Genomic DNA, 97,935 nt, shown 5'->3' with positions numbered 1-97,935 from the left:
CAGGCGCGGGGCTTGCAGCGGCTGCGGGAGCGGGCGCTGCGGCCGCGCCAGGCGCGGAGGGCGCGGGCGGCGCGCAGGACGCGCGCGGCGAGTTGCTGTTGGGCGGCATCGTCCGTCGCAGCAATGGGCGGGCCATGGTGATCGTGAACGGCGAAGTGACGCCGGCGCCGGCCGGCAGCGTGCAGCGCGGGGGCGTCCGGCTGGATGCGGATGGCCGCTCCATCATCCTGAAACCTGGCCAGCGTTACGATCCTGCCACCGGAGAGATCCATGAAGCCGCGCGTTAGACAACAAGGCGCAGCCCTGCTGGCCATGCTGCTGGTGGCGCTCGTCGCATTCGCGGCGGTGCTGCTGTCCGCATTCGGCAGCACGGGCGTCGAGCGGGCGCGCGAGGAACGGACAATGGCCCTGCTGGCCCAAGCCAGCGAGGCACTGCTCGGTTTCGCGGCGACGCACGGGCGCCTGCCACGGCCCGCAACCGCAGAGCCGGCGGATCTGGGTGGCGGTGAGCGCGGCGGGCACGAGCGCCCGGACGCCTGCGCCAGCGAAGCCGACTGCACCGGCATGCTGCCCTGGCGCGACCTCGGCCTGCCGGCGCACGACAGCTGGGGGCGCGAACTGCGCTACAGCGTCACGCCGGCCTTCACCATGGCGCCGCTGGCCCGCACCGCCCTCGTCGCGACCAAACGCGTCCTCGCGCGCGACGCCGACGGCGCCCTGTTCTTCAGCGCCGGACAAGCCACCTGCTCCCTGGCCGCCCAATGCGCGCCCGCCATCGTGTTCTCGCGCGGCAGCAGCGACGACCCGGCCAGCCAGGACCAGGCCGGCAACCTGGCCGCCTCGGTCGACTTCATGCGCCGCCCGCGCAGCCGCCAGCCGGACGCTCCCGGCGGCACCTTCGACGACCTGCTGGCCACCGTCCCCTTGCACACCCTTTACGAACGCATGGCCGCCGCCAGGACCCTGCCATGAAAACAGCCCAACAAGCCTTCACCCTGCTGGAAATGGCGATCGTGCTCGTCATCGTGGGCCTGCTGCTTGGCGGCCTGCTGGCGCCGCTGTCGGCCCAAATCGAACAGCGCCGCAGCAGCGACACCACGCGCGCGCTGGAGGAGGCGCGCGACGCGCTGGCGGGTTTCGCCGCCCGCAACGGCTACCTGCCCTGCCCCGCCATCTCCGCCGCCAACGGTCTGGAAGACCGCAACGGCACGCGCTGCGGCAACGAACGCCGCTTCGGCTTCCTGCCATGGGCTACGCTCGGCCTGCCCAAGCTGGACGCCTGGCAGCACCTTTACCTGTACAGCGTCACGCCCGCCTTCAGCGACAGCGGCACGCCGTTCCGCCTCAGCACCCCGCGCGACATCACCATCGCCAGCCGCGACGCCGCCGGCAACCTGGTTCCGGCCAGCGCCCAGAACGACATCCCCGCCGTCCTCCTGTCGCAAGGCCGCAATGGCTACGGCGCCTTCAGCGACGTCGGCGTGCAGGCCGCCGACATGGGCGCCGGCAATGTCGATGAAAAGGCCAACTTCAATACCGACGGCCGCCTGTTCATCGCGCGCGGCCAGGCCGACAACCCCAACGCCCCCGGTGGCGCCTACGACGACATCGTGCTCTGGCTCTCGCCCAACATCCTGTTCAACCGCATGCTCGCGGCCCAACGGCTGCCGTGAAAGGAAGACATCATGCGAAACCGCGGCTTTACCCTCGTTGAAATCGCCATCGTACTGGTCATCATCGGCCTGCTGCTCGGTGGCGTACTGAAAGGCCAGGCCCTGATCGACAGCGCCAAGGTCAAAAGCATCATCCAGCAGGCCACCGCCCTGCAGGCCGCCGTCAACGCCTACCAGGACCGCTTCCGCGCCCTGCCCGGCGACGACATCATGGCCACCACCCACGTGCCCGGCGCGGCCGGCAACGGCAACGGCGATGGCCAGGTCAGCGAATACCAGCTGGCGCCGCAGCACCTGGCGCTGGCCGGACTGATCACCGGCTCCTACAACGGCAGCACCGACTTCATGACCAGCGCCCAGGGCGGCGCAGTGTATATCTACAACGACGTGGTGGGCGGCCGGGGCGGCAACGGAATCCGCTTCGACAACCTGCCGGACACTTTCGCCGAGCAGATCGATGCCAAGCTGGATGACGGCAAACCCGATTCCGGCAACGTGCGGGCGACGGGGCCTTATACTAATAACGGCACCATCATCACCCGATTGGCTATTTTCTTCTGACTATGACAGCAAACACCGAACGCCGCCGCGTCTTCCTGATGCGGCACGGCAGCGTCACCTACTTCGACCAGGCCGGCAAGCCCCACCTGCCCGAAACCGTCCCCCTGAACGAAGCCGGGCGCGCCCAGGCCGCCGCCGCCGGCCAGGCTTTCGCCGCCGAAGGCATCCAGTTCGACCGCGTCATCGTCTCCGGCCTGCCGCGCACCGTGGAAACGGCCATGCGCGTGCTGGCGGAAACCGGGCAGAAGATCCAGCTCGAAACCTGGTCCGAGCTGGAGGAAATCCGCGGCGGCAAGCTGGCCGGCATTCCGGACGACCAGCTGCGCGAGGCCTTCCTCGGCGCCTTCGCCGGCGTGGTGCCGCAAGAACGCCGCTTCCTGGGCGGCGAATCGATCGGCGAATTGATGGACCGCACCCACCCCGCCATCGCCGCCCTGCTGGCCGACGACAGCTGGGACACCGTGCTGCTGGTGCTGCACGGCGGCGTCAATCGCGCCATCCTGTCCTACGCCCTGACCGGCGGCCAGCGCCTTTTCCTCGGCAACCTGTCGCAGGCCGCCGGCTGCATCAATGCGCTCGATGTGGGCACGCAGCCACACGACTGGATCGTGCGCTTTACCAACTACGCGCCGCCGGCGCCGCTGCACACGGCCACCCGCAGCACGACGATGGAACAACTGTTCCAGGAATATTCAAAATCGCGCTTGCTTTCCCGTCCACAAAAATAGTACGATCGTTCGGAAGGAGGCAATATGTTCGAAGAATTCATAGGCACCAAGGAGGTCTCGGAACGCCACCGTTTCGACACCGCCGCGCTGGCCGCATACCTGCGCCAGCACGTAGAGGGCTATCCCCAGGGAGAGCTGAAGGTCGAGCAGTTCAAGGGCGGCCAATCCAACCCCACCTTCAAGCTGTCGGTCGGCGCCGCGCACTATGTGCTGCGCACCAAGCCGGCGCCGGCTGCCAAGCTGCTGCCTTCCGCCCATGCCATCGAGCGCGAATTCCGCGTCATGGACGCCTTGCACAAGGCCGGTTTCCCGGCCGCGCGCCAGTACTGCCTGTGCATGGACGAAAGCGTGATCGGGCGCGCCTTCTACGTCATGCAGTTCGTCGAAGGCCGGGTGCTGTGGGACCAAGCCCTGCCCGGCATGACACCCGCCGAACGCGCTGCCATCTACGACGAGCTCAATCGCGTCATCGCCCAGTTGCACAGCATCGACTACAACGCCATCGGCCTGGGCGACTACGGCAAGCCGGGCAACTACTTCCAGCGCCAGATCGAACGCTGGAGCAGGCAATACAAAGCCTCCGAGACCGAGACCATCGCCGAGATGGACAGCCTGATCGACTGGTTGCCGGCCCACATCCCGCCCGGCGAGGACACATCGATCGTGCATGGCGACTACCGCCTGGACAATATGATCTTCCACCCCACCGAACCGCGCATCCTGGCAGTGCTGGATTGGGAGCTCTCGACCCTGGGCCATCCCTTCGCCGACTTCAGCTACCACTGCATGAGCTGGCACATCGCGCCGGGGCAGTTCCGCGGCATCGCGGGCCTGGACCTGGAAGCGCTCGGCATCCCGAGCCAGCGCGCCTACATCGCGCGCTACGCCGAACGCACCGGCAAAAGCATCCGCCTGGAGGACTTCAACTTCTACCTCGCTTTCAATATGTTCCGACTGGCCAGCATCATGCAGGGCATCATGAAGCGCTATGTGGACGGCACCGCAGCGAGCGCGCAGGCGCTGGAATCGGGCAAGCTGGCGCGCCCGATGGCCGCCATGGGCTGGGCCTACGCCCAAGGCAAGGCAATCGAATAGAGGAACGGCATGGACTTCGACTACTCCCCGCGCACCAAGGAATTGCAGGCGCGCCTGCTGGCCTTCATGGACCAGCACATTTACCCGAACGAGAAAGCCTTCCACGAGGAGGTGGACCGCAACGGGCGCGAACAGGGCAACCGCTGGATTCCCACCGCGCTGATTGAGCGCCTCAAACCGCTGGCGCGCGAACAGGGCTTGTGGAACCTGTTCCTGCCGCGCTCCAAGCGCGCGCCGGAAGGCTTGTCCAACCTCGATTACGCGCCCCTGTGCGAAATCATGGGCCGCGTGCCGTGGGCCTCTGAAGTATTCAACTGCTCGGCGCCCGACACCGGCAATATGGAAACGCTGGAGCGCTACGGCAGCGAAGAACACAAGCAGCGCTGGCTGGAGCCGCTGCTGCGCGGCGAGATCCGCTCCGCCTTCGCCATGACCGAGCCGGCGGTGGCCTCATCCGACGCCACCAATATCGAAACGCGCATCGAGCGCGATGGCGACCACTACGTGATCAACGGCCGCAAATGGTGGATCTCGGGCGCCGGCGACCCGCGCTGCCAGGTCTACATCACCATGGGCAAGACCGATTTCGACGCGCCGCGCCATGTGCAGCAATCGATGATCCTGGTGCCGGCCGACGCGCCAGGGCTGACGGTGCTGCGTCCCCTGCCTGTTTTCGGCTACGACGACGCGCCGCACGGCCACTGCGAAATGCTGTTCGAGAACGTGCGCGTGCCGGCCTCCAACATCCTGCTTGGCGAAGGGCGCGGTTTCGAGATCGCGCAGGGCCGCCTGGGCCCGGGCCGCATCCACCACTGCATGCGCGCCATCGGCGTGGCCGAACGCGCGCTGGAACTGATGATCCAGCGCCTGACTACGCGGGTTGCATTCGGCAAGCGCCTGTCCGACCAGGGCGTGTGGCGCGAACGTATCGCCGAATCGCGCATCAGGATCGATACGGCGCGCCTGCTCACGCTGAAAGCGGCCTATATGATGGACACGGTGGGCAATAAGGTCGCGCAGTCGGAAATCGCCATGATCAAGGTACTGGCGCCGAACGTGGCGCAGCAGGTGCTGGACTGGGCGATCCAGGCGCATGGCGCGGCCGGCGTGTCCGATGAATTCCCGCTGGCCTACCAGTGGGCCGGCAACCGCACGCTGCGCCTGGCGGACGGGCCGGATGAAGTGCACCGCAATGCCATCGCCAAGCTGGAAATAGCGCGCTTCTCGTCTTAGACGAGCTGCGATATCATCATCCTGCAGACTCTTTCGCTGAAAGGAAGTGCCGTGCAGGATGATTCCAGCAAGCCTTTGCCGCCGCTCCGGTCGCAGCTCACGCTGATGGCCATCGCATGCGCCGGACCAATGCTGCTTGCCTTGGCGCTGGTGCTGGTGTATATCCAACAACACGACCAGGGCCGCACCGAACTCGAGACACAGCGTGTGGCGCGCGGCGCGGCCGCCGTGGTGGACCGGCAGCTGCTGGCCGCCGAGGGCATCGCCCAGGCGCTGGCCGCCCAGCCCGCGCTGGCCGGCGCGCGCAACCTGCCCCTGCCGGCCGAACACCACCTGCTCCTCACCGAAAACGGCAACCCCAGCCTGCTGGCCGGCAGCGCCATGCCGCTCGACCGCGCCGCCAACGCCGCGCGCATCAGGATGCCCGCCGCCGGCCGTTCCGCCATCAGCCTGCTGCCCGCCAATGGCAAGGAGCCGGCGCGGCTGGCGCTCGACGTGCCTCTCGGGCGTGCCGCCAAAGCGCATTCCGTCCTGAGCGTGCTGCTGCCGCCAGCGCTGCTGGACCGGGTTGCCGAGGAAATGCGCCTGCCATCGGGCAGCGTGATCGCGGTGCTGGCGCCGGACGGCCGCGTGGTGGCGCGCAGCGGCGACGACGGCCGCGCCAGCGGCCAACCGGTCGGGGAAGCCCTGCGCGGGCTGGCTACGCAAGTCGGCTACCTGCGCGGCGCCGACAGCCCCTGGAGCATCACGGTCGCCGGCCCGGCGCCGGACACCCTCGGCATCCTGGGCGGTCCCTTCCTGGCGCTGGCCGCCCTGCTGCTGGCCCTGGTGCTGGGCGGCTTTGGCGCGGCGGCCCTGGCGGCGCGCCGCATTGCCGGCTCCATCGACGCCCTGCAACAGCCGGCCCAGGCCCTGGCCGACAGCTTGCCCGTCGAAGCGCCGCGCGTCGCCTTCCACGAGGCACGGCTGTTGGGCGACACCCTGCTGCAGCTGGAACGCAATATGACGCGCCACCGGCAAGACCTGGAGCGCCTGGTGGAGGAACGCACGGCGCAACTGGAAAACTCGAACGCCCTGCTGGAGACCATTTATGCCACGGCGCCGGTCGGCCTGAGTTTTGTCGATACGCGCCTGCGCATCCTCATGATCAACGACTACCTGGCCGCCTTTAACGGCTTGCCGGTCAACGAGCATATCGGGCGCCGCTTCGATGAAGTGATCAACGACCGCAATATCGTGGCCCAGGTCAACCAGGCCTATCGGCGCGTGCTCGCCACCGGCGAGTCGGTGCCGGCGGCCGAGCTGACCGGCAACTCGTCGGCGCGCCCGGGCCGCACCAGCCACTTCATCGCCGGCTATTACCCGGTCTACGGCGCCGACGGCAGCATGGTCGGCATCACCGCCATGCTGATGGATATCAGCCAGCAGAAGGAAGCCGAAGCAGCCCTGCGCCGCTCAAAATCCCTGATGAAGTCCGTGCTGGAACACATGCCCGCCATGGTCTTCGTCAAGGACGCGCAGCAGCTGCGCTTCGAACTGCTGAACCGCCAGGGCGAGCTGCTGCTGGGGCGCCCGCGCGAAGATCTGCTGGGCAAGAGCGACCGCGATTTCTTCCCGCCGGAGCAGGCCGACGCCTTCCAGGAGGCCGACCGCCAGGTATTGGCCTCCGGCGAGGTGCTGGAAATCGGCGAGGAAGCCATGCGCAGCGCCGGCGGCGAAGTGCGCTACCTGATGACGCGCAAGGTCGCGCTGCGCGACGAGCAAGGCGTGGCCACCCACCTGCTCGCCATTTCGCTCGATATCACGGACCGCAAGCGGGCCGACGAAGCGTTGCAGAAAACCTCCCTCAGCCTGGCGCGCAGCACAAGCTTCCTGCACACGGTGACGGAAAACCTGCCCGGCATCGTCGCCTACTGGGACGCGGAGCTGCGCTGCCGCTACGCCAACCACTTCTTCCTGGACTGGTTCGGCAAGCCGCTGGAAGAGACCATGGCCGAGCCCATCGAGCGCGTGCTGCCGCCCCGGCTGCTGGCCGAGATCCGTCCGCATATTGACGCCGTGCTCAATGGCAGCCCGCAGCACTTCCTGCGCGAACTGGAACTGGCCTCCGGTGAACTGCGCTACGTCTGGATCAACCTGATCCCCGACCGCGACGAAAACGGCGCGGTGCGCGGCTTCTATGCGCTTGGCTCGGACGTCTCGGACCTCAAGCGCAGCGAACTGAAACTACAGGAAGTCAATGAGCAGCTGGTGCGCGCGCGCGACCGGGCCGAAGCAGCCAGCCGCGCCAAGAGCGAATTCGTGGCGAACATGAGCCACGAGATCCGCACCCCGATGAATGCCATCACCGGCCTGGCGCGGCTGCTGGAGGAAGCCCCGCTGGAGCGGCGCGAACGCAGCTACGTCAGCAAGATCCAGCTGGCCACCCGCAGCCTGCTGGGCGTGGTGAACGACGTGCTCGACTTCTCCAAGATCGAGGCCGGCCAGCTGCAGCTGGAGCAGGCACCGTTCAACCTGGAGCAGATGCTGGCCGCGACCGCGATCCTGATCGCCAACAGCGCCTGGGACAAAGGCGTGGAGCCGGTATTCGAAATCGCCCCCACGCTGCCGGCGGAGGTGGTAGGCGATGCCAAGCGCCTGCAGCAAGTGCTGCTCAACCTCCTGAGCAACGCCATCAAGTTCACCGAGCGCGGCGAAGTGGTGCTGGACGTGCGCGCCGCCCAGGGCAGCGCCGATTCGCTGACCCTGGAATTCACCGTGCGCGACACCGGCATCGGCATCACGCCGGAACAGCAAACCCATATGTTCGACGCCTTCTCGCAAGGCGACACCAGCACCAGCCGGCGTTACGGCGGCACCGGCATGGGGCTGGCCATCGCGCGCCGCCTGGCGGACCTGATGGGCGGCGTGATCAGCGTGGAGAGCACGCTCGGCAAAGGCTCGATCTTCCGCTTCACCTGCCCCTTGCAGCACAGCGCCGAGACCGGACCGCCCGAGCTGGCGCCGGTCCTGCGCGGCCGCCATGTGCTGGTGGTGGAGGACAATGCCAGCGCGCGGCAAGCGCTGGTGCGCGCCGGCCAGGCCATGGACTGGACGGTGCGCTGCGCCATCAACGCCGTCGAAGGCCTGGCCCTGCTGCGCGAGCACCAGGGCAGCGCCAAACCCTTCGACCTGCTGCTGGTGGACAGCGCCATGCCCGGCACCGACGGCATCGCCATGCTGGTGCAGGCGCGCATCGCGCACGACGCCGCCATGCCCAATGTGGTGATGATGGCGTCCGAACGCGCCAGCGACGACCTGCTGCCGCTGGCCGACAGCCTGCAGATCGACGCCGTGCTGTCCAAGCCCTTCACCCCGTCCAGCCTGCGCGCGGCGGCGCTGGCCGCCCTGACCGGCGCCAACCAGCCGGCGCACCCGCCCAGTCACACCCCGCTCTCGGGCCGCCTGGCCGGCATGCGCGTGCTGCTGGTGGAAGACAATGAAATCAACCAGGAGATGGCGCGCTACATCCTGCTGCACTGCGGCGCCCTGGTGGAGGTGGCGTCCAATGGCGAGATCGCGCTCGACATGCTGCGCGACGACCCGCAGCGCTTCGACGCGGTGCTGATGGACTTGCAGATGCCGGTGATGGACGGTTTCCACGCCACGCAGGCGATCCGCGCCATGGGCTTGCGCACGCTGCCCATCGTCGCCATGACCGCCAACGCCATGCCGGAAGACCGGGTGCGCGCCATCGAAGCTGGCGTCGATGCCCACGTCGCCAAGCCGATCGACGTCGACGAGATGATCGCCACCCTGACCCGGCTCGCCCCTTTGCATCCCGAACTGGCCGCCACGCCGCTGGCGGCGGCGCACAGCGACGGCCGCCCGGCCTGCGTACCCGGCATCGACCTCGACGCCGCACTGCGGCGCGTGGCCGGCAACTACGCCGCCTTCGCCAGCCTCCTGAAACGCTTCGAGAACTCGCAGGGCGACGCGGTGCGCGAAGTGCGCGACTGCCTGGCCCAGGACAAACGCTACGCCGCCGCCCAGGTGCTGCACCGCCTGAAAGGCGTGGCCGCCAACCTCGGCGCCGACGATGTGGCGCGCCTGAGCGCCCAGGCCGAGAGCGCCGTGGCGGAAGGCCAGGACAGTTCGGCCGCCGCCCTGCTGCTGGCACTGGAGCAGGCGCTGGCCGTGGTCACCACGGCGGCGCGCGAACTGCCGCTGCCGGTGCAGGCGCCGGCCGACAACATGCCGCCCGGCGCCCTGCCGCGCGCCTTGGGCGACTTGCTTACATTATTAAAAAACAGCAATATGAAGGCATTGTCGGCCTTTAAGGTCCTCGGCCCCAGCCTGGAACAGCGCTGCCCCGACCTGCTGCCCGGCCTGGCGCACGCCATCGAAACGCTGGATTTTGCGAGTGCGGAAAAAATGGTACAGGAAATGCTGAAAAGGAAGGAAGTCGCATGAGCTGGACCGACCAGGCCCGCAATGGACGCCTGCTGATCGTCGACGACGCGATGGAGAATATCCAGATCCTCAACCATGTGCTGGGCGAGGAGCATGAGGTGCTGTTTGCCATGAACGGCGAAAAAGCGCTGGAACTGGCGCGCGAGCAGCGGCCCGACCTGATCCTGCTGGACGCGGTCATGCCCGGCATGGATGGCTATGAAGTGTGCGCCGCCCTGCATGCGGCCGCCGAGTTGCGCGATATCCCGATTATTTTCGTCACCGCCCTCACCACCCCGGAGGATGAAACGCGCGCCCTGGAATCGGGCGCCGTGGATTTCATCACCAAACCCTTCAATGTGGCCGTGGTGCGGGCGCGCGTGCGCACCCACCTGACGCTGAAGCGGCAATCCGACGCCCTGCGCGAGCTGACCCTGACCGACCCCTTGACCGGCGTCGCCAACCGCCGCAGCTTCAATGATGCAATCGAAAATGAATGGCGCCGCTGCGGGCGCAGCCGCAGCCAGCTTTCGCTCATCATGATCGATATCGACCACTTCAAGCTGTACAACGACGCCTACGGCCACCAGGCCGGCGACGCCTGCCTGAAGCAAGTGGCGCACGCCATGCTGCACTGCGCGGGGCGCCTGCCCGACCTGGTTGCGCGCTACGGTGGCGAAGAATTCGTGGTGCTGCTGCCGCAAGTGGACCAACAAGGTGCGGAAACTGTGGCGCAGCGCATCCTGGAAGCGGTGGCTGGCCTGGCGATTCCGCACCGCATGTCCCCGGTTAGCGACGCCGTCAGCGTCAGCCTGGGCGTCGCCACCGTCCTGCCGGGCGAGCACGGCGATGCCCACCAGCTGGTGCGCGCCGCCGACCAGGCCCTGTACCAGGCCAAGGCCGGCGGCCGTAATCGCTACTGCGTTGCCCGCCTGGCGGGATAGCGCTGCTTCAGGCGTAGCGCCGCATCAGGAATTCCGCCACGCAGGCCGGCTTGCTGCTGCCCTCGCACTCCACCGTCACCTCCCACAACAGCTGGTGGCCACCCGCCACCGGTTCGATGCTGCGCAAGGCCACCCGCCCGCGCACCCGGCTGCCGACCGGCACCGGCGCCGGGAAGCGCACCTTGTCCAGGCCATAGTTCAGGCCCATGCGCATGTCTTCCATATACACCGCGTCCTGCAGCAAGCCCGGCAGCAGGGATAAGGTCAGGAAGCCGTGCGCCACCGTGCCGCCAAAGGGCGACTCGGCGGCGGCGCGCACCGGGTCGGTGTGGATCCATTGCTGATCATTGGTGGCGGCGCCGAAGGCGTTGACGCGCTCCTGGGTGATATCGACCCAGTTGGAAACGCCGACTTCCTGGCCGACCAGGGCCTCAAGCTCGGCGATATTGCGCACCAGGCGCGGTTGCACTTGCATGCTACTTCCTTGACAAAAAAGATGCTTTGGAGTCTACAGCGCTTCGCACCTTCGCGCCAGCTCAGGACGTCCATAACGGGAGAGGAAAAGGGTCGCCGCGGATGGCCGATCCGCGGCGCAAACAAGGGATATTGCTTGAATTGTGCTCGACAGCAAAAGCTGCCGGGCCGGCGCAGGCCGACCCTTTCATATTATCAATTTTTTGCTATTCAGCACCCAAAAATCGCAGTTCGTCGCATTTCAGTGCCGAGCGCGCGGCGCTGCCACTACGATGGTCGCATTCCAACCTGCCGATAGAACAAGGACACCACCATGCGCGCCACGCCCCTCCTCCTCGCCGCTTTGATTTCCGCCAGCCTGGCCGGCTGCGTTGTCGTGGTCAGCGACCACAACGACTACGTCCAGGGCAACGGCACACCCGCCACCGAAACCCGCAGCATTGCCAGCGCCACCGCGCTGCGCATCGAGAACCGCTACGGCGTGGCGATGGATGTGGAAGTGAAAGTGGGCGGCGCGCCGTCGCTGGTGATCGAGGGCGACGCCAACCTGCTGCCGCTGGTGCGCACCGAGGTGCAGGGCGACACCCTGCGCGTGTACAGCGAAGAGCGCCTGCGCAGCAGCCAGCGCATCCGCGTGCGCTACACCGCGCCGCGCCTGACCGACCTGGAGGCTTCCGGCTCCGTCCACACCGACGTGCAAGGCCTGGCCGGCGGTCCGCTCCAGGTGCTGCACAACGGCTCCGGCCGGCTGGAGATGCGCGGCCAGGTGGACCGCCTCGACATCCGTCACGCCGGCTCCGGCCAGCTGTATGCCGACGGCCTGGAGAGCCGCAGCGCCAAGGTCACCATGTCCGGCTCCGGCCGCGTGAATATCGGCTCGGTGCGCGGCGACGCCCTGAGCGTCAGCGCCACCGGTTCCGGCGGCTTCTACGCACGCGGCATCGTGCGCACGCTCGACGTCCAGCTGACCGGCTCCGGCAGCGCCCAGTTGAGCGACCTGCGCAGCGACGAAGCCAACATCACCAGCAACGGCTCCGGCGCCGTGTACGCCTGGGTGCAGCACAAAGTCGACGCCCGCGCCAACGGCTCCGGCCGCATCGACGTCAGCGGCAACCCTGCCCAGCGCAACATCTTCGGCCGCAACGCCAGCATTCACTAAAAATGTCCACTTTTCTTCCTGACCCCAGGACGACCCCAGGACGGACATTTAGTCGATGGTGAGGGGCAGGTCGCGGCCGGTCTGGGCGGTGTTGCCGGCGAAGTCGGCGGCGTGGATGCGCAGGGTGTAGTCGCCGGGCGGAAGCTCGCTGACCTTCCATTTCCCGGGGATCGCTTCGCCTTGCGCGAGCTTGCTGTGCAGCGTGTAGGTGAACCTCGTGGCCTTGCTGCCGTAGACGGTGATGCCGCTGTCGGCGGAGTACACAACTTTGACGGCTTCGCGCTGCTTGGGCAGTTGGTCGTAGGTTTGCGTGATGCGCGCCTGCTCGTAGCCGGGCATGGGCGTGCCGTCCGCTTGCAGCAGCTGGTAGCCGAGCTTGTAGAGCCCCAGGCGGCGGCGCGCCAGGTTGCCGTCCATCTGGTCGAAGGCGTCCACCACCACACTGACTTCCCCCAGCGCGCGCGGAATGCGCAGGCGCTGGCCTTTCTTCGCCGGCAGGCGTTTGTCCTGCTGGTCGTAGATGGCGATGCCCTGGATCTGCGGCTGGATCGTGTCCTGCAAGCCGGGGAACGGTAGCGCCAGCGGGTTGACCACGCGGCCGCGGTCGTACAGGTCGAGGTGGACGTGGGCCATCTGGTTCACCACGCCGAGCTGGTCGCCGACTTCAAACCGGGTGCCGCGACGCACGCGCACCCGCTCCGGCTTGCCTTTGTCGTCCAGCAGCAGCTGGAAGCGCTGGTCGAGCGCCTGGTTCTTGCGGTCGCGGCCGACTTTCATGTGGATGTAGCTGGTGGTGCCGAGGTTGATACCCTCCGAGACCGTGCCAAACGCCCAGTTGGGCAGCGGGTCGCTGACCTTGGCCTTTTCCACCACGTGGACGGAGCTGCCGACGTCGGCTTGCACGTCGAGGCCGGCGTGGAAGTGGTGGCGGCTGTCGCCGTCGTAACTTCCCCTCACCTCGCCCATCAGGCCAACCACTTCGCGCGGCTGGTTTTGCGGCAGCACGGGCCAGGGCATGGGGCCATTGCTGCGCTGCGCCATCAGGCTGGCGCCGGCCGGCGCGGGCGCGACACTTGCGCTGGCGCGGACGGTGGCGGCGCTAGCGGCGGGTGCAATGCGGTGCAGGCGCTGGGCAGGCGCGTCGGCGACCAGCAGGCTGCCGTCCTTGGCCAGGGCCAGGCCGCGCGGGCCGTAGACCTGCGTGCTGCCGTCGATCCCGCTCGCCGGATCGGCGGGACGCGCGGCGTCGGGCAGCGCCGCGACCACGCCGTCCGGCGCCAGTTGCAGCAGGCGGCCGCGCGCGCCGGCGGCGACGTAGACGAAGCCGTCATGCGTGACCGCCAGCGCCATCGGGCGACGCAGCAGTGGTTCCTTCTCCAGCTCCGGCGCCACGGCCAAGGTCACCACCGAGCCATCGGCGCCAATGCGGCGTACCGCATCGTTGCGCGTGTCGGCGATGTAGACGCCGTCCTTGCCGACGGCGATGCCGCACGGCGTGTCGAACTGCGCCACATCCCAGGTGCCATCCGCCAAACCCGGACGGCCCGTGCCGGCCAGGGTGGTGACGCTGCCATCGGGCGCGATGCGGCGAATCCGGTCGTTATAGGTGTCGGCCACATACACCATGCCATCCCGATCAACCGCCACGCCCACCGGGCCGTTGAACTGGGCCTGGGCGCCCTGCCCGTCCATAAATCCGGCCACGCCGCTGCCGGCCACGGTCGTCACGCTGCCGTCCGGGGCGAGCTTGCGGATCACGTGGTTGCCGGTGTCGGCGATATACAGGTTGCCGCTGGCGTCGAGCGCCACGCCGGAAGGGGTATGGAATGATGCCGCCGTACCCACGCCATCGCGATAGCCCTCGGCCGCGCCGGCCAGCACGCGCAGGCTGCCATCCGGCGCCAGCACGGAAATCGTATTGCTGTCACCGCCTTGCGAGAAATAGATATTCCCTTTGCCATCGACGGCCACGCCATACGGATCAAGCAGCCCCGCCTCCACCAGCGTTTCCAGCCGCGCCGGCCAGGCCCGCTCGGTCGGCGCCGGGCCGCGTTTGACCGCGGCAGGCAGGCGCGATGCCGCGCCCTCCCCGCCGGGGGAAAAATAGAAGTAGCCGCCGGTACCGGCAATTGCCAGCACCGCTGCCGCAACAGTCGTGAGTTTGAGAGAGGTATGCACGGACTGGATTCTAACCGCTGGCGCGCAAAAAAAAACCCGCTCTGGGGAGAGCGGGCTGAATCTATCTTCCTTGGAGGAGAATAGAGGAGACAGGCGTAGTATGCTGCAGCGCGGTATATCCGTCTACTTTATTGTAGGAATACTAGATATAACCGCCAGCAATATCACTTATCCGCTACATACGGCAGCACACGGCTGGCCAGACGGGTATCGGTGCGCAGGATGCTCACCTCGTCCGCCAGGATGTGTACCGCCTCGTTCAGCAGCACGTCCTTGGCATTCTTGGCGGCCTTCTCGGCATCCAGTTCCGCCGCCAGCGAACGCTCGTCCGCCTGCAAGCCGTCGTCCGTGCGGGTCGCGCCGCGCACCTGGTTGGCCTGGCGCTGCGCCGCGCGCGGATTGGCCGGCTTGGCCGAAATCGCCTTGTTCAGGGCCTCTTTCGGGTCCGGCAGCAGGATCGGATCATCCGGCGACGGGCCGGCTGCCAGGCGCGCTTCGCGGATGCGGGCGCGGGCTTCCTGCTGGTCGCGTTCCTTGCGGCGCACGGTTTCGTTCAGCGACACCATATTGTCCTTGCGCTGCTTCTTCACATAGGCGATGTCGTCCAGCAGGTACTGGTAGTCCTTGTCCTTGGCCACGCGCGCCTCGTGTTTCTTGCCCAGCACCCCGACCAGCTCCTTCAGGTCGCCCGCCGGAATGTAGATGGCAGGCTTGATCTGGGTGTAAGGCAGCGCGTTGTCGTAGCTCGACTCGCCAAAACTTTCGGCATCGCTGGTGGAGGCCAGCTTGATGTCCGGCGTCACGCCGCGCAGCTGGGTAGTGCCGCCGTTGATGCGGAAGAACTGGGCGATGGTCATTTTCAGTTCGCCGTAGCGCAGCTTGCTGCTCAGGCCGGAACGCTCCGGATTGACCAGGGTCTGCACGGTGCCCTTGCCGAAGCTGGCTTCGCCGATCACCAGGCCACGGCCGTAATCCTGCAGCGCCGCCGCAAAGATTTCGGAGGCCGACGCCGAGCTGCGGTTGATCAGCACACCCACCGGGCCGTCCCACACCAGGCCCGGCACGCCGTCGGACTCCACTTCCACCTGGCCGGAAGCAGCGCGCTGCTGCACTACCGGACCACGATCGATGAACAGGCCGGTCAACTCCACCGCCTCGGTCAGCGAGCCGCCGCCGTTGTTGCGCAGGTCGATCAGGACGTTGTCCACCTTGTCCTTCTTCAGCTCCTGCAGCAGGCGGGCCACGTCGCGCGTGGCGCTCTTGTAGTCCTTGTCGCCCTTGCGGCGCGCATCCCAATCCTGGTAGAAGGTCGGCAGCGAAATCACGCCGATTCGGCGTTTCACCGCGCCATCCTTCACTTCCATGATGGTTTTCTTGGCGGACTGCTCTTCCATGCTGATTTTCTTGCGCACCAGCGACACCACGAACGGCTTGGCATCCGGCCCGGCTTCGCCGGACAGTACCTGCAGCTTCACGGTGGAGTCTTTCGGGCCGCGGATCTGCTGCACCACATCGTCGATGCGCCAGCCCAGCAGGTCGGTGAACTTGTCGCTATCGGCCTGCGCCACGCCGATGATGCGGTCGCCCACTTTCAGCTTGTTGGACAAGCCGGCCGGGCTGCCCGGCACGATCTCGCGGATCACCGTGTATTCATCGCGGCTTTGCAGCACCGCGCCAATGCCTTCCAGCGACAGGCGCATGGCAATGTCGAAGTTCTCGGCGGCGCGCGGGCCCAGGTAGTTGGTATGCGGCTCGATCGACATGGCGTAGGCGTTCATGAAGATCTGGAACACATCCTCGCTATTCAGCTTGCGCGCGCGGGCCAGGTAGTTTTCATAGCGCTTATCCAGCGTTTCGCGGATCGCCTTTTCTTCCTTGCCAGCCAGCTTCAGGCGCAGCCAGTCGTTCTTGACGCGCTTGCGCCACAGGTCTTTCACTTCCGCTTCGTTCTTCGGCCATTCGGCTTTTTCGCGGTCGAGCGTAAAGCTCTCATCCGCGGAGAAATCGAATTTGCCCTTCAACAGCTCGCGCGCATAGGCGAAGCGCTCGTTGAAACGCTGCTGGTACAGGTTATAGATGGCGAATGGCGCCTGCAGGTTCTCGCCGCTGATCGCGTCGTCCATGCGAGTCTTCTCTTTGTCGAAGAAGTCCACATCGGCCTGGGTGAAGAACAGCTTTTCGCCATCGAGCGATTTGAAATAGCGGTCGAAGATCTTCTCCGACATCGCGTCGTCCAGCGGCATCGCCTTATAGTGGTAGCGCGACAGCATGTGGCTGGCCCAAAGGGCGGCCTGGGTTTGCTGCGCTGCAGGCTTGACTGGGACGTCTGCAGCCTTATCCGCCTGGGCGGCACTCGCAAATGCGGTGACCAGGGCCAGGGACATGGTGGCCAACAGGGTGTGCTTCTTCATCGGCTTGCTCCGAACGTAGGTGATTCTTAAAGAATAGTACTAAACCCATTCTACAGGATAGGACAACCTTCTGGAGAGGGGGTAGGAGCGAGTGTGCTGCCCCTGGCTTAAGCCAGCCTGAAGCGTGTTCAAAGCTGCAAGCTTAATGCTAAGTCATTGAATCTAATGAGAAAGATAGAAGAATGGGCTGGACTTTCCGTGTAGAAAGAGATATGATGTCCGATCCCCAACAAGAATAGCCCCCCACTATGTCCACTCGCACGCCCCCTACGCGTCATTGGAGTGTCGGCGCCAAGATTGCCGCCTTCACCTTCGTCCTCGTCAGCGCCCTGCTCGCCATGCTGATCGCCTTCATCAACTGGAACAGCAGCGCCATGCTGGAACAGCGCGCCCGCGACCAGGTCGCAGCGGACCTGACCGGCGTGTCGAACATGCTGGACGTATTCAACGACGCCATGGTGAACGATGCCGCCAACTATGCGCGCCAGTTCGCGCACCATGTTCCCGGCCCGTTCGCGCTGGACGGCGGCCAGTTGAGCGCCGCCGGCAAGCTGGTGAACAATGACTTCGGCATCCCGGACGGTTTCACCACCCAAACCGGAGCCATCGCCACCATCTTCGCCATCGAGGGCGAAGAGTTCGTGCGCGTGACCACCTCGGTCAAGAAAGAAAACGGCGAGCGCGCCATCGGCACCCAGCTCGATCACGCCAACCCAAGCTATGCCAAACTACGCGCCGGCCAGCCCTACACCGGCCTGGCGCAACTGTTCGGCAAGCCTTACATCACCCAATACGACCCGGTGAAAGATGCCTCGGGCAAGGTTGTCGGCGCACTGTTCATCGGCATCGACATCAGCAAGAACATCGCTTCGCTGAAAGAAAAGATCAAGGGCATCCGCATTGGTGAAAGCGGCTATGTCTACGTGCTCAATGCGGCGCCAGGCAAAGACCTGGGCAAGCTGCTGGTCCACCCGGAACAGGAAGGCGCGTCCATGCTGGAGACCAAGGACAGCAACGGCAAGACCTTTATCCGCGAGATGCTGGAACAGAAGAACGGCGAAATCCGCTATATGTGGGCGGACGCCGGCAGCAAGGAATCCGCGCGCGAAAAGCTGCTGGTGTTCCGCCATTTCGAAGACTGGAAATGGGTCGTGGCAGGCGGCACCTACGTGCATGAAATCACACGCGACGCCGTCAACGCCCGCAACCGCTATGCCCTGTGCGGCGCCGTTGCCCTGGTGGCCTTTGCCGCCAGCCTGTTGCTGCTGGTGCGCGTGATCGTGACGCGTCCCCTGGCCGCCGTGCAGGACGCCGCCGGCCGCATTGCCAGCGGCGACCTGACCGTGAGCCTGCAGGTCAACAGCGGCGACGAGATCGGCAAGGTGCTGGGCGCCATGAACGGCATCAGCCAGCGCCTGGCCGCCGTGGTGGGCGGGGTGCGCGAAGGCGCCGACCAGATTGCCACGGCCTCCTCCGAAATTGCCGCCGGCAACCAGGACCTGTCGGCGCGCACCGAGCAGCAAGCCTCCAGCCTGGAGGAAACCGCGGCCTCGATGGAGGAACTGACGTCCACCGTGCGCCAGAATGCCGACAATGCACGCCAGGCCAATACGCTGGTGCGCGACGCATCTGAAATCGCCGCGCGCGGCGGCGCCCAGGTGGCGCAGGTGGTGGAAAAGATGGGCGCCATCAACGACGCATCGCGCAAGATCGAAGACATTATCAGCGTGATCGACGGCATCGCCTTCCAGACCAATATCCTGGCGCTGAACGCGGCGGTCGAAGCGGCTCGCGCCGGTGAGCAGGGCCGTGGCTTTGCAGTGGTGGCCACCGAGGTGCGCAACCTGGCCCAGCGCAGCGCCGCCGCAGCGCACGAAATCAAAGGCCTGATCGCCAACTCCACCGGCGAGGTGGAAGCCGGCGCCAAATTGGTCGAGCAAGCCGGTGCGACCATGGAGGAAGTGGTGCACAGCGTGCGCCGCGTGACCGATATCATGGGCGCGATTACCTCCGCCAGCGAAGAGCAGCGCGCCGGCATCGACCAGGTGAACCAGGCGATTGGACAGATGGACCAGGTGACGCAGCAAAACGCCGCGCTGGTGGAAGAAGCGGCAGCCGCATCGGCCGCCATGCAGGATCAGGCCGAGGCGCTGGTGCGCGAGGTGCGCACCTTCAAATTGCCGGCCAGCGCCAAGGGTATTGCGTCCACGCGTACCACCCTGCGCCTGCAATAAGCAGCAAAGGCCAGGAACGCAGGGCCAGCTTCCAGTCTGCCGCCGAAGGCCAGCAGGCCAGGAATTGCGGCGCGATCAGGAAGGCCAGGCCCGCGTCCAGCGGCGTGAAATGCCAGCCGGGGCGCGTGCGCAGCACGGCGATCCACCATGGCAGCAGCACCAAAGCCAGTGGCGCCAGCGCGGTCGGCGCCGCGTTGTACCAGCGCGCGTTGGCCAGCTTGACCTCGCCCAGCGTCCAGCCTTTGGCCGCGCGGCGCGGGATGATGGAGAGCGAGGCGGGCCGCGCCAGCGTCACCAGTCCCACCATAAAATGCGCCAGCTCATGGCACAGCGTGCCCGGCAGGCGTAACAGCAGGAAGATGCTGTAGCGCTGCGCCAGCACCCAAATCACCGCCGCTAAAGCCAGCGACGGGGCCAGGTAAAAAGCCTTGTCCAATCAGCCGGTATAGAAGCAGCGGCCGCACGCCTGGCGATAGGCTTCGTTGCCGCCGATGCTGATCTGCTCACCATCGCGGATACGCTCGCCCTTCTCGTCCACGCGGATATTCATAGTGGCTTTTTTGCCGCAGGTGCAGATATTCTTGATTTCCTCGATATCGTCGGCCAAAGCCAGCAGGTAGGCCGAGCCGGGGAAAGGCTCGCCCCGGAAGTCGCTGCGCAAGCCGTAGCAAATCACCGGCACGCCCTTGACCTGGGCCAGCTGGTGCAGCTGCTTGACCTGCTCGGACGACAGGAACTGGGCCTCATCCACCAGCACGCAGGCCACTTTCTGCATATCCTGCAGGAAGCTGGTGCGGGCATCGAACAGCTCCACCTCGCGCTGCGGGCCCAGGCGCGATGTCACCTTGCCCACGCCGTAGCGGTCGTCGATGGCCGCCGTGAACAGGCGCACGATCAGGCCCTGCTCTTCATAGTTGTGGGCGACCTGCAGCATGGAGGTCGATTTGCCTGCGTTCATCGCAGAATAACGGAAGTAGAGTTTTGCCACAGTAAATGTCAAATAAAAGTCGCTGCGGGATTATACTGCTCCTGCCAGCATGCGCAATCCGCATAAGCTAGCGCGAAGAAATTCCTTCTTGGTTCAATCGGTGCGCCCCACAATGCGCGCTTTTCGCAAGGAGAGAGCATGCAGAACGACCGTCCTGCAGCGTTGTTTAGCCTGATCGGCAATACACCGCTGGCTGAAGTCACCCGCCTGGACACCGGCCCGTGCCGGCTGTTCCTCAAGCTGGAATCCCAAAACCCCGGCGGTTCGATCAAGGACCGCATCGGCCTGTCCATCATCGAAGCCGCCGAGCGCGAGGGCCGCCTCAAGCCGGGCGGCACCATTGTCGAAGCCACGGCCGGCAACACCGGCCTCGGCCTGGCCCTGGTCGGCGCCATCAAGGGTTACAAGGTACTGCTGGTGGTGCCGGACAAAATGGCCAATGAAAAGGTGCTGCACCTGAAAGCCCTGGGCGCCGACGTGCGCATGACCCGCTCCGACGTGGGCAAGGGCCACCCCGAGTACTACCAGGACTACGCGGCCCGCCTGGCCAGCGAGATCCCGGGCGCCTTCTTTGCCGACCAGTTCAACAACCAGGCCAACCCACTGGCGCACGAAACCACCACCGGCCCGGAAATCTGGGAACAGATGGCGCGCGAGGTCGATGCCATTGTGGTCGGCGTAGGCTCGTCCGGCACGCTCACCGGCCTGTCGCGCTACTTCCAGAAGGTGGCGCCGCACGTCAAGTTCATTCTGGCCGACCCGAAAGGCTCGATCCTCAAGGAATACGTGGACACCGGGGTGGTCTCCGACACCAGCGGTTCCTGGGCCGTGGAAGGCATTGGCGAGGACTTCATCCCCGCCATCGCCGAGATGGGCGCGATTGCCCAGGCCTACACCATTACCGACCAGGAAAGCTTCGACAGCGCGCGCGCCCTGCTGCGGGCCGAGGGTATCCTGGCCGGCTCCTCGACCGGCACCCTGCTGGCCGCCGCGCTGAAATACTGCCGCGAACAAACCACCCCGAAACGCGTGGTGACCTTTGTCTGCGATACCGGCACCCGCTACCTATCCAAGGTCTACAACGACAGCTGGATGTTCGACCAGGGCCTGCTCAAGCGCCAGAAGCTGGGCGACCTGCGCGACCTGATCGGCCGCCTGTACGAAAACGGCGACGTGATCAGCGTCTCCCCGGCCGACACCCTGCTGGTCGCTTTCAACCGCATGCGCGCCGCCGACCTGGCCCAGTTGCCGGTGATCGCGGACGGCAAACTGGTCGGCATCATCGACGAATCGGACATCCTGTTCCGGGTCGAAAACGACGTGGCCCAGTTCAAGGGCGAGGTGGGCGGCACCATGACCACCCGCATCGAGACCCTGTCGCCATCGGCCGGCATGCCCGCGCTTCGTGATACCCTCGACCGAGGATTGACCGCCATCGTCGCCGAAGGCGGAAAATTCTACGGCCTGATCACCCGCTACGACTTACTCAACCACTTGCGCAGGACCTTATCTTGAGCGAACCAAAGAACAAAGGCGGATTCAAATCCGCCCTGGCCACCCGCGTGATCCACGCCGGCCAGTCCCCCGACCCGACGACCGGCGCCATCATGCCGCCGATCTACGCCACCTCCACCTTCGTCCAGCAAAGCCCGGGCGTGCACAAAGGCCTGGACTACGGCCGTTCGCACAACCCGACACGCTGGGCGCTGGAGCGCTGCGTGGCCGACTTGGAAGGCGGCGCGCAAGCGTTTGCCTTCGCCTCCGGCCTGGCCGCCATTTCCACCGTGCTGGAACTGCTGGACGCCGGTTCGCACATCGTGGCCGGCGACGATATGTACGGCGGCACCTTCCGCCTGTTTGAGCGCGTGCGCCGCCGCAGCGCCGGCCATGAGTTCACCTATGTGGACCTGACCAACCCGGACAACCTGCTGCCCGCCCTGCGCCCGGAAACCAAGATGGTGTGGGTAGAGACGCCGACCAACCCGATGCTCAAGCTGGCCGACCTGGCGGCAATCTCGCGCATTTGCCGCGAGCGCGGCATCATCCTGGTGGCCGACAACACCTTCGCCAGCCCGATCGTGCAGCGCCCGCTGGAACTGGGCTTCGATATCGTGGTGCATTCGGCCACCAAATACCTGAACGGCCACTCGGACATCATCGGCGGCATCGCCGTGGTGGGCGGCGAGGAACGCCAGGCGGAATGGCGCGAGCAGCTGGCTTTCCTGCAGAATTCCGTGGGCGCGATTGCCGGCCCGTTCGACAGCTTCCTCGCCCTGCGCGGCGTGAAGACGCTGGCGATCCGCATGGAGCGCCATTGCAAGAGCGCGCTGGAACTGGCGCGCTGGCTAGAACGTGAGCCTAAGGTGAAAAAGGTCTTCTATCCCGGCCTGGAGTCGCATCCCCAGCACACGCTGGCCAAGGCGCAGATGGACGGCTTTGGCGGCATTATCTCGATCGACCTGGATACCGACCTGGCCGGCGCGCGCCGCTTCCTGGAACGCTGCGAAGTGTTCGCGCTGGCGGAAAGCCTGGGCGGCGTGGAATCGTTGATCGAGCACCCTGCCCTGATGACCCATGCATCCATTCCGGCGCCGCAGCGCGCCGCCCTGGGCATTGGCGATGGCCTGATCCGCCTGTCCGTTGGTATCGAAGATATCGAAGACTTGCGCCAGGACCTGCGCAATGCCCTTGACGCCATCTGACCGCAAGTGCAGCAACTGCGAGCGCCCCATGCGGGCGCTCGACCTGTCCGGCCACTACCAGCGGCGGGTGGAGATCGACACCTGCGCCCATTGCTGCCTGGTGTGGTTCGACGACACCGAATCGGTGCGCCTGGCCGGGCCGGGCATTGCCGAAATGGTGCGGGAAATCCACGGCGCCATGCAGGCCGGCGGCGAACATGCCCATGCCGTGTCGCTGGCGCGGGTGCAGACATGCCCGGTCTGCAAGGCCGCACTCAAGCCGGTCGCCAACCTGACGCGCTTCGGCCGTACCAGCCATCTACAGTGCCCGAACGGGCACGGCTACTATCAGACCTACATCCTGTACCTGGCTGAAAAGGGCTTTGTGCGGCCACTGGCCTGGTCCGATATCCGCACCATGCTGGCCGAGGGCAAGGAGATGTTTTGCGCCAGCTGCGGCTGCCCCCTGCCCGCGCGGCCGCATGAAGCTTGTCCGGCATGCCGATCCGCCGTTGGCATTATCGACCCATCGCGGCTCGCCAACGCCATCGCTCCCGAGGCCGCGCCTGTGCAACCGGCGCCCGCCATGGAACAGCACAAATGCCAAGCCTGCGGCGGCGCGCTCGCCCCCTCACGAGACATCCACTGCCCGCATTGCCAGGCCCCGGTGCGGCGCAATGATACAGCCGATGCGGTGGCCGCCGCCAATGCCGCCGTCAACGCTGCTGCGGAAGCGGCCAGCGCGCCAGCGGGCCAGCCAAGCCTGCAAAGCGCCAACCTGGCCGCCGCCCAATACGCCATGCAGGACTTTGCTCGCGAACGGCGCGAGCACCGCATGCAAAAAATGGAGATGCGGCTCGCCATCGGTCTGGTGCTGGCCGGTCTCGTCCTCGGCCTGTTTGTCCTGTTGCACCAGCCTTCCGAACGGAACGACATTTCAACGCAGGGGGCGCCGATAAAGTCCTTCAGCGCCCAGTTCCGCCAGCCCGCGATGGAATGCGACCCGCAAGCCGCCGTGCGACGCCAGGCGCGCGTGCGCCAATTGCTTGTGAGGCCGGAGAACGAGGACCTGGGTCCGGCCAGCGCCACGTTGGAAGCGATGCACGCGGCCTATGCACGCGCCACCACCCTGCGCCAGCAATGGGAGACCAGCGGAGCTTACGAACTGCTGGCGGAACAGGAAGGAAAGCCCGCCAGCGCCACGCAAGACACCCCTGCCGGCATGTTCCGGCGCGGCGAGGCAACGCCGGTGGTGGAACGGGCCGCCTTCTGCCTGCCGCTGAACGAGATCAGCCCGCCCTTGCTAGGCAACGAGGGCTTCCACCTTATCCAGGTAGTGGAAGCGCGCTAGTCGCCCGGGCGCCGCGCCGGGTCGCTGATATTGAACACGCGCCGCACCAGGCTTTCCAGCGCCACGAATACGCCCTCCACGCCGAAACCGGCGATGAAAGACAAAGCCGAGGTGCTGAGCGCCCAATTCCCCAACAAACCCACCTCGCGCCCGGTGGTCGCGCCGGACGGATTGACGAACAGGGCGATGCAGGCGCCGATGGTGGCGCCCAGCGCCAGCTGCAGCAATGCCAGCGTGTAGTCGCGCGGCGACAGCAGGCTTTCGCGCATCTTGGCCCACAGCCCGCGCACCACAGCCGCTCCGGCGCCGAGGATGCCGTAGCAGAGCGGCAGCAAAGCCGTGCCCACCACCAGCGTTACCACGCGCGCCTGCTCCTCCGTCCCGCGCCGCATGAAGCGCTCGCGCTCCGCCGGCGTGGCATAGGAAGGCACCGCACGGTCGTCCGTCACCTGGCCGAATACGCCGGCGACCTTGGCGTAGATGGTCCGCCATGGAATCAGCCAGTTGCCCAGGTTCATGTGGACCGCGCTGAACTGCTCGGCCAGCAACTGGGCCCGGGTGCACAGCTGGGCCTCTTCGGTATTGCGGTAGCGCGGCCGGCCCTGCGCGTCGGCCTCGCTGCAGAAGCGCACCGGCGGCGCGGTGGCGCTGGCCGCCAGCTTGATTTCGGCCTCCTCGATGGCTTTATACAAGGTCGCGTGCTGCGCCTGCAGCGAGTCCAGGTGCTGCAGCATGGCATTGCCGCCGGTGACGTGCCAGGACATGGCGCAAGTCAGCACCAGGCCAAGCACGAGCAGCACAACAATGCGGAACACGCGCCGGTTAAAGCGTTCCGCCGCTTTCACCAGGCCCGGGAAGGCGTAGCGCGCCAAGGTCAGGCGCGTTGGCTTGTCGGTGTGCGGCGGGCATTCGAACGGCGCGGCGTCCGGCGCGCCGCGCCGCAGCAGCGCATTGCGGACCCAGTTGCGCCAGTCGCGCTGATTCTCCTCGCCCACCACCAGCAGGGTGAAGGCGATGGTCAACCCGGTGGCCGGGCGCGCCGCCGCGTTCAGCTTGTCTTTCGCGCACAGCAGGCGCACCGCCTGCGCCACGCGCTGCTCGTCGTTGTCGGGCGGCGTCAGGCCGATCGCGCACAGCTGGTCGATATGCGGCTCGCCGTCGTCATGATTGTGGAAGTTGTACAGGCTCTTGTCCCAGCGTCCGGAGATGTGGTCAAGCAGCAGGAAGACTTCATTCAGCTCGCGCACGAAGATGAAGTCCTCGATCCGCCGGCAGGCAGCGCCGCCGTTTTCGTCGGATGGATTGGAAGACATGGCGCCTCCCCTCTTGGCAGGTTGTCACAGCATTGTGCGCCTGCGGGGATGGGGAGGACTTTGCGATATCTCAAACGCCGCGCTTATTCGCCCGGACGGTACTTGCGCTCCAGATTCTTCTCAATGTCTTCCTTGTAGAACAGCACGTCCTTGAACTCGCCGCGCGCATACATCTCGGCCTGGTCGTTGAAGTGCGGCGACGCCGGGTCGCCACTCTGCCCGCCGGCCAGGATGCTCTTGGCGCGGATGCGCGGGCCGAATTCGACGGCCGCCACAAAGCTGTTGCCGCGCTCGCCATAAATGCGCTTGGTGCGCTGCTGCGACGTCATGCCGTAGGCTGCCAGCGCGCCCCAGTTGCCGGATGCGAACGGCACCGGCAGGCTTGGTTTGCTATCGTCAAAGGGCTGCACGATATCGCCGGTCAGGCGCTGGAAACGGTTGATCTCGCCCCACGGCGTCTTCCAGTTGCCGAAGTCGGCGGACAGCTTGTTCGAGGCGCGCACCAGGGCCTCCAGGCGCTGCTTCGGCGTGACGCGGCTGGCCAGATAGTCGAGCACCTGCTCGCCCTTCTCCTTCGCCGCCCGGCCGTGCTGCTTGACCATCTCCTGCAGCCAGTAGATCGCCAGCGAGGTCGGCACCGAATTCACGGAATAGCGCATATCCCAATCGCGCAGCAGCGCGACCTGCTCGATCACGGCGGCCTTGGACTGGTCGCTGGCGGGCGCCTCGTCGTAAGCGCGCAGCAGCAGCGGCAGCAGCGGCTCGAAAGCGGTGAGTTGGCTGTCGTAGGCAGCCGCGATCAGGCTCTCGATGGTGAAGTCCTTCTTCCCTTGCAGCACGCGCACCGCGTGGATGCCGCGCGCATTCTCAGGGTTGACCGACATATAGGCCGGATAATCCTGCGGGCGCGGGCTGTAGGCGCCGGCTGCGGAATACGGCCAGTTATTGGTGTTCTGGATCCAGCCGTTCTTCGGATTGAACAGCTGGATGGTCTCGCGCACCGCGTGCAGACCCTTCCAGTCCGTCGCCGGGTCAGCGCCATCCACCGGTTTGGTGAAATCAAACCGCGCATCGCGCACCGGCATGAAGTTGCCGTGGAAGTAGGCGATATTGCCGTCCGCGTCCGCATACACCGTGTTATTTGACGAATTGGTGCGCAGCTCCATCGACTTGTAGAAAGCCGGATAATTGCGCGCCTTGGTGCGGATGAAGGACTGGGTCAGCGCCTTCAAAGGCTCGTTCATCATCGCCACCGACACCCATTTTCCGTCCTGCGCCCGCACCACCGGGCCACGATGGGTGAAATAGGCGGTGATGGTTTTTTCGGCCATGCTGCCGTCTGCCGCCTTGTATGGCAGGCGCACGTTCTCGGTGCGGAAAGCGCGCAGGTCCTTGCCGTATTGGTAGTAGAACTTGCCGTCCTTCTCCACCACGGTTTCCAGGTACTCGTCGATCACGTCGCCGCCGCCGGAGGTATGCATCCAGCCGATACGCTCATTAAAGCCCTGGTACACGAAGAACTGGCCCCAGGTCACCGCCCCGTAAGCGTTCAGGCCTTCCTGGCTGACCACATGGATCTCGGGACGGAAATAGAACGAAGTATGCGGGTTGATCATCAACAGAGCATTGCCGCTCTTGCTCAGGGCCGGGGCGATGGCAAAACCGTTCGAGCCGCGCGGCTCCTGGTCAAGATCGCTGCCGCCCAGCGCCAGCGCCGGCGCCGGGCGCTTGCTGTAGAAGGCCTTCAACTGGTCGACATTGACCGATTCGATATCGCCGCCGATGCTGCCTTCACTGAAACTAAGCGCCATCCAAGGCTCAAAACGGGTCAGCAAGCGGGGCTGCACTTGCGGATGCGTGTGCAGGTAGAAGTTCAGGCCATCGGCCCAGGCCACCATCAGGCGCTTGAGCCACTCGGGGCTGGCTTTGTACTGCGTCTTGAGCTGCTCCGGCGTGATGAAGAGCTTCATGCGCAAGTCCTGGTACAACGCCTTCTCGCCCTCCACCTCCGCCAGGCGGCCCATGGCGTTGATGAAATTAAGCTCGATGCGTTTGAAGTCATCCTCGGACTGGGCGTAAAGCATGCCGAACACCGCGTCGGCGTCGGTCTTGCCATAAATGTGCGGGATGCCCCATTTATCGCGCAGGATCGTCACGCGCTTGGCAACGGCCTGCAGGCGCAGCACCTCGGCAGGACTGAGCTGGCCGAGTGCCTGCGCCGCAGCGGGTGCCGCTATAGCGGCGGGAGCGAGACAGAACGCAGCCAGCGCGGCACCGAGTTTATGCATGTTTTACTGCTCCTCTACCAATTGGGCGAGACGGGCGCGCAGTTCCGCGTTTTCAGCGCGCAGCGCGGCATTCTTTTCCTTCAACTGCGAGATTTCCAGGCGCAGCACTTCGCTCTCGGTCAGAGGCGCCGGGTGCTGCGAGGCCTCGTAGCCGCCGCTATGGCCCATGTCGGCGTCTTCCTTCGGCGCCTTGGGCGGACGGTTGGCGGCGCGCTGCTCGCGGATTTCGCGCGCGGCCTGCTGCAGGAATTTACGGCCGCCGGCAACGGCGGTCTTCTGGTCCTCTTCCGGCAACGACGCCACGGTAGCGGCGGCGTTGATGGAAATGGTACCGGCGCGCACCGCATCGACCAGCTCCGGCGTGGCGCTGCGGGTGATTTTTTCGATCTGCCCCAGGGTATTGGCGCTCAGGCGCGCCGCGCGGGCGATGTCTTCACGCTTGGCCTTGACTTTTTGCGGCTGCGCCGGCTCTTCGCTTTCCGGCTCCGGCGGCGCAATGGCCGCGTCTTCCGCCTTGGCGCGCTCGATCTCCGCCTCCTGGCGTTTGGCCAGGATTTCCTGCTGGCGCAGGGCCAGCACGCCACGCTGGAAGTCCGACACACTGCGGCGGCCCAGGTGGTTGTCGATCATCCACAGCATCACGTCTTCCATGCTCTTGAAGCTCGTGTTCTGGGTGACTTTGAAAGGGATGCCGTGCTGCTGGCAGATCGAATAGCGGTTATGGCCATCGACCAGGATATCGTTCCACAGCACCAGCGCATCGCGGCAACCCTCGGCCAGCAGGCTGCGCTCCAGCGCCGTGCGCTCGGCCTCGGTCAAGGGTTCGATATAGTCCCGCAGGACGTCGTTAATCTGAATTTGCATGCTGGCTTTCCTGTATTTCTGCGACCAGCATGCTACAACATTCCACGCCGATTACAAGCGTTGTCAAATTAGCCACGACTGGAAGTTAACGAACAGTCATGTCATAATAGCGGGCTACACCCCATTGCCCCGGTGGTGAAATTGGTAGACACACCGGACTTAAAATCCGTTGCCTGCAAGGGCGTGCCGGTTCGATTCCGGCCCGGGGCACCAAAAAAAGCCAGGCTGTAACGCCACGCCGGTCCAGTTCGCACCCCTTCCATTATTCGACTTCATATTTGACCAGCTTGAGCTGTAGGGCGAACAGCGCAATGGCAATTCCGAAGAATATTCCAAGGTTGTTGTTCGTGTCGACGTGAAGGAAACGTCTCGCGGCAAGGATCGAAAGCAAGTAAATCGCAACCAGGTAGTCGGACAGCCGTATCTTGCGGCGAACGCTGGCACCACAGTTGGAACACTTCGCAGGCAGTTTTGAGTAGTAAAACAAACTTTCAAAAATCGATATGGTCTTCTTGTGACAACTCGGGCATCGATGCAATTTCAACCCTCCTGGTAGATGTGCGCACCCGCATAAGTCTAACCAAATTAGTTGACACAATACTCACGAATTCTTGCAGTTATCCGATGTCGGGGGAGTTATACTGCTCCAATGAAGACAGTACTTCCTGCCGCCGTACTTACCATCTCGCTGACCGCATGTGCCGGCATCGGCCATCAGAGTTTTTACGCCAATCCCTCCGCCGCCAGTCCCTTTGAAATGTGCAAGACCCTGGTCAGCGGCGCGCCCGACATGGATTTTGCCAACGCCTTGCGCATGGAGTTGGGCCGGCGCGGCGTGGCTGAGGCAGCTTGCCCGGACGTGATCAAGAAGCGCGAAACCATGGTGGCAGTCGGCGTGGCGGCGGGCGTGGTCGCATTGGCGGTCGCGGCCAACCGGCATAGCGATGTGGAAATCGGCGTCGGCACCACCTTTGGCGTCTACGGGGCCGAAACCTACCCTTCCGGCCCGGCGCCGGTTGCCGACCATGACTGGGCCTGGGACCAGTATCGTGGCTCCAACGGTAGCGCGATCTGGGCTTGCCGTGGCCTGCCGAGCGGCGCATTGTCTGATCCTTCTCGCTGCGAGGGCAAACCCTTGTCCGACACCACCTGGCCCGGCGATTCCCCTGCATTTCGATAGCCCTCTTCCGTGCGCCAGCCTGGTGCTGGGCTACTGTTGGCTCGCCGCCGGGAAACAGCTATGAGCCCTGCCAGCACGATTGAGGAAGCCTTTCGGTGAATGCGTGAGACCAGTGGAGAATGGGGGCGTTCTCCATACGGGGTGGTCAAATGCATACAAGAAATCTCATCCTCAGCGCGCTGGCAGCGCTCACGCTGACAACGCCGGCGCTGGCCGGCACTTTTGATGGCGGCATTCCTGCCAGTTGGACTTGCAGCGGCAGTTGCGGCACCTCCGGTGCGAACGGCGTGGTGCCGCTGGCGCCCGGCGGCGGCAGCGCGTACGGCTGGATTTCCACTTACGGCAGTTCCGCCGCAGCCTCGCTACCCGGCGTCGGCACCGGCGGAGAAGACGCCAATGGCAGCATTCTGCGTTCGCTCGCCTTTAACGCCGCCAGCGGCGCGCTGCTCGACTTCCGGTTCAATTACGTGACGACCGACGGTGCCGGTTATGCGGACTACGCGTGGGCGCGCCTGCTGAACCAGGACAATACGCCGGTCGCCATCCTGTATACAGCCCGCACCAACTCCGCCGGCAATGCCGTGCCGGGGTTCGACCTGCCAGCCCCGCAGGCAACGTTGACGCCCAACCCGGTCGCCATCGTGGAAGGCGAGACCACCTGGACGCCGCTCGGCCCCGACGGCGACGACTGCTACGATACCGGCTGCGGCAGGACCGGCTGGGTGCGCGCGCAGTACACCATTGCCAGCGAGGGCATGTACCGCCTGGAGTTTGGCGTGACCAACTGGTCCGACCAGGACTTTGATACCGGCATGGCGTTCGATGCCATCACCGTGGGCGGAGACCCTCTGCCGATTCCCGAACCGGGACAGTACGCCATGCTGCTGGCCGGCCTGGCCGCGCTAACAGTACTGAAACGCAGGGCGCACTGAGCGCTTCACGGCGCATAGCCAAATCGCCATTTCAGCCTAGCGGGCGGCGTCCCGGCGCTGGGCGCGGTAAATGCCTGACTGGCCGGAGAACATATAGGCAGCCGCGCAGGCCAGTGCCGCATAAGGGCCGATCTCCGGGCCAAACATTTCCATGGCCATGACCGTACAGGCCAGCGGCGTGTTGGCCGCCCCCGCGAAGACAGCCACGAAGCCCAGCGCCGCCAGCAAGGCGAAGGGCTGCTGCAGCAGCGGCGCCAGGGCGTTGCCCAGCGTGGCGCCGATATAGAACAGCGGTGTCACCTCGCCGCCTTTGAAGCCGGTTCCCAGCGAACCGACCGTGAATACGAATTTGCCAAGCCAGTCCCACCAGTCGAGCGGCACGCGGAAGGCTTCCACCATCGGGCCGATGCCGAGGCCGAGATAGCGGTGCACCTCCAGGCCGCCGCCCACCGCGCCGGCCAGGCCGACAAACACTGCAATCGCCACCCCGCCGATAAATGGCCGCAGCGGCGCGTAGGCAATGCGCGCTTTCATCCATGCGGCCAGGCCGTGGGTAGCGGTGGCGAAGGCGCGTCCGGTCAAGCCGAACACCACGCCGGCCGCGACGATGGCGCACAACGCCAGCCATAACGGGCCAGCCGGTGCGCCGAGCGGGGCGGATAGGAAATGGGTATGCCCCACGCCCCACCAGCGCGTCACCTGGTCGGCCAGCAAGGCCGCCAGCATGCAGGGATAGATCGCGGTGATGCGCATGCGGCCAACGAACAGGACTTCCAGCCCGAAGATCGCGCCCGCCAGCGGCGTGCCGAACACGGATGCGAATCCGGCGCTGATGCCGGCCATCAACACTAGGCTGCGATCCTCGCGCCGCAGGCGGAAGACGTGGGTGAGCTGGTCGGCCAGGGCGCCGCCCATCTGCACGGCTGTACCTTCGCGCCCGACGGAGGCGCCGAACAGGTGCGACACCACGGTGCTGCACAAGATCAGCGGCGCCAGGCGCAGCGGCACCACTTTCTTGGGATCGTGGATCTCGTCGATCAGCATGTTGTTGCCCGCTTCCACCTCGCGCCCAAGCTGCAGGTACAGCCAGCCGACGGCAAAGCCGGCCAACGGCAGCAGCCACACCATCCACCGGTAGGACTCGCGCCACGCCGTTGCCACATCCAGCGCTACCAGGAAAAAGGCCGAAGCGCTGCCCGCCAGCACTGCCACCAGGCTGGCGAGAAGGCTCCATTTTGCAAGGTAGCGCAGTTGATTAATGATGCTTGTGGCCTCCATCCTTATCGCGGATCACCTCGACCGGTTTGACGCCGTCCGGCGCGGGTTTGTTCGGCGCGTTGACCGCTGGCGGCAGCTCGCCGGTCCACTCGTAGGCCGTGGTGCCCTTGGGCGCCTTGTACCAGCCCGGATCGGTATAGTCGCCGCGCTTCTGCTCCGGGCGCACCTTCATCACGGTAAACATGCCGCCCATTTCCAGGTCGCCGTAAGGGCCGGTCCCGGTCATCATCGGCAGCGTGTTCTCCGGGATCTCCATTTCCATGCCCGCCATCGAGCCGCCCTTGTCGCCCATGACCATATAGCCCGGCACCAGCTTGTTGATCTTCTGCGCGATGCCGCTGTGGTCCACGCCGATCAGGTTCGGCACGTCGTGCCCCATGGCGTTCATGGTGTGGTGCGATTTATGGCAGTGGAAGGCCCAGTCGCCCGGGTTGTCGGCGATGAATTCAATGGCGCGCATCTGGCCCACCGCCACATCGGTGGTCACCTCCGGCCAGCGTGCGGTCGGCGGCACCCAGCCGCCGTCGGTGCCGGTCACTTCGAACTTGTGGCCGTGGATGTGCAGCGGGTGGTTGGTCATGGTCAGGTTGCCGGCGCGGATGCGCACACGGTCGCCCTGGCGCACGATCAAGGGATCGATGCCGGGGAAGGCGCGGCTGTTGAACGTCCAGATATTAAAGTCCGTCATCGTATTGACCTTGGGGACCATGCTGCCCGGCTCAATATCATATGAGCTAAGCAGGAAAACAAAGTCGCGGTCGACAGCGTGCTGGCGCGGGTCTTTCGGGTGGGTGACCCAGAAGCCCATCATGCCCATGGCCATCTGCACCATTTCGTCCGCGTGCGGATGGTACATGAAGGTGCCCGCGTGCCTGGCGACGAACTCGTAGACAAAGGTCTTGCCCGGCTGGATGGAGGGCTGGCTCAGGCCAGACACCCCGTCCATACCGCTCGGCAGGATCTGGCCGTGCCAGTGTACGCTGGTGTGCTCGGGCAGCTTGTTGGTGACGAAGATGCGCACGCGGTCGCCCTCCACCACTTCAATGGTCGGGCCCGGGCTCTGGCCGTTGTAGCCCCACATCTTGGCATACATGCCGGGCGCGATCTCGCGCACCACCGGCTCGGCCACCAGGTGGAACTCCTTGACGCCGTCCTTCATGCGCCACGGCAGGCTCCAGCCGTTCAGGGTGACGACCGGGTTGTACGGCCGGCCATTGGGCGGCATCAGTGGCGGCGCGGTGCTCGCACTGGATTGCAGCGGGGCTTCCGGCAGGCCGGCGGCGCCGGCGCGGCTCACCAGGCCGGCGCCAATCAGGGCTGCCGCGCCATTCGCCAGGAAGGAGCGGCGCTTGTTCACGGGATTCGTCATTGCTGTACTCCTTTACCACCGATCGCGGCATCCAGGTTGGCGTCCGCGATCCAGAATTCCTTCAGCGCGGTAATGTAGTTGTTGACGGCGGCGGTCTGTTCGCGCGCGTCGGCCAAAAGCTCGAACACGGACAGCAGCATGCCGTTGTAGCGCAGCAGGGTCTCCTCCGAGACCTTTTTGCGCAGGGGGATGACAACGTCGCGATAATGCTTGGCCAGCGCATAGGAGGCCAGGTAGTCCTCATGGCTCTCGCGTGCTTCGCTACGGGCGTTGTTGGCTGCGGCGGCGAGCAAGTTGAGCGACTGCATATAGGTCGCCTGGGCATGCGCGACGCGCGCACCACCCCAGTCGAACAGCGGAACTTCCAGCGAGATCTCATAGCCGCGCGAGCGGTGGTCGCCCTCGCGTTCGCGGATGCCGCTCAGTTCCAGCACATTGATGAAGCGCGTGGTGCGCGTCAGGCCCAGTGCATCGGCGGTGTGCTGGGCGGATTTGCGGGCCGCCTGCACATCCAGCCGATCGCGCATGGCCAGGGACTCGGCATCGGCCACGCTGCGCTGCGCGGCAGGCAGCTCGGGCAGGCGCGCCGGCAGGCGGAAAGCGAGGGCCTGCCCCTCCGCTGCGGCGCCCGGCGCGGCGGCGGCCGGCATGCCCAACAGGCGCGCCAGCTTCTCGCGGCTGGCAGTGGCCGCCTTGCGCGCGCGTGCCACGTCGGCCATGGCGTCGGCGTGGAAGGCCTGCTCGCGGGCCGCATCGTATTTGCTCCAGTTGCCGGCCGCATGCATGCGCTTGGCCAACTCGCCGCTCGCTTCGGCGGCATCGCTGATCTGCTGGGCGTACTCCACGCCCTGCTGCGCGGCCACCGCCTCGATCCACGCCAGGCGCGCCTGGTGCGCCATGGCGACCGCTTCGCCGGCCAGCTCCAGCTTGACCTGCTCGAAGCGCTGCGCCTCGATGCGGCTGGCCAGCGGAATGGTGAGCAGCTGGATGAAATTCATGCTGAGGGTGCGCTCAATGGCGACGTCGCCGCCGCCGTGGCTGCGCTTGAAGCTGAAGCCGGGATTGGCCATGCGGCCCGCCTGCACCAGTTCCGCCTCGGCGACGCCCAGGTCCCAATAGCGTGCCTGCAGGCTGCGATTATTCAGCAGCGCAACCTGCACCGCCGCGTCGGCAGTGAGCGGCTCGGCCAGCAGTTGGCGCAGTTGCGCTTCCAGCGCGCGCTGGTCCTCTTCGTTGCGCAGCATGCGCGTCTCGGCGCCGCTGCGGGTCTTGGTGGCTTGCGCCACTGCGCCGAAGCCGCCATCGTTCGAAAACGTGGCGCATCCGGACAGCAACACCGCCGTGGCGGCAACGGCCGCCAGCTTGAATGCTTGATTCATGATGTGATTTCCAATGCAAGGTCGTCCTGCGCGGGGATGCAGGATATGCCGGTCCGCAAGGGCCGGCGCTGATCAGGCAAAGGTTGCTCGGGGCGGTCGCTTGGGAAGCGCCAGGTCCACCGGCGATGGCGGCGCGGGGTCCGACAAGCGCAAACGCGTGCCCGGCTGCGGCGCCGTGGCCGCCTGCGGCGTGGCATACGCCAGCGCGGCGCCCAGACAGCAATCGCCCATGCTGGAGCATTTTGCACTGGTGCCGCAATCGTGATGGCTGTCCGCCTGCATGGCGGCATGATCGTGCGCGCTGGCCTGCGGCGCCGGCAATGCGACGCCGCATAGCTGCATGCCGGCAGCGGCCACGGCCTGGAAAGGCACGGCCACCAGCATCAGCCAAAGCACAATGACACGGATCATGGAATTCATGGGCTGCGATATTAACATGGCAGCCTTAGAAGCGGCTTATGACCCGCACATAAACGCCGCGTCCAAGCGACAGTCGCGGGCTGCTGACCTGGGTACCGGGCGTTTCCTCGTGGTCGCGGTCCAGCGCATTGCTGGCGCCGAATTGCAGGTCCAGGCCGGGCCGCAGGCGCCAATTCAGGTTCAGGTCGAGCGCCGTGTAGGCCGGAATTTCCGTGTGGCGCAGGCGGCCGACGCGGCGCACGGTCACATCCAGGTCGCGCCCCTCCGCCAGCGACCAGGATGAACGCAGGCGGGCCGTGTGGGTGGGGTCGAAGTTTTCGCGCGTCGAATTGGCGATGTCGAGCACGCCCGGCTTCATTTTGAATTTTTCATGCATGGCGGTGAAGCCCGCGCCCAGCCGCCAGTCCGGCGCCAGCTGCAGGTTGCCCCATGCCTCCACGCCGCGCGTTTTGCCTTCCATATCGTTGGTGATGGTAAACAGCGTCGGCAGGCGCACCGCCGTCACCGTGCGCAAACGGTCGTAGCGCGCACCGAAGAGCGTGACGGAGTAGCTGGCGCGACTCCCCAGTTGCTGCCGATAGCCCAGCTCCAGCACCCGCGCCACCTCCGATTCGAAGTGCGGCCCGGCGCGCAGGCTTAACGCGCCCTGCACTATATAGGTGTCGCGGTCGAGGCGGGTCGGTGCGCGCACGGTGCGCGACAGGGACGTCCACAACAGCGCATCGTCCGCCGGCTTCCACGCCAGGCGCAGGTTGGGCAGGAACTCGGTGCCGGTATAGGCGTTGCGCTCCAGCCGCAGGCCTGCGATCAGATTGAACTGGTCGGACAGGGTCACCGTATCCTGCGCAAACAGGCTGCCCCAGCGCAGCCGCGCACGGGGCGGCAGGAAGGCGATGCCGCTCACATTGGTGACGTTATCGCGCGCAAAACGGTAGCCGGCCCCAAGCGCCAATGCATGGCGGCCGAACTGCGGCAGGTTATACGTGCCCTGCACATCCAGCACGTTGAGGGTGTCATGGAAGGTGCCGGTGTGTTCGCGCTCGGTATGATCCAGATAGGCCAGCAGGCTCCAGCTGCCGCCGTCCTGCAACTGACGGGTCCAATGCGCCAGCAGGTTCGCGCCGCGCAGGTGCGCCTGCGGCGGCCGCGGGATCTCGCGGGTTGCGACCTGTCCCTTGTTGCTGCGGTAGATATCGCCCTGCAGCGTAAAGGCATCGCGCCCCCACTGCCAGTCGCGGCGCAAACCCGCCTGCGCAAAGTGCCAGCCATCGCCCAGCTTGCGCCCATTCAGGCGGGCGCCGGTGGGCATGGCGTAGTCCATGGCGTAAGCGCGCCAGGCGCCTCCGTCGGCCCCAGCCCCGTGGCTGAAGGCAAGGCCCGATTGCAGCCGGCCCCAGCTCGCATCCAGCGCGCTGCCCGCCATGGCCGCCGCCGGCTTGGTGATGATATTGATCACGCCATTCATGGCATTGGTGCCCCACAGCGTGCCGCCTGGGCCGCTGACCACCTCGATCCGCTCGATCGAGTCCATGGGCAGGTATTGCGCGTCCCAAAACACGCCCGAGAACAGGGGCGAATAGATCGAACGGCCGTCGATCATGACCAGCTGCTTATTGGTGCCATTGCCGGAAAAACCGCGCGCCGTGATCGCGTAGGTGCCGCCCGGCGCCGCCGCAACATGCAGGTTGGGCGCAAGGCGCAAGGCTTCGGGCAAGCTGCGCGCGCCGGCGCGGCGCAAGTCCTCGGCCGTGATGACGAAGATCGAAGCTGCCGCATCACCCAGCCGCTCCTCGCGCTTGGACACCGACACCACGCGCACATCGCTCAGCTCTTCCAGCGACATGTTGGCAAAGTTGTCCGGCACAGCCGCGTCCCCGGAGGCCAGGGCCGCGCCGCCGACTGCCAGTCCCAACAACGGTACACTGCATGCGATGCGCATGAACACTCCTTCCGCAGCACTGCCCGAAAATCTTAGCATGGCGACAGGATTGCCGCGCGCACCCGACGCTTACAGCATAAAACGCATAAGCCCCACCCGCCTTATCAGGATTCTTTATAATGGCAGCGCTTGGTCCAACCTACTAATTTGCTATGAAGCCTCAGATCCAGGGTTTTTACGACCCCAATACCTCGACCGTCAGCTATGTGGTGTATGAAGCAGACGGCAGCGATTGCGCAATTGTCGACTCGGTGCTCGATTACGACCCCAAGTCGGGCCGCACCGCCACGGTCGCCGCCGACAAGCTGATCGCCTTCGTACGCGAGCACCGCTTGAACGTCCGCTGGCTGCTGGAAACGCACGCCCACGCCGACCACCTGTCGGCCGCGCCCTACCTGCAGGAAAAGCTGGGCGGACGGATCGGCATTGGCGCCGGCATTTGCAAAGTGCAGCACGCATTTGCCGCCATTTTCAACCGCAAGGAAGAGAGGGAAGACGGATCGCAGTTCGGCCACCTGTTCCAGGCCGACGAAGTCTTCATGATCGGCAAGCTGGAAGCGCGCGCCCTGCACGTGCCGGGCCATACGCCGGCCGACATGGCCTACCAGGTGGGGGATGCGGTCTTCGTCGGCGACACCATGTTCATGCCCGACGTCGGCAGCGCGCGCTGCGACTTCCCCGGCGGCTGCGCCAGCGACTTGTATAAATCCGTACGCCGCCTGCTGGCCCTGCCGGCGGAAACCCGCCTGTTCATGTGCCACGACTACCCGCCGGCGGGGCGCGAGCCGCGCTGGGAAGTCACGGTTGGCGAACAACGCGCCGGCAACATCCACATCCGCGACGGCGTCACGGAAGAAGAGTTCGTCGCCATGCGCAGCCAGCGCGACGCCACGCTGCAAATGCCGGTACTGATCCTGCCCGCCATCCAGGTCAACCTCAGTGCCGGCCACCTGCCGGAAGCAGAAGAGAACGGCGTGCGCTACCTCAAAATCCCGCTCAACGCGCTGTAATCACGCCCGCCGCCGCGCCTGGCGGCGGGCTGCCGATTACTTCTGGTCGGGGGCGCGGCCGATCGGGTCGTCGGTGTTGGCGAGGAACCAGGTCAGGGCCGTCAGCACCGCGACGTGGCGCTTCATGTTCAGCGGGTCGACCTTATCGAAGGTGTCCGCCGGGGTGTGGTGGTAGTCGAAGTAGGCGCTGGTGTCGACATAAGGCATGAACGACGGCACGCCACCGGCTTCGAGCTGGTGCACGTCGGCGCCGGAAGCGGAGTCGCGGCGGTTAAGTACGCCCGCGCCGATCGGCAGCAGCGCTTTCTGCAGCGGGGCGAAATACTTCTCGGCTTCGCGGCGGATACCCGCCTGGACACCGAACGTGCGGCCCGCGCCGCCGTCGCTTTCAATGGCGGCGTACTGCTTTTCCAGCTTGTCCTTGTTGGCCTGGAAGTAGGCGTTGCCGCCACGCAGGCCATTTTCCTCATTCGCCCAGGCCACCATGCGGATGGTGCGGCGCGGTTGCAGGCCCAGTTGCTTGATCGTGTGCAGCACGCCCATCGAGGCGGTCACGCCGGTGGCGTCGTCATGCGCGCCGGTGCCCAGGTCCCAGGAATCGAGGTGGCCCGATACGATCACCACTTCCTCCGGTTTCTCGCTGCCCGGCAGGTCGGCGATGACATTGAAGCTGTCGGCATCCGGCAGGATTTGCGGGGTCAGCGTCAGCTTCAGCTTGACCGGGCCGCGCTTCAGCAGGCGGCCGATCAGCATGGCGTCTTCGGCCGTCACGGCGGCGGCGGGGATGCGCTGGCCATCCTTCATATTGGTGGCGCCGGTGTGCGGCAGGCGGTAGTCGGCGCCGCCGACCGAACGCACCAGGGCAGCGACGGCGCCCAGTTCGGCGGCGCGTGCCGGGCCGGTGCTGCGGTAGCGCGAGCCCTGGCCGTAGGCGTTGCCCGCCAGGCCGCGGTCGGCCATGCCCTGGTCGAACACGACGTCGAACAGCACAATGGCGCCTTTCACTTCAGCGGCACGGGCCTGCAGCTCGTCGAAATCCCGCACCCGGACGATGGGCGCGACCAGACCGCTGGCCGGGGTGGCGCCGGAACCGCCGAGCGCGGTCAGCACCACGCGCTGGGTGATATTGGCGGGCCGGCCTTTGTAATCGACCAGCTCGCCCTTCTCCTCTCCGCGCACCCAATGCGGCACCTTGACCGGCTGCAGGGTGACCTTGGCGCCCAGGGCGCGCATGGCGGCGGCCACTTGCTCAACCGCTGCGGCGTCGCCGGCGGAACCCGACAGGCGCGGACCAACCAGGTCGGTCATATCTTCCAGGCGCTGGTACGACCAGTCGCTTTGCATGGCGGCGTCGCGCAACTTGCCCAGGGTGGCGGGATCGTTCGGGCTGGCAGCGCTGGCGATGCCGGAGAAACCTGCGGCCAGCAGGCAGGTAAACAAGGCGGAGAAGGCGGGCTTGCGGAGGTTCATGCGTTTCCTGTGTGAAGGTAAAGTTTCGCTCGGAACTTGAAACAATAGCCTATTTATAAATGTTCTGCAGGAAGGGCAACTTAAGGATACAAATCTCTCGCGAATGCAGAGTTTGTAAGAATGTGTATATGCAATGGCGCAAGCAATTGTGCGTGGCTAATCTACGCTACAAGAACTGACCACCAAGGGGACCTACCATGTTCAACAAACGATTTGCCGGGCTGATGCTGATGGGTGCAGCCCTGACCGCTTCCTCCGCCGCCTTTGCCGCTGGCGACCGCGACTTCAACACCGCCGCCGGTGCTGTGCTGGGCGCGGCAATTGGCAGCCAGAATGGCAGCAGCGGCGCCGTAGTGGGCGGCCTGGTAGGCGCGGCAGTCGGCAATGCGCTGAGTTCGGACGGCCGCCACCACCGTCGCGGCTACGTGCAGACCCATGTCTACGCCCAGCCTGCCCCGGTCTACTACGAACCGGCCCCGGTGTATTACACCCCGCCAGCGCGCGTCTACTACCAGCCGGCGCAGCGCGTGTACTACCAGCCGGCCCCGGTCTACGTGGAATCGCGCCCGACCTACTACTACGGTGAGCGCCACCACCACCGCGGTCGCGGCCATGGCCACCGCCACCACCGCCACGACTAAGAAAAAATGGGGACGTACCCCATTTTTTCTAGCTGAAGTCGGCGTGGATACGGGCCATGGGCAGCGCCGATTCGAGCGCCATCCGCATCGCCATTTCGGCGTCGATCCTGCCCTGCACTTTTTCAATCGCCTGCTGCAAAGCGAGTGAACACATGATGGGCCAGTGCGCCGGATTGCTGCAGTAGCGCGCAATCACGGGTTTGAGCATGGGCCAGAACAGGCGCAGGTAGTCCGCCGGCAGCTGTCGCGCGGCGTGCTGGCCGGGGACGCGCGGAATCCCGAATTCCGGCGTGCCGACTGTTTTTCCTACATGGGCCCAAATTTCCGCTGGTTCGGGGAATTGCAGGCAGCCGTTGTGGCGTGCGGCGCCGGCCACCAGCCCCCATACCGAATATTCCATCCCAAACAGTAGCAGTCCCAGGTCTTCGGCCAGGTAGTCGCGCTGCGGCATGCCGTGGGCGAAGGCGTTGGTGCGGGCACTGACCTGGCAGGCGAAACCGGCCAGCGCGCCGAGTGCGCACAACAAGGATTCGGGGCGGGTATCGCCACGCGAATGCAATTGTTCGCTGACGATGCGTATCAGCTCGCGGCTGCCGGCCTTAGCGTTCTGCAGGGGGTCGAGCCGGGTGCGTTCAATGGCTTGCCGGTGCAGGCTTTCTCGCGCTGCGCGGTGTGGATCACGGAAAGCCAGTAGTTTTTTTAGCAATGCCATTCCTGCAACTCCATGTAGTAGTCGAGGCCATATTACCTAAAGGCAACGTCTTGGCAAAGTTTTAGTTTCCAAGTCCCCCCGCAAGTGTGGCGTGGAGGACACCATGGCGCAAACTGACGACATCATTACACTGGAATTGGGGCGGTACCGCCTGCTGGAGCCGATCGCCGGGTCGGCTTATGGGCTGGTGTGGCGCGCCAGCGGGCCGTCGGGTTCGGGCGATGTGGCGCTGAAACTGGTGAACGCGGCGCAGATGGAGCGCGCCGCCCCCGCTTTGCGTGCGCGCTGGGTGCAGAGCGCGCAGGCGGAAATCGCTTTCCTCCAGTCGCTGGAGCCCTGGGATGAGTGCCATATCGTGCGTTTGCTGGATAGCGGCTGGCACCAGGGCTTGCCGGTGCAGGCGCTGGAGCTGCTGGGGCAGGACCTGGCGCGCCATAGCGCGGCCTGCGGCGCGCCGCCGCTGCCGCGCGCCCTGGCCTGGATGCGGCAACTTAACCAGGCCTTGGCCAAGGTACACCAGTATGGCTGGCGCTACCTCGACCTGAAACCGGCCAATGTGCTGGTCGATCCGTGGCTGGACCGGGTGAAGCTGGCGGACTTCGGCACCAGCCGCCGGCTTGCTTCGCTGGAGCCGCATAGCTATTGCGGGACCGCGCAGTGGCAGGCGCCGGAACAGTTCTTCCCGGCTGCGGGCGGGGGCTACGCCACGGGAACGCACAGCGACTATTTTGCCCTGGGGGCTTTGCTGTTCTATGTGGTGACGGGCGGGCAGTCGCCTGCTTACTGTGCCGAGTGCGGGGATGCGTACCGGGGGCGGCTGGCGGACGGCGCTGCCGATCTGCTGGCGCGCCATGGCGGTTTGCCCGCCACCTTGCAGCCGCTGGATGAGGACAGGTTTGCGGCGGCTTTGCCCGTTGCTGCGCTCGATCCGGCACTGGCTTTGCTAAGGGCGTTGCTGGCGCCGGCTCCGGCGGACCGTCCGCGCAATGCATTGCATATCAGTCGCCTGCTGGATGCCATTCCGTATTCGGAGGGGCCATGCCTGCGCGCCGCGTGATCTTGCGCCAGACCGGCGCGGAACGCGTGGCCGGCGCCGCGCAGGCGGCCGGGATGGCGCGTGCTGCGCGCTTCTTCTGGCGCGGCATGTGGCTGGTGCTGGGGCTTCTCGCGCTGCTGCAGTTGGGTGCTATGGCCCGCGCCCCGTCGATGTGGGTTCCGGAGCTGGTGACGCTGCGCCTGGCCGCCGGTGACTCGGTGTCGCTTGAACCCTTGGCGCCGGCGGCCATCCAGCGTTCTGCAAGTGGCCGATGGCTGCTGGCTGCCGATCCTGCGCGCGCGCCGGCGCCGGTATTGCTACGCCCGGGACGGGCGGCCGAGAGCCTTTCCAGCATGCCGCTTGCGGCCGATCACCTGGCCCTGCCCGGCGGGAACCGTGTCGCGCGCCTGCCTGCGCCGGAGGGCAGCGTTGCTTTCAGCTTTGCAGGCAGCGCATGGCTTTATGACGGCGCGCTTTTGCTGCGCAACGGTGCGCCGCAAGCGGCGTGCCCGGACGCGCGCTGGTCGGCGCGCCTCGCGGCTTGGTGGAACCAGCACATGCCCGCGCCGCTGGCTGTGGCGCGCGCTTTGAGCCTCGGCGGCAGCCTGCATTGCGGAAACCGGATCGGCATCGCCGATGCGCTGCCCGATGCTGCGGCGATCACGCGCGCAAGCGACGGCAGCTTGCGCATCACAGACCTTGAACACGCGCCCCGCGCGCTGGATGGCGTCCAGGCGATCGCGTTTGGCGCCATGCGCCTGCAGCTTGGTGCCGGCGCCCAAGGCGACACACTTGTCATGCATCCGCAGCGCCGCACGCCGCAATTCTCCGCGCCCGGCGTGGAGCTGCCGGCGCAAGTGGCATGGCGATGGCAAGTGCGCGCCCTCTGGCCTGGCCGCCCCGGCGGGGCGCTGCAGGCGGCGTTCCTGCTCGTACTGGCAGTGGCGGCAGCGGCAGGCGCTGGCGCGGCTTATATGCGCACCAGGCAGCCGCAGGCGCCGCGCGCGCGCGCCTTCGCCTGGGCTGCCCATGCCGTATGCGCCGCGGCGCTGCTGGCCGGCGGACTGCTGGCAATCGCGCTGCAACGCTTGGGGCAACCGGTGGCGGCGGCGCCTTCCCTGCTGCTTGCGGCGCTGGCGCTTGCCAGCTGGCTGGCTGCGCCGGGTGCTCGCACCAGCGCGAACGGCTGCGCCATGCTGCTTCTCGCCGTCGGCTTGCTGCTGCAGCTTGAACTGGGGCTGGGCGGCGGCGATTTGCGCTATTTCCAGAAGACCACCGCGCTGCTGGCGACAGGCCTGGGGACGTTGGCCTTGTGGCGCCTGGCGCCCGCGCCGTGGCGCGCGGCGGCTGGCACACCGCGCGGCGTGGAGCTTGCCTTGCTCGCGCTGGCCGCGCTGGCCCTGGCCGCACTGGCGGCGCAAGTGCTATGGGGCGACGAGACCGGCGTCTTCGACCTGCAGCCGGTGGAGCTGGCCAAGCTGGCCCTCAGCGCGATGACGGCCCACTGCCTGGCACTGCGCTTTGCCTGGCACAACGGCCCGCAATACAGCACCGTCCTGGCGCGCTGGCTGGCCCTGGCGGCGCCGGTCCTGCTTTTCCTGGCGCTTCTGGCGTTGGCACTGGTGCAGGTGGACGATTATTCGCCCCTCATCCTGCTCCTGCTTTGGGCGGCCGGCATCGTGCTGGCCTATACCTGCGCCAGCGGCCAGCGGTTCGCGGCGGCCCTGATGGTGGCCGCTGCGGGCGCGGCGGCCTGCGCCGTCGGCGCGTTGCAGAACGGCGGCGCGGCTGCCCTGCCCTCCAGCTTCTACGCCGACCGCTTCCAGGTCTGGCTGGCGCCCGGGGAACATCCGCACACCGGCCAGCAGGTGCTGCGCGCGGCCGGCGCCATTGCCCAGGGCGGGCTGGCGGGCGCCGACAGCAGTTTCGGCCTGCGCTCGGCGGGATTGCCGGCCGGCGCGGCGAGCGGCATCCCTGCCGTGCAGGATGATTTCGCGCCGGCCTTCTTCCTCAACCGCCACGGCTTGCTTGCCGGGCTGGCGCTCTGGCTGCTGCAGGCCGCCTTCCTCGCTGCGCTGCTATGGCAAGCCCTGCGCGCGCATCAACAGGCATGCGCCGCGCGCGCCTACCAGCAGGCCTGGGCTGCCCGCTTCCGCTGCTTTGCGCTATGCGGCGGCGCGGCGTTCGTGGCCGGGCATCTGCTGCTGTCCTGGTCCACCAACCTGGCCATTCTGCCGGTGATGGGGCAGCCCATGTCCTTCCTCTCGGCCGGCGGCAGCCATTTGCTGTTTTTCCTGCTCCCCCTGCTAGGGCTTAGTGCCGCATCCAACGAGGAGTAACACCATGCCCACCTATGTGCAACACGAAGTCCTGGACCGCATTCCGGACGTATTCAATGCCGAGGCGATCTGGCAGGCGCCCGGCTTTGCGCTGTTTTCGCGCCGGCCCTTGCTGCGCGACTTGCTGGAGCGTTCCCCGCGCGAGCTGCGCGGGCGGTCGGCGGTCCGCTGTTTTTCCCACATCCAGCTGCGCCTTCCGCAGGACGATGTGGACGACGACTACCACCTGACCCGGGGCAACCGGGCGCGCGAGCTGGCCGAGACACTGGCAACGCTGCACCAGAAGGACTTTGGCGACCTGCTGGGCAGCGAGGATGTCCGCTACGACGTGGCGGGCGACGAGCAACTGGCGCCCGGCGAAATTGCGGTGCGTTTCGGGCATGCCGTGTATCTGCCGTCCAGCGGCGAGAAGGCGCTGTTCAATATCGCCACATCGCGCGATGGGGCGGTGTGGAAGCCCGCTTGCGCCGTGTACGCGGGCCAGCGCCTGGCCTTGCTCGGCGGGGCGGGCGGCCTGCCGGCGCCGGGCTGGCCGTTTGGCGAGCAGGGCGGCGTCTTGCTGGTGAATGACGGGCCGGATGCGGATCTGATCGTGCAGGTACGCCCCAAGGATGTGCTGGATTGCGTCTTCGATGCGAGCCTGGGCGCTTACGCCTTGTGCGCCAAGGGCGGCCACGGTCCACGCCTGCTGCTGAAAGTGACGCGCGCGGCGGGCGCTCCTGCCTCGGCCAAGCCGGCGGCCGCCGCTGCCCCTGCAGTCTGGCAGCCGCGCGCCGCCCAGCCGGGCGATGAAACGGCGCTGCCCCAGGCCCGGCCCGCGCCGACGCGCGCCGCCGCTGCCGGAACGCGGGCGGGCGAAAGCGACGCCACGTTTGCGCCGGGCGCACTGCAGCGGCTTACCCTGGTGGCGCTGGCGGTGCCGCGATTGAGCTTGTATCGCAGCACCGGGGCGCTTGCCTTGCACATTCCTTTCGCGCCAGGCCTCGCCATTGGCCGCAATGCCGACGCCGAGCGCGCACTGACCGTCGTCGCCGCTGGCGATGACAGCCTGCATGCCGTGTCAGCCAGCGGACGCCAGGCGATTACCCTGCCGGCCACGCTGGCGGCGGCGCCGGCGGGGCGCGCCATCCAGCTGCAAGCGGCGCCGGAAAAAATGCGCGACCGCTACCTGGCGCTGCTGGCCCTGCCCCATCCGATCGCCATGCCTTTGCTGCCGGGCGGCGCGCTGGAATTCGGGCGCAGCATGCCGGCCCTGTCGGCGCTGCGGGTGCTGGACCAGCCGTGGATGCTGGAGGCGGCCACGCCGTCGAGTCCCGACCGCCTGGGGTTGTCGCGCAAGGCTTTCAGTTGCGAAGCGAGCGCGCAGGGCTTGTCCATTCGCCGGCTGTCGGAGTCGCAGGCCTTGTACCGGCTCGATGCCGGCATGCAGCTGATCGGCCAGGTGGGCGACGAGGCATGCGTGCTGGAGTCGGGTCAGCACCTGGTGGCCGGCAGCTACGTGCTGCGTTACGAGGGCTGACAGCATGCATGCCTTTTTGCCGTTTGCCGCCTACCTGGGCGGGTTGGCCGCTACCCTGGTGCTGGCCTGCTACCTGACGCCCGCCAAATGGTGGCACCGGCCTACGCTGCGCAATATGAGCCTGGTCGCCGCCGGCACCTGGACTATCGGCGCGCTGGTGCTGCACGCCTTCGGCGGCCCGGCCCGCGCGGCAGCGGCGCCCGCCGCGCCGGCGACTGCCGTCGCGGCGGAGGCAGCGGCCCCTGCGCCAGCTGACCTGGCGCCGTTCCGGGTCCACCGCGACCTCAACCTGCGGGTGGCGGCCGGCACCGGCGCCGCGCGCCTGGCGACCATCCCGGCCGGCACCATGGTCACACCGACCGGCATCCGCAGCGGCGACTGGTGGCAGGTGCGCGCCGAAACCGATGGCACAACGCAAACAGGTTGGGCCAGCAGCTTGTGGTTAAGACGACAAGCCGAGTAGGAAAAAACCATGTCATTCCGATATTAAAACGTTGCGCTTTGGGCGCAGCTTGAACACAGGGGTAAAAACCACCCTTATCAGGGGAATGGCCGGTTGCCAAGCACAGGGGAAACCGCGTAAAGTTGCGGTATCCCTACGACCGCCATTCCATGAACAAGTGCTGTAATCCCGACCACCCGCATTGCACCTACTGGGTCATGCCAGGGGAAAGCACGTGCTCGGGCGGTCACGCGCAAGCCGTGCCGGAAGCGGAAGCCGGCAGTTTCGCCGTGCTCAGCGCCATGCGCCATGCGCGCAGCGGCCCGCAGGCGCCCGCCCCCGCCAACGGCTACACGGCGCCGGCGCGCGTCCATCCACAACTGCACATCAGCGGCTTCGACCCGCGCGCGGCGGGCGGCCGCCAGTCGCTGAAAATGGAATTGCGCGGCATGCCGCAGGATTGCGCACCGCAGCTGTCCGTGCGCCTGCGGTCGGAACTGATCCCGCATGGCGCGCTGCAGCAGCAGTTCATCCGCTCGGTGCACGGCGACTGGCGCCCGGTCTTCGTGGAGTTCTCCTCGCGCGGCAAGGAGCATGGCCAGTACCAGATCCACGCTGAGATCGTGTCCAAAGGCGACCAGGCGCAGCGCCAGTGGGAATGCACTTTTGTCATCCTGGTGCCGCGCGTGGATGCCAGCCTGAACGAAATCCATCGTACCTTCCTCAGCACGCACAAGAATGTGCGCGTGATGGCCGACGACGCGTCGATCGCGCGCGTGTCCGGCCAGGGCGGCAATACCATGGATATCGACGTCACCGCGCGCAACGCCGGCATCGCCCATCTCGACCTGGGCGCGGCGCCGGGCAAGGTGGATGTCGGCTACTCGACCATCGCCTGGGACGAGGACCTGATCGAGATCGAGCAGGCGCGCACCGGCCCCACCCATCCGCACCCCACGCTGGCGGCGAGCTTCATCAATGCCGAGCCGGAAGGCGGCGCCTGCCGCCATATCCGCCTGTTCGCGATGGACGAGGTGTGTTTCGGCCGGTTCGAACTGGTCGACCCGGAGGCGGACGCCCTGCTGCAGCACTTTTCCGCCGAAGGCCCGGATGCGCAAGGCCTGACGCGCCGCCTGTCCGGGCGCCATGCCGTGATCCGGCACGGCAAGCATGGCTTTGAGATCGAGGACGTGTCGCGCTACGGCCTGCTGCTGGACGGCGTGTGGCCCGGCAAGAACAAGCCGGTCGCGCTGCGCGCCGGCATGAAGATTGAAATGAGCGCCAGCATCAAGGGCATCGCCCTGCTGGAGGTCAGCGCGGTCATGCCGCACGGCGTCGTACTGCACCGCATTGACCAGGGTGCGCGCGCCGAGTGCTTCGTACTGCTGGCGCGCGACACGCATCCGGGCTATCCGGTGCCGCGCCACCAGGCGCTGCCGGCGGCGGCCACCCTGCCGCTTTTAATGCACCATGAGGGCGGCTTCTGGCACATCGACCAGCTGACCGGCAAGGAAACCGCGCTGGCGCCGACGCCGAAGCAGGAAAAGTTGAGCCGCATCCCGGCCCACACGCGCTTTGCCAGCGACGCTTATCCGGAACACTGGATCATGCGCACCGGAGCGACCGTGCATAACACGGTCGGTGCCCACGCCACCGCTTAAGCAGCCGGTTTTTTGGGCAAGGGGATGAACTCCGTTTCGCCCGGCACTTTGGGGAAGCGCTGCGCCTCCCAGTCGTCCGCCGCCTGCAGCAGGCGTTCCTTGCTGGACGAGACAAAATTCCAGAACAGGAAACGATGCCCGTCCAGCGCGTCGCCGCCAATGATGACGAACTGGGCATCGGTTTGCGCCGTGACGCGTTGCGAAGCCGAGGTATCCAGCAAAGCCATCATATGCTGCGGCACCGCCGCGCCGTCGATCTCCACTGCGCCGCTGACCGGATACAGCGCTGCTTCCGGCGGCAGGCCGGTCAGGGCCAGCTGCTGGCCCGCTTTCAGGCTTACGTCCAGGTACAAGGTATGGCTGAAGGCTTGGACCGGGGACATGTGGCCGAAGGCGGAGCCGATCAGTACCCGGACCCTGGCGCCATCGACTTCCAGCTCCGGAATGGCGCTGGCCGGGGTGTGCTGGAAGGACGGTTCGTCTTCCTCATGCGCCTTGGGTAGCGCGCACCACAGCTGCAGGCCGTGGGTGCGGTGCGGCACGCCGACCAGTTCCTTCGGCGTGCGTTCCGAGTGCACGATGCCGCGCCCCGCCGTCATCAGGTTGATGGCGCCCGGTTCGATGCGCTGCAAAGTACCCAGGCTGTCGCGGTGCTCCATCGCGCCTTCGAACAAATAGGTCACGGTGGACAGGCCGATGTGCGGGTGCGGGCGCACGTCATGGTCGGCGTCGGCCGGCACTTCGACCGGGCCGAAATGGTCAAAGAAGATGAAGGGGCCCACGGCCTGCTTGACCGCCGCCGGCAGGTAGCGGCGCACGATGAAGCCGCCGCCCAGGTCCTTCTCGTGGCCTTTCAGGAGGTGCGCGATGGTCATGGTTGTCCCAGCTGGGTGGTGATTTCCGTGCTCACGGCGGTCATCAGCTTGTGCACCGGGCATTTTTGCGAGACGGCCAGCAGCTCTTCGCGCTGCTCGTCGGTCAGCGCGCCGGTCAGGTGCAGCGTAGCGGCCAGGCGGTAGACGCCCTTGCGCTCCTCGCTGGCATCGCGCTCGGTGGTGACTTGCACATCTTCCACCGGAATGCCTTTACGGCGCGCATACCAGACCACGGTCAGCGCCTTGCAGGCGCTGATGGCGGCGTCGTACAGGTCGTGCGGCGATGGGCCGGCATCGTTGCCGCCTTCTTCGATCGTGCCATCAACGGAAACGATATGGTCGCGCACATGGAGGATGTGGCGCATGGGAAGCGACTGGTCGCGGACTACTTTTACGGTCATGATGATTCCTGATGGTTAAGACATAGCGCAATTTACACCAGTTTGCGCGCCACGCGGAAGCCCACCACGTCGTTCGCCAGCAGCGCCGAGTAGCCGTTGCGCAGCGCGGCGCGCAGGTAGCGCGGCTGGTACAGCCATGCGCCGCCGCGCAGGATGCGGCGCGCCTGGTCGCCGCCCTGCTCCCAGGCGCTGCCGTCATTGGGGGCGCCGAGGTAGTTTTCGTGCATGGTATCCTGCGTCCATTCCCATACATTGCCGTGCATGTCGAACAGGCCCCAGGGGTTGGGCTGGTAGCTGCCGACACGCGAGGTGCCGCCCTGGCTGCTGCCTTTCGGGCCGTTGTTGTAGGTAAAGTGGCCGTCGTAGTTGGCATGTTCGGGCGTGATGTCGTCGCCAAAACTGAAGGCGCTGTGGGTGCCGGCGCGGCAGGCGTACTCCCATTCCGCTTCGCTCGGCAGGCGGTAATGCTGGCCGGTCTTCTCGCCCAGCCACTGCAGGTAGAGCTGGGCGTCGTGCCAGGTCACGCACACCACCGGGTGGCGCTCGTCCTGTTTGAAGCCGGGCGCGTTCCAGTCCACGTCAAGCTTGGACTCCCAACCGGTCGCTTGCGCGAACTGGCGCCATTCGCCCACCGTCACCGGGTAGCGGCCCAACGCGAAGGAATGCTCGATGCCGACCCAGTGCGCCGGCAGTTCCCGGTCCAGCCAGGCCTTCTGCGCGCCGGCCTTGACGGCGATCGTGTGCTCGAAGTCGGTGGAGCCCATCTGGAAGCGCCCGGTCGGGATCAGCACCAGGTCCGGGCCGACACCGCTGCCATCCAGGAAGCGGTCGCGCAGCACGCCCTCGGCATCGGCCACCGGGCTGCTGGCGGACGGCAGCAGCGCCGCCAGTTCCGCCGCCTTGCGCGCGGCCTGCTCCTTGCGGTGACGCTCCTGCTCCGCCCGGTAGGCCGCTTCGGCTTTGAGCTGGGCCGCCTTGCGCAGGCGATCTTCCTCGGCCTGGCGCGCTTTCAGCGCGTCGGCGTCGCGCCGGGCGATGAGCTGCTGGCGCAGGCGCTCCTTGCGCTCCGTGGCCTCCTGCTCGGCCAGGATTTTCCGCTGTTTTTCCTGCTCGCGCCGCAGCTGCTCCTGGCGCGCCTTCTCTTGCGCGGCGGCCAGGGCGTCGGCTTTGCGCCGCGCCGCCAGGTCCGCTTCCTGCTGGCGGCGGCGCTCCGCATCCTCGGCGCGCGCCTGGGCATCGGCGCGCGATTGGGCCTCGCGTGCAGCGCGCGCTTCGTTCTCGCGCTGTTCAGTGGCCGATCGTTCCGCCTGGCGGGCCGCTTCGCGCGCGGCGGCTTCCTCGGCGCTTGGTTCGCCGGCATCGCGCAATGCGTCGAGCAAGGCGGCGACCGATGCGGGGCGTTCGTCGGCACGCAGGGCGAAACCCCGTTTCAGCGCCTGCCATTGCTGCGCGGTGAGCGCGGCGGGCGGCGCCGGCTCCAGCAGCGCCGTCGGCGGCCCGTCGAATGGCAGGCGGCCTTCCAGCAGCTGGTAGACCATCACGGCCACGGCGTACACGTCCAACTGGGGGCGCGGCATGCCCTGGCTGGTGCCGGACTCCGGCGCGCGGTAGCCCGCCGTGCCCGCATTGGGAACGGCCATGCCCAGGTCGGTGCCGGTGCTGCGCGCGCGCGAGGCGATGCCGAAGTCCAGCAGCTTGATTTCACCGGCTTTGGTCAGGAACACATTGCCGGGCTTGAGGTCGCGGTGCACCAGGCGGTGTTTGTCCCAGGCGTACTGCAGCGCGTCGGCCACCGGCCGCAACATGCGCTCCACCTGGGTTGGCGTCGCTTTGCCCTGTTCGCCCAGCCAGGCGTCCAGGTCCTGCCCTTCCAGGCATTCCATGATGATGAAATAGCTCGAGGTGGCGGGGTCCTGCGCCCATTCATACACGCGCACGATATTGTCATGCGCCAGGCGGCGCGCCTGGGTCGCCTCCTCAATCAGCAGCTTGGCGTGGGCCGGGCTTTGCGTCAGCTGCGGCGGCAGGATCTTGAGCGCCACCACGGCGCTGTGCCCCAGCTCCGCATGCGTGGCAAGGTCGGTCGCCTGCCACACCTGGCCCATGCCGCCCATGCCGATCAGGCGCTCCAGCCGGTAGCGGCGGTTGTGCGGGCCGATTTCCTGCCCGCCCATCAGGCCAAGCTCGGTGCCCTGGCGCGCGCTGCCGGCCATGGGCGGCGCGCTGCCTCCCGGGGGCGCGTATTCGGCGTCCAGGATAGCGTTCTTGCGGCGGTCGAACTCTTGAAGGCTTAACAGGCCGTCGTCGTGCAGTGCACGCAGTTCGCGAATCTTGTCTCTTGCTGTCTGCATCGTTGCCTTGCTTTACCTCGCTATCTGGGTGCCGCATTCGGGGCAGAACCTGGCATCGGGCGGCACGCTGTGGCCGTTCGGGCAGCGGCGCGCTGCTGCCGCGGCCGGCGCCGCCACCGATGCCTGCGCCGATTGCGCGCGCAGCAAATCCAGCTGGTGCTGGCGTTCCTTGTCGCCGCTGCTGTCGCGGTATGCCCGTTCCTCCTGTACCTCGCCGCGCGCCAGGCGCATCGCTTCCGTTGCGGTGATGCTGTTTTCCGCCGCGACCACGCCCGCCAGCGCCTGCAGCTGCTCGGGCGACATGCCGGCCTGGGTTTGCTGGCGCATCAGGCGCGACAAGGCCTCGGCGTTCGGCGTGGCGGCCAGCGCGATCTTGGCGGTGTCGCTCATGCGGCCGATGGATTCCTGCCGTTCGATGTCGATGCGCGCCATGGTGGCGGCATGTTCCTGCTGGGAGACCATGCCCTCGTACTCGATCTTCCAGCGGTTGAAACGCTCGTCGCGTTCCAGCTCCAGCTTCTTGAGGGATTGCTGCCATTGCGCCTCCTGGTCGCGCAATTTCAGCTGCAGGCGCTGTTCTTCCACCGCCAGCTGGTCCTGCATGGCCTGGTGCGCCAGGGCTTGGGCCGCGCGCTGGTGCAGGTTGTCCGCCTCCACCGTGCGCAGCAGCTTCTCGTGCTGGGCGATGGCGTCGGCCGCCGCGCCGCTGCGCTTCAATTCTTCCAGGCGGGCGTTGATCTCGGCGACATGCACGCCGGCGCCGGCGTCTTTGGCTTCCTCCCCGCGCGCCATTTCGCGCTTGCGCGCCAGGTGTTCCTGCTCTTCCCATTCCTGGATACGCTCGGCCTCGCGGTGGCGGGCGGCGTTGGCCAGGGCAATGCCCTGGAAACGGGCGCGATGGTGTTCGGCTTCGATCTCCTGCTCGCGCTGTTTGGCGGCTGTTTCGGCCTGGCGCAGCATCTGCAGCTGCTTGCGGCGGTATTCCTCATCCTCGATCGTGAGCGCGGACTGGATGCGGTGCTGCAGCTGTTGCTGGTACAGCAGGTGCGAGAAACGCTGGCGGGCCAGCGCCTTCTCTTCCAGGCCCGCTTGCTGCGCCAGCTCCATTTCGGTGCGCATCTTGATCTGGGCCAGACGGCGCACCTGGTCCCATTCGGCGGCCTCGCCCACCTGCAGCGACTTGCGGCGCGCCAGCTCGTGCTCCAGGTCCGCCAGGGCCGCGCCGGCACCGCGCTCGAAGGCCTGCTTGCGGGTTTTGGCTTCCAGGATCCGGCCGTACAAATCGATTTCGCGGGCGCGGATGGCCAGCATCTGCTCTTCGGCCTCCTGCTTCAATTCGGCGCGACGGTAGTCGCTGCGCATCTTCTGCTCCTGGCGCCAGATGGCCTGCCATTCCTCCTCGTCATACAGCTGGTCGAGCTGCTTGACGTGTTCCAGCTGGAGCTGCCGTTCATCGGCCACCAGGAACAGGCTGCCGACGCGCTCGCGGTTGTCGTCGTATTTATCGTGGCGCAGGGCCAGCGTTTCGACCTGCACGGCGGCCAGGCCGAATTCGGCCAGGCGCTGGCGCAAGGCGCTGTGCAGGCGTTCGTTGAGCTGCTCGCGCAAGGCCGAGGTGTGGGCCATGTCGCGCATGGCGCGGCCGCCCAGGAACTCGGCCGCCACCTGGCGCACCGAGGGCGCCAGCAGCTCGTGCAGCTGCAGTGTGCTGACGGTGCCCGGCACGGTCATGAAATGCTGGGCGAAGGCCGGCACGCTCTCCACCTGCAGCCCGACGGTAAAACGGGCGGCCAGCTTCAGGAACTCGGCGGTATGCAGGTCGGAAAAGCTGAATTCCACCGGCAGCGGCGTGGTGCGCGTGATCAGGATTTCGCCGTGCTGGTCGCGCAGCAGGTTGTTCAGGCGCGTAAAGAAGCCTTCCAGTTCGTACTCGCCCTGCGGCACTTCGGTGGCTTGCCCGCCTTGCAGGATATAGGCGCGGGTGGTGGCGGGCACGCGCAGCGTCTTGGTAAAAATGCCGGACAGCTGGCGCACGCCGAAGTACACCGCCAGCTCGTCGCTGGCCGGAATCCAGCGGTTATCGCGCAGCACCGGTTCGCTGCGCGGGGCGCCCAGCGTCAGGCCGCACTGGTTGCAGTAGCCCGATGCGTCGCCGTTGCGGTGCTCGCAGCGCGGGCACTTGACGCCGCCCAAACCAAACATCTTGAACATTTCCTACTCCTTGTTTGTCCCAGCGCTAACTGATTGTAGCAAAGGCAACCTCTTGCTGCTTTGCGCACGATTCATATCCACCCCAGCTTGTCCACGCAGGCCAGCGATGCTCCTTTGCCGCGCAAGGCGGCGCGATAGCCGGGCGGGATCGCTGCCTGCCATGCGTGCGGCAGCAGGATGCGGTCGCCGGGGTTCGCCTGGCTGAGTATCAGCTCCAGCTTGGGCTGCATGCCGTCCACCGCTTCGACCCGGCCGGCGTGCCAGGCGTTGGAGCAGCCGGTGGCGATGATGCGGCCGCGCGGTACGAATTCCCGTCCCCGCGCCAGGCGGTCGGCCATGACCAGGGCGAATTGCCAGGATTCGCCATGCAGGCGGCCCTGGCCGAAGCGCACGGCGCTCTTCCAGCGGCCCTGGCCTTTACCATCGAAGTGGCGCGCGCCGCATAGCGTTTGGCGCACCGATTGCTGCATCGCCAGGTCAAGCACGGGGATCGCGATGGTGGACTCTTCATGGTGCGCGGCGTCGGCCGGCAGCGGATGGATGCTGACTTCGACCCAGGCCAGCGCGTCGTTGATGCCGCCGCTGTGCAGCGGGAACCAGGCGCGCGCGCTGGAGACGCCGGCGCGGGGATGGGCATGGCCGCTCAACTCGCCCAGGTGACGGATGGCGTGCGCGGCCCAGGCCTCGCCCGGCGCGCTGTCGCCGGCGGCGCCGAGCCAGGTCTCGCCTGCCGCAGTGGCCGCGCCGAGCAGGCGCCATGCCTGCGCCGCATCGCCCGACACTTCGCCGTACTGCCAGTTGTCGGACCACCCAGCGGCAATCGCGCCCCCCTGCGCGGGCCGCCATATGCCGCGCACCATGCGGTCGGCCAGGACGGCGGCCAGCTCCCAGTTGCGGTCGTCGGCTGCAGGGGCCAGGTCGATGCCCAGCACGACCTGGTCGCGGCTGTCGAAGGTGGATTCGGTGAGGCGCGCCAAGCGCACGGCAGCCTGCATCGCTGCGGCCAGCGCAGGGGAGCCGGGCGCCACGCATTTGACCTCGGCCCGGTTGCCGCGCGGACGGCGGGTGGCGGTGAGCGTGGCGATGCGGCCATCGGCGAGGACGGTGCGGCATTCTGCGCTGCTGGCGTGCGGTGCGGGGTTCATGGTTGCGGCTTGCGGCGCTGGGCCAGGCTGTATTCGAGGTTGGAGAGCATGCGGTCGGTTTCCTCCAGCCTTGCCGGATCGAGGCCGCCGCGCATGGCGGCCAGCAGGGCCCAGCCTTCGTCCAGCGCGGCTTGCGCGGACCGGGCGTGCATGGCGCGCAGCTGCTGCGTGTGTTGCGGGAGCTGCTGGCCGGGGGCGGCCTGGGTAAGGCTTGGCATGGTGCCGGCCTCCAGCGCGGCATGCGCCAGGCGGCGCAGGATGTCTTGCATGGGGGCGAAGGTGCCATCCCCTTCCCTCATGGGCAAGGCGCGCAGGCCGGCGGCCAGCGCCGGGAGTTCCAGGAACAGGCGGCGCAGCGCAGCGGCATCATGCTTTGCCGGGTCGCCGCCCGCCGTTGTGGAAGCCGCCGCAGTTGCCGCCCGCAGGCCGTGCCATGGCATATCGGCCAGCCGCACCCACGCCGGCGCCGGCGCGTCGGCGTGCGCGGAATGCCCGCTCGCGTCGCCTGCCGGGCGCTCCACGCGGGCAGCGGCGGCATGGCCGCAGGCCGCGAGTTGCGCGGCGAAGTCAGTTGCGGGGTGCAGGTCCACCGGCAGGCAATCCTCCACCACAAGGCCGAAGCGCGTATAGACCAGCTCATTCAGCCCGCTGCGGAAGGCATGCCACTCCTCGTCCGTCGTGCAAGGGGGCAGCTCCAGCGTCCCCTGTTGCAAGGCCGCCTGCACCGCATCCTGAATGGCGGCGCCAACGGCGGCGGTGGGCAGCGCGCGTTCCCCTTCCGCCGCCAGCAGCAAGGCAAAGCGCTGCCGGTCGCCGGTCGCATCGAAACAATAGTCGAGCCGCAGCCCGATCTCCGGTGCCGCCGCGAAAGGCGTCATGAAGCAACGCAATGGCGCGGCATGCACCGCCCAGGCCACGCCCTCGGCTACCTGCACCAGCACCGCCCGTGGCGGCAAGCTCGCTGGCCGCGCGTCGTCCAGGCGGAGCGCCAGCGCGGACGTGCCAAGGCCGTCAACCGCACCACGGTCAACGGCCGGATCCTGCGTGGGCTTGCCACGCATGCGCGCCAGAAAGCCCATCATTCAGGGCCCGAGCGGTTCCACCGCAAACAGCGCGCCATGCGCCTGGAAATGCTGTTCCGGAGCCTGCTCGAAGGGCCAGGCCCGTTCGCACTCGCCATCCGCATCGAGCCGCCCTTGCAGCAGCACAGCGCCGCCGCCGTCCGTCACCCGCAGCATAGGGCGGCGTGCCAGCAATTGCGCGGCAAAACCGGCCGCCGCCTCCAGTTTCAGGATCACCTGCCAGCCCGCCCCCTGCGGCACGAAGTGCAAAGACCAGCTACCGTCGTCCGTGACGAGCACGGTCAGTTCGCCGGCCGTGGAGGCGGCCCGCAGCATGCCCCGGCTGCCCTGCCACCCCAGCGCCGCCTGCGCGCGCTTGCGTTCCAGCGCCAGGTGGCGGAAACGGCGCAAGGTCAGGGGCGACGCCTGCAATGCCGCTAGCTGGGCGGCGCTCAGGGGCCGGCTGCCGTCCAGGGCCGCGCGCAGCACGGCGTCCTCCAGGGCCAGGCCATCCTCCCCGGGGCGGCTGCGCAGCAGCAGCGCCTCCTGCAGCTTGCGTTCAGTTGTATTGTTCACCTGGTACTCCCTGCTTCCGCATTCAACCCGTATTTCAGCTTTTCGATCAACTCGTTGCGCCGCTTGCGCAACGTCGGCACCGAGATGCCCGCCATTTCCGCCAGCCGCGCCATGGAGGGCAGCTCGCCACTGCCGGGCTCCAGCCATTCCTCGGGATAGCTGTCGTCCGCCGGCCCGAGCAAAACCTGGAAAACAGCCAGCCGCACCGGCAGCGCCTCGCCCTGCAATGCCGCCAGTCCTGCCTTGCGGGGGGAAGGGCAAACTTCCGCCTCTGCCACCTTTTGCGCCTCGTCCGCCACGCGCCACAAATCCTCCATCCAAGACAAGGATTCCGCCTCGTCCAGCTGCCAGTCGCCATCCTGGTTGGAGGACAACTCCTCATAATCACCGATCTCGCGCAGCATGGCCGCGATCTTGCCGGGATTGTTCTTCATGCTGGCAAAGCGCTTGGAACGCGTATGCAGCGGGCCGGGCGCGCCGCCGAACTGCTCCAGCGTCTCGCTCCAGCGTATCAGCCACTCGGCGCGGCAATCGGCGACACAGCGCATCTGCCGCACCTCGATCGGAAAGCCGTGCAGCTCGCGGCCGAGGATGGCCCCCACCTGGACCGCATTGTGCTCCCAGTTGGCGAACAGCTGGGCAATCTCGCGGTAGGCCGTGTCCAGCATGCGATAGGTATAGATCTTATTGGGCGAACAAGGCTGGCCGGTCGCCACCTGGTAGTTGTCGCTATCGACCTTGTCGCGCAAGACGGCGAACATGTCATTGACCTTCTTGCGCAGCATGCCCTGCCCGCTTTCCTCGCGCCAGAATGCCCCAGAGCGCGCATGCTCCGCTGCCAGCGCCCCGAGGAAGGCGGCCCAGTCGGCGGTTTGGGCCTGCAATTCGTAGAGTAAAACCAGCGCCAGTTCCGCCGCGCTGTCCCCGTATGAATTGCCGGGCGCTTCGCCGCGCGCCCGCCGCGCATGGTCGCGCAGCAGGCGGCCGGCCGCGTCGGCATACCACTCGAGCGACTCCGCCGCGCGGGATGGGTCAAGCAAAAGGTCCGCATCGCACTGCCGGAACGCCTGCAGCGAGCAGTGGCCCAACAACTTGCGTACTTGTTCCCAGCCGTGTTCCTGGTACCGGGTTCCTGGCAGCCGCATACTATCCTGTCAACATTGTCGCGTGCCCAATGCACGCCTCCTTATCATGGCATAGCGGCAGCCCAACCATTCGCCGCGAATGAAGGAGGATTTCCCTTCTGTTTCCCATTCTGCCCGGCCATTGCCTTGAGCAGCGCCGCAATCATGGGGGCGGCATGCGCGCCGCCGGTCAGCTGCGAGTGGCTGACGAAGGCCGCGAAGGCCAGGCGCCGCGTCTGGCCAGGCAGGCTGCCCGGCTCCAGCCAGCCGGTGAACCACACCGTGGCGTCGTCCGCGCTCACCGGGGCGGTGCCGGTCTTGCCGTACAGGCCGCGCCGCACTTCCGCCAGCGCCGGGCCGCCGAACGCGCCGGCCGCCGTGCCGCTGTCCACCACCCCTTTCATGCCCTTGCGAATGCGGTCCAGCCGCGCCGGCAAGGCCGTGCCAGCGGCATCCTGCGCCTCCTGCCCACCGAGCGCCGCCAGCACGCGCGGTGCGCGCAATTGCCCGGAGCCGATGGCCGCCGACACCAGCGCCATTTGCAGCGGCGTGGCCTGCATGCGCAGGCCGATCGCCATCTGGCGCAGTTCATGGCGGCTGTCGATCGGATCGATGCGGGAGGCGCTGGTTTGCAGCGCATCGTAAGCCTGCCAGGGAAAGCCGGCCGGCAGCAGGCCGCCATCTAGGCGCATCTGCGTGCCGAAACCAAGCGTGCGCGCCGCCTCGGCGATGGGGCGCTGTGCCGCCAGCGCGCCCTCCTCCAGCGCGCGCAATCCCGGCGCGCCGCCCTCCGCCCGGCCTTGCAAGGTACGGTCGCTCAGTTCAGCGCTCCACGCGAACCAGGTATTGACGCTGTACGTCATGGCTTGCGCCAGCCCCAGGCGGCCGGACTCGGCGCGCCGCGCGGAGCTTTGTTCGCGGTAATTGGTCACGTGGGCGGCGGCGGTGGCGGCGGGGTAGCTGGGCGCGTCCGTGCGGAAGGCGTAGCCGCGCTGCTGCGCGAGCAGGTCGATCTCCGGCAACGGCAAGCCGCCCAGCAGGCCATCCAGTGTACGGTCCTGGCGCGCGGCCATTTCCAGCCCGAGCGCACTGACGATCTTGAAGGCCGAACCGGGGCTGCTATGGGCGCCGCCATCGTGCTGCCAGGCCGGCAGGCGCAAAGGACTGCGGGCCGGATTGGCGCGGTCGAAGTCGCGCGCTTCGCGCCAGTTGCCGGTCGTGACAGCCGGGCCGCCGGCGCCCGCCGCCAGCAAGATGTCGCCGTTGTCTGCGTCCAGCAGCACCAGCCCGGCACGCCTTTGGACGGGCGGCGCAACGCCGCCGTCGCAGCTTTGTCCGTTCCAGGCGCCGCCGCGCAGCCCCTGGCATTCCAGGATCGCCTGTCCCAGCGCTTGCAGCGGCAGCGAAATGGTCAGGCGGGCCGCGCGCGCGCGGCCCTCCAGCGCTGCCGCCCGCGCCAGCATGCCGGACACGCTGGCGGCGTGGGCCGGGCCGACGCCAAGCAGGTTCGCCAGGCCGGCGTTGCGCGCAGCGGGAGTGGCCGCCCCGCCCGTCCAGAGCGGCGTGCCATCGCGGTCGGCGATCTGGATGCCGGCCCTGGCCGGGGCCTCCACGCTGCCTTCGCCGGTGCCGCCCGCAGCGCTGCCGCCACCGCGCACGCCGGCGCTGTAAGCCGACGCCGGGATGGCCTGCCACACCGGCGCGCCGCCGGCCAGCGCAATATGCCGGTAAGCCTGGTCGCCGGGGTGCAGCGCGCCGGCCACGTCCAGCGCGCGCACGGTCAGCTCGATGCGCGTCGCGCCCGCTTGCGGCCGCAAGGCAATCGCTTGCACCTCGCCCGGCGTGCGGCAGGCGGCGCCGCTGCAGGCGTCCAGCGCCGACAGCGCCGCACCGCGCGCTGTGCCGTGGCGGCCCGCCAGCAGCAATTCGATACGCTCGTTGCCGCGCGCAGGCTGCGGCAGGCGCAGCACCAGGGTGGCCTGGCTGCGCCCAGGCCAGTGCGCCGCCCGCTGCCAGGGCTGCCAGCCTTGCGGCAGGTCGGCGAACAGGCGCACCGCCAGCGGCGGCATCTCCGCCGACTGCGCCATTTCTCCACCGCCGGCCGCGTGCGCGGAGATCGTCACACCAGGCGCCGCCGCCCCCGCGCGCAGGCGCCAGGCCAGCAGGCGCCGCTCGCTGTTGAACAGGTCGACCTGGCGCTGCACGTAGGCGCCATCGGCTTGCCGATAGAGCCGTTGCAGCAGCCGGCGCATCGCCTCATCCGCTTGCTGGCCGCGCCAGCCCGCCAGGTCGGCGGCACGTTGCCCCTGCCCTGCCGCCAGCCATTGCGCAAGGTCGGGCGGCGCCAGCTCCAGCAACCCATCCGCGCCAAGCCGCAACAGCCCGCGCGCGCGCAGGCGGTTGAACAGGACTTCATCTTCCCGTGCCGCCGTCGCCACGGCCGGCACCGCGTAACGCCCCGGCTCCAGGCGCAGACCCGCCGGCGCACCGGCCAGCGGAAAGGCCACGACATGGGCCCGTCCCGGCGCGCGGCCGGCCACGGGGGCGGTGGAGAAGGCCTGCACCACCATCTCCCCCTGTGCGCAGCCCTTGCCGGGGCGGCGCTCCACCCGCACGGCCCCCTCGCGCCACACCAGCCAGCCGAGCGAGCGCAACGCCGCGCCGGGCGCATCGCCGACCCAGCGCGCCGCCGCGCCCCGCTCGCGCCAGCGCACGCGCAGGGTTTCGCCGGCGGCGGTAATGGTCATGGCGGGAATGCTGCTGCCTTCCCCCGCCAGCACGGCGTGGCGCAGAGACGGTGCGCCGCTGGCCTCCGAAAAGCGATAACCGACTTGCAAGGGCAGCGGCCGGGCGCACAGGTCGACCCGCACCACCGGGCCGCCATGCAAGCCGCTTGCGACCAGCAATCTGCCGCCCGCCACTTCCTGCAGCGCGATGCCCGGCGCCTGCGGCACATCGAAACGCACGCCCGGCATCACCGCCTGCAGCGCCGGCAGGTCGGGCGCCGCTGCCGTGCCGCCCTGCTCCGCCATGCCCGCCGCATGTCGCCACAGGACCAGCGCCCCGCCTGCCGCAAGGGCCAGCGCGCCCAGTGCCAGCATGAGCGCCGGCGCCCTGCCGCGCCAGTGCAGGGACAAGGCCAGCGGCGCGCGCGCTGCTGCCTGCAGGTTGCGCTGCCGCCGGCGGTCGCGCCGCCAGGCCGAGAGTCGGGAAAGAAGGGTCGTCATGCACAGCGCTAGCCGGGGGAAGCGGAAAATCCCGACTTTTTGCACTTCGCCCCGCATTTTTTACCGCTCGTCGCATCGCCGTGGCGACCCGCCGCCGCCTTGGCTACAGTGAGCACATGGAAAGTCCTGATGTGGACGATCCGCAAACCGGAGAACATCATGAAAGCCCTGCGTAACTTTGAAGCCCTGTTCATCGCCATCCTCGGCCTGGCCTGCGCTGCCAACTACGTCTTCGATGGTGCCGACGAAAGCAAGGCTCCAGCCGCCTACGCGGCTGCCGCCCAGCCAGCTGCAAACCAGGGCATGCCGGTGGTGGTGGTGCCAGCCAAGCGCATGAGCGCTGCTGAGAAGCAGGCTTCGCTGGCGGAAGAGCGCAAAGCCACCCAACCTGGCAGCATTTAAGCCAATTGTTACCTCCCTGCGGGGATTTGTAAGAAACTGAATCAGGCTTATCCCGTCAATCGTGCGCTTGCTATATTTAAGTCAAGCGCACCACTTACCGGAGATAAGCCATGTATAAACCGAAACTCATCGCTGCGGCCGCCCTGGCATTTGGTGCGGTCGCCTTCGCCCCCGGCACCGCCCTGGCCCAGGTGGATTTCAGCCTGGTGATCGGCAACGCACCGCCGCCGCCGCGTTTTGAAAGCCTGCCGCCGCCGCGCCATGGCTATGTGTGGGCGCCGGGCTACTGGCGCTGGGATGGCCACCGCCACGCCTGGGTGGCCGGCCACTGGCTGCGGGAACGCCAGGGTTACCGCTACTACCCATCCGAATGGGTACGCGTCGACAACGGCTGGGGCTGGCGTGAAGGCGGCTGGACCGCTTACGGCCACTACCGCGACCCGCAGCGCGACTACTATCGCGACAACTACCGCGACAACTACCGCTACCACGACCGCGGCGGCCGCCGTGACCGCGACCGCGACGGTGTGCCCGATCGCTACGACAGGGACCGCGACAACGATGGCGTGCCAAACCACCGTGACCGCGACCGTGATGGCGACGGCATCCCGAACCGCCGCGACCACCGGCCGGACAACCCCTATCGCCGTTGATACCGGCAGCGCCGCCGGCCGCGCGTAGGCAGAAAGCTTACGGCTGCCCCATGGCGGCGCTACCGCCTTTCAAGTGCTTGTCGAGGAACTCGACCATCCTGGCGTTCGCGATGGCCTGGTTCTTCTTCTTGCTGAAGCCATGGCCCTCGTCGTCGAACACCACGTAGTCGACCGGCACATTGTTCTTCTTTACCGCCTCCACGATTTCATCGCTCTCCGGCTTGATCACGCGCGGGTCGTTCTTGCCCTGGATGACCATCAGCGGCTTGCGGATATGCGTGGCATGGAACAGCGGCGAAGTCGCCACCAGGAAGTCCTTGTCCTTCACCGGATCGCCGATCTCGTCGTACAGCGCCTTGCGCTGCGACTCCCAGTAAGGCGGAATTGATTCCAGCGTGCGGATCCAGTTGCTGACGCCAAAGATGTCGATGCCGACCTTGAACGCCTCCGGACGGAACGCCATCGCCGCCAGCGTCATGTAGCCGCCATAACTGCCGCCCATGATGCCGATGCGCTCCGGATCGATATAGCCACGGCTGGCCAGGAAAGTCTTCGCTTCGATGCAGTCCCACAGCGGCTCGCGGCCATGCTTGCGGTCGTCCGCCATGAAGAAGGTCTTGCCGTAGCCGCTGCTGCCGCGGTTGTTAATGCCCAGCACCGCATACCCGTTGTTGACCAGGTACTGCACCATGGCGTTATAGCCGCGCCGCGTCTGGCCGCCCGGGCCGCCGTGCACCAGCACCACCGCCGGCACTTTCGCGTTCGGCGCAGCGCCTTTCGGCTTGTAGTAGATCGAAGGCACCACCATGCCGTCGAAGGAGCGGAAACGCACCACCTCGGCCTCCACCAGGTCGTTCGGATTGATCTCCTTGCTCATGCTCTGGGTCAGCTGCTTTGCCTTCTTGGCCGCCACGTCGTACACAAACAGGTTGTTCGGCGAACGGTCGCCGTTGACATAGAAGGCCATCAGCTTGCCGCTTTCCGAGAACACGGCGGCGCTCATATCGCCGCCCGGCACCTTCGGCAGCGCCATCGGCTTTTCGTCCTTGCCTTCCACCACGCGCAGCACGGTGCTGCCATCCTGGTTGATGATCGTGGTGCGGAAACGGCCGTTGCGCGAATAGCCGGTGGCGACCACGTCCCAATCCGCCTTCTCATGCTCGGCCACCTGCCCGCTGGCCAGGTCGTAGCTGCGGATGCTGGTGAACTCGCCGCCCGCGTTGGACGTGAACAGCAGCTTCTTCGACTCCGGGTCGAAGCTGGCCGCATCGTAGCTCGCCACGTCCTTGTGCGGCGTGATGTGCTTCATCTCTTTGCTGGCCAGGTTGTACAGGTAGATGTCGCTGTCCGCCGTGGTGTTCGGCTTGTTCAGGGCCAGCCACTTTTCGTCGCGGCTGATGCGGCTTGGGCTGATGCCGTTATCGTTCTGGTACAGCATGGTGCGCGAGTAGTCTTTCACGCTGTAGCGGTACAGGTCGAAGAATTTCGGGTTGCGTTCATTGGTCACAACGTAGAAAGCGCTGCGGTCGTCGCTCCAGCCGAAGAACGAGGCTTTCAGCTTGTCGCCCGGGGTCAGGTCCTTTTCGCTGCCATCCAGCTCGCGCACGAACAGGTGGTTGTTTTCGTCGCCGCCCTTGTCGCGCGTGAACAGGAAACGGTTATCGCCCGGGAAGTAGCTGACAGCGTAGGTGCTGTCCACCGTCGATTTGGTCAGTGCCGTTGGTTTGCCGCCGCCGACCGGAATCGAATACACATTGAAAATGCCGCTCTCGTTGCTGCTGAAGAGGATGGACTTTTCGTCGTGGCTGAACGAGGCGCCGCTGATCGAGGTGGTGGCCATGAACTGCTCGATCGTGTATTTCCGCACTGGTTTGGCGGGCGCCGCGTGGGCTGCCTGCATGGCAAGCGCCAGGGCCAAAGCGCCGGCTGCGCGATACATCACTGACATGGATAGTCTCCTGTTAAAGTGGGAGGAAAACAGCCGAGCCAGTGTTGCAAACTAATTTACACATGTCAATAAAACAAGAGCGCGCCCGCGCAGAAAAGCTGGCGCGCCAGGCCGTCCCCGCCTCCCCCGCCGCATGGCACGCATGGTTCGACGGCTCGGCCCACCCCAACCCCGGCCGCATCGGCATAGGCGTGCTGCTGTCCGGCCCCAGCGGCGAACGCGTCGAGATCAGCCGCCGCGCCGGCCACGGCAGCAGCGGCGACGCCGAGTACCTGGCGCTGATCGCGGCGCTGGAAAAAGCGGTGGAGCTGGGCGTGGGGGAATTGCTGCTGTACGGCGACAGCCAGGTGGTGGTGCAGGACCTGCTGGTATCGCCGGCTGCCGGCGCCAAAGGCCTGGAGCAGCATCGGGCGCGCGCGGCGCAGTTGATCGCGGCGCTGGCGCAAGTGCATGTGCGCTGGATACCGCGCCACAAGAATGGGGAAGCGGACCGCCTGTCGCAGCAGGCGGCCCGTGAGATGGTGCCGAGCGAGGCTTAACGCACCTTGAAGACGCTGACCACGTCAGCCAGGCCGCCGGCCTGCTTTTGCATGGATTCGGCGGCAGCCGCCGCTTCTTCCACCAGTGCTGCATTTTGCTGCGTGACCTGGTCCATCTGGCCAACCGCCTTATAAACCTCGTCGATGCCGGTGCTCTGCTCCGCGCTGGCGGCGGTGATCTCGCTGATGATGTCCGACACGCGCTGCACGCTGGAGACGATTTCCTCCATGGTGTTACCGGCGTCGCTCACCAGGCGGCTGCCCGCGTTGACCTTCTCGACCGAATCGCCGATCAATTCCTTGATCTCTTTCGCCGCCGCAGCGGAACGCTGCGCCAGGTTGCGCACTTCGGAGGCCACCACCGCAAAGCCGCGGCCCTGTTCGCCCGCCCGTGCCGCTTCCACGGCGGCATTCAGCGCCAGGATATTGGTCTGGAAAGCGATGCCGTCGATCACGGCGATGATGTCGACGATCTTGCGCGACGATGCGTCGATCGACTCCATCGTGCCCACCACTTCGGCCACCACATCGCCGCCCTTGCGCGCCACCGAAGCGGCGGCGCCGGCCAGCTGGTTCGCCTGGCGCGCATTGTCGGCATTCTGCTTCACGGTGGAAGTCAGTTCTTCCATCGACGACGCGGTTTCCTCCAGCGAAGCCGCCTGCTGCTCGGTGCGCGCCGACAGGTCCTGGTTGCCCGCCGCGATTTCGGTCGAAGCGATGGAAATGGCCTGGGTGCCGTGCCGCACTTCGCTCACGATGTTCAGCAGGGACTGGTTCATATCGCGCAGGGCGCCCAGCAACTGGCCGGTTTCGTCCGTGCCGTGCACGCGGATTTCGCCGGTCAAGTCGCCGCCCGCCACACGGCGCGCCGCATCAACTGCGCGCGAGAGCGGAATGGTAATGCCCTTGGTCAGCACGAAAGCGCACGCCGCGCCAAAGGCCACCGCCAGGCCAGCCAGCACCAGCAGCAGGGTGCGGCTGTTGGCCGACACGCTGTCGATCTGCTGGCCGATGGCGTCGATCTTACCGCGCTGCATGGTCAGCAGGTCCTGCACCAGTTTCTGGTAATCGGAGGCCGCCGGACGGTAGGTTTTTTCGAACACCTCGTTCGCCTGTTCCAGCTCGCCGTCCGTTTTCAGCTTGGCGACTTTGTCGCGCGAGGAGATGTACAGCTTGCGCTGCTCCATCAGGCGTTCCCACAGGGCCTTCTCGTCGGCGTCGCTGATCAAAGGCTCGATCTTCTTTTGCAGTTCGGCCGAAGACGCGCTGGAAGCTTTCGATTCCTCCGCGAAGAAGGCGCCCAGCGAAGCGTCGCTGCTGCGGGCAATGGCCGTCGTGCGGCGGATCGCGCTATCGATCTTCGACTGCCAGTCGGAAATCATGCGTTCCTTCGCCAGCGGCGTCTCCATCATATGGCGCGTGGCGCCGGCAACTTGCTGCAGGCGCCAGACGCCGATGGCAGCAATGACGATGGACAGGGCAAGCGTAACGGCAAAGCCGAAGGCCAGGCGCTTGCCGATACTGAGGTTGTTCAGCAGCTTCATGCCGCGAGCTTTTCCACCAGGCCCATGTCGGCGGACGACATCAGGCGTTCAATATCGACCAGGATCAGCATGCGGTCGTCGACGGTGCCCAGGCCGGTGATGTACTCGGTGTCCATGGCGCCGGAGATATCCGGTGCGTCCTTGACCTGCTCCGGTTCCAGGATGGTCACGTCGGACACGGCGTCCACCACAATACCCACGGTGCGGTTGCCGATGTGGAGAATGATCACCACCGTGAACGGGCCGTAGGTCGGCTCGCCCAGCTGGAAGCGCACGCGCATGTCGATGATCGGAACAATCAGGCCGCGCAGGTTGATCACGCCCTTCATGTAGTCCGGCGCACTGGCGATGCGGGTCGGGCTTTCATAGCTGCGGATCTCGCTGACCTTCTGGATATCGATGCCGTATTCTTCCTGGCCCAGGGTAAAGGCCAGGTACTCAGCAGCCTGCTTTGTGGTGGCATTCATAATATTCTTTCATTTGTGAATGATGACGTAATATGTTACCGCAAGCCAATAAAATAATCACCAAAAATTTTGCTCTAGAGAAACATGCAAGCTTATGGAAAATACATGGCACAATTGCGCGGCTAATGACAGACACAATGGTTTCCATGGATATTTCTCTGAGCAGCTGGCAGCCGCGTTTCGTCGCGCTGGCCAGCGCTGCAGCGGGCGATGACGGCGCCCACGACACCAACCACCTGCACCGCGTCTGGCGCAATGCCACCTTGCTGCTGGAGCAGCATCCCGAGGCCAACCGCCTGGTGGTGATGGCCGCCTGCTACCTGCACGACCTGGTCAATTTACCGAAAAACCACCCGCAGCGCCACCTCGCCTCGCGCCAGGCCGCCGTGCTGGCGCGCGCCCAGCTGGCCGACGCCGGCTTCCCGCCCGAACTGCTGGACGCGGTCGCCCACGCGATTGAAACGCACAGCTTCTCGGCCGCGCTCGAGCCGACCACGCTGGAAGCGCGCATCGTGCAGGATGCCGACCGCCTGGACGCCCTGGGCGCCGTGGGCCTGGCGCGCATGTTCTACACCGCCGGCCGCATGGGCTGCGCCCTGGCCCACCCGGACGACCCACTGGCCACCGGCCGCGAACGCGACGACAAAGCCTATTCGCTCGACCACATCGACGTGAAGCTGGCCACCCTGCCCGGCACCATGCGCACCGCCGCCGGCCGCGCCCTGGGCCAACAGCGCCTGCAAGCCCTGCTCGATTTCCGCGCCAGCTTTGTCGCAGAATGGGCGGTGGCGGCATGAGTAAAAAAGGCAACCTCAACTTCGTCCTGGTCAGCATCTTCATCGACATGCTGGGCATCGGCATCATCGTGCCGGTGCTGCCGATCCTGGTCGGCCAGTATGTGCCCGACCGCGAACTGCACGCGCTGTGGTACGGCATCCTCGGCGCCACCTTCGGCCTGTTGCAGTTCATCTTCATGCCCATGCTGGGCGCGATCAGCGACCGCGTCGGCCGCCGCCCCGTGCTGCTGTATTCCATGTTCGGCATGGGCATCAACTTCCTGACCACCGCCTGGGCGCCCAACCTGGCCTGCCTGTTCATCGGCCGCGTGATCGGCGGCATGTCCTCGGCCAGCATGTCGGTCGCCTCGGCCTACGCCTCCGACATCTCGACCCCGGAAGACCGCGCCAAGAGCTTCGGCAAGATCGGCGCCACCTTCGGCCTGGGCTTCATCTGCGGCCCGATGCTGGGCGGCCTGCTGGGCGATATCGACCTGCACCTGCCGTTCTACGTGGCCGCCGCGCTGTCTTTCGCCAACCTGATTTACGGCTACTTCTGCGTGCCTGAATCGCTGCCGGAAGAACGGCGCGGCAAGTTCAAGCTGGTGTCGGTCAATCCCTTCAACGCGCTGGCCAAGCTGGCCCGCCGCGACGACATCCGCGGCCTGGTCATCACCTTCGCCCTGGTCACCGGCGCCCAGATGATGCTGCAGTCGACCTGGGTGCTGTTCACCCACTTCCGCTTCGGCTGGAGCCCGGCGGAGAACGGCATCGCCCTGTTCTGCGTCGGCATCGCCGCCGCCGTGGTGCAAGCCGGCCTGCTCGGCATCTTCATCCGCAAGTTCGGCGAAGTGCGCCTGTCGCTGATCGGCCTGAGCTCCGGCGCCATCACCTACCTGCTGTACGGCCTGGCCACCCAGGGCTGGATGATGTACGTCTTCATCCTGTGCAACCTGCTGTCCTTCGCCGCCGGCCCGGCCCTGCAAGGCATCGTCTCCAAGGCCACGCCAGCCAATGAACAGGGCGAGTTGATGGGGTCCCTGCAGTCGATCAGCAGCCTCGGTTCCGTGGTCATGCCGCTGCTGGGCGGCGGCATCCTGAGCGCCGTCGGCCACCTGCCGCCGAGCGACTGGCGCATCGGCAGCACCTTCTTCGTTTGCGCCGCCATGCAGACCGCCGGCATCTTCGTCGCCCGCCGCTATTTCAGGCAGCATCACATGGCGCCGCAAACGGGAGCATAATCGCGCTATGCACGCACGCCCGCACCGCCTCTTGCGCCAGTTGCTGGCCGCCCTGCCCCTGGCAGCGGCCGTGGCGGCGCATGCCGACTGTTCGCGCGACATCCTGGTGCCGGTTTCCAGCACCGGCGTCAGCGTCATCGTCGGCAACGGGGTCTTTAGCGGGATCTATCCGGAACTGTTCCGCAGCCTGGGGCCGCGCGCCGGCTGCCACTTCGCCTTCAGCGGCGTGCCGCGCGCCCGCCAGGAGCTGATGTTCGAAACCGGTAAAGCCGACCTGCTGCTGCCCGCCACCCGCACCCCGGCGCGCGACCTGCACGGTATCTTCGTGCCCATGGTAGGCCACCGCGCCGTGCTGATTTCCCTGCAAAGCCCGCGCCCGCCCATCGCCAACGCCCAGGACCTGCTGGACCGGCGCGACCTGCGCGTGGCCGTGGTGCGCGGCTACGACTACGGCGAGGCCTACCAGGCGCTGCTGCGCGAGCTTGGCAAACAGGGACGCCTGTTCACCGAAGTCGACGCCTCAGCCATCGCGCGCCTGCTGCATGCCGGCGCCGTGGACCTGACCATCATGGGCCCGACCATCCTGGCCGGCTCGATCAACCGCGAAACGCGCGTGCATGGCATGCTGGACCGGCTGCGGCTGGAGCCGATCCCCGAACTGCCCTGGCAGCAGACCGGCGTCTACGTCTCGCGCCACTCGCTCACCCCGGACGACCGCGCCGCCCTGCTGGAACTGCTGGAGCGCGCCGCCAAATCGAATGCCGTGATGGAAGGCTTCCAGCGCTATCACCGGCCCGAGATCCTCGCCGAAAGCGTACGGCCCCGCTGATGACGCCCACCGTCGTCGCTGTGGTCTTATGCGGCGCGCTGCTGCACGCCGTATGGAATGCACTGGTCAAAGGCGGCCGCGATCCCTTCTTCGGCAGCGTGCTGGTTGCCAGCGGCGCCGCCCTGCTTTCCCTGCCGCTGCTGCCCATCCTGGCGCAGCCGGCAGCCGCCAGTTGGCCCTACCTTGCCGCGTCCACCGTCATCCACTTCGCGTATTACGGCCTGCTTGCCGCCGCCTACCGCCACGGCGACATGAGCCACGCCTATCCGCTGATGCGCGGCAGCGCGCCATTGCTGGTCGCCGCCGCCAGCGTGCCGCTGCTCGGCGAGCATCTGTCGCCGCTGCAGTACGCCGCCGTCGCCTGCATCAGCGGCGGCATCCTTAGCCTTTGGTTCGCCACCACACCCGTGGCGGCCAAAGCCCGGGGGCGCGCCACGGCGTTCGCCTTGCTGAATGCCCTGGTGATCGCCGTCTACACGCTCATCGACGGTATCGGCGCCCGCGCCTCCGGAGCCCCAGCCGCCTACGTCATGTGGCTCCACGTTATGAGCGCCATCGGCCTGCTCGCCTGGTGCGCCTTGCGCTGCCCGCGCCAGCTGCGCGATTACGCCTTACAGCACTGGCGCATCGCCCTGCTGGGCGGCGCCGGCACGCTGGGCGCTTACGGCCTCGCCCTGTGGGCCATGACCGTCGCCCCACTGGCCGCCGTCGCAGCGCTGCGCGAAACCTCCATCCTGTTCGCAGCCCTGATCGCCAAGTTCTTCCTCGGCGAACGCATTGGCCGCAAGCGCGCCCTGGCGATTACGGCCATCGCCGCTGGCGCGGTCTTAATGCGTATCGCATAGTCACGCGATACGAATCGGGCCCTCTACTGCATGCCCGGCTGATCCGAAGAAGCTCCCGCCAGCGAATGCGTGCGCCTGCTGTTCAACGAACGCCCTGGCATTCGCAGCCGAAATCGCGTTCCTCATCTCCGGCTGCAACAGGACGCGCCACCACCTTCCCGAGCGGCTATAGTGCGGCTCTTCGATCAGATACGTTAGCCATGCGACGCCGCAGTGCCTGCACGTCGCCAGCGCAACCTCTGCACCGAACGCATCTTCGCCAAGCTCCATCCGCGCAAAATCGCTAAAGTGAAATGGCGGATGATGGCATCTGCAAGTCACAGCTGAGTATCCAGCTTCTTTTTCATGATCGCCACTTCATCGCCACAAGAAATCGTCCGTTTGAGAAGCGTCCAACCCAAACGCTCGTAGAATGGCTCAACGTGCCGCTCGCAGGACAGGTAGAGCCAAGGGTAGCCAAGCCGCGCCGCCGCCGCTTCGGCCTCGACCAGCAATGCCTTCCCCACCCCCTTCCCGCGCATCGCCTCATCGACCAGCAGTCCGCCAATCCACGGCGTCAAGTCCGGCGCGCTCGATGCTTCATGCTTTTTCAGGCTGACGGAACCAACCAGCGCATCCCCCTCCAATGCAATGAGTGTGAGTGGAACGCTATCGGTCACGGCGCGGCTGCGAACCACTTCGATATACTCGACGGCCGTCATGCCGGTATCTTCGCGGATCAGGTACCCCCATAACCGGTAGGTTCGCTCGGCCACGCCTTCGATGTGCTCGGGGTGCTTGGCTAATGCAGTCACCTGATGAATCAATTCGCTTCCTCCCAAATCAATTGGCATTTGATACCGCTCGGCCATTTGCCGCTCTGGCTCCCAATTCCCGGATCTAGGCCATTCCTAACAACCTGGCCAGTTTCTTCCCCACTGCCTCTCGGGCTTTTTTAACCTTGAATACAGTTGGCACGTGCATCAAGTAGGTCCCCCATCGATACCCCGATACGCCACGCTTTGCGTTTAACAGGTACGCCAGCAAGTCCACCGCAGACTCGCGATGGAACGCCCATAGTACATGGTGCCGATACGCGATTGAGAAGTACGCATCATCCGGCCAATTGAGCCTGTGTCGACGTCGCAGGTGGCAGTTCGCGCAGTGAACAGATCCGACCGGCCACGTCTTGCGATTACTAAGATACCTTGAATGCTCCCAATCCTGTGCTGAATAACCATCGGGAAGTTCGTGTATGGCCCGATGTGGACTTCCATGCATTCCCTGGAAGAAGATCGCCGCATGCCAGAGGTGCCCGCATGAATCCTCGAACTGCTGGTACTCAAAGACACTGCTCTTCTGAAAGAACTCTATATCGACTTTCAGCTTGATGCGCACCACCTCGGCAAACTCAAACTCAGCTTGCTGCCCGCAATTCGGGCAAGTGACATCCAATTGATGCGGTATGGGCTTCCATTCGTAGGGTCTTGTCATTAAAGCTGCTCCAGGCGAACTGTCAGCTCGCGTTCATCGCCGCCCGCGAGCGAAACTGTCAGCGTCACTTCACCACCGGCAGTTCAACCGAGCTGCCATGGAATACGCGCTGCGTAGCCTTGCGGTAGTCGCCCGGCGCGGCGTGGAAGATGTTCGGCACAAAACTCTGCGGATTACGGTCATACAGCGGGAACCAGCTGGACTGGATCTGGATCATCACGCGGTGGCCAGGCTGGATTACGTGGTTCACCGGCGGCAGCGCGAAGGTGTACTGCACCGGCTTGTTGGACGGGATCGCCGACGGCTTCTCAAAACTATCGCGATAGCGCCCGCGCAGGACATCCATCGACAGCGGCAGTTGGAAGCCGCCAAGCTTGGGCTGCGACGGCACCTCGTCGGGATAGACATCGATCACCTTCACCACCCAATCGGCATCGCTGCCCGAGGTGGATGCCAGCAGACGCACCACCGGCGCTCCGGTCAGCACCAGCGGCTCCTTCAGCGGTTCCGACACGTAGCTCAGCACATCGGTGCGGTCGCTGACGAAGCGCTGGTCGTGCACCAGCCAAGGTTTCCAGACGTTCTCATCCTCCATCCGCACCGGGCGCGGCACGAACGGCACCGGCTTGGCCGGGTCGGCCACGTACTCGTCGAAGGCGGCGGCGCCGGATGGCTTGGCAAACGACAGCTTGAAGCCGCCCTGCAGGTACACCGGCCTGGCGGCCGACGGGCAGCCGGCGGCGCAGGACTGCGGCCATTGCGTGAAACGCTGCCACTGGTTGCTGCCGGTCTGGTAGGACAGCACCGGCGGCGTATTGGCCGCGGGCGCGCCATCCAGCAGATGCTGCTTGAGGAAAGGCACCATCACATCGCGCCGGAACTGCAGCGCGGTATCACCCTCAAAGCGCAGCACGCCCAGCGAGGAACCCTCGTAATTCACGCCGCTGTGGCGCCATGGGCCGACGGCCAGGTAATTCAGCTTGTTGTCCTTGTCCTGCTTTTCCAGCGCGGCGTAGGTCGCATAGGCGCCATAGATGTCCTCCTGGTCCCACTGCCCCACCACGTGCATGGTCGGTACGGACAGCGGGCGCCGGGCCAGGATGCGGTCCAGCGCCTGCTCCTGCCAGAAGCTGTCGTATGCCGGGTGCTCGAACAGCTTCTTGGTGAAGTTCAACTGGTCCAGGCCATACTTGCGCGCCAGGTCCGCCACGGAACCGCCGCGCAGCACCGCCTCGTAATCGTCGTACACGCCGGTGGCCAAGGGCTCGCCCCTGCCGCGCACCGTGGTCTGGTTACCGATGTAATCAAGCGTATTCACGCGGAACGCGCCGTTGTGGAACCAATCGTCGCCGCGCCAGCCATCCACCATGGCACTCATGGGCACGGCCGCCTTCAGCGCCGGATGCGGCTCGGTCAACGCCATCAGCACCGTAAAGCCCTCGTAGGAAGAGCCGATCATGCCCACCTTGCCGTTCGTTTCGGGCACGTTCTTTACCAGCCACTCGATGGTGTCCCAGGCGTCGGTGCCATGATCGGTCTGGCTCGTATTGAGCGGACCGCGCACCGGCCGGGTCATTACATAATCGCCCTCCGAGCCGTACTTGCCGCGCACATCCTGGAACACGCGGATGAAATCGCGGCCGAACGCATCGTCCCCCTGCGGCAGCGAGGCCTGCATCGACGGGCTGACATTGCGCCGCGCGCGCCCGGCGGCGTTGTACGGCGTGCGGGTCAGGATGATGGGCGCGCTGCGCACCCCCTTCGGCACCACGATCACGGTATACAGTTTCACCCCATCCCGCATGGGAAGCATAACCACGCGCTTGATGTAATCCGCCTCATCCTGCGGCGCCTCGAAGCCCGCAATGATATCCGGCGCCATGGGCGAAGTCTGCGCCCCGGCCTGCGCGGCCAGTAACAAAGAGGACAGGATTAGGCTGAAACGCATGGGTTCTCCGGCGAGCTTGATAAATTTCGGCAATATTACTAGAAAACCAAGTCCCCAGTACGCACGGGAAATGTCCACCCTTCTTCCTGCAGGATCGCCGTGCCGCGCCGAAGTGGACATCTTGACAGGGGGAACAGGAACTGTAACCATTGCGGGATGAAATTTATCCAATCACATCCATTTTCCCGCAATTGGTGGCGCCGCTGACTTAACGCGGCCACTGAAAAGTGATGTGATTTTAATATCAACGCCGCCTCTGCTCAGGTGGCGTTTTTCTTGGCGCAATCGGTAGGGGCAAGCAGAAAGAACCCTATGAGCCAGCCAGCTTCCAACGCTAAACCTATTATCCTGACCGGCGACCGTCCGACCGGTCCGCTGCACCTCGGCCACTTCGTGGGCAGCCTGCGCAACCGCGTTTCGTACCAGGACGACTATAACCAGTTCATCATGCTGGCCGACTCGCAGGCGCTGACCGACAATATGGATGACACCAATAAGGTGCACCGTAACGTGGTGGAAGTGGCATTGGACTACATGGCTTGCGGTATCGACCCGGCCAAATCGACCATCCTGATCCAGTCGCAAATCCCGGAACTGGCGGAACTGACCTTCTATTACCTGAACCTGGTCACCGTGGCCCGCCTGGAGCGCAATCCGACCGTGAAGCAGGAAATCGTGCTGCGCGGCTTTGAGCGCGACATCCCGGCCGGCTTCCTGACCTACCCTGCTTCGCAGGCGGCGGACATCTCGGCCTTCAAGGCCTCCATCGTGCCGGTCGGCGAGGACCAGATCCCGATGATCGAACAAACCAACGAGATCGTGCGCAAGTTCAACCGCCTGGTGGGCAAGGAAATCCTGGTCGAGTGCAAGGCGGTGGTGCCGGAAGTGGGCCGCCTGCCGGGCATCGACGGCAAGGCGAAAATGTCCAAATCGCTGGGCAACGTGATCAACCTGGGCGCCAGCGCCGACGAGATCAAGGCGGCGGTGAAGATGGTGTATACCGACCCGCTGCACCTGAAAGTATCCGATCCGGGCCACCTGGAAGGCAATGTCGCCTTCATCTACCTGGATGCCTTCGATACCGACAAGGCCGGCGTGCAGGAAATGAAGGACCATTACACACGCGGCGGCCTGGGCGACTCGGTCGTCAAGAAGCGCCTGGAAGCGGTACTGCAGGACATGCTGGCGCCCATCCGCGCCCGCCGCGAGGAGCTGGCCCAGGACAAGGGCTACATCATGCAGGTGCTGAAGGAAGGCACCATGCGCGCACGCGAAGTCGCTGCCCGCACCACCGATGAAGTGAAGGCCGCCCTCGGCCTGTCCTACTTCTGATGCTGTTCGCCGCGCTGGCCGCGCTGTATGCCGTGGCCAGCGTCGCTTGCTTTATCGCCTACGCGCTGGACAAGTCGGCCGCCCGCAAGGGCCGCCGCCGCACGCCCGAACGCACCCTGCTCTTGCTTGGACTGGCCGGCGGCTGGCCCGGCGCCCTCGCAGCGCAGCAGTGGCTGCGCCACAAATCGTCCAAGACTTCCTTCCTCGCCATGTTCTGGTTCACCGTCGTGCTGAATGTGGCGGCGCTGCTGGCACTGGCGGCTTTATTCCAGCGCCTGCAAGCCTGAACCTTCGCGTGCCCATGATCGGGCAAGATATCGCTAGCTGTGCGAAACTGTCGCAGTTTTAATTGAGGGAACGTTGTATGTGGACTGGTGTGGTGTGCGGCCTGTTGGCGGGCGCAATGTGGGGCATGGTGTTCATCGCGCCGGAACTGCTGTCGGCATTCTCGCCGCTGGAAATGGCGGTCGGGCGCTACATTGCCTACGGCCTGATCGCCCTGGTGCTGATGCTGCCGCGCCTTGGCAACCTGCTCGGACGGCTGGAACGCAGCGACTACTTCGCCCTGCTGCGCCACGCCCTGGCCGGCAACCTGATTTACTACATGTTCCTGGCCTTCGGCGTGAAGCTGGCCGGGGTGGCGCCGACCTCCCTGATCATCGGCGTGCTGCCGATCGCCGTCACGCTCATGGGCCGCAACGACCATGGCGCCGTGCCGCTGCGCCAGCTCGCCATGCCGCTGCTGGTGACAGCAGCCGGCATCACCTGCATCAATATCGACGTATTCCAGCATGCCGCCGATGCCGGCGCCTCCATGCTGAACACGGTGATCGGCGTGGCATGCGCCACCGGCGCCCTGCTCTGCTGGAGCTGGTATACGCTGGATAATGCGCGCTACCTGAAACGCAACCCGCACTACAGCAGCGCCGAATGGTCCGCCCTATACGGCCTGTCCACCGGCTGCATCTCGCTGGTGGTGGGCGGCATCGCCTACGCCATCTTCCATGCCGACGTGACCGGCGCGGCAGGCGCCGCCTCCGGCCGCGACTGGACCCTGTTCTGGATCTGTAATGGCGTGCTGGCCCTGGGCGCGTCCGTGATCGGCAACCACTTATGGAATATCGCCAGCCGCCGCGTGCCCATCACCTTGTCCGGCCAGTTGATCCTGTTCGAGACCCTGTTTGCGCTGCTTTACGGCTTTGTCTACAAGCAGCAATTCCCGCGCCCGCTGGAGATCGCCGCCATCGTGCTGCTGATCGCCGGCGTCACCTGGTCCATGCACGTGCACGCGCAGGAAGAAGAACTCAGTCCGGCTTAAGGATCGGCGCGCGCTCGGCCACCAGGGCCGCCATCGCCGCCGCGCCCGGCGCACCCACGACACTGCGCAAGCCCCCGGCCACGCCGTTCGCATCGGCAGCGCTGCGGTTCTGGCTCACCTTCCACTTGCCGCTGATGGCAGCCACCGGAATCTCGATGCCCACGATCGCCTTCAGCAAACCGTCGATATAATCCGCCGGCGCATCCTCGATCGACCACGCCTGCGGCAAAGCACCTTCATGCACCGTGGTCAGATCGCCCAGCAAGCGACGCAGCCAGGCCGCATCGTGCACCACGCGCGCCGTGCCACGCACCTGCACCATCGCATAATTCCAGGTCGGCACCTGCTTCGGATTGGCCGCCTTGCCGGGATACCAGTTCGGGCTCACATAAGCTTGCGGCCCCTGGAACGCCACCAGGCAATCGCCGCCCGCGGCCAGCGCCTGCCAGGCCGGATTGGCGCGCGCCACATGGGCGCGCAGCACGCCCAGCCCCGCCTCGCCCTCATCGGGATAGAGCGCGAACGGCACCAGGTCGGCGGAAGGCACGGAGGGGACGATCAGCATCCCCAATGGATAGGACCGGATCAGGCCATGCTTGGCCTCCAGGCGGTCTTCAGCGAAAGCGGTTGGCGTATACATGGGGCCAGTGTAGCGGCACCCAGCGGGGCCGCATAGGGCCAGCGATGGCCTAATTCAGCAGGCCATGCTCCACCATCACATCCTGCACCAGTTCCAGGCGCAGCACTGGATTTTCCTGCGCCAGCAGCAGCTGCCGCTGCACCAGCGATAAGCGCAGCAACTCGCACCAGCGGTTCGCCACCCAGCCCGCCTCCGCCAGCCGGTACGGCGTTTGCATCGGCATCTGCTCGGGCGGCATGCCGCGCTCCTGCAAGGTCTGGATCAGGGTGCCCAGGCTGTCGGCCACGTCCTGCTGGTCGGCCGGCACCGGCACCGCCATATCGTCCTCGATCGGCGCCACGTCGGCCATCCACAAGCCGTGTTTAAGCTGCCCGGCCGACACCACGCGGAAACGCCGCCGCCCCCGGCAGCGGATATGCATCAAGCCCGGCATCAGCGCCTTCCACTCCGAGATATGCGCCATCGTCCCGACCGCGCACAAGGTCTCGTGCTGCTCCGGTTTGCGCACCTCCTCGCCGTGCGCCAGGGCCACCACGCCGAAATCCTCCTTATGCTCGATACAGCGCTTCACCATATCGAGATAACGCACCTCGAACACTTGCAGCGCCAGGTGCCCGTCCGGATACAGCACCGTGTGCAGGGGGAATAAGGGGATAGCGGCCATGCTTCATCATCGCACATATTCCGGAGCCCATATAAAGAAAAAGGGCGGATATTAAATCCGCCCCTCCCTAAGCTACCAGCAGTTACCAACTGCCGCTGGCTTATTTAATCAGGAAGTCTTCCTTATTCTTGCCTTCCAGCCATTTTGGTGCGCGGCCACGGCCAGTCCACTGGGAACCGGAAACCGGGTCCTGGTATTTCATCGGCACGCGCGCACGCGGTTTGACCGGCTTATTGCTCTTGGCCGCAGGACCGAGGTCGGCCGGGCTCAAATCATATTCGCGCATGATGGACCAGATCTGATCCTTCGCCTTTTGCAGTTCCGCTTTGCGCGCATCGGCTGCCAGGTTTTGCAGCTCGGCAATTTTCGCTTGATATTCTTGGTAGGTCGTCATCTTTCTTACCCTAAGTGTATGAAAATTAGATGTGTGACAATGTGTGACATTTCTGCCCTGCAATGTACCATTTCGGCTTGGTTTTATCTACATAATTTAACCAGAATAATAAAAAAGCGCCACACATTTGAAGTGTGGCGCTTTTCTTTATTTCAAAACCGATTAAAAGCCGGTGCGCAGCTGGATATAAGCCATGCGTCCCGCGCCCGGCAGAATGCCCAGGTTGCTATCGGTGGTGCGGGTAAAGAAGGTTTTATTCGCCAGGTTATTTACGCCCAGTTGAATCTCCGTACCCGGCATACCGGCCACATCCCAGCTCACATTCGCATTCCACAAGCGATAAGAAGGAATTATCCCGACCTGCCCATCGGCAGATTCAGCAACGGTATTCTTCTCGTCCGAGTACTGCTTGGATTGATGGGTCGTATGCAAGTCCACAGTCCAGGCGCCACGTTTGAATTTCAGACCCTGCGTATCCACATTCCGCGAATAAAACGGCACATCGTTGCCGGCGTGCGCGCCCTGGCGCAGCTCGGCCTGGGTGTAGGCCCAGGTCGCGTAGGCGCTCAGGCCGGACAGTTTGCCGGCGCCGTCGAACGCATATTCGGCACGGCTTTCCAGGCCGCGGTGGCGGGTTTTACCCAGGTTCTTATAGAACACAGGCGACGCGTTCACAAACTGGATCTGGTTCGAGAAATCGAGGTTGAAGGCGGTCGCCTCCAGCTGCCACTGCTTGCCGCTATAGCGCGCGCCGAGCTCCTGGGTCTTCGCGGTTTCCGGCTTCAGCGCATCGGCCGAATCCTGCAGATTCAACTGCAAATGCTGGATGCTGCCGAACGAGCTGTTGTAGTTGCCGTACAGGATCAGTTCCTTGCTCAGCAGGTAGGACACGTTCAGGGACGGCAGCGCCTTATGGTTGCTGATCTCCTCGGTGAAAGGCGTCAGCTTGTTCTCTCGGTCCATCTTGATGTGCTCAAAGCGCACGCCCGGCGTCACGCGCCACTGGCCATAGGCGATCTGGTCGTCCACGTAGAGTGAATGGGCCTTCGTGCTGTTTTCCGAACGGCGCGTCGTTGTCGGCGCTGTACCGCCGATCTTCACGCTGACCGCCGCCTCCTTGGCGCTCTCGTTCAAGAAGCGGTAGCCCACCGTGACATCGTGGCGCACCGCCCCCCAGTTCAAGCGCTGGGTAAAGCGCGGCTCGATACCGGCCACCTCGTAGTCGCGCGGCTGACGGCTCAGCGAGCTCACGTCCTTGTCCTGCGCGTTGGCCAGCAGGCTGGCGCGCGAACTGTCGTTATAGAAGGCGCGCACCTCGACTTCCTGGGTCGCCGACAGGGTGTTCAGGTAACCCAGGTCAAGGCCCTTGCGGCGGCCGTTCCACTTGTCGGAATTGCGGAAAGACTGGCGCGGATTGGCTGCAAACTGTGCCGATGTCAGGCCGCCCGGCAGGTCGGACTCCGCATCAAAGTAGGAGAACTTGGCGTTCAGCTCCGAACGGGCATCGATGGCGTAGCGGAACTTCAGTGCAACATCATGCACCTGCTCTTTGCTGTGCTCACGGTAGCCGCGCCCGGCAACGCCGGAATACATCAGCGCCATGCCCAAGCCGTCCCCATCGCCGCCGCCGGCAAAGGCACTGGTCTGGGTATTGTGGTTGCCGCCGTCGAAGTAGTTATAGCGCACCGACGCATCGCCCTTGAAGTCGCCCATCGGCACCGCGCGCGTCTTGAAGTTGATGATACCGCCCACGTTCTGCGGGCCATAACGCACCGCGCCACCACCGCGCACCACATCGATCGAATCGATATTCGCCAGCGACACCGGCGCAAACGACAACTGCGGCTGGCCATACGGCGCCACCGCCAAAGGAATACCATCCAGCAGCACGGTGGAACGCGGCGAATAGCGGCCATCCAGGCCACGCACGCCGATGTTCAGCGAAATGGCGCTGCCACCGCTGGAGGAATTGTTCGTAATTTGCACACCAGGCACGGTGCGCAGCACATCGCTGATGCTGGCCGCGCCGGAATCCTGGATCTCCTCGCGCTTGACCACCGTGCGCGCACCGCCGAAATTTTTCACGCTCTTCTGGCCGGAACCCAGCCAGTTGCCCACCACCTGCACCGTCTCAAGTTGCTGCCCGCTCGCCGCCCCGTCTTGCGCCAAAGCGCTGCCGGAAACCAGGGCCACGCAAGCAGCGGCAATCGCGCTGCGCTGGAAATGCTTGTTCTTCATTAGATGCCTCGTGTGACTAAGAGGCGAGATTCTAGCTTAGAAGCGCATCTCAAGTTGTAAGCGAATATTACGAACGCCAGGCGTGGTGGACGCGGTCGAACTCACCCCATCCTGCGCGTTGCGGAAGGTCGAGCGCGACACGGAATCGCGCGCCATCAGGTTCCACGCAGATAAGCGCAACTGCGTCTTCGGATCAATCTTCCACGCCACATAAGCATCCAACTGGCGCGACACGGTGGACCAGTCATACTGCTCATCCCCCATGCGCACCAGGCCCGCGCCACGGAAATTGAAACTGCCGCCCAGGCTCCACGCCCCATCCGGCGTCTTGTAATCCGCCCCCAACACAGCGCTCAAAGGCACCTGCTGGTCCAGCCGGTTATGCGGCCCCGGCACCGAGCGCACTTGCGACCAGTTGCGGCTAACGCTGGCACGCACATCCACGCCCGGCGCATCGTCCATCACCGCCTTCAGCGGGAATTTGACTTCCACATCCAGGCTGCGCACATCGGCGCGGCCGTTATTCATCATGGTCGTCACCCAGCGCCCGCTTTCGTCCTCGCGCACGGTACGGCGCGTGAAATTATTTATACGCCGCGCAGCCGCCGCAACGCTGAACAAAGCCCCCTCCGCCCAGTAATGCTCATAGGCCGCGTCCAGGCCAGTCGCCAGCTCCGGCTTCAGGTTCGGATTACCGATCCAATCCGTCTCCAGCTTGCTGTTATTGGTCGCGGTGAAGCGGCGCGCCGACAGGTTGCCCGCGTTCGGCGCCTTATAAGTGCGCGTCAACGCAGCACGCAACTGATCCTTCCCATTCGGCAGTTTATACAGCGTCTGCGCCAAGGGACTCCACACGCTGCTGCGGTTACGAACCGGCGCAAAGCCAGCGCCCGAACTGCGCGTCTCCATGCCCTCCCAACGCAAGCCCATGTACACCGACCACTGCTTACTCAGGCTCCACTCATCCTGCGCATACAAAGCGCTGCGCCGCACGGACGACTGGTAGCCCTCATCACGCGGATCGCGCGCGCCGGTATCGAGTTTGAGATCGCGCTGATTGCGCCAATCATCGCGATCGGTAAAGCCCACATCCCAGCCCAGCGCCAGCGCATGCTCCGCCCCCAGCGGCGCCGAATACTTGCCGGTACTGCTCACGCCCCACTCGCGCACGCCGCTAAAGACATCATGCTGCAGCGCGTCCACGCCATTGCGCGCATCGGTCTCATACCATTGCCCCTTCGAGCGCAAACGATTTCCACCGACCGTGGCATCCAGTTTCGCACCCTCGCCGAACCGATGCACCCAGTTCAAATCCGAGCGCATGAACGACGTCTTGTTCTGGTTAACGACATGCACGCCATCATAGAAAGGCGCATCGCCCTCGAAGCCGCGATCGATGGTGCTCTTGAAAATATTCTGGTTAAAGAATGATTGAGAGGTCAGCGTATCGCCATTCTCCAGGTTCCAGTTCAGGCGCGGCGACAACTCCAGGGCGCGCGCATGGCCGCGATCAAAGACATTCATGCGCCGGCGCATCGTCGGCGCGCCGCTCGGCGCGAACGACTCCTCGTCCGTAAAACTATTGCGGTCAAACTCAAAGCGGCTGCCACGCATATTGACCGAGTACGAGAAATTGCCGTCCCTATCCGACATAACAAGATTGCCGGTTGGGTTGGTCATCTCGCTGCTGCGGCCAACGCCGAACTTGAATTCCCGCTGGGCAGTCTTCACCGCCTTCTTCAGCACGATATTGATGGTGCCGGCAATCGACTGCGTGCTGAATTCAGCGCTGGCCGAACGCAGTACCTCGATGCGCTCGATACTATCCGGCGCCACGGTCTCGATATTGAAGCCCGGCGGCACCCGCTCGCCGTTCAGCAGGATCTGCGTATAGCCGCTGCCCAGGCCGCGCATCCGGATATCGCGCCCACCGGCGCCGACGGTCACGCCCGGCACCCGCTTCAGCGCATCGCCGATGGAGGTATCGCCATAACGCTTCAGCTCATCGCTATTGACGATGATTTTGCTGGCGGTATCGTCGCGCCGCGGATTATAGGTATCGGCCGCGGCCTTGACCTCGACCTTCTGGATGGGTTCAGCTTCTTTCTCGTCCGCCATGGCATGGGTGGCGGAGAGGACTGCGGCGGCGATCAGTGTCAGGCGAATCATTGCTAAAAAGTTAAATAATGCTCGGGCGCAACTGTACCCTATGGCGCAAGCGGTAGCAAGGATATAATTCCGCATCTTTCAATGAATGGAATGCCGACCGTGTCCCGACTCGCCGTACTGCCGCAATACCTGCTCCCGAAAGGCGCCCTGACCAACTTTGCCGGCCGCGTCGCGGGCGCCAAGGGTGGCGGCATGACCACCCGCCTGATCCGCTGGTTCGTGGCCAAGTACGACGTCAACATGGACGAAGCGGCCAACTCCGACATCGCCAGCTACCACAGCTTCAACGAATTCTTCACCCGCGCATTGAAACCCGGCGCCCGCCCGCTGGCGCAGGCCGACTTCGTGTGCCCGGTTGACGGCCGCATTTCCCAGTTTGGCGTGATTGAAGGCGACCAGATCTTCCAGGCCAAGGGCCACAAGTTCAGCACCACTGCCCTGGTCGGCGGCGACGCCGAGCTCGCCAAGCACTTCGAGCACGGCAGCTTCGCCAACCTGTATTTGAGCCCGCGCGACTACCACCGCATCCACATGCCTTGCGAAGGCAAGCTCAAGCGCATGATCTACGTGCCGGGCGAGCTGTTCTCGGTCAACCCCACCACCGCCCGCGGCGTGCCCGGCCTGTTCGCCCGCAACGAACGCGTGGTATGCGAATTCGACACTGCCTTCGGCCCGTTCGTGATGGTACTGGTCGGCGCCACGATTGTCGGCAGCATGGCCACGGTCTGGCACGGCCTGGTGAACCCACCGCGCCTGCCGGCGGTCACCGAATGGACCTACGCCGACCAGAACATCGTGCTGAAGAAAGGCGAAGAAATGGGCCGCTTCCTGCTGGGCTCCACGGTCGTCATGCTCTTCCCCAAGAACACCCTGCAGTTCAACCAAAAGTGGCAACCCGCCGCCCCCGTCCGCCTGGGCGAGCTCATGGCCAACCAAATTCGGGGTCAGGTCTGACATTCGGACACCGACGCACGAGCTTTGATAAACCTCAATACGCGAAATCGCCCTGTCTAGCGTCTTGAGAAAAGTCAAACGATAGCGCTAGCTGTCCGATTGTCAGACCTGACCCCGAATTGACTCGAGCATGTCGAGGAAGGCGCGGGTTTTGGCGGGCATCAGTCGGCGGCCGGGAAATACGGCCCAGCCGGTCACGGGCGGGAAGCACCAGTCGGGTAAGACGCGCACCAGCTCGCCACGCGCGACCAGGGGGGCGGCGAATTGCGTCGTGCAGGTGGCAATGCCCATGCCGGTGGCGGCCATCCTTGTTAGCAAGTCCGGCGAGTTGGCCATCAGGCGTACCGGTACATCGCGTTCCCAGGTCGTCTTGCCGCGCGTCAGCGGCCAGCGCACCATGCCGTTGGCCATGCGCCGCAGGCTGAGCAATTCATGCTGGAACAGGTCGTCGGGGTGCTCGGGCAAACCGTGCACCACCGTGTAGCTGGGCGCGGCATATAGTCCCCACGTTGATATCAGCACTTTGCGCGCCGCCAGCGTGGCGTCGTCCGGCAGCGCACCCATGCGGATCGCGATGTCGAAGTTCTCTGCCACCAGGTCGACCCGGCGTGGCGATAAATCCAACTCTAGGGTGATGGCCGGGTGCTTTGCCATGAAGCTGGGCAGGATGTCGGCCAGGTGGATATTGGCGAAGTCGGCCGGCATTGAGACCCGCAACAGGCCGCTTGGCGCCTGCTGGCGGTGCTGGGCCAGGGCGCCGGCGGCTTCCGTTTCTTCGGCGACGCGGCGGGCGTGCTCGAGCAGGCTGGCGCCGAACTCGGTCAGCACCAGCTTGCGCGTGGTGCGCGTCAGCAGTCGCTCGCCGAGCCGGGCTTCCAACTGGCTCAAGCGACGCGATACCGTGGACTTGGGCAATTGCAACCGCTCGGAGGCCTGGCTCAGGCTGCCAAATTCCACGATGCGAGCGAACAGGAGCAGGTCGCCAGGGTCGAGTTCCGTCATGATTGTTCCATTGGTGGCACGATATTATCCATTTTAACGGCTTCTGGAGCAAATATGGAACCGCTATAGTGACTCCATCGCAGCAATAAACCCCATTCGAAAGGAAGCACACCATGAACATCCTGCAAATCAACTCCAGCGCTAAAAGCTCCGGTTCCGAGTCGTCCCGCGTCGCAAGCAATATCGTGAACAAGTTGCTGGCCGCCAATCCTGGCGCGACCGTGGCGGTGCGCGACCTGGCTGCCAACCCGCACCCTGTGCTGGACGAGTCCGCCCTGCAGGCCCTGTTCACCCCGGCCGATCAGCGCAGCCCGGAACAAGCGGCCCGCGTGGCCCTGGATGATGCCCTGATTGCTCAGGTGCAGGCGGCGGATGTGATCGTGCTGGGCGCGCCGATGTACAACTTCGGCATCACCGTGCAGTTGAAGTCCTGGTTCGACGCGATCGCCCGCGCTGGGGTGACCTTCAAGTACACCGAGAACGGTCCGCTCGGCCTGCTGCAAGGGAAGAAGGTGTATGTGGCGACTTCGCGCGGCGGCATGCACAAGGATGCAGCCACCGATACCCAGTTCCCGCACCTGAAATTGTTCCTGGCGTTCATCGGCCTGACCGATGTGGAGTACGTGTTCATCGAGGGCCAGGGCTATGGTCCGGAGGTGGCGGCGCAGCAGAAAGCGGCTGCGGATGCACGTGTTGAAGAACTGCTGGCCTAACTCACAAAGGAAAATAATATGGACAACATTGCTCAAACCCGCACAGTGGAACGGATTATCCGCGGCCAGGCCGTGATGGATGGCGCTGGCGTGAAGATCAATCGCGTGTTGACCCAGCCCCTGCAGCGTCGCCTGGACCCGTTCCTGATGCTGGACAATTTCGGTTCGGAGCAAGCCAACGATTACATCGCGGGCTTCCCCGACCACCCTCATCGCGGCTTTGAAACCGTGACCTATATGCTGACCGGCCGTATGCGCCACCGCGACAGCGCTGGCAACGAGGGCTTGCTGGCCAGCGGCGGCGTGCAGTGGATGACGGCTGGTCGTGGCGTGATCCACTCCGAAATGCCGGAGCAGGCGCAGGGTTTGATGGAGGGCTTCCAGCTGTGGCTTAACCTGCCGGCCAAGGACAAGATGCGCGCGCCCTGGTATAAGGATTTCGAGGCGGCAGAGATTCCGCTGCTGCAGACCGAAAGCGGTGCGACCGTGCGCGTGATCGCTGGCGAAAGCCAGGGCGTGGCGGGTGCGGTGCAGCGCGAGGTGACCGAGCCGCTGTATATCGATGTCGAGCTGCCGGCCGGCGCCGGCTTTAGCCAGGCGATCCGCCAGGGCCACAACGCCTTCATCTACGTCTACCGCGGCGAGGTGGTGGTGGATGGCAAAGCGGTGCCGGCGCAGAGCATGGCGATCCTGGCCAATAACGAGGGCGCCGATGGCGTCAGCGTCAAGGCTGGGCCGGATAGCCGCTTCATCCTCTTGTCGGGCAAACCGCTGAATGAGCCGATCGTGCAATACGGCCCGTTCGTGATGAACTCGCAGGCCGAGATCTTCCAGGCGGTGGAGGACTTCCGCGCCGGCCGTCTGGGTGAAGAAGCCCACGCAGCGTGATGCCCGCCCTGGCGCGGTGCCTGCTGACCCTCAGGCACCGCGCCATGCAATAACACGGCGCGCCGATGGCTGTACAATTGCCGCCATGAGCACCGTGATCCTTGATTGGTTGAAGAAACTGAGCCACGCGCTCGGCTTCGACACTGCCGACTCCTTCCCGCCCGGCCACCAGTACGCCCGTACCCGCTGGACCGGCGCCTATTTCGATATCGCGTCCGACACCAAGCCGGACGACATCGAGCGCCGCCTGTGCGCAGCCATCGCCAACACGCCCCTGGTCTTCGCCCACATCGAGAACCCGACGCCGCGCATGCAGCGCGCGCTGATCGATGTGATCGAACGCCGCCTGCGCCACAATCATGAACGCGAGGCGGCACAGCTGGCCGCCCTGCTGATCCGCGCCTACGCCAGCCCGCACATCATTGAAGGCGCACCCGGCCTGCGCGCAGCCATCGAGGCAACCGAGGGCTTCGAAGCGCCGGCCCGCGTGCGCGCCTTGTTCGCGTTCCTGCTCGACGCGCAGACCGACAACGTGATCGAAATGCGCGGCTAGTCTTTCGGGATGTAGCTCATGTCGGCGCGATAGCGCAGCAATTCGGTGCGCACGCCGCGCAGCATCGGCCCCGTCCCTATCGGCAGCACGTCGGGCAATTCAGCCGCCGCGGCGAAATTCGGGGCGGCGCGCATCAGCACATACTGCGCGCCCTCGCCGCCGATCTGCAACCGGTACCAGGTATAGCGTTCAGCGCCGCCCTGCCCTGCGGGCCGGGTGGCGCGCGCGGTCAATTGGCGCTCAAAGGCAATCACATCGCCCGGCGCCACGGTGTAGGTGCTCATGGCCAGGAAGGGAGAACTATCCGGCAGCGCCGCGCCCACGCTGGCGCCTTCCAGCCTCCTGAACACGCCATGACTGAGGAAATCGGCATACGGCACCACGTTCACGGCGTTGTCGGCGGCATCGGCGGCCGGCTGCACGGCGGCGTCAAAGTTGGCGGCGGCATGGCCGAACGTGCCGTCCATGAACAGGCCAAGGCGCTCGCCCAGTACGAAGGACCAGCCGTGCCAGGTCCATCGGTCGGCAACCTTGCGATGCCATTCCAGGTGGCGCTGGTAGCCCTGCTCGAATGCGGCGCCCAGCCCCGGCTTGGGCTGGATCACGACCATGCGGGCGAAAGGCCCGGCGGGCACTTGCTGGGCGCTGGCTTGTGCGCTAAGGAGCAGCAGCGAGGCTGCCAACAGCTGTTTCATGCGGTCTCCGTTTGTAGTTGGACGGGATGAAACGCTCGCGTAGCCACATGAACGGCGTCTCGACCGCAAAATATAACAGCCATCCGGCGACAATGCTGGCGGCGATCATCAGTGCAATACTGGCCGGCTGGTCGGGCTCGACATGCTCCGCCAGCAGGATGCACAACTGCTTGTGCGTCAGGTAGATGGAGTAGGACCAGAGCGCGATGGCGCCCATGCCGGGGATGCGGGTGCGCGCCAGCAGCGAACCTTCGCTCAGGGCGGCCAGCAGCAGCATGGCGAACGCCAGGCCGAGCAAAGGATAGCCGAAGACCGACATGCTCCAGCTGAAGTGGGCCTCCAGCAGCAGCCAGAAGGCCAGCGCGGTGAGCGCCGCGCCGGATGCCAGCATCGCGTTGCCGTGGCGAGTCAGGTGCTGCCACAGCGCGGGATGGAAATTACGCAGCATGGCCAGCGCCACGCCGGCCAGCAGTTCGTCGAAGCGCGCCAGCGTGGAGTAGTAAATCAGGGTGTAATAGCGCTGGCTGCCGCGCGCGCCCAGGTCCATCGATGGTTGCCACCAGTCGGCGCGCAGCCACATGCCTGCCGCCACCGCTGCCGCCAACGCGCCCCAGCCCAGCGCCAGCGCCAAGGCGCGGCGCGACGCGGCGACGGCGCCGATGGCCAGGGCGACGGGCGGCAGCAGCAGGTAGAACTGCTCTTCCACGCACAGCGACCAGGCATGGGAAAACAGGGTGCCCGGCTTCAGGTCGAGGTTCAGGGTAAAGGTCAGGTATTTCCACCACGGCGCGTGCGGCAAGTCGCCGGCCCAGTACGGCCAGAATGCATACAGCGCCAGCACGAAGTAATACGCCGGCACGGTGCGCAGCAGGCGGCGCGCATAAAAGCGCCATAGGGAAAAACCAGCCGCGCTGTCATCGCGCAGGCCGGCGAAAATCTGGTTGCCGATCAAGTAGCCGGACAACGCGAAGAACAGGTCCACCCCGGCCCAGCCGATCCGGCTGAACCAACCAAACGTCGCCTCATGGCTGACGAAAGACATGTAATGGTTGGCGAACACCAGCATGATGGCCAGCGCGCGCAAGGTATCCAGGCCATGGACTCGGGAAGATCGATTCATGCGCGCATTCTACCTGCGATAGAATACCGGCCACCTATTCGCTACCTCAGACCAGGAACCAGCATGACCGACGCCAGCAAACTGCAATTCAAATCTGTCAACTACACGGGCCAGGGCCAGGGCCGTCGCCTGATTGTGACCGGCGCGGTGCACGGCAACGAAACTTGCGGTACCAAGGCGATCCTGCGCGTCATGGAGCAACTGGATAAGGGTGAACTGCAAATCACCAACGGCAGCGTGACCTTCGTGCCGATCACCAATCCGCTGGCCTACCAGAAGGGCGTGCGCTCGGGCGACCGCAACCTGAACCGCAACCTGTTCCCGAACCAGAACCCGCAGGATTTCGAAGACCGTATCGCCAACTGGCTGTGCCCCCTGCTCGGCCAGCATGAGATCCTGCTCGACCTGCACTCCTTCAACGCCCAGAGCCAACCCTTTGTCATGGTCGGCCCGCGCAACAACGACGGCACCCTGCAGCCCTTCCAGCATGAGGCGGAAGAACGCGCCATGGCGCGCATCCTGGGCGTGCAGCGCTTTGTCGACGGCTGGATGGCGACCTACGGCGCCGGCGTGGCGCGCCGCCTGCGTGACGACAGCGAACTGCAAACCGTCCTGAAATACGGCGTCGGCACCACCGAATACATGCGCAGCACCGGCGGCATGGCCCTGACCCTGGAATGCGGCCAGCACGCCGATCCGCAGGCGCCGGACGTGGCTTACCGCGCCATCATGAACACCCTGGCGCATTTCGGCCTGATCGAAGCACCGAAGCCGGTACCGATCGCGTTGGACGACATGGAATACCTGTCCATGGTGGAAGTGCACGACAAACTCGATGCCGGCGATGCCTTCAGCCGCACCTGGTCCAGCTTTGACCGTCTCAAAGCCGGCGATGAAATCGGCCGCCGCGCCGATGGCAGCGCCGTGCTGGCGCCGTTCGATGCGTATATGTTGTTCCCGGACGTCAATGCCAAGCCGAACGCGGAGTGGTTCTACCTCGCGAAAGTGAGCGACGCTTTCGCCTGACCTGCATGCGCCATACAATGGGGGTGACGGGAGTGCTTAATGACTACAGGCCCGCTTGCCCCGCTGAAGATGGCGCACATGATGTTGGCCCTGGCCCTGCCCGGCTGCGCCGCAGCGGGCGAAGTGCTGCATCTGCACGTCATGGGCCAGGAAAGTCTGCCGCCCAAATGGCTGATGCGCCAGGGCCAGCCGGCCGGCCTGTGTCCCGACATCCTGGCGGCCATTGCGCGCCTTGAGCCACGCCTGCATTTTCACGGCCTGCACGACTTTCGCTCGGTGCTGGTGATTGAGCAAGGCCTGCGCAACGGCAAACTGCACGTGGCCTGCGCCCTGCTCGATACGCCCATACGGCGCGAGATCGCCGACCCGGTCGCGCAGCCGCTTTACCTGTCACGCCAGCGCCTCGCCGCAGCCGCCGACGACGATGCCGTCGTCAATAGCCTGGACGACCTCGCGCGCCTGAAACCATTAGTCAACACCTCGCGCGGCGCAGCCTATATCGAGCATTTGCGCGAACGCGGTATCGCGGTCGATGACAGCACCGGCGCCAACCTCACCAACCTGAAAAAAATCCTGGCTGGCCACGGCCGCTTCTTCTACATGAACGAACTTACCCTGCGCTGGCTGATACGCGAGCACGGCCTGCAGCAGCAGGTCAAGCTGATGCCGGCCATTTTGAAGGAGGATCCGCTCTATCTATGGGTGAGCAAGAAGGCGCCGCCGCAGGCCTTGCCGCTGCTTGCCGCCGCCATCCGCAAGCTGCAGGAGAGCGGCGAACTGGCGCGTATCTATGGCCGATGGACGGGCGATTCGGGCCTGGGCCCGTCACCGCCGCCGAGGATTAATGGGCCGACAGCACTTTCAGGCCGCCGATACCGAGCACGATCATGGCAATGCAGGCCAGGCGCGCCACGCTGGCTGGCTCGTTCAGCATCATGATGCCCCAGATGACGGTGCCGATGGTGCCGATGCCGGTCCAGATGGCGTAGGCGGTGCCCAGCGGCAGCGTGCGCAGGGCCAGCCCGAGCAGCACGACGCTGCCCGCCATGGCGGACAAGGTGATCGCGCTGGGGACCAGTTTGCTGAAACCTTCGGTGTATTTCAGGCCCACTGCCCAGACAACTTCGAGCAGGCCGGCAAGCAACAGGATAATCCAGGACATGATGTTCTCCCAAGTCATAGCCGGGTCGTCCCGGCCTGGCTCCCTGGCATTGCGACGGGGTCGTCCCCGCGGGAGAAGGCCGACAGTATATCATCTGGTCTTTAAACTTTCAGGGAGCCCCCCCATGCTGCTGCTTGCGCAGGCCGCCGTCGTCCTCGTCTTGCTGATCCACGTCTACATCGTGCTGCTGGAAACGGTCTTTTTCGACACCCGTGGGCGCCGCGTGTTCGGCCTGTCCGCCGAGAAGGCCGCCATCGTCAAGCCGGCCATGTCCAACCAGGGCTGCTACAACGGCTTCCTGGCCGCGGCCCTGGCCGTGGGCCTGGTGCACGGTGACCCGGCCGTGGCCAGCGCTTTCGTCCATTACGGCCTGCTGTGCGTCGCCGTGGCGGGCATCTGGGGCGGCCTGACCGTCAGCCGCCGTATTGTCTTTGTGCAAACTGTGCCAGCCGTCGCCGCCCTGGTGCTCTACCAATTCAAATAATGCTCTTGAAGTCCATCGTCATGCCACGATATACGCATCGGAACTTTCCGATATAATCATCGGAGAACACCGAAATATGACCAATACCATTGACATTGATGCAATCCACAAAGCCCTGGCCAATCCGGTCCGGCGCCAGATCCTGTCCTGGCTGAAGGAACCGGACGCGTATTTCAGCGACCAGCTCCATCCGCTGACATTCGGCGTGTGCGCCAGCCTGATCGACAAGCAGGCGGGCCTGTCGCAGTCGACCGTCTCCGGCCACCTTGCCATCCTGCAGAAAGCGGGATTGGTGACGGTGCAGCGGGTCGGCCAGTGGAATTTCTTCAAACGCAATGAAGCGGTCATCCAGCAATTTATTGAGCATGAAAGGAAGACCCTATGAGCACTTTGTTCGACCCCATCACCATCGGCGCCCTGCAACTGAAAAACCGCGTCATCATGGCGCCCCTGACCCGTGCGCGCGCCGTGGGCGGCGGGCGCGTGCCAAACGCGCTGATGGCCGAGTACTACGCGCAGCGCGCAAGCGCCGGCCTGATCATCAGCGAGGCGACGTCGGTCACACCGCAGGGCGTGGGCTATGAGAACACCCCCGGGATCTGGTCCGATGAGCAGGTGGCGGGCTGGAAGCTGGTGACCGAGGCGGTCCACGCCAAGGGGGGCAAGATCGTGCTGCAGCTGTGGCATGTGGGCCGCATTTCCGACCCGAGCCTGCTCGACGGCCAGGCGCCGGTGGCGCCGAGTGCGATTGCGGCCAAGGGGAATGTCAGCCTGCTGCGCCCGGTGCGTCCCTACGCGGTACCGCGCGCGCTCGATACGGCAGAACTGGCGGGTGTGGTCGAAGCTTACCGCCTGGGTGCGGAAAATGCGAAGAAGGCTGGCTTTGACGGCGTGGAAGTGCACGGCGCCAATGGCTACCTGCTCGACCAGTTCCTGCAGGATTCGACCAACCAGCGTACCGACCAGTACGGCGGCAGCGTGGAGAACCGCGCCCGCCTGATGCTGGAAGTGACCGACGCCGTCATCAGCGTCTGGGGTGCCGACCGCGTCGGCATGCACCTGGCGCCGCGCCGCGATTCGCACGATATGGGCGATTCCAACCCCAGCGCAACCTTCGGCTATGTGGCACGCGAGCTGGGCAAACGCGGCATCGCCTTCATCGCGGCACGCGAGGCGGTCGGTGACGATTCGCTCGGCCCGCTGCTCAAGCGCGAATTCGGCGGGGTGTATGTGGCCAATGAGAAGTTCGACCTGGCCGGCGCCCAGGCTGCGCTGGCGGAAGGCAAGGCCGATGCGATTGCCTGGGGCAAGGACTTTATCGCCAACCCGGACCTGCCGCGCCGCCTGCAACTGGGCGCCCCACTGAACGCCCAGCGGCCGGAGCTGTTTTACGCTCCGTCGGCGGAAGGGTATACCGACTACCCTGCCCTCGCCTGATCGCTGCCCCCGGCACGCTGGCGCCTGGCCAAGGCCAGGCCCAGCGCGCCTAGCGCGAACAATGCCAGCACCGGGGGCTCCGGCACTTCGATCACGACGCGCTCACTGGTGATCGTGAACTTGAAGATGGCCGGTGTAAACTGCCCCTCCTGCGTTTGCAAACCCAGGCAATTGGGCGCGGCACCAGCCGCGGCGCACGTGGCGGCTGGCAAGGCCTTCAGGTTGTTGGTGCTCTCGAAGAAACTGACGAAGTAGGTATTCCCGTCGTAGTCGAACTGGTTGTTCAACGAACCGGTGCCGATAATGAAGATGTCATCGCACTCCGAGGTCGAGGGGAAGCCGCACGGCGCGCCGTTGCTGGTTTCGCTGAAGTTGATGGCGAAGTTGATGGCCGTCGGGCCGATGACCGGGCCCGGCGCCGGCAAGGTGGGCGTCAACGACAACGTGCTGAGCAGCATAGCCGTGCTCAACGTGGACGAGCCGCCGGCAACCACATTGTTATAGTGGGTAATCGTGTTGGTGGTGGCGGCCAGGCCGTTCGTGTTCACCAGGCCGGCCGAGTTGGCGTTGGTAATCTCCAGGCCGCTGCGGCCACTGCCCACGGTATGCATGTCGCCCGCGGCGCCCCAACTAATTTCCGCGGCATCGCTGAAGGTCGTGCCACCGCCGCCGGTGAAGACGGGAGCACCGCTCCAGTTGGCGTCCAGGGTAAACGACCATTGGGTAACCAACGGTCCGGCGTGGGCGCTAACGGCAACGCAGCATGCGCCCAGCAGGGCACCCAATTTCCATAGCTTCTTTTTCATTACTCCCCCAGTTCAGGTATGACGTTCAAATTGTTAATCGCCGTCAGCTTCAACGACGGGCGATTCAATATGAGCATCTTTCATTCCAGCTCGGGGGGCAGTGCGGCAAGTGCTGAATGAAACTATCTAAAAAGCAAGAGTGACTTTTTTGTATGAACTTACCGGGATGTAAAAGTTACCGACGTTGCACTGTGGGCAAAGAATTCACAATAGAAGCATCATCGTTATCGTTCCAGCAAAATGATGGCCAGGCCGGCGCAAGGCGCCGCCCTGGCCATGTTCGCAATTAACGTGGTACGGAATAGTTCACAGGGAAGAATTTATAGCCCTTCCCTTCCGCCCGCAAATGCCCCAGCGCAGGGAATGGCAAGTGTGCCGCCGCCATCCAGTAGCCCTGCTTCGCCGCTTCGGCAAACGCGGCCTTGCGTTGCGCCAGCGCCGCTTTAGCGTCGCTGTCGAACTGGATCGTCACCGACGGATCGGGGAACTGCACCGCCGCGTTGTGCATCAAGTCGCCCATCAGCACCAGTTTCTGCCCTTTGCTCTCCACCACATAGGTCGTATGCCCCGGCGTATGACCATAGCTCGACGTCGAACGCACGCCCGGCACCAGCTCGGTATTGCCGTCAAATGGCTGCAGCTTGCCCGCGCTCGCATAAGCGGCCACGGCGTTGATCGGGCCCTGGAAGTTGCCCTTGGCCTCTGCGCCCGCTTTCTCCAGGTTCACCTTGCTCAGGAAATGATCCGCATCGCGCTTGTCCATGCGCACCACCGCGTTCGGGAAGGCCGGCTTGTCCAGCGGGCCCAGGCCGCCGACGTGGTCGCCATGCAGGTGGCTGATATAAATCTCATCGACCTGCTCCGGCTGGTAACCGGCCGCTTTCAGGCTTTGCACCAGCTTGCCCAGGGTCGGGCCGAACAGGCCGCCGGCGCCGGTGTCGATCAACACCAGCTTGCTGCCGGTATTGACCAGGAAGGCGTTGACCGAGGTTTCCACCGGGGTCTTCAGGAAGTGCTGCTCCAGCGTCTTGACCGTCTTTTCCGCTTTCTGGTGCAGCAGCTTGTCCATCGGCAGGTCCACCGTGCCGTCGTTCAGCACAGTCACTTCAAAGTCGCCTAAAGCCATGCGGTAAAAGCCGGGGGACTGGTGCTTGACCATCGGCGCGGCGGCGTGCGCGGTGCCGGCGATGGCGGCGATGGCGATCGGTAGGGCGAGCTTTTTCAGGATCATGGATGTCTCTCTTCTTGGTTGCCAAAACGCTAGCTTAGCGTATACGGCAACTACATGCTCGTCGGAACCCGCACCAGGATGGAGACGTCCGGCGTGTCGCGCGTGAGGCCGGCGCCGACCGAGACGTTGACGCTGCGCTTGGCGTTCAGGCGGTACGAGAAACCGACCAGCAAGGTGCCGAGCTGGGTGCGCACCGAGCCCGGCGCCGGCACGCCGTTCTGGCGGGTGCGCGCGATCGAACTGTGGTCATACCCGAAACTGAGCGAGGTCTTTTCATTCAGCGCCAGGCCGATGCCGAAATTGAAACCGATCACGCCGCCGGGCTTGATGGTGCCGATCGGTTCCCATTCGCCATCGAGGACACGCCGGCTCAGATCCTTGCGTTTGAAATTGTGCAGGTAGCTGACGCTGCCGAACAAGACTGCCGGATCGTTGGGGTAGAGCCAGGTCAGGCTGGGCTGCACGGCGTAGAAGCCGGAGCCGGTCGGCAATTCCAGCGGCAGGCCGGTGCCGGTGACGTTCTCGCCGACGCAGCGGCGCACGCAGTCGGTGACAACCTCGAACGGGTCCTTGCCGGTACGCGTCTTCACACGCAGGCCGGCCACGTAGAATGGTTTGTCGGCACCGCCGTCGTTCAACTGGTGGCGCACCGAGAGCTCAACATCGCCGACCGAGCGGCCGCTGACATCGAACACTTTCTCCACCGCGGAACCGGCGAACAGTTCGCGGCTGACGGTGGAATCGGAACGGTAGATATACGGGATACGCAGCTCGAGCTCGGTGCGATTGGTCAACCCGTAGCGGCCGCTCAGGGTGGCGGTGCTGGTGTTGCGCTTCACTTCGCGCACGTCGATCAGGCCGACCAGCAGCGCCGGAATGATGGTGTAGCCCACCAGGGCCACACGGTTGCTGGACGAATAGCCGAACTGGAACGAGGGTTCCAGCACGTACTTGCCGCGCGCGGTCAGCACGCCGGGCGATTCGAAGATGGGCGCCACTTCGGGCGGCTTGCTGTCGCGCTTGGGCGGTTGGCCCACTGTCGCCACCGCCGGCGGCCCGCCGGCCGGGCCGGCCGGCGCGGCTGGCTGCGGCGGAATCGGCCGCGGCGGGGCCGGCTGCGGCTGGCTTTGCCCCGCGCCGGCCCCAGCGGCGCCGGCCCCGCGCGTTGCCGCCAGCCGTTCCTCCGCCACCTGGCGCCGCAAGTCGTCCAGCAAGGCACGCTGCTCGGCTAGCGCCTGTTTGAGCTGCGCCAGTTCGGCGCTCAGCTCCGCATTGCTGCGTTCAAGGGGCGCCTGCTGCGCCGCCGCCTGGCTGGCCAGGATCAGCAATCCCGCCGCGAATTTGGTTTGAAGCATCGCTCCCCCTCGTAGAGGCCTGCTAACGCGGCACAATGACGTTCGATAGGGCCTGGCGCAAATTGCCCTCCAGGTTCAGGCTTTTCAATGTGGACAAGGCATTCACCGTCATGTCGATGGTGGTCAGGCTGCGGATCAACTGCCCGTTCGCGCTGTTCTGCACCAGCAAGGGCGCCAGCGCGGCACCGGCCTCCTGCATCGCCCCGGCCCGCATCATGTCCGACAAGTCCAGGCGCTGGCGCGCCACCACCACCCCGTTCACCTCCACCAGGCGCTCCACGCCAAACGCCGCCAACAGGCCGAGGCCGGGATCGGCCCCGCCGCGCGCCTGTTCCAGTTGCGCTTCCGGGGCCGGCGTCCAGCCCTCCGGCGGTCCCTGCGCCATGGCAGGCTGGGCCAGCACCAGCAATATTCCTCCGACTCCACGCCACATATATGCCCCTTTCAAAAATCACCGCCGCCCAGTTTGGGCAGCGTAACATCGCGCAGGCTGTCGCGCACTATGCCGTCCGCCAGCAGCGCCTGCGGCGCCACGCGCCAGTCGGCCAGCTCATTGAAGCGCGGCTTGCCCGGCCGGCTATGGATCACGAACAGCAGCCGGTTTTGCCAGATGGCCTCGAAGCCCTGGCGCGATATGGCGCGCGTGCCGCCGGCCGGATCGCCCAGCAGCACACGCTGGCCCTGCATCCCTTTCAGTACCACGAAATGGCGGTAGCCATTCTCGGCCACCAGCACAATGGCGGGCAGGCCAGCCTGTGCCAGCTTGTCCAGCGGCTGCTCAAAGCCGTCCGCCGTAAATCCGCGCGCGGCCAAATAACGTTTCATGTCCAGCAGCGAAAAGCCTTCGCGCCGGATCCGCGGCTGGTCGCCGCGCAAGAACATCTCACGGAAGATCTCCTGCTCCGTGACGGGAAAGTCGTAGTGGTAGCTCAGCAAAGTCGCCAAGGCGGCCGAACCGCAGCTGAAGTCGTACTGCTGGCGCACCGTGCTGCGAAAGCGCGCTTCCTTCAGGCTGGTTACCGGCACCACAAAGCTGGCGCCGCCGGCACTGAAGTCGGCGGCCTGCACGGCAAATGCCGGCAGTAATGCCAGAACGCCGAGTCTGCCTTTCATTTGATTTGCACATTGATGATGGTGGCATTCTGGATCAGCACATTGGCGCCGGAATTCTGTATCACCATCGGTAATCCGGACGCGTTGGAAAACGCGCTGTCCGTGACAATATTGGAGCCGGTGACCACATTGACCGCACTATTGTTGGCCACCGTCCCCGCCAGCTTCATATCGCTCCACGGCGTGTCGCTGCCGCCACGCATCTGTTCCAGTTTCTCGTCACGCACCGTCTTGTCAGCGCCAGCCGGGGCTGGCGCGGCGACCGCAGCAGCGACCGCAACACCAGCCACGGCGGCATCAGCCACCGCAGCAGCAGCCACCGTCGCATCGGCCGCTGCTGCCAGGGAAGGCAGCGGCAGCACGCCAGCCCACGGTGCCGCCGGCGCAGCCGCCGGCAGCAAGGCGCCGCACAGCGCCGCCGCCCACCCTAGCCGACGGACGGCCGGCACTGGCCGGCGGGCGGGCAAGCCGCTCCGCACGCCGGCGCCCATCACTTGCCTACACCAAGGTTGGCCTGCACGTTGACACTTTGCTGCACCAGCGAGGACATCCCATTGTTCTGGCTGATCACCATGATGCCGGCCGCCGACTGGCCGACATTGCTCATGGTGTTGGACATGTCGAACGTACCGGCGCTGACGCTGTTGGTTCCGCCCGCGCCTCCCGCACCGCCCGTGCCTGCGCCACCGTTGGCGGCGCCTGCGGTGTTGGTGCCACCGTCGCCTCCCGCACCGCCGGTATTGCCGCCACCGCCGGCGCCGCCTGCCCCGCCGTCACCGGCCTGGGCGTTGCCATTGGTCGCCGCGCCGCCGCTGCCAGCCGCGCCATTGCCGGAGCCGCCGCTGGCCGCACCGCCATTGCCGTCGCCGCCAGCGCCGCTGGCACCGCCGGTATTGCTGGCCATGCCGCTGGCCGCACCGCTGCCGCCCGCGCCACCTGCCGCACCGGCGCCGCCCAGGGTTTCAAAGGCGTGCGCCAGCAACAGCAGCTTGCAGGTGGTGTTGACATGCGTGCGCTGGGCGCTGCGGCGGTACCAGGTGTAGCCGATTTCCACGCGGTCGAGGGCGGGCAC

Annotated in this window: 87 protein-coding genes, 1 tRNA gene and 1 pseudogene; 43 read left to right on the top strand and 46 right to left on the bottom strand. The window is 65.7% G+C overall.

Annotated elements, in window-relative coordinates:
• The 9 genes from GTP41_RS21645 to GTP41_RS21605 all read left to right on the top strand — a co-directional run.
• The coding region (locus GTP41_RS21645; RefSeq protein WP_202419834.1) for a hypothetical protein at positions 1-287 on the top strand (287 nt) is incomplete at its 5' end.
• The gene (locus GTP41_RS21640) at positions 271-972 is read left to right on the top strand and encodes a hypothetical protein (RefSeq protein ID WP_161027657.1); all 702 of its coding nucleotides are present in this window, start codon (positions 271-273) and stop codon (positions 970-972) included. The genes GTP41_RS21645 and GTP41_RS21640, both read left to right, overlap by 17 nt.
• A complete protein-coding gene (locus tag GTP41_RS21635) occupies positions 969-1,673 on the top strand; it encodes a prepilin-type N-terminal cleavage/methylation domain-containing protein (RefSeq protein WP_161027656.1) in 705 nt (234 codons plus the stop codon). The genes GTP41_RS21640 and GTP41_RS21635 overlap by 4 nt, the downstream gene beginning before the upstream one ends.
• Positions 1,674-1,685: 12 nt before the next feature.
• Positions 1,686-2,234: a prepilin-type N-terminal cleavage/methylation domain-containing protein gene (locus tag GTP41_RS21630; RefSeq protein WP_161027655.1), complete on the top strand. Its 549-nt coding sequence runs from the start codon at positions 1,686-1,688 to the stop codon at positions 2,232-2,234.
• Between the two features lie 2 nt (positions 2,235-2,236).
• Positions 2,237-2,962: a histidine phosphatase family protein gene (locus tag GTP41_RS21625; protein ID WP_229503001.1), complete on the top strand. Its 726-nt coding sequence runs from the start codon at positions 2,237-2,239 to the stop codon at positions 2,960-2,962.
• Between the two features lie 24 nt (positions 2,963-2,986).
• Complete coding sequence (locus GTP41_RS21620) at positions 2,987-4,057, top strand: phosphotransferase (RefSeq protein ID WP_161027654.1); 1,071 nt, start codon at positions 2,987-2,989, stop codon at positions 4,055-4,057.
• A 9-nt stretch (positions 4,058-4,066) separates the two neighbouring features.
• Positions 4,067-5,290, top strand: a complete 1,224-nt coding sequence (locus GTP41_RS21615) for an acyl-CoA dehydrogenase family protein (protein ID WP_161027653.1) — start codon at positions 4,067-4,069, stop codon at positions 5,288-5,290.
• 51 nt (positions 5,291-5,341) lie between these two features.
• A complete protein-coding gene (locus GTP41_RS21610; RefSeq protein ID WP_371867379.1) occupies positions 5,342-9,742 on the top strand; it encodes a PAS domain-containing protein in 4,401 nt (1,466 codons plus the stop codon).
• Positions 9,739-10,665: a diguanylate cyclase domain-containing protein gene (locus GTP41_RS21605; RefSeq protein WP_161027652.1), complete on the top strand. Its 927-nt coding sequence runs from the start codon at positions 9,739-9,741 to the stop codon at positions 10,663-10,665. The genes GTP41_RS21610 and GTP41_RS21605 overlap by 4 nt, the downstream gene beginning before the upstream one ends.
• A 7-nt stretch (positions 10,666-10,672) precedes the next feature.
• Here GTP41_RS21605 and GTP41_RS21600 read toward each other — a convergent pair whose 3' ends face one another.
• The gene (locus tag GTP41_RS21600) at positions 10,673-11,140 is read right to left on the bottom strand and encodes a MaoC family dehydratase (RefSeq protein ID WP_161027651.1); all 468 of its coding nucleotides are present in this window, start codon (positions 11,138-11,140) and stop codon (positions 10,673-10,675) included.
• A gap of 312 nt (positions 11,141-11,452) precedes the next feature.
• Here GTP41_RS21600 and GTP41_RS21595 point away from each other — a divergent pair, with 312 nt between their 5' ends.
• Positions 11,453-12,298: a head GIN domain-containing protein gene (locus GTP41_RS21595; RefSeq protein ID WP_161027650.1), complete on the top strand. Its 846-nt coding sequence runs from the start codon at positions 11,453-11,455 to the stop codon at positions 12,296-12,298.
• 48 nt (positions 12,299-12,346) lie between these two features.
• Here GTP41_RS21595 and GTP41_RS21590 read toward each other — a convergent pair whose 3' ends face one another.
• Both GTP41_RS21590 and GTP41_RS21585 read right to left on the bottom strand, forming a co-directional pair.
• Entirely contained in the window at positions 12,347-14,476 is a 2,130-nt protein-coding gene (locus tag GTP41_RS21590) for an NHL repeat-containing protein (RefSeq protein ID WP_161027649.1), read from the bottom strand.
• 164 nt (positions 14,477-14,640) lie between these two features.
• On the bottom strand, positions 14,641-16,887 hold the full coding sequence (locus tag GTP41_RS21585) for a carboxy terminal-processing peptidase (protein ID WP_161027648.1): 2,247 nt from the start codon (positions 16,885-16,887) through the stop codon (positions 14,641-14,643).
• 248 nt (positions 16,888-17,135) lie between these two features.
• Between GTP41_RS21585 and GTP41_RS21580 the strand changes: the two genes are divergently transcribed.
• On the top strand, positions 17,136-19,121 hold the full coding sequence (locus GTP41_RS21580) for a methyl-accepting chemotaxis protein (RefSeq protein ID WP_229503000.1): 1,986 nt from the start codon (positions 17,136-17,138) through the stop codon (positions 19,119-19,121).
• Here GTP41_RS21580 and GTP41_RS21575 read toward each other — a convergent pair.
• Positions 19,060-19,557, bottom strand: coding sequence for a hypothetical protein (locus GTP41_RS21575; protein WP_161027647.1), 498 nt, complete (start codon positions 19,555-19,557; stop codon positions 19,060-19,062). The genes GTP41_RS21580 and GTP41_RS21575 overlap by 62 nt on opposite strands.
• Positions 19,558-20,109 carry a thymidine kinase gene (locus GTP41_RS21570; protein ID WP_161027646.1) on the bottom strand — a complete coding sequence of 184 codons (552 nt, stop codon included), beginning with the start codon at positions 20,107-20,109 and terminating at the stop codon, positions 19,558-19,560.
• Positions 20,110-20,247: 138 nt separating this feature from the next.
• Between GTP41_RS21570 and GTP41_RS21565 the strand changes: the two genes are divergently transcribed.
• The 3 genes from GTP41_RS21565 to GTP41_RS21555 are packed head-to-tail and all read left to right on the top strand — an operon-like array spanning position 20,248 to position 24,141.
• On the top strand, positions 20,248-21,624 hold the full coding sequence (locus tag GTP41_RS21565) for a pyridoxal-phosphate dependent enzyme (protein ID WP_161027645.1): 1,377 nt from the start codon (positions 20,248-20,250) through the stop codon (positions 21,622-21,624).
• The gene (locus tag GTP41_RS21560) at positions 21,621-22,811 is read left to right on the top strand and encodes a trans-sulfuration enzyme family protein (protein ID WP_161027644.1); all 1,191 of its coding nucleotides are present in this window, start codon (positions 21,621-21,623) and stop codon (positions 22,809-22,811) included. The genes GTP41_RS21565 and GTP41_RS21560 overlap by 4 nt, the downstream gene beginning before the upstream one ends.
• A complete protein-coding gene (locus GTP41_RS21555) occupies positions 22,792-24,141 on the top strand; it encodes a peptidylprolyl isomerase (RefSeq protein ID WP_161027643.1) in 1,350 nt (449 codons plus the stop codon). Before GTP41_RS21560 ends, GTP41_RS21555 begins: the two co-directional genes overlap by 20 nt.
• Here GTP41_RS21555 and GTP41_RS21550 read toward each other — a convergent pair.
• From GTP41_RS21550 to GTP41_RS21540, 3 genes are all read right to left on the bottom strand, one after another.
• Positions 24,138-25,454: a hypothetical protein gene (locus tag GTP41_RS21550; protein ID WP_161027642.1), complete on the bottom strand. Its 1,317-nt coding sequence runs from the start codon at positions 25,452-25,454 to the stop codon at positions 24,138-24,140. The two genes, GTP41_RS21555 and GTP41_RS21550, sit on opposite strands and share 4 nt — an antisense overlap.
• 83 nt (positions 25,455-25,537) lie before the next feature.
• On the bottom strand, positions 25,538-27,742 hold the full coding sequence (locus GTP41_RS21545) for an acylase (protein WP_161027641.1): 2,205 nt from the start codon (positions 27,740-27,742) through the stop codon (positions 25,538-25,540).
• A gap of 3 nt (positions 27,743-27,745) precedes the next feature.
• A complete protein-coding gene (locus GTP41_RS21540; RefSeq protein WP_161027640.1) occupies positions 27,746-28,606 on the bottom strand; it encodes a hypothetical protein in 861 nt (286 codons plus the stop codon).
• A 126-nt stretch (positions 28,607-28,732) separates the two neighbouring features.
• Here GTP41_RS21540 and GTP41_RS21535 point away from each other — a divergent pair.
• From GTP41_RS21535 to GTP41_RS21525, 3 genes are all read left to right on the top strand, one after another.
• Positions 28,733-28,819 (top strand) — tRNA-Leu (locus tag GTP41_RS21535).
• A gap of 436 nt (positions 28,820-29,255) precedes the next feature.
• A complete protein-coding gene (locus GTP41_RS21530) occupies positions 29,256-29,786 on the top strand; it encodes a hypothetical protein (protein WP_161027639.1) in 531 nt (176 codons plus the stop codon).
• 149 nt (positions 29,787-29,935) lie between these two features.
• Positions 29,936-30,718: an NF038132 family protein gene (locus GTP41_RS21525; protein WP_161027638.1), complete on the top strand. Its 783-nt coding sequence runs from the start codon at positions 29,936-29,938 to the stop codon at positions 30,716-30,718.
• A gap of 36 nt (positions 30,719-30,754) precedes the next feature.
• On the opposite strand, the gene GTP41_RS21520 is transcribed toward GTP41_RS21525, so the two are convergent.
• The 5 genes from GTP41_RS21520 to GTP41_RS21500 form a co-directional block, all read right to left on the bottom strand.
• The gene (locus GTP41_RS21520) at positions 30,755-31,996 is read right to left on the bottom strand and encodes a voltage-gated chloride channel family protein (protein ID WP_161027637.1); all 1,242 of its coding nucleotides are present in this window, start codon (positions 31,994-31,996) and stop codon (positions 30,755-30,757) included.
• The gene (locus GTP41_RS21515; protein ID WP_371867380.1) at positions 31,974-33,353 is read right to left on the bottom strand and encodes a multicopper oxidase family protein; all 1,380 of its coding nucleotides are present in this window, start codon (positions 33,351-33,353) and stop codon (positions 31,974-31,976) included. The genes GTP41_RS21520 and GTP41_RS21515 overlap by 23 nt, the downstream gene beginning before the upstream one ends.
• Positions 33,354-33,361: 8 nt before the next feature.
• Positions 33,362-34,744 (bottom strand): TolC family protein, encoded by a 1,383-nt coding sequence (locus tag GTP41_RS21510; protein ID WP_161027635.1) that lies wholly within the window; start codon positions 34,742-34,744, stop codon positions 33,362-33,364.
• 72 nt (positions 34,745-34,816) lie between these two features.
• The gene (locus tag GTP41_RS21505; protein ID WP_161027634.1) at positions 34,817-35,155 is read right to left on the bottom strand and encodes a hypothetical protein; all 339 of its coding nucleotides are present in this window, start codon (positions 35,153-35,155) and stop codon (positions 34,817-34,819) included.
• Between the two features lie 34 nt (positions 35,156-35,189).
• Positions 35,190-37,103 carry a TOL_0244 family TonB-dependent receptor gene (locus GTP41_RS21500; RefSeq protein WP_161027633.1) on the bottom strand — a complete coding sequence of 638 codons (1,914 nt, stop codon included), beginning with the start codon at positions 37,101-37,103 and terminating at the stop codon, positions 35,190-35,192.
• A 152-nt stretch (positions 37,104-37,255) separates the two neighbouring features.
• Here GTP41_RS21500 and GTP41_RS21495 point away from each other — a divergent pair, with 152 nt between their 5' ends.
• Positions 37,256-38,113, top strand: a complete 858-nt coding sequence (locus GTP41_RS21495) for an MBL fold metallo-hydrolase (RefSeq protein WP_161027632.1) — start codon at positions 37,256-37,258, stop codon at positions 38,111-38,113.
• 36 nt (positions 38,114-38,149) lie between these two features.
• Here GTP41_RS21495 and GTP41_RS21490 read toward each other — a convergent pair whose 3' ends face one another.
• Positions 38,150-39,583 carry a M20/M25/M40 family metallo-hydrolase gene (locus tag GTP41_RS21490; RefSeq protein ID WP_161027631.1) on the bottom strand — a complete coding sequence of 478 codons (1,434 nt, stop codon included), beginning with the start codon at positions 39,581-39,583 and terminating at the stop codon, positions 38,150-38,152.
• Positions 39,584-39,780: 197 nt separating this feature from the next.
• Here GTP41_RS21490 and GTP41_RS21485 point away from each other — a divergent pair, with 197 nt between their 5' ends.
• On the top strand, positions 39,781-40,224 hold the full coding sequence (locus GTP41_RS21485) for a glycine zipper domain-containing protein (RefSeq protein ID WP_161027630.1): 444 nt from the start codon (positions 39,781-39,783) through the stop codon (positions 40,222-40,224).
• A 28-nt stretch (positions 40,225-40,252) separates the two neighbouring features.
• Here the strand turns inward: GTP41_RS21485 and GTP41_RS21480 are convergent, their stop codons facing one another.
• On the bottom strand, positions 40,253-40,936 hold the full coding sequence (locus tag GTP41_RS21480) for a hypothetical protein (RefSeq protein WP_161027629.1): 684 nt from the start codon (positions 40,934-40,936) through the stop codon (positions 40,253-40,255).
• A gap of 103 nt (positions 40,937-41,039) precedes the next feature.
• Between GTP41_RS21480 and GTP41_RS21475 the strand changes: the two genes are divergently transcribed.
• From GTP41_RS21475 to GTP41_RS21455, 5 genes are all read left to right on the top strand, one after another.
• The gene (locus GTP41_RS21475) at positions 41,040-41,993 is read left to right on the top strand and encodes a protein kinase domain-containing protein (protein ID WP_161027628.1); all 954 of its coding nucleotides are present in this window, start codon (positions 41,040-41,042) and stop codon (positions 41,991-41,993) included.
• Entirely contained in the window at positions 41,975-44,311 is a 2,337-nt protein-coding gene (locus GTP41_RS21470) for an FtsW/RodA/SpoVE family cell cycle protein (RefSeq protein ID WP_229502999.1), read from the top strand. Before GTP41_RS21475 ends, GTP41_RS21470 begins: the two co-directional genes overlap by 19 nt.
• Before the next feature lie 4 nt (positions 44,312-44,315).
• Positions 44,316-45,830 carry a hypothetical protein gene (locus GTP41_RS21465; protein ID WP_161027627.1) on the top strand — a complete coding sequence of 505 codons (1,515 nt, stop codon included), beginning with the start codon at positions 44,316-44,318 and terminating at the stop codon, positions 45,828-45,830.
• A 4-nt stretch (positions 45,831-45,834) separates the two neighbouring features.
• The gene (locus GTP41_RS21460) at positions 45,835-46,293 is read left to right on the top strand and encodes an SH3 domain-containing protein (RefSeq protein ID WP_161027626.1); all 459 of its coding nucleotides are present in this window, start codon (positions 45,835-45,837) and stop codon (positions 46,291-46,293) included.
• A 149-nt stretch (positions 46,294-46,442) separates the two neighbouring features.
• Complete coding sequence (locus GTP41_RS21455; RefSeq protein ID WP_229502998.1) at positions 46,443-47,933, top strand: FHA domain-containing protein; 1,491 nt, start codon at positions 46,443-46,445, stop codon at positions 47,931-47,933.
• Here the strand turns inward: GTP41_RS21455 and GTP41_RS21450 are convergent.
• The 9 genes from GTP41_RS21450 to GTP41_RS21410 form a co-directional block, all read right to left on the bottom strand.
• Positions 47,930-48,808, bottom strand: a complete 879-nt coding sequence (locus GTP41_RS21450; RefSeq protein ID WP_161027625.1) for a pirin family protein — start codon at positions 48,806-48,808, stop codon at positions 47,930-47,932. The two genes, GTP41_RS21455 and GTP41_RS21450, sit on opposite strands and share 4 nt — an antisense overlap.
• On the bottom strand, positions 48,805-49,209 hold the full coding sequence (locus GTP41_RS21445) for an OsmC family protein (RefSeq protein ID WP_161027624.1): 405 nt from the start codon (positions 49,207-49,209) through the stop codon (positions 48,805-48,807). Before GTP41_RS21445 ends, GTP41_RS21450 begins: the two co-directional genes overlap by 4 nt.
• Positions 49,210-49,241: 32 nt before the next feature.
• Complete coding sequence (locus tag GTP41_RS21440) at positions 49,242-51,560, bottom strand: SUMF1/EgtB/PvdO family nonheme iron enzyme (protein WP_161027623.1); 2,319 nt, start codon at positions 51,558-51,560, stop codon at positions 49,242-49,244.
• Between the two features lie 12 nt (positions 51,561-51,572).
• Positions 51,573-53,771, bottom strand: coding sequence for an SPFH domain-containing protein (locus GTP41_RS21435; protein ID WP_161027622.1), 2,199 nt, complete (start codon positions 53,769-53,771; stop codon positions 51,573-51,575).
• Between the two features lie 71 nt (positions 53,772-53,842).
• A complete protein-coding gene (locus GTP41_RS21430) occupies positions 53,843-54,916 on the bottom strand; it encodes a hypothetical protein (protein ID WP_161027621.1) in 1,074 nt (357 codons plus the stop codon).
• Positions 54,913-55,998 (bottom strand): hypothetical protein, encoded by a 1,086-nt coding sequence (locus GTP41_RS21425; RefSeq protein ID WP_229502997.1) that lies wholly within the window; start codon positions 55,996-55,998, stop codon positions 54,913-54,915. The genes GTP41_RS21430 and GTP41_RS21425 overlap by 4 nt, the downstream gene beginning before the upstream one ends.
• The gene (locus tag GTP41_RS21420) at positions 55,999-56,553 is read right to left on the bottom strand and encodes a hypothetical protein (protein ID WP_161027620.1); all 555 of its coding nucleotides are present in this window, start codon (positions 56,551-56,553) and stop codon (positions 55,999-56,001) included.
• Entirely contained in the window at positions 56,550-57,593 is a 1,044-nt protein-coding gene (locus GTP41_RS21415; RefSeq protein ID WP_229502996.1) for a hypothetical protein, read from the bottom strand. Before GTP41_RS21415 ends, GTP41_RS21420 begins: the two co-directional genes overlap by 4 nt.
• A gap of 149 nt (positions 57,594-57,742) precedes the next feature.
• The gene (locus GTP41_RS21410) at positions 57,743-60,904 is read right to left on the bottom strand and encodes a penicillin-binding transpeptidase domain-containing protein (RefSeq protein WP_161027618.1); all 3,162 of its coding nucleotides are present in this window, start codon (positions 60,902-60,904) and stop codon (positions 57,743-57,745) included.
• Positions 60,905-61,063: 159 nt separating this feature from the next.
• Between GTP41_RS21410 and GTP41_RS21405 the strand changes: the two genes are divergently transcribed.
• Positions 61,064-61,306 carry a hypothetical protein gene (locus GTP41_RS21405; protein WP_161027617.1) on the top strand — a complete coding sequence of 81 codons (243 nt, stop codon included), beginning with the start codon at positions 61,064-61,066 and terminating at the stop codon, positions 61,304-61,306.
• A 110-nt stretch (positions 61,307-61,416) separates the two neighbouring features.
• Complete coding sequence (locus GTP41_RS21400; protein WP_161027616.1) at positions 61,417-61,959, top strand: YXWGXW repeat-containing protein; 543 nt, start codon at positions 61,417-61,419, stop codon at positions 61,957-61,959.
• A 37-nt stretch (positions 61,960-61,996) separates the two neighbouring features.
• On the opposite strand, the gene GTP41_RS21395 is transcribed toward GTP41_RS21400, so the two are convergent.
• Complete coding sequence (locus tag GTP41_RS21395; RefSeq protein ID WP_202419832.1) at positions 61,997-63,907, bottom strand: S9 family peptidase; 1,911 nt, start codon at positions 63,905-63,907, stop codon at positions 61,997-61,999.
• Between the two features lie 62 nt (positions 63,908-63,969).
• On the opposite strand from GTP41_RS21395, the gene GTP41_RS21390 reads away from it, so the two are divergent.
• A complete protein-coding gene (locus GTP41_RS21390; RefSeq protein WP_161027615.1) occupies positions 63,970-64,446 on the top strand; it encodes a ribonuclease HI family protein in 477 nt (158 codons plus the stop codon).
• Here the strand turns inward: GTP41_RS21390 and GTP41_RS21385 are convergent.
• Together GTP41_RS21385 and GTP41_RS21380 are read right to left on the bottom strand one after the other, a co-directional pair.
• A complete protein-coding gene (locus GTP41_RS21385; protein ID WP_161027614.1) occupies positions 64,443-65,990 on the bottom strand; it encodes a methyl-accepting chemotaxis protein in 1,548 nt (515 codons plus the stop codon). The two genes, GTP41_RS21390 and GTP41_RS21385, sit on opposite strands and share 4 nt — an antisense overlap.
• Positions 65,987-66,457 (bottom strand): chemotaxis protein CheW, encoded by a 471-nt coding sequence (locus GTP41_RS21380; protein WP_161027613.1) that lies wholly within the window; start codon positions 66,455-66,457, stop codon positions 65,987-65,989. The genes GTP41_RS21385 and GTP41_RS21380 overlap by 4 nt, the downstream gene beginning before the upstream one ends.
• 146 nt (positions 66,458-66,603) lie before the next feature.
• Between GTP41_RS21380 and GTP41_RS21375 the strand changes: the two genes are divergently transcribed.
• Genes GTP41_RS21375 through GTP41_RS21360 form a run of 4 tightly spaced genes read left to right on the top strand, consistent with a single transcriptional unit; the run spans position 66,604 to position 70,148 of the window.
• Positions 66,604-67,254, top strand: a complete 651-nt coding sequence (locus GTP41_RS21375) for an HD domain-containing protein (RefSeq protein ID WP_161027612.1) — start codon at positions 66,604-66,606, stop codon at positions 67,252-67,254.
• Positions 67,251-68,474 carry a TCR/Tet family MFS transporter gene (locus GTP41_RS21370; RefSeq protein ID WP_229502995.1) on the top strand — a complete coding sequence of 408 codons (1,224 nt, stop codon included), beginning with the start codon at positions 67,251-67,253 and terminating at the stop codon, positions 68,472-68,474. The genes GTP41_RS21375 and GTP41_RS21370 overlap by 4 nt, the downstream gene beginning before the upstream one ends.
• Before the next feature lie 7 nt (positions 68,475-68,481).
• Positions 68,482-69,303: a substrate-binding periplasmic protein gene (locus tag GTP41_RS21365; protein WP_161027610.1), complete on the top strand. Its 822-nt coding sequence runs from the start codon at positions 68,482-68,484 to the stop codon at positions 69,301-69,303.
• Positions 69,303-70,148 (top strand): EamA family transporter, encoded by an 846-nt coding sequence (locus GTP41_RS21360; RefSeq protein ID WP_161027609.1) that lies wholly within the window; start codon positions 69,303-69,305, stop codon positions 70,146-70,148. Before GTP41_RS21365 ends, GTP41_RS21360 begins: the two co-directional genes overlap by 1 nt.
• Positions 70,149-70,465: 317 nt before the next feature.
• Here GTP41_RS21360 and GTP41_RS21355 read toward each other — a convergent pair whose 3' ends face one another.
• From GTP41_RS21355 to GTP41_RS21345, 3 genes are all read right to left on the bottom strand, one after another.
• Positions 70,466-70,999, bottom strand: a complete 534-nt coding sequence (locus GTP41_RS21355; protein WP_161027608.1) for a GNAT family N-acetyltransferase — start codon at positions 70,997-70,999, stop codon at positions 70,466-70,468.
• Between the two features lie 28 nt (positions 71,000-71,027).
• A complete protein-coding gene (locus GTP41_RS21350; RefSeq protein WP_161027607.1) occupies positions 71,028-71,621 on the bottom strand; it encodes a hypothetical protein in 594 nt (197 codons plus the stop codon).
• 64 nt (positions 71,622-71,685) lie between these two features.
• Positions 71,686-73,569: a CocE/NonD family hydrolase gene (locus GTP41_RS21345; RefSeq protein ID WP_161027606.1), complete on the bottom strand. Its 1,884-nt coding sequence runs from the start codon at positions 73,567-73,569 to the stop codon at positions 71,686-71,688.
• A gap of 312 nt (positions 73,570-73,881) precedes the next feature.
• On the opposite strand from GTP41_RS21345, the gene trpS reads away from it, so the two are divergent.
• From trpS to GTP41_RS21330, 3 genes are all read left to right on the top strand, one after another.
• Positions 73,882-74,901, top strand: coding sequence for a tryptophan--tRNA ligase (trpS, locus tag GTP41_RS21340; RefSeq protein ID WP_161027605.1), 1,020 nt, complete (start codon positions 73,882-73,884; stop codon positions 74,899-74,901).
• On the top strand, positions 74,901-75,188 hold the full coding sequence (locus tag GTP41_RS21335; protein ID WP_161027604.1) for a DUF1294 domain-containing protein: 288 nt from the start codon (positions 74,901-74,903) through the stop codon (positions 75,186-75,188). The genes trpS and GTP41_RS21335 overlap by 1 nt, the downstream gene beginning before the upstream one ends.
• 77 nt (positions 75,189-75,265) lie before the next feature.
• The gene (locus tag GTP41_RS21330) at positions 75,266-76,219 is read left to right on the top strand and encodes a DMT family transporter (RefSeq protein ID WP_161027603.1); all 954 of its coding nucleotides are present in this window, start codon (positions 75,266-75,268) and stop codon (positions 76,217-76,219) included.
• Here the strand turns inward: GTP41_RS21330 and GTP41_RS21325 are convergent.
• The 5 genes from GTP41_RS21325 to GTP41_RS21305 form a co-directional block, all read right to left on the bottom strand.
• Positions 76,206-76,859, bottom strand: a complete 654-nt coding sequence (locus tag GTP41_RS21325) for an FMN-binding negative transcriptional regulator (protein ID WP_161027602.1) — start codon at positions 76,857-76,859, stop codon at positions 76,206-76,208. The two genes, GTP41_RS21330 and GTP41_RS21325, sit on opposite strands and share 14 nt — an antisense overlap.
• A 49-nt stretch (positions 76,860-76,908) precedes the next feature.
• Entirely contained in the window at positions 76,909-77,523 is a 615-nt protein-coding gene (locus tag GTP41_RS21320; protein WP_161027601.1) for an LON peptidase substrate-binding domain-containing protein, read from the bottom strand.
• A 100-nt stretch (positions 77,524-77,623) separates the two neighbouring features.
• On the bottom strand, positions 77,624-77,917 hold the full coding sequence (locus GTP41_RS21315; RefSeq protein ID WP_161027600.1) for an H-NS histone family protein: 294 nt from the start codon (positions 77,915-77,917) through the stop codon (positions 77,624-77,626).
• 162 nt (positions 77,918-78,079) lie between these two features.
• Positions 78,080-80,155, bottom strand: coding sequence for a TonB-dependent receptor family protein (locus GTP41_RS21310; RefSeq protein ID WP_161027599.1), 2,076 nt, complete (start codon positions 80,153-80,155; stop codon positions 78,080-78,082).
• Between the two features lie 36 nt (positions 80,156-80,191).
• The gene (locus GTP41_RS21305) at positions 80,192-82,324 is read right to left on the bottom strand and encodes a TonB-dependent receptor plug domain-containing protein (protein ID WP_229502994.1); all 2,133 of its coding nucleotides are present in this window, start codon (positions 82,322-82,324) and stop codon (positions 80,192-80,194) included.
• 90 nt (positions 82,325-82,414) lie between these two features.
• Here GTP41_RS21305 and asd point away from each other — a divergent pair, with 90 nt between their 5' ends.
• Positions 82,415-83,278 carry an archaetidylserine decarboxylase gene (asd, locus tag GTP41_RS21300; RefSeq protein WP_161027598.1) on the top strand — a complete coding sequence of 288 codons (864 nt, stop codon included), beginning with the start codon at positions 82,415-82,417 and terminating at the stop codon, positions 83,276-83,278.
• Between the two features lie 102 nt (positions 83,279-83,380).
• On the opposite strand, the gene GTP41_RS21295 is transcribed toward asd, so the two are convergent.
• Positions 83,381-84,280 (bottom strand): LysR family transcriptional regulator, encoded by a 900-nt coding sequence (locus GTP41_RS21295; RefSeq protein WP_161027597.1) that lies wholly within the window; start codon positions 84,278-84,280, stop codon positions 83,381-83,383.
• A 113-nt stretch (positions 84,281-84,393) separates the two neighbouring features.
• Here GTP41_RS21295 and GTP41_RS21290 point away from each other — a divergent pair, with 113 nt between their 5' ends.
• From GTP41_RS21290 to GTP41_RS21280, 3 genes are all read left to right on the top strand, one after another.
• On the top strand, positions 84,394-84,993 hold the full coding sequence (locus tag GTP41_RS21290; RefSeq protein WP_161027596.1) for an FMN-dependent NADH-azoreductase: 600 nt from the start codon (positions 84,394-84,396) through the stop codon (positions 84,991-84,993).
• 18 nt (positions 84,994-85,011) lie between these two features.
• On the top strand, positions 85,012-85,881 hold the full coding sequence (locus GTP41_RS21285; RefSeq protein WP_161027595.1) for a pirin family protein: 870 nt from the start codon (positions 85,012-85,014) through the stop codon (positions 85,879-85,881).
• Between the two features lie 85 nt (positions 85,882-85,966).
• Positions 85,967-86,434, top strand: coding sequence for a hypothetical protein (locus GTP41_RS21280; protein WP_161027594.1), 468 nt, complete (start codon positions 85,967-85,969; stop codon positions 86,432-86,434).
• Here GTP41_RS21280 and GTP41_RS21275 read toward each other — a convergent pair.
• Together GTP41_RS21275 and GTP41_RS21270 are read right to left on the bottom strand one after the other, a co-directional pair.
• Positions 86,431-87,129, bottom strand: a complete 699-nt coding sequence (locus GTP41_RS21275) for a hypothetical protein (RefSeq protein ID WP_161027593.1) — start codon at positions 87,127-87,129, stop codon at positions 86,431-86,433. The two genes, GTP41_RS21280 and GTP41_RS21275, sit on opposite strands and share 4 nt — an antisense overlap.
• Positions 87,092-88,249 (bottom strand): acyltransferase family protein, encoded by a 1,158-nt coding sequence (locus GTP41_RS21270; RefSeq protein WP_161027592.1) that lies wholly within the window; start codon positions 88,247-88,249, stop codon positions 87,092-87,094. The genes GTP41_RS21275 and GTP41_RS21270 overlap by 38 nt, the downstream gene beginning before the upstream one ends.
• A 63-nt stretch (positions 88,250-88,312) precedes the next feature.
• Here GTP41_RS21270 and GTP41_RS21265 point away from each other — a divergent pair, with 63 nt between their 5' ends.
• Both GTP41_RS21265 and GTP41_RS21260 read left to right on the top strand, forming a co-directional pair.
• Positions 88,313-89,275: a M14 family metallopeptidase gene (locus GTP41_RS21265; protein WP_161027591.1), complete on the top strand. Its 963-nt coding sequence runs from the start codon at positions 88,313-88,315 to the stop codon at positions 89,273-89,275.
• 39 nt (positions 89,276-89,314) lie between these two features.
• The gene (locus GTP41_RS21260) at positions 89,315-90,214 is read left to right on the top strand and encodes a substrate-binding periplasmic protein (RefSeq protein WP_161027590.1); all 900 of its coding nucleotides are present in this window, start codon (positions 89,315-89,317) and stop codon (positions 90,212-90,214) included.
• Here GTP41_RS21260 and sugE read toward each other — a convergent pair.
• On the bottom strand, positions 90,117-90,437 hold the full coding sequence (gene sugE, locus GTP41_RS21255; RefSeq protein WP_161027589.1) for a quaternary ammonium compound efflux SMR transporter SugE: 321 nt from the start codon (positions 90,435-90,437) through the stop codon (positions 90,117-90,119). The two genes, GTP41_RS21260 and sugE, sit on opposite strands and share 98 nt — an antisense overlap.
• A 124-nt stretch (positions 90,438-90,561) precedes the next feature.
• Between sugE and GTP41_RS21250 the strand changes: the two genes are divergently transcribed.
• The 3 genes from GTP41_RS21250 (at position 90,562) to GTP41_RS21240 (ending at position 92,358) form a co-directional block, all read left to right on the top strand.
• Positions 90,562-90,921 carry a DUF1304 domain-containing protein gene (locus GTP41_RS21250; protein WP_161027588.1) on the top strand — a complete coding sequence of 120 codons (360 nt, stop codon included), beginning with the start codon at positions 90,562-90,564 and terminating at the stop codon, positions 90,919-90,921.
• A 76-nt stretch (positions 90,922-90,997) separates the two neighbouring features.
• Positions 90,998-91,306 carry an ArsR/SmtB family transcription factor gene (locus GTP41_RS21245; RefSeq protein WP_161027587.1) on the top strand — a complete coding sequence of 103 codons (309 nt, stop codon included), beginning with the start codon at positions 90,998-91,000 and terminating at the stop codon, positions 91,304-91,306.
• Positions 91,303-92,358 carry an alkene reductase gene (locus tag GTP41_RS21240; protein ID WP_161027586.1) on the top strand — a complete coding sequence of 352 codons (1,056 nt, stop codon included), beginning with the start codon at positions 91,303-91,305 and terminating at the stop codon, positions 92,356-92,358. Before GTP41_RS21245 ends, GTP41_RS21240 begins: the two co-directional genes overlap by 4 nt.
• Here the strand turns inward: GTP41_RS21240 and GTP41_RS21235 are convergent.
• From GTP41_RS21235 to GTP41_RS21205, 7 genes and pseudogenes are all read right to left on the bottom strand, one after another.
• Entirely contained in the window at positions 92,340-93,164 is an 825-nt protein-coding gene (locus tag GTP41_RS21235; protein WP_161027585.1) for a THxN family PEP-CTERM protein, read from the bottom strand. The two genes, GTP41_RS21240 and GTP41_RS21235, sit on opposite strands and share 19 nt — an antisense overlap.
• A gap of 286 nt (positions 93,165-93,450) precedes the next feature.
• A complete protein-coding gene (locus GTP41_RS21230) occupies positions 93,451-94,395 on the bottom strand; it encodes an MBL fold metallo-hydrolase (RefSeq protein WP_161027584.1) in 945 nt (314 codons plus the stop codon).
• A 50-nt stretch (positions 94,396-94,445) separates the two neighbouring features.
• Positions 94,446-95,750: an acetate kinase gene (locus tag GTP41_RS21225; protein WP_229502993.1), complete on the bottom strand. Its 1,305-nt coding sequence runs from the start codon at positions 95,748-95,750 to the stop codon at positions 94,446-94,448.
• A gap of 22 nt (positions 95,751-95,772) precedes the next feature.
• Positions 95,773-96,183: a hypothetical protein gene (locus GTP41_RS21220; RefSeq protein WP_161027583.1), complete on the bottom strand. Its 411-nt coding sequence runs from the start codon at positions 96,181-96,183 to the stop codon at positions 95,773-95,775.
• Between the two features lie 11 nt (positions 96,184-96,194).
• Positions 96,195-96,863, bottom strand: coding sequence for a C39 family peptidase (locus GTP41_RS21215; protein ID WP_161027582.1), 669 nt, complete (start codon positions 96,861-96,863; stop codon positions 96,195-96,197).
• On the bottom strand, positions 96,860-97,354 hold the full coding sequence (locus GTP41_RS21210; RefSeq protein WP_229503002.1) for a hypothetical protein: 495 nt from the start codon (positions 97,352-97,354) through the stop codon (positions 96,860-96,862). The genes GTP41_RS21215 and GTP41_RS21210 overlap by 4 nt, the downstream gene beginning before the upstream one ends.
• Positions 97,354-97,935: pseudogene (locus GTP41_RS21205) on the bottom strand (hypothetical protein); the annotation flags it as partial. The gene GTP41_RS21210 and the pseudogene GTP41_RS21205, both read right to left, overlap by 1 nt.

The organism is Pseudoduganella guangdongensis (assembly GCF_009857475.1).
Classification (GTDB): Bacteria; Pseudomonadota; Gammaproteobacteria; order Burkholderiales; family Burkholderiaceae_D; genus Rugamonas; species Rugamonas guangdongensis.
The sequence above is the reverse complement of the archived record's forward strand: the minus strand, read 5'-3'. Positions and strand labels throughout refer to the sequence as shown.

What these genes read in the sequence shown, in the direction of transcription:
- GTP41_RS21465 (WP_161027627.1), top strand. Translation starts at nt 44,316, where the DNA reads ATGCCCACCTATGTGCAACACGAAGTCCTGGACCGCATTCCGGACGTA.
- GTP41_RS21580 (WP_229503000.1), top strand. Translation starts at nt 17,136, where the DNA reads ATGTCCACTCGCACGCCCCCTACGCGTCATTGGAGTGTCGGCGCCAAG.
- GTP41_RS21405 (WP_161027617.1), top strand. Translation starts at nt 61,064, where the DNA reads ATGAAAGCCCTGCGTAACTTTGAAGCCCTGTTCATCGCCATCCTCGGC.
- GTP41_RS21490 (WP_161027631.1), bottom strand. Translation starts at nt 39,583, where the DNA reads ATGAACCTCCGCAAGCCCGCCTTCTCCGCCTTGTTTACCTGCCTGCTG.
- GTP41_RS21315 (WP_161027600.1), bottom strand. Translation starts at nt 77,917, where the DNA reads ATGACGACCTACCAAGAATATCAAGCGAAAATTGCCGAGCTGCAAAAC.
- GTP41_RS21510 (WP_161027635.1), bottom strand. Translation starts at nt 34,744, where the DNA reads ATGAATCAAGCATTCAAGCTGGCGGCCGTTGCCGCCACGGCGGTGTTG.
- GTP41_RS21305 (WP_229502994.1), bottom strand. Translation starts at nt 82,324, where the DNA reads ATGATTCGCCTGACACTGATCGCCGCCGCAGTCCTCTCCGCCACCCAT.
- GTP41_RS21245 (WP_161027587.1), top strand. Translation starts at nt 90,998, where the DNA reads ATGACCAATACCATTGACATTGATGCAATCCACAAAGCCCTGGCCAAT.
- GTP41_RS21530 (WP_161027639.1), top strand. Translation starts at nt 29,256, where the DNA reads ATGAAGACAGTACTTCCTGCCGCCGTACTTACCATCTCGCTGACCGCA.
- GTP41_RS21455 (WP_229502998.1), top strand. Translation starts at nt 46,443, where the DNA reads ATGAACAAGTGCTGTAATCCCGACCACCCGCATTGCACCTACTGGGTC.
- GTP41_RS21350 (WP_161027607.1), bottom strand. Translation starts at nt 71,621, where the DNA reads ATGACAAGACCCTACGAATGGAAGCCCATACCGCATCAATTGGATGTC.
- GTP41_RS21250 (WP_161027588.1), top strand. Translation starts at nt 90,562, where the DNA reads ATGCTGCTGCTTGCGCAGGCCGCCGTCGTCCTCGTCTTGCTGATCCAC.
- GTP41_RS21295 (WP_161027597.1), bottom strand. Translation starts at nt 84,280, where the DNA reads ATGACGGAACTCGACCCTGGCGACCTGCTCCTGTTCGCTCGCATCGTG.
- GTP41_RS21385 (WP_161027614.1), bottom strand. Translation starts at nt 65,990, where the DNA reads ATGAAGCTGCTGAACAACCTCAGTATCGGCAAGCGCCTGGCCTTCGGC.
- GTP41_RS21565 (WP_161027645.1), top strand. Translation starts at nt 20,248, where the DNA reads ATGCAGAACGACCGTCCTGCAGCGTTGTTTAGCCTGATCGGCAATACA.
- GTP41_RS21395 (WP_202419832.1), bottom strand. Translation starts at nt 63,907, where the DNA reads ATGTCAGTGATGTATCGCGCAGCCGGCGCTTTGGCCCTGGCGCTTGCC.
- trpS (WP_161027605.1), top strand. Translation starts at nt 73,882, where the DNA reads ATGAGCCAGCCAGCTTCCAACGCTAAACCTATTATCCTGACCGGCGAC.
- GTP41_RS21600 (WP_161027651.1), bottom strand. Translation starts at nt 11,140, where the DNA reads ATGCAAGTGCAACCGCGCCTGGTGCGCAATATCGCCGAGCTTGAGGCC.
- sugE (WP_161027589.1), bottom strand. Translation starts at nt 90,437, where the DNA reads ATGTCCTGGATTATCCTGTTGCTTGCCGGCCTGCTCGAAGTTGTCTGG.
- GTP41_RS21285 (WP_161027595.1), top strand. Translation starts at nt 85,012, where the DNA reads ATGGACAACATTGCTCAAACCCGCACAGTGGAACGGATTATCCGCGGC.
- GTP41_RS21430 (WP_161027621.1), bottom strand. Translation starts at nt 54,916, where the DNA reads ATGAACCCCGCACCGCACGCCAGCAGCGCAGAATGCCGCACCGTCCTC.
- GTP41_RS21450 (WP_161027625.1), bottom strand. Translation starts at nt 48,808, where the DNA reads ATGACCATCGCGCACCTCCTGAAAGGCCACGAGAAGGACCTGGGCGGC.
- GTP41_RS21310 (WP_161027599.1), bottom strand. Translation starts at nt 80,155, where the DNA reads ATGAAGAACAAGCATTTCCAGCGCAGCGCGATTGCCGCTGCTTGCGTG.
- GTP41_RS21400 (WP_161027616.1), top strand. Translation starts at nt 61,417, where the DNA reads ATGTATAAACCGAAACTCATCGCTGCGGCCGCCCTGGCATTTGGTGCG.
- GTP41_RS21365 (WP_161027610.1), top strand. Translation starts at nt 68,482, where the DNA reads ATGCACGCACGCCCGCACCGCCTCTTGCGCCAGTTGCTGGCCGCCCTG.
- GTP41_RS21460 (WP_161027626.1), top strand. Translation starts at nt 45,835, where the DNA reads ATGCATGCCTTTTTGCCGTTTGCCGCCTACCTGGGCGGGTTGGCCGCT.
- GTP41_RS21265 (WP_161027591.1), top strand. Translation starts at nt 88,313, where the DNA reads ATGACCGACGCCAGCAAACTGCAATTCAAATCTGTCAACTACACGGGC.
- GTP41_RS21410 (WP_161027618.1), bottom strand. Translation starts at nt 60,904, where the DNA reads ATGACGACCCTTCTTTCCCGACTCTCGGCCTGGCGGCGCGACCGCCGG.
- GTP41_RS21210 (WP_229503002.1), bottom strand. Translation starts at nt 97,354, where the DNA reads ATGGGCGCCGGCGTGCGGAGCGGCTTGCCCGCCCGCCGGCCAGTGCCG.
- GTP41_RS21345 (WP_161027606.1), bottom strand. Translation starts at nt 73,569, where the DNA reads ATGCGTTTCAGCCTAATCCTGTCCTCTTTGTTACTGGCCGCGCAGGCC.
- GTP41_RS21215 (WP_161027582.1), bottom strand. Translation starts at nt 96,863, where the DNA reads ATGAAAGGCAGACTCGGCGTTCTGGCATTACTGCCGGCATTTGCCGTG.
- GTP41_RS21495 (WP_161027632.1), top strand. Translation starts at nt 37,256, where the DNA reads ATGAAGCCTCAGATCCAGGGTTTTTACGACCCCAATACCTCGACCGTC.
- GTP41_RS21325 (WP_161027602.1), bottom strand. Translation starts at nt 76,859, where the DNA reads ATGTATACGCCAACCGCTTTCGCTGAAGACCGCCTGGAGGCCAAGCAT.
- GTP41_RS21355 (WP_161027608.1), bottom strand. Translation starts at nt 70,999, where the DNA reads ATGGCCGAGCGGTATCAAATGCCAATTGATTTGGGAGGAAGCGAATTG.
- GTP41_RS21440 (WP_161027623.1), bottom strand. Translation starts at nt 51,560, where the DNA reads ATGCAGACAGCAAGAGACAAGATTCGCGAACTGCGTGCACTGCACGAC.
- GTP41_RS21320 (WP_161027601.1), bottom strand. Translation starts at nt 77,523, where the DNA reads ATGGCCGCTATCCCCTTATTCCCCCTGCACACGGTGCTGTATCCGGAC.
- GTP41_RS21330 (WP_161027603.1), top strand. Translation starts at nt 75,266, where the DNA reads ATGTGGACTGGTGTGGTGTGCGGCCTGTTGGCGGGCGCAATGTGGGGC.
- GTP41_RS21595 (WP_161027650.1), top strand. Translation starts at nt 11,453, where the DNA reads ATGCGCGCCACGCCCCTCCTCCTCGCCGCTTTGATTTCCGCCAGCCTG.
- GTP41_RS21475 (WP_161027628.1), top strand. Translation starts at nt 41,040, where the DNA reads ATGGCGCAAACTGACGACATCATTACACTGGAATTGGGGCGGTACCGC.
- GTP41_RS21230 (WP_161027584.1), bottom strand. Translation starts at nt 94,395, where the DNA reads ATGATCCTGAAAAAGCTCGCCCTACCGATCGCCATCGCCGCCATCGCC.
- GTP41_RS21370 (WP_229502995.1), top strand. Translation starts at nt 67,251, where the DNA reads ATGAGTAAAAAAGGCAACCTCAACTTCGTCCTGGTCAGCATCTTCATC.
- GTP41_RS21470 (WP_229502999.1), top strand. Translation starts at nt 41,975, where the DNA reads ATGCCTGCGCGCCGCGTGATCTTGCGCCAGACCGGCGCGGAACGCGTG.
- GTP41_RS21525 (WP_161027638.1), top strand. Translation starts at nt 29,936, where the DNA reads ATGCATACAAGAAATCTCATCCTCAGCGCGCTGGCAGCGCTCACGCTG.
- GTP41_RS21505 (WP_161027634.1), bottom strand. Translation starts at nt 35,155, where the DNA reads ATGATCCGTGTCATTGTGCTTTGGCTGATGCTGGTGGCCGTGCCTTTC.
- GTP41_RS21545 (WP_161027641.1), bottom strand. Translation starts at nt 27,742, where the DNA reads ATGCATAAACTCGGTGCCGCGCTGGCTGCGTTCTGTCTCGCTCCCGCC.
- GTP41_RS21425 (WP_229502997.1), bottom strand. Translation starts at nt 55,998, where the DNA reads ATGATGGGCTTTCTGGCGCGCATGCGTGGCAAGCCCACGCAGGATCCG.
- GTP41_RS21635 (WP_161027656.1), top strand. Translation starts at nt 969, where the DNA reads ATGAAAACAGCCCAACAAGCCTTCACCCTGCTGGAAATGGCGATCGTG.
- GTP41_RS21445 (WP_161027624.1), bottom strand. Translation starts at nt 49,209, where the DNA reads ATGACCGTAAAAGTAGTCCGCGACCAGTCGCTTCCCATGCGCCACATC.
- GTP41_RS21605 (WP_161027652.1), top strand. Translation starts at nt 9,739, where the DNA reads ATGAGCTGGACCGACCAGGCCCGCAATGGACGCCTGCTGATCGTCGAC.
- GTP41_RS21270 (WP_161027592.1), bottom strand. Translation starts at nt 88,249, where the DNA reads ATGAATCGATCTTCCCGAGTCCATGGCCTGGATACCTTGCGCGCGCTG.
- GTP41_RS21220 (WP_161027583.1), bottom strand. Translation starts at nt 96,183, where the DNA reads ATGTGGCGTGGAGTCGGAGGAATATTGCTGGTGCTGGCCCAGCCTGCC.
- GTP41_RS21390 (WP_161027615.1), top strand. Translation starts at nt 63,970, where the DNA reads ATGTCAATAAAACAAGAGCGCGCCCGCGCAGAAAAGCTGGCGCGCCAG.
- GTP41_RS21375 (WP_161027612.1), top strand. Translation starts at nt 66,604, where the DNA reads ATGGATATTTCTCTGAGCAGCTGGCAGCCGCGTTTCGTCGCGCTGGCC.
- GTP41_RS21235 (WP_161027585.1), bottom strand. Translation starts at nt 93,164, where the DNA reads ATGAAAAAGAAGCTATGGAAATTGGGTGCCCTGCTGGGCGCATGCTGC.
- GTP41_RS21630 (WP_161027655.1), top strand. Translation starts at nt 1,686, where the DNA reads ATGCGAAACCGCGGCTTTACCCTCGTTGAAATCGCCATCGTACTGGTC.
- GTP41_RS21620 (WP_161027654.1), top strand. Translation starts at nt 2,987, where the DNA reads ATGTTCGAAGAATTCATAGGCACCAAGGAGGTCTCGGAACGCCACCGT.
- GTP41_RS21640 (WP_161027657.1), top strand. Translation starts at nt 271, where the DNA reads ATGAAGCCGCGCGTTAGACAACAAGGCGCAGCCCTGCTGGCCATGCTG.
- GTP41_RS21360 (WP_161027609.1), top strand. Translation starts at nt 69,303, where the DNA reads ATGACGCCCACCGTCGTCGCTGTGGTCTTATGCGGCGCGCTGCTGCAC.
- asd (WP_161027598.1), top strand. Translation starts at nt 82,415, where the DNA reads ATGCCGACCGTGTCCCGACTCGCCGTACTGCCGCAATACCTGCTCCCG.
- GTP41_RS21520 (WP_161027637.1), bottom strand. Translation starts at nt 31,996, where the DNA reads ATGGAGGCCACAAGCATCATTAATCAACTGCGCTACCTTGCAAAATGG.
- GTP41_RS21625 (WP_229503001.1), top strand. Translation starts at nt 2,237, where the DNA reads ATGACAGCAAACACCGAACGCCGCCGCGTCTTCCTGATGCGGCACGGC.
- GTP41_RS21435 (WP_161027622.1), bottom strand. Translation starts at nt 53,771, where the DNA reads ATGTTCAAGATGTTTGGTTTGGGCGGCGTCAAGTGCCCGCGCTGCGAG.
- GTP41_RS21335 (WP_161027604.1), top strand. Translation starts at nt 74,901, where the DNA reads ATGCTGTTCGCCGCGCTGGCCGCGCTGTATGCCGTGGCCAGCGTCGCT.
- GTP41_RS21555 (WP_161027643.1), top strand. Translation starts at nt 22,792, where the DNA reads ATGCCCTTGACGCCATCTGACCGCAAGTGCAGCAACTGCGAGCGCCCC.
- GTP41_RS21480 (WP_161027629.1), bottom strand. Translation starts at nt 40,936, where the DNA reads ATGGCATTGCTAAAAAAACTACTGGCTTTCCGTGATCCACACCGCGCA.
- GTP41_RS21585 (WP_161027648.1), bottom strand. Translation starts at nt 16,887, where the DNA reads ATGAAGAAGCACACCCTGTTGGCCACCATGTCCCTGGCCCTGGTCACC.
- GTP41_RS21500 (WP_161027633.1), bottom strand. Translation starts at nt 37,103, where the DNA reads ATGCGCATCGCATGCAGTGTACCGTTGTTGGGACTGGCAGTCGGCGGC.
- GTP41_RS21290 (WP_161027596.1), top strand. Translation starts at nt 84,394, where the DNA reads ATGAACATCCTGCAAATCAACTCCAGCGCTAAAAGCTCCGGTTCCGAG.
- GTP41_RS21380 (WP_161027613.1), bottom strand. Translation starts at nt 66,457, where the DNA reads ATGAATGCCACCACAAAGCAGGCTGCTGAGTACCTGGCCTTTACCCTG.
- GTP41_RS21240 (WP_161027586.1), top strand. Translation starts at nt 91,303, where the DNA reads ATGAGCACTTTGTTCGACCCCATCACCATCGGCGCCCTGCAACTGAAA.
- GTP41_RS21550 (WP_161027642.1), bottom strand. Translation starts at nt 25,454, where the DNA reads ATGTCTTCCAATCCATCCGACGAAAACGGCGGCGCTGCCTGCCGGCGG.
- GTP41_RS21280 (WP_161027594.1), top strand. Translation starts at nt 85,967, where the DNA reads ATGAGCACCGTGATCCTTGATTGGTTGAAGAAACTGAGCCACGCGCTC.
- GTP41_RS21275 (WP_161027593.1), bottom strand. Translation starts at nt 87,129, where the DNA reads ATGAAACAGCTGTTGGCAGCCTCGCTGCTGCTCCTTAGCGCACAAGCC.
- GTP41_RS21260 (WP_161027590.1), top strand. Translation starts at nt 89,315, where the DNA reads ATGACTACAGGCCCGCTTGCCCCGCTGAAGATGGCGCACATGATGTTG.
- GTP41_RS21225 (WP_229502993.1), bottom strand. Translation starts at nt 95,750, where the DNA reads ATGCTTCAAACCAAATTCGCGGCGGGATTGCTGATCCTGGCCAGCCAG.
- GTP41_RS21615 (WP_161027653.1), top strand. Translation starts at nt 4,067, where the DNA reads ATGGACTTCGACTACTCCCCGCGCACCAAGGAATTGCAGGCGCGCCTG.
- GTP41_RS21485 (WP_161027630.1), top strand. Translation starts at nt 39,781, where the DNA reads ATGTTCAACAAACGATTTGCCGGGCTGATGCTGATGGGTGCAGCCCTG.
- GTP41_RS21540 (WP_161027640.1), bottom strand. Translation starts at nt 28,606, where the DNA reads ATGCAAATTCAGATTAACGACGTCCTGCGGGACTATATCGAACCCTTG.